The sequence below is a fragment of the Pantoea sp. K16 genome (genome assembly GCF_048452805.1).
GTDB classification, from domain to species: Bacteria; Pseudomonadota; Gammaproteobacteria; order Enterobacterales; family Enterobacteriaceae; genus Pantoea; species Pantoea agglomerans.
In genome coordinates this window covers 1-114693 of the sequence record NZ_JBLWNV010000011.1, presented here as the reverse complement: position 1 = coordinate 114693, position 114693 = coordinate 1, and the positions used below count along the sequence as shown (strand labels likewise).

Annotated in this window: 112 protein-coding genes, 2 tRNA genes and 2 pseudogenes (1 of these 116 only partly in view); 54 read left to right on the top strand and 62 right to left on the bottom strand. The window is 53.1% G+C overall.

The window, feature by feature from the left end; genetic code table 11:
• Nucleotides 1-117, bottom strand: the beginning of a protein-coding gene (locus ACK13D_RS15530) for a hypothetical protein (RefSeq protein ID WP_010258604.1). 732 nt of this gene lie to the left of the window's left edge; 117 of the gene's 849 nt are visible here — the first part of the coding sequence; the start codon lies at nt 115-117; its stop codon lies off the left edge, out of view.
• Between the two features lie 422 nt (nt 118-539).
• Nucleotides 540-1292, bottom strand: a complete 753-nt coding sequence (cutC, locus tag ACK13D_RS15525; protein WP_010258601.1) for a copper homeostasis protein CutC — start codon at nt 1290-1292, stop codon at nt 540-542.
• Nucleotides 1293-1377: 85 nt separating this feature from the next.
• Between cutC and ACK13D_RS15520 the strand changes: the two genes are divergently transcribed.
• Complete coding sequence (locus ACK13D_RS15520) at nt 1378-2523, top strand: MalY/PatB family protein (RefSeq protein WP_346450047.1); 1146 nt, start codon at nt 1378-1380, stop codon at nt 2521-2523.
• Here ACK13D_RS15520 and ACK13D_RS15515 read toward each other — a convergent pair.
• Nucleotides 2520-3110, bottom strand: a complete 591-nt coding sequence (locus ACK13D_RS15515; RefSeq protein WP_050542711.1) for a VOC family protein — start codon at nt 3108-3110, stop codon at nt 2520-2522. The genes ACK13D_RS15520 and ACK13D_RS15515 overlap by 4 nt on opposite strands.
• 284 nt (nt 3111-3394) lie before the next feature.
• Between ACK13D_RS15515 and ACK13D_RS15510 the strand changes: the two genes are divergently transcribed.
• From ACK13D_RS15510 to ACK13D_RS15485, 6 genes are all read left to right on the top strand, one after another.
• Entirely contained in the window at nt 3395-3517 is a 123-nt protein-coding gene (locus ACK13D_RS15510; protein ID WP_009089698.1) for a hypothetical protein, read from the top strand.
• 210 nt (nt 3518-3727) lie between these two features.
• Nucleotides 3728-5458 (top strand): arginine--tRNA ligase, encoded by a 1731-nt coding sequence (gene argS / locus ACK13D_RS15505; RefSeq protein WP_346450046.1) that lies wholly within the window; start codon nt 3728-3730, stop codon nt 5456-5458.
• Nucleotides 5459-5545: 87 nt separating this feature from the next.
• Nucleotides 5546-6469, top strand: coding sequence for a LysR family transcriptional regulator (locus tag ACK13D_RS15500; RefSeq protein ID WP_163763027.1), 924 nt, complete (start codon nt 5546-5548; stop codon nt 6467-6469).
• Nucleotides 6470-6689: 220 nt separating this feature from the next.
• Nucleotides 6690-7688, top strand: a complete 999-nt coding sequence (locus ACK13D_RS15495) for an aldo/keto reductase (RefSeq protein ID WP_010258582.1) — start codon at nt 6690-6692, stop codon at nt 7686-7688.
• A 74-nt stretch (nt 7689-7762) separates the two neighbouring features.
• A complete protein-coding gene (locus tag ACK13D_RS15490; protein WP_010670815.1) occupies nt 7763-8080 on the top strand; it encodes a type II toxin-antitoxin system RelE/ParE family toxin in 318 nt (105 codons plus the stop codon).
• 80 nt (nt 8081-8160) lie between these two features.
• A complete protein-coding gene (locus tag ACK13D_RS15485; protein ID WP_010258577.1) occupies nt 8161-8493 on the top strand; it encodes a HigA family addiction module antitoxin in 333 nt (110 codons plus the stop codon).
• A 162-nt stretch (nt 8494-8655) separates the two neighbouring features.
• Here ACK13D_RS15485 and flhE read toward each other — a convergent pair whose 3' ends face one another.
• The 18 genes from flhE to otsB all read right to left on the bottom strand — a co-directional run bounded on the left by flhE (nt 8656) and on the right by otsB (nt 29580).
• A complete protein-coding gene (gene flhE, locus ACK13D_RS15480; RefSeq protein WP_050679619.1) occupies nt 8656-9048 on the bottom strand; it encodes a flagellar protein FlhE in 393 nt (130 codons plus the stop codon).
• Nucleotides 9048-11141, bottom strand: a complete 2094-nt coding sequence (gene flhA / locus ACK13D_RS15475) for a flagellar biosynthesis protein FlhA (protein ID WP_010258569.1) — start codon at nt 11139-11141, stop codon at nt 9048-9050. Before flhA ends, flhE begins: the two co-directional genes overlap by 1 nt.
• Nucleotides 11134-12285 carry a flagellar biosynthesis protein FlhB gene (gene flhB / locus ACK13D_RS15470; protein WP_010258565.1) on the bottom strand — a complete coding sequence of 384 codons (1152 nt, stop codon included), beginning with the start codon at nt 12283-12285 and terminating at the stop codon, nt 11134-11136. The genes flhA and flhB overlap by 8 nt, the downstream gene beginning before the upstream one ends.
• Nucleotides 12286-12473: 188 nt before the next feature.
• Nucleotides 12474-13115, bottom strand: coding sequence for a protein phosphatase CheZ (gene cheZ, locus ACK13D_RS15465; RefSeq protein ID WP_003849160.1), 642 nt, complete (start codon nt 13113-13115; stop codon nt 12474-12476).
• 9 nt (nt 13116-13124) lie between these two features.
• On the bottom strand, nt 13125-13514 hold the full coding sequence (gene cheY, locus ACK13D_RS15460) for a chemotaxis response regulator CheY (protein WP_010258559.1): 390 nt from the start codon (nt 13512-13514) through the stop codon (nt 13125-13127).
• A 39-nt stretch (nt 13515-13553) separates the two neighbouring features.
• Nucleotides 13554-14603 carry a protein-glutamate methylesterase/protein-glutamine glutaminase gene (locus tag ACK13D_RS15455; protein WP_010258555.1) on the bottom strand — a complete coding sequence of 350 codons (1050 nt, stop codon included), beginning with the start codon at nt 14601-14603 and terminating at the stop codon, nt 13554-13556.
• Nucleotides 14603-15475, bottom strand: coding sequence for a protein-glutamate O-methyltransferase CheR (gene cheR, locus ACK13D_RS15450; protein ID WP_010258551.1), 873 nt, complete (start codon nt 15473-15475; stop codon nt 14603-14605). The genes ACK13D_RS15455 and cheR overlap by 1 nt, the downstream gene beginning before the upstream one ends.
• Before the next feature lie 80 nt (nt 15476-15555).
• A complete protein-coding gene (locus tag ACK13D_RS15445) occupies nt 15556-17232 on the bottom strand; it encodes a methyl-accepting chemotaxis protein (protein WP_010258548.1) in 1677 nt (558 codons plus the stop codon).
• 106 nt (nt 17233-17338) lie between these two features.
• The gene (locus ACK13D_RS15440) at nt 17339-18901 is read right to left on the bottom strand and encodes a methyl-accepting chemotaxis protein (RefSeq protein ID WP_022625501.1); all 1563 of its coding nucleotides are present in this window, start codon (nt 18899-18901) and stop codon (nt 17339-17341) included.
• 194 nt (nt 18902-19095) lie between these two features.
• Nucleotides 19096-20769 carry a methyl-accepting chemotaxis protein gene (locus ACK13D_RS15435; protein ID WP_010258543.1) on the bottom strand — a complete coding sequence of 558 codons (1674 nt, stop codon included), beginning with the start codon at nt 20767-20769 and terminating at the stop codon, nt 19096-19098.
• Between the two features lie 161 nt (nt 20770-20930).
• On the bottom strand, nt 20931-21428 hold the full coding sequence (gene cheW, locus ACK13D_RS15430; protein WP_010258541.1) for a chemotaxis protein CheW: 498 nt from the start codon (nt 21426-21428) through the stop codon (nt 20931-20933).
• A 23-nt stretch (nt 21429-21451) separates the two neighbouring features.
• On the bottom strand, nt 21452-23434 hold the full coding sequence (cheA, locus tag ACK13D_RS15425; protein WP_418796835.1) for a chemotaxis protein CheA: 1983 nt from the start codon (nt 23432-23434) through the stop codon (nt 21452-21454).
• 11 nt (nt 23435-23445) lie between these two features.
• Nucleotides 23446-24387, bottom strand: a complete 942-nt coding sequence (motB, locus tag ACK13D_RS15420; protein ID WP_010258536.1) for a flagellar motor protein MotB — start codon at nt 24385-24387, stop codon at nt 23446-23448.
• Nucleotides 24384-25271 (bottom strand): flagellar motor stator protein MotA, encoded by an 888-nt coding sequence (gene motA, locus ACK13D_RS15415; RefSeq protein ID WP_003849139.1) that lies wholly within the window; start codon nt 25269-25271, stop codon nt 24384-24386. Before motA ends, motB begins: the two co-directional genes overlap by 4 nt.
• 133 nt (nt 25272-25404) lie before the next feature.
• On the bottom strand, nt 25405-25983 hold the full coding sequence (gene flhC / locus ACK13D_RS15410; RefSeq protein ID WP_010258532.1) for a flagellar transcriptional regulator FlhC: 579 nt from the start codon (nt 25981-25983) through the stop codon (nt 25405-25407).
• Nucleotides 25980-26339 (bottom strand): flagellar transcriptional regulator FlhD, encoded by a 360-nt coding sequence (gene flhD, locus ACK13D_RS15405; protein ID WP_060680403.1) that lies wholly within the window; start codon nt 26337-26339, stop codon nt 25980-25982. The genes flhC and flhD overlap by 4 nt, the downstream gene beginning before the upstream one ends.
• 1019 nt (nt 26340-27358) lie before the next feature.
• A complete protein-coding gene (gene otsA, locus ACK13D_RS15400; protein ID WP_060680405.1) occupies nt 27359-28795 on the bottom strand; it encodes an alpha,alpha-trehalose-phosphate synthase in 1437 nt (478 codons plus the stop codon).
• Complete coding sequence (otsB, locus tag ACK13D_RS15395; RefSeq protein ID WP_033757959.1) at nt 28792-29580, bottom strand: trehalose-phosphatase; 789 nt, start codon at nt 29578-29580, stop codon at nt 28792-28794. Before otsB ends, otsA begins: the two co-directional genes overlap by 4 nt.
• A gap of 454 nt (nt 29581-30034) precedes the next feature.
• Between otsB and eptA the strand changes: the two genes are divergently transcribed.
• From eptA to ACK13D_RS15365, 6 genes are all read left to right on the top strand, one after another.
• Nucleotides 30035-31663, top strand: coding sequence for a phosphoethanolamine transferase EptA (eptA, locus tag ACK13D_RS15390; protein ID WP_010258522.1), 1629 nt, complete (start codon nt 30035-30037; stop codon nt 31661-31663).
• Nucleotides 31663-32343: a two-component system response regulator PmrA gene (gene pmrA / locus ACK13D_RS15385; RefSeq protein ID WP_010670822.1), complete on the top strand. Its 681-nt coding sequence runs from the start codon at nt 31663-31665 to the stop codon at nt 32341-32343. The genes eptA and pmrA overlap by 1 nt, the downstream gene beginning before the upstream one ends.
• Nucleotides 32340-33398, top strand: coding sequence for a two-component system sensor histidine kinase PmrB (pmrB, locus tag ACK13D_RS15380; RefSeq protein ID WP_307514914.1), 1059 nt, complete (start codon nt 32340-32342; stop codon nt 33396-33398). The genes pmrA and pmrB overlap by 4 nt, the downstream gene beginning before the upstream one ends.
• Before the next feature lie 310 nt (nt 33399-33708).
• A complete protein-coding gene (locus ACK13D_RS15375; protein WP_022625495.1) occupies nt 33709-34275 on the top strand; it encodes a flavin reductase family protein in 567 nt (188 codons plus the stop codon).
• Between the two features lie 59 nt (nt 34276-34334).
• The gene (gene msrA / locus ACK13D_RS15370) at nt 34335-34868 is read left to right on the top strand and encodes a peptide-methionine (S)-S-oxide reductase MsrA (RefSeq protein WP_031594591.1); all 534 of its coding nucleotides are present in this window, start codon (nt 34335-34337) and stop codon (nt 34866-34868) included.
• 264 nt (nt 34869-35132) lie between these two features.
• Nucleotides 35133-35220, top strand: a tRNA-Ser gene (locus tag ACK13D_RS15365).
• 170 nt (nt 35221-35390) lie between these two features.
• On the opposite strand, the gene phoH is transcribed toward ACK13D_RS15365, so the two are convergent.
• From phoH to putP, 5 genes are all read right to left on the bottom strand, one after another.
• Entirely contained in the window at nt 35391-36179 is a 789-nt protein-coding gene (gene phoH, locus ACK13D_RS15360; RefSeq protein WP_010258505.1) for a phosphate starvation-inducible protein PhoH, read from the bottom strand.
• A 571-nt stretch (nt 36180-36750) separates the two neighbouring features.
• Nucleotides 36751-38028: an iron uptake transporter deferrochelatase/peroxidase subunit gene (gene efeB / locus ACK13D_RS15355; RefSeq protein ID WP_010670824.1), complete on the bottom strand. Its 1278-nt coding sequence runs from the start codon at nt 38026-38028 to the stop codon at nt 36751-36753.
• A 2-nt stretch (nt 38029-38030) separates the two neighbouring features.
• Complete coding sequence (gene efeO, locus ACK13D_RS15350) at nt 38031-39146, bottom strand: iron uptake system protein EfeO (protein ID WP_010670825.1); 1116 nt, start codon at nt 39144-39146, stop codon at nt 38031-38033.
• 52 nt (nt 39147-39198) lie between these two features.
• Nucleotides 39199-40023, bottom strand: coding sequence for an iron uptake transporter permease EfeU (efeU, locus tag ACK13D_RS15345; protein ID WP_307379566.1), 825 nt, complete (start codon nt 40021-40023; stop codon nt 39199-39201).
• Nucleotides 40024-40212: 189 nt separating this feature from the next.
• Nucleotides 40213-41697 (bottom strand): sodium/proline symporter PutP, encoded by a 1485-nt coding sequence (putP, locus tag ACK13D_RS15340; protein ID WP_045139875.1) that lies wholly within the window; start codon nt 41695-41697, stop codon nt 40213-40215.
• A 451-nt stretch (nt 41698-42148) separates the two neighbouring features.
• Between putP and putA the strand changes: the two genes are divergently transcribed.
• On the top strand, nt 42149-46096 hold the full coding sequence (gene putA, locus ACK13D_RS15335) for a trifunctional transcriptional regulator/proline dehydrogenase/L-glutamate gamma-semialdehyde dehydrogenase (RefSeq protein ID WP_236351672.1): 3948 nt from the start codon (nt 42149-42151) through the stop codon (nt 46094-46096).
• A gap of 1625 nt (nt 46097-47721) precedes the next feature.
• Here putA and ACK13D_RS15330 read toward each other — a convergent pair.
• The 10 genes from ACK13D_RS15330 to ACK13D_RS15285 form a co-directional block, all read right to left on the bottom strand.
• Nucleotides 47722-48807 (bottom strand): acyltransferase family protein, encoded by a 1086-nt coding sequence (locus tag ACK13D_RS15330; RefSeq protein ID WP_010247569.1) that lies wholly within the window; start codon nt 48805-48807, stop codon nt 47722-47724.
• Nucleotides 48808-49271: 464 nt separating this feature from the next.
• Nucleotides 49272-50024 carry an L-cystine ABC transporter ATP-binding protein TcyN gene (tcyN, locus tag ACK13D_RS15325; protein WP_010247571.1) on the bottom strand — a complete coding sequence of 251 codons (753 nt, stop codon included), beginning with the start codon at nt 50022-50024 and terminating at the stop codon, nt 49272-49274.
• Nucleotides 50021-50689, bottom strand: a complete 669-nt coding sequence (tcyL, locus tag ACK13D_RS15320) for a cystine ABC transporter permease (protein WP_003854540.1) — start codon at nt 50687-50689, stop codon at nt 50021-50023. The genes tcyN and tcyL overlap by 4 nt, the downstream gene beginning before the upstream one ends.
• Nucleotides 50689-51489, bottom strand: coding sequence for a cystine ABC transporter substrate-binding protein (gene tcyJ, locus ACK13D_RS15315; protein ID WP_158131616.1), 801 nt, complete (start codon nt 51487-51489; stop codon nt 50689-50691). Before tcyJ ends, tcyL begins: the two co-directional genes overlap by 1 nt.
• A 113-nt stretch (nt 51490-51602) precedes the next feature.
• Nucleotides 51603-52589, bottom strand: a complete 987-nt coding sequence (locus tag ACK13D_RS15310; protein WP_010670829.1) for a D-cysteine desulfhydrase — start codon at nt 52587-52589, stop codon at nt 51603-51605.
• Nucleotides 52590-52807: 218 nt separating this feature from the next.
• Complete coding sequence (fliZ, locus tag ACK13D_RS15305) at nt 52808-53311, bottom strand: flagella biosynthesis regulatory protein FliZ (protein WP_010247591.1); 504 nt, start codon at nt 53309-53311, stop codon at nt 52808-52810.
• A 50-nt stretch (nt 53312-53361) separates the two neighbouring features.
• A complete protein-coding gene (locus tag ACK13D_RS15300; protein WP_003854529.1) occupies nt 53362-54084 on the bottom strand; it encodes an RNA polymerase sigma factor FliA in 723 nt (240 codons plus the stop codon).
• 144 nt (nt 54085-54228) lie between these two features.
• Entirely contained in the window at nt 54229-55197 is a 969-nt protein-coding gene (locus ACK13D_RS15295; protein WP_010247595.1) for an HNH endonuclease signature motif containing protein, read from the bottom strand.
• Between the two features lie 305 nt (nt 55198-55502).
• Nucleotides 55503-56705, bottom strand: a complete 1203-nt coding sequence (gene fliB / locus ACK13D_RS15290; RefSeq protein ID WP_163798620.1) for a flagellin lysine-N-methylase — start codon at nt 56703-56705, stop codon at nt 55503-55505.
• Nucleotides 56706-56864: 159 nt separating this feature from the next.
• Nucleotides 56865-58064, bottom strand: coding sequence for a FliC/FljB family flagellin (locus tag ACK13D_RS15285; RefSeq protein ID WP_022625486.1), 1200 nt, complete (start codon nt 58062-58064; stop codon nt 56865-56867).
• Between the two features lie 335 nt (nt 58065-58399).
• Between ACK13D_RS15285 and fliD the strand changes: the two genes are divergently transcribed.
• The 4 genes from fliD to amyA all read left to right on the top strand — a co-directional run bounded on the left by fliD (nt 58400) and on the right by amyA (nt 62179).
• Complete coding sequence (gene fliD / locus ACK13D_RS15280; protein ID WP_167423313.1) at nt 58400-59812, top strand: flagellar filament capping protein FliD; 1413 nt, start codon at nt 58400-58402, stop codon at nt 59810-59812.
• An 11-nt stretch (nt 59813-59823) separates the two neighbouring features.
• Complete coding sequence (gene fliS, locus ACK13D_RS15275; RefSeq protein WP_033778966.1) at nt 59824-60231, top strand: flagellar export chaperone FliS; 408 nt, start codon at nt 59824-59826, stop codon at nt 60229-60231.
• Nucleotides 60231-60596: a flagella biosynthesis regulatory protein FliT gene (gene fliT / locus ACK13D_RS15270; protein ID WP_010247612.1), complete on the top strand. Its 366-nt coding sequence runs from the start codon at nt 60231-60233 to the stop codon at nt 60594-60596. Before fliS ends, fliT begins: the two co-directional genes overlap by 1 nt.
• 101 nt (nt 60597-60697) lie before the next feature.
• Entirely contained in the window at nt 60698-62179 is a 1482-nt protein-coding gene (amyA, locus tag ACK13D_RS15265; protein WP_191921389.1) for an alpha-amylase, read from the top strand.
• Between the two features lie 100 nt (nt 62180-62279).
• Here the strand turns inward: amyA and yedD are convergent, their stop codons facing one another.
• Nucleotides 62280-62753, bottom strand: coding sequence for a lipoprotein YedD (gene yedD, locus ACK13D_RS15260; RefSeq protein ID WP_010247616.1), 474 nt, complete (start codon nt 62751-62753; stop codon nt 62280-62282).
• Between the two features lie 254 nt (nt 62754-63007).
• Here yedD and ACK13D_RS15255 point away from each other — a divergent pair, with 254 nt between their 5' ends.
• Nucleotides 63008-63331: a DUF6388 family protein gene (locus ACK13D_RS15255; protein WP_008926858.1), complete on the top strand. Its 324-nt coding sequence runs from the start codon at nt 63008-63010 to the stop codon at nt 63329-63331.
• A gap of 202 nt (nt 63332-63533) precedes the next feature.
• Here ACK13D_RS15255 and iraP read toward each other — a convergent pair whose 3' ends face one another.
• A complete protein-coding gene (gene iraP / locus ACK13D_RS15250) occupies nt 63534-63833 on the bottom strand; it encodes an anti-adapter protein IraP (RefSeq protein ID WP_010247621.1) in 300 nt (99 codons plus the stop codon).
• Between the two features lie 174 nt (nt 63834-64007).
• Here iraP and ACK13D_RS15245 point away from each other — a divergent pair, with 174 nt between their 5' ends.
• Entirely contained in the window at nt 64008-64247 is a 240-nt protein-coding gene (locus ACK13D_RS15245) for a DinI-like family protein (RefSeq protein WP_003854508.1), read from the top strand.
• Between the two features lie 38 nt (nt 64248-64285).
• On the opposite strand, the gene ACK13D_RS15240 is transcribed toward ACK13D_RS15245, so the two are convergent.
• The 3 genes from ACK13D_RS15240 to ACK13D_RS15230 form a co-directional block, all read right to left on the bottom strand.
• The gene (locus tag ACK13D_RS15240; RefSeq protein WP_010670837.1) at nt 64286-64552 is read right to left on the bottom strand and encodes a hypothetical protein; all 267 of its coding nucleotides are present in this window, start codon (nt 64550-64552) and stop codon (nt 64286-64288) included.
• A gap of 151 nt (nt 64553-64703) precedes the next feature.
• Nucleotides 64704-65045, bottom strand: coding sequence for a hypothetical protein (locus ACK13D_RS15235; RefSeq protein ID WP_010670838.1), 342 nt, complete (start codon nt 65043-65045; stop codon nt 64704-64706).
• Complete coding sequence (locus ACK13D_RS15230; RefSeq protein WP_010247627.1) at nt 65032-65415, bottom strand: hypothetical protein; 384 nt, start codon at nt 65413-65415, stop codon at nt 65032-65034. Before ACK13D_RS15230 ends, ACK13D_RS15235 begins: the two co-directional genes overlap by 14 nt.
• A gap of 136 nt (nt 65416-65551) precedes the next feature.
• On the opposite strand from ACK13D_RS15230, the gene ACK13D_RS15225 reads away from it, so the two are divergent.
• Nucleotides 65552-66184: a helix-turn-helix domain-containing protein gene (locus ACK13D_RS15225; protein ID WP_418796780.1), complete on the top strand. Its 633-nt coding sequence runs from the start codon at nt 65552-65554 to the stop codon at nt 66182-66184.
• 65 nt (nt 66185-66249) lie between these two features.
• On the opposite strand, the gene ACK13D_RS15220 is transcribed toward ACK13D_RS15225, so the two are convergent.
• Nucleotides 66250-66498, bottom strand: coding sequence for a hypothetical protein (locus ACK13D_RS15220; protein WP_010247633.1), 249 nt, complete (start codon nt 66496-66498; stop codon nt 66250-66252).
• A gap of 319 nt (nt 66499-66817) precedes the next feature.
• Between ACK13D_RS15220 and ACK13D_RS15215 the strand changes: the two genes are divergently transcribed.
• Nucleotides 66818-67018 carry a hypothetical protein gene (locus ACK13D_RS15215; RefSeq protein WP_010247636.1) on the top strand — a complete coding sequence of 67 codons (201 nt, stop codon included), beginning with the start codon at nt 66818-66820 and terminating at the stop codon, nt 67016-67018.
• A 38-nt stretch (nt 67019-67056) separates the two neighbouring features.
• On the opposite strand, the gene ACK13D_RS15210 is transcribed toward ACK13D_RS15215, so the two are convergent.
• Nucleotides 67057-67944 carry a benzoate transporter gene (locus ACK13D_RS15210; RefSeq protein WP_064691423.1) on the bottom strand — a complete coding sequence of 296 codons (888 nt, stop codon included), beginning with the start codon at nt 67942-67944 and terminating at the stop codon, nt 67057-67059.
• Between the two features lie 469 nt (nt 67945-68413).
• Between ACK13D_RS15210 and ACK13D_RS15205 the strand changes: the two genes are divergently transcribed.
• Nucleotides 68414-68770, top strand: coding sequence for a hypothetical protein (locus tag ACK13D_RS15205; protein ID WP_400369897.1), 357 nt, complete (start codon nt 68414-68416; stop codon nt 68768-68770).
• Between the two features lie 177 nt (nt 68771-68947).
• On the opposite strand, the gene ACK13D_RS15200 is transcribed toward ACK13D_RS15205, so the two are convergent.
• Nucleotides 68948-69289, bottom strand: a complete 342-nt coding sequence (locus tag ACK13D_RS15200; protein WP_010247645.1) for a hypothetical protein — start codon at nt 69287-69289, stop codon at nt 68948-68950.
• A 622-nt stretch (nt 69290-69911) separates the two neighbouring features.
• Here ACK13D_RS15200 and ACK13D_RS15195 point away from each other — a divergent pair.
• Complete coding sequence (locus tag ACK13D_RS15195; RefSeq protein WP_316247773.1) at nt 69912-70289, top strand: GtrA family protein; 378 nt, start codon at nt 69912-69914, stop codon at nt 70287-70289.
• Nucleotides 70289-71263: a glycosyltransferase family 2 protein gene (locus ACK13D_RS15190; protein ID WP_187495967.1), complete on the top strand. Its 975-nt coding sequence runs from the start codon at nt 70289-70291 to the stop codon at nt 71261-71263. Before ACK13D_RS15195 ends, ACK13D_RS15190 begins: the two co-directional genes overlap by 1 nt.
• A gap of 171 nt (nt 71264-71434) precedes the next feature.
• On the opposite strand, the pseudogene ACK13D_RS15185 reads toward ACK13D_RS15190, so the two are convergent.
• Nucleotides 71435-72322 (bottom strand): annotated as a pseudogene (locus ACK13D_RS15185) (integrase core domain-containing protein); the annotation flags it as partial.
• A 208-nt stretch (nt 72323-72530) separates the two neighbouring features.
• Between ACK13D_RS15185 and ACK13D_RS15180 the strand changes: the two are divergent.
• A complete protein-coding gene (locus tag ACK13D_RS15180; protein ID WP_418796776.1) occupies nt 72531-73490 on the top strand; it encodes an acyltransferase family protein in 960 nt (319 codons plus the stop codon).
• Between the two features lie 220 nt (nt 73491-73710).
• Entirely contained in the window at nt 73711-75408 is a 1698-nt protein-coding gene (locus ACK13D_RS15175) for a hypothetical protein (RefSeq protein WP_418796774.1), read from the top strand.
• A 1238-nt stretch (nt 75409-76646) separates the two neighbouring features.
• Here the strand turns inward: ACK13D_RS15175 and fliE are convergent.
• Nucleotides 76647-76958, bottom strand: a complete 312-nt coding sequence (gene fliE / locus ACK13D_RS15170) for a flagellar hook-basal body complex protein FliE (protein ID WP_003854485.1) — start codon at nt 76956-76958, stop codon at nt 76647-76649.
• A 232-nt stretch (nt 76959-77190) separates the two neighbouring features.
• Here fliE and fliF point away from each other — a divergent pair, with 232 nt between their 5' ends.
• The 15 genes from fliF (at nt 77191) to ACK13D_RS15095 (ending at nt 91067) form a co-directional block, all read left to right on the top strand.
• On the top strand, nt 77191-78930 hold the full coding sequence (gene fliF, locus ACK13D_RS15165) for a flagellar basal-body MS-ring/collar protein FliF (RefSeq protein WP_010247649.1): 1740 nt from the start codon (nt 77191-77193) through the stop codon (nt 78928-78930).
• Nucleotides 78927-79919 carry a flagellar motor switch protein FliG gene (fliG, locus tag ACK13D_RS15160; RefSeq protein ID WP_010670853.1) on the top strand — a complete coding sequence of 331 codons (993 nt, stop codon included), beginning with the start codon at nt 78927-78929 and terminating at the stop codon, nt 79917-79919. Before fliF ends, fliG begins: the two co-directional genes overlap by 4 nt.
• Nucleotides 79912-80607 (top strand): flagellar assembly protein FliH, encoded by a 696-nt coding sequence (gene fliH / locus ACK13D_RS15155; RefSeq protein ID WP_010247652.1) that lies wholly within the window; start codon nt 79912-79914, stop codon nt 80605-80607. The genes fliG and fliH overlap by 8 nt, the downstream gene beginning before the upstream one ends.
• Complete coding sequence (gene fliI, locus ACK13D_RS15150) at nt 80607-81968, top strand: flagellar protein export ATPase FliI (RefSeq protein ID WP_010247655.1); 1362 nt, start codon at nt 80607-80609, stop codon at nt 81966-81968. Before fliH ends, fliI begins: the two co-directional genes overlap by 1 nt.
• Nucleotides 81969-81996: 28 nt before the next feature.
• Complete coding sequence (fliJ, locus tag ACK13D_RS15145) at nt 81997-82440, top strand: flagellar export protein FliJ (protein WP_003854478.1); 444 nt, start codon at nt 81997-81999, stop codon at nt 82438-82440.
• The gene (locus tag ACK13D_RS15140) at nt 82437-83705 is read left to right on the top strand and encodes a flagellar hook-length control protein FliK (protein WP_418796770.1); all 1269 of its coding nucleotides are present in this window, start codon (nt 82437-82439) and stop codon (nt 83703-83705) included. The genes fliJ and ACK13D_RS15140 overlap by 4 nt, the downstream gene beginning before the upstream one ends.
• Before the next feature lie 127 nt (nt 83706-83832).
• Complete coding sequence (gene fliL / locus ACK13D_RS15135; RefSeq protein ID WP_010670855.1) at nt 83833-84321, top strand: flagellar basal body-associated protein FliL; 489 nt, start codon at nt 83833-83835, stop codon at nt 84319-84321.
• 4 nt (nt 84322-84325) lie between these two features.
• Nucleotides 84326-85333, top strand: a complete 1008-nt coding sequence (fliM, locus tag ACK13D_RS15130) for a flagellar motor switch protein FliM (protein ID WP_003854473.1) — start codon at nt 84326-84328, stop codon at nt 85331-85333.
• Nucleotides 85326-85733 (top strand): flagellar motor switch protein FliN, encoded by a 408-nt coding sequence (fliN, locus tag ACK13D_RS15125; protein WP_010247669.1) that lies wholly within the window; start codon nt 85326-85328, stop codon nt 85731-85733. Before fliM ends, fliN begins: the two co-directional genes overlap by 8 nt.
• An 11-nt stretch (nt 85734-85744) precedes the next feature.
• Nucleotides 85745-86143, top strand: coding sequence for a flagellar biosynthetic protein FliO (gene fliO / locus ACK13D_RS15120; protein WP_010247672.1), 399 nt, complete (start codon nt 85745-85747; stop codon nt 86141-86143).
• Nucleotides 86143-86874 carry a flagellar type III secretion system pore protein FliP gene (gene fliP / locus ACK13D_RS15115; RefSeq protein WP_010247675.1) on the top strand — a complete coding sequence of 244 codons (732 nt, stop codon included), beginning with the start codon at nt 86143-86145 and terminating at the stop codon, nt 86872-86874. The genes fliO and fliP overlap by 1 nt, the downstream gene beginning before the upstream one ends.
• Before the next feature lie 26 nt (nt 86875-86900).
• Nucleotides 86901-87170 carry a flagellar biosynthesis protein FliQ gene (fliQ, locus tag ACK13D_RS15110; protein ID WP_003854466.1) on the top strand — a complete coding sequence of 90 codons (270 nt, stop codon included), beginning with the start codon at nt 86901-86903 and terminating at the stop codon, nt 87168-87170.
• Nucleotides 87170-87955 (top strand): flagellar biosynthetic protein FliR, encoded by a 786-nt coding sequence (fliR, locus tag ACK13D_RS15105; RefSeq protein WP_010247683.1) that lies wholly within the window; start codon nt 87170-87172, stop codon nt 87953-87955. The genes fliQ and fliR overlap by 1 nt, the downstream gene beginning before the upstream one ends.
• Before the next feature lie 628 nt (nt 87956-88583).
• Nucleotides 88584-89219: a transcriptional regulator RcsA gene (gene rcsA, locus ACK13D_RS15100; RefSeq protein WP_013358291.1), complete on the top strand. Its 636-nt coding sequence runs from the start codon at nt 88584-88586 to the stop codon at nt 89217-89219.
• 141 nt (nt 89220-89360) lie between these two features.
• Nucleotides 89361-91067: a methyl-accepting chemotaxis protein gene (locus ACK13D_RS15095; RefSeq protein ID WP_033778944.1), complete on the top strand. Its 1707-nt coding sequence runs from the start codon at nt 89361-89363 to the stop codon at nt 91065-91067.
• Nucleotides 91068-91175: 108 nt separating this feature from the next.
• Here ACK13D_RS15095 and dsrB read toward each other — a convergent pair whose 3' ends face one another.
• The gene (gene dsrB / locus ACK13D_RS15090; RefSeq protein WP_010670857.1) at nt 91176-91370 is read right to left on the bottom strand and encodes a protein DsrB; all 195 of its coding nucleotides are present in this window, start codon (nt 91368-91370) and stop codon (nt 91176-91178) included.
• Nucleotides 91371-91432: 62 nt separating this feature from the next.
• On the bottom strand, nt 91433-91591 hold the full coding sequence (locus ACK13D_RS15085; RefSeq protein ID WP_010247691.1) for a YqaE/Pmp3 family membrane protein: 159 nt from the start codon (nt 91589-91591) through the stop codon (nt 91433-91435).
• 316 nt (nt 91592-91907) lie between these two features.
• On the opposite strand from ACK13D_RS15085, the gene ACK13D_RS15080 reads away from it, so the two are divergent.
• The 3 genes from ACK13D_RS15080 (at nt 91908) to ACK13D_RS15070 (ending at nt 94537) form a co-directional block, all read left to right on the top strand.
• Nucleotides 91908-92141 (top strand): DUF2525 domain-containing protein, encoded by a 234-nt coding sequence (locus tag ACK13D_RS15080; RefSeq protein WP_010247694.1) that lies wholly within the window; start codon nt 91908-91910, stop codon nt 92139-92141.
• Between the two features lie 353 nt (nt 92142-92494).
• Entirely contained in the window at nt 92495-93286 is a 792-nt protein-coding gene (locus ACK13D_RS15075) for a mannosyl-3-phosphoglycerate phosphatase-related protein (RefSeq protein ID WP_159226519.1), read from the top strand.
• A gap of 30 nt (nt 93287-93316) precedes the next feature.
• Complete coding sequence (locus ACK13D_RS15070; RefSeq protein WP_418796765.1) at nt 93317-94537, top strand: glycosyl transferase; 1221 nt, start codon at nt 93317-93319, stop codon at nt 94535-94537.
• A gap of 85 nt (nt 94538-94622) precedes the next feature.
• On the opposite strand, the gene ACK13D_RS15065 is transcribed toward ACK13D_RS15070, so the two are convergent.
• The 5 genes from ACK13D_RS15065 to ACK13D_RS15045 form a co-directional block, all read right to left on the bottom strand.
• The gene (locus ACK13D_RS15065) at nt 94623-94802 is read right to left on the bottom strand and encodes a YodC family protein (protein WP_010247703.1); all 180 of its coding nucleotides are present in this window, start codon (nt 94800-94802) and stop codon (nt 94623-94625) included.
• A gap of 206 nt (nt 94803-95008) precedes the next feature.
• Nucleotides 95009-95140, bottom strand: coding sequence for a hypothetical protein (locus ACK13D_RS15060; protein WP_003854444.1), 132 nt, complete (start codon nt 95138-95140; stop codon nt 95009-95011).
• 33 nt (nt 95141-95173) lie between these two features.
• Nucleotides 95174-96085 carry a DUF808 domain-containing protein gene (locus tag ACK13D_RS15055; protein ID WP_418796763.1) on the bottom strand — a complete coding sequence of 304 codons (912 nt, stop codon included), beginning with the start codon at nt 96083-96085 and terminating at the stop codon, nt 95174-95176.
• Nucleotides 96086-96095: 10 nt separating this feature from the next.
• A complete protein-coding gene (locus ACK13D_RS15050; RefSeq protein ID WP_010247711.1) occupies nt 96096-96371 on the bottom strand; it encodes a hypothetical protein in 276 nt (91 codons plus the stop codon).
• Nucleotides 96372-96423: 52 nt separating this feature from the next.
• Nucleotides 96424-96903: a very short patch repair endonuclease gene (locus tag ACK13D_RS15045; RefSeq protein ID WP_010247714.1), complete on the bottom strand. Its 480-nt coding sequence runs from the start codon at nt 96901-96903 to the stop codon at nt 96424-96426.
• Nucleotides 96904-97098: 195 nt separating this feature from the next.
• On the opposite strand from ACK13D_RS15045, the gene dcm reads away from it, so the two are divergent.
• The gene (gene dcm, locus ACK13D_RS15040) at nt 97099-98475 is read left to right on the top strand and encodes a DNA (cytosine-5-)-methyltransferase (RefSeq protein WP_052270605.1); all 1377 of its coding nucleotides are present in this window, start codon (nt 97099-97101) and stop codon (nt 98473-98475) included.
• A gap of 357 nt (nt 98476-98832) precedes the next feature.
• Here the strand turns inward: dcm and ACK13D_RS15035 are convergent, their stop codons facing one another.
• Complete coding sequence (locus ACK13D_RS15035) at nt 98833-99114, bottom strand: Arc family DNA-binding protein (protein ID WP_010247717.1); 282 nt, start codon at nt 99112-99114, stop codon at nt 98833-98835.
• Between the two features lie 71 nt (nt 99115-99185).
• A complete protein-coding gene (locus ACK13D_RS15030; protein WP_010670862.1) occupies nt 99186-99890 on the bottom strand; it encodes a phosphohydrolase in 705 nt (234 codons plus the stop codon).
• Nucleotides 99891-100501: 611 nt separating this feature from the next.
• On the opposite strand from ACK13D_RS15030, the gene ACK13D_RS15025 reads away from it, so the two are divergent.
• The 3 genes from ACK13D_RS15025 to ACK13D_RS15015 all read left to right on the top strand — a co-directional run bounded on the left by ACK13D_RS15025 (nt 100502) and on the right by ACK13D_RS15015 (nt 102313).
• Entirely contained in the window at nt 100502-101179 is a 678-nt protein-coding gene (locus ACK13D_RS15025; protein WP_010247721.1) for a hypothetical protein, read from the top strand.
• Nucleotides 101180-101357: 178 nt separating this feature from the next.
• Entirely contained in the window at nt 101358-102134 is a 777-nt protein-coding gene (gene mtfA, locus ACK13D_RS15020) for a DgsA anti-repressor MtfA (RefSeq protein WP_193555285.1), read from the top strand.
• A gap of 103 nt (nt 102135-102237) precedes the next feature.
• Nucleotides 102238-102313: transfer RNA gene (locus ACK13D_RS15015), tRNA-Asn, on the top strand.
• A 245-nt stretch (nt 102314-102558) separates the two neighbouring features.
• On the opposite strand, the pseudogene ACK13D_RS15010 reads toward ACK13D_RS15015, so the two are convergent.
• Nucleotides 102559-102714: pseudogene (locus ACK13D_RS15010) on the bottom strand (LysM peptidoglycan-binding domain-containing protein); the annotation flags it as partial.
• Between the two features lie 259 nt (nt 102715-102973).
• On the opposite strand from ACK13D_RS15010, the gene ACK13D_RS15005 reads away from it, so the two are divergent.
• Together ACK13D_RS15005 and ACK13D_RS15000 are read left to right on the top strand one after the other, a co-directional pair.
• Nucleotides 102974-103234, top strand: coding sequence for a GlsB/YeaQ/YmgE family stress response membrane protein (locus ACK13D_RS15005; RefSeq protein ID WP_062757877.1), 261 nt, complete (start codon nt 102974-102976; stop codon nt 103232-103234).
• A 26-nt stretch (nt 103235-103260) separates the two neighbouring features.
• On the top strand, nt 103261-103641 hold the full coding sequence (locus ACK13D_RS15000) for a YidB family protein (RefSeq protein WP_267712459.1): 381 nt from the start codon (nt 103261-103263) through the stop codon (nt 103639-103641).
• A 269-nt stretch (nt 103642-103910) separates the two neighbouring features.
• On the opposite strand, the gene ACK13D_RS14995 is transcribed toward ACK13D_RS15000, so the two are convergent.
• The 4 genes from ACK13D_RS14995 to ACK13D_RS14980 form a co-directional block, all read right to left on the bottom strand.
• Nucleotides 103911-104132, bottom strand: coding sequence for a SymE family type I addiction module toxin (locus ACK13D_RS14995; protein ID WP_061901346.1), 222 nt, complete (start codon nt 104130-104132; stop codon nt 103911-103913).
• Between the two features lie 425 nt (nt 104133-104557).
• Complete coding sequence (locus ACK13D_RS14990) at nt 104558-104713, bottom strand: hypothetical protein (RefSeq protein WP_010670871.1); 156 nt, start codon at nt 104711-104713, stop codon at nt 104558-104560.
• Between the two features lie 147 nt (nt 104714-104860).
• Nucleotides 104861-105973, bottom strand: coding sequence for a lactonase family protein (locus ACK13D_RS14985; RefSeq protein ID WP_418796759.1), 1113 nt, complete (start codon nt 105971-105973; stop codon nt 104861-104863).
• A 196-nt stretch (nt 105974-106169) separates the two neighbouring features.
• Nucleotides 106170-107579, bottom strand: a complete 1410-nt coding sequence (locus ACK13D_RS14980) for an EmmdR/YeeO family multidrug/toxin efflux MATE transporter (protein WP_418796757.1) — start codon at nt 107577-107579, stop codon at nt 106170-106172.
• Between the two features lie 465 nt (nt 107580-108044).
• Here ACK13D_RS14980 and ACK13D_RS14975 point away from each other — a divergent pair, with 465 nt between their 5' ends.
• Nucleotides 108045-109499: an AMP nucleosidase gene (locus ACK13D_RS14975; protein WP_010670874.1), complete on the top strand. Its 1455-nt coding sequence runs from the start codon at nt 108045-108047 to the stop codon at nt 109497-109499.
• A 103-nt stretch (nt 109500-109602) separates the two neighbouring features.
• On the opposite strand, the gene ACK13D_RS14970 is transcribed toward ACK13D_RS14975, so the two are convergent.
• Entirely contained in the window at nt 109603-111147 is a 1545-nt protein-coding gene (locus tag ACK13D_RS14970; protein ID WP_418796755.1) for a methyl-accepting chemotaxis protein, read from the bottom strand.
• Nucleotides 111148-112348: 1201 nt separating this feature from the next.
• Nucleotides 112349-112708, bottom strand: a complete 360-nt coding sequence (locus ACK13D_RS14965; RefSeq protein WP_187495955.1) for a hypothetical protein — start codon at nt 112706-112708, stop codon at nt 112349-112351.
• Between the two features lie 303 nt (nt 112709-113011).
• Here ACK13D_RS14965 and ACK13D_RS14960 point away from each other — a divergent pair, with 303 nt between their 5' ends.
• Together ACK13D_RS14960 and ACK13D_RS14955 are read left to right on the top strand one after the other, a co-directional pair.
• Entirely contained in the window at nt 113012-113185 is a 174-nt protein-coding gene (locus tag ACK13D_RS14960) for a hypothetical protein (protein WP_418796753.1), read from the top strand.
• A gap of 101 nt (nt 113186-113286) precedes the next feature.
• Nucleotides 113287-113805 carry a hypothetical protein gene (locus ACK13D_RS14955; RefSeq protein WP_187495953.1) on the top strand — a complete coding sequence of 173 codons (519 nt, stop codon included), beginning with the start codon at nt 113287-113289 and terminating at the stop codon, nt 113803-113805.
• The last annotated feature ends 888 nt before the right edge of the window (nt 113806-114693 follow it).

Here is a 114693-nt window from a genome sequence, read left to right as displayed (position 1 = left end):
CAGGTTATTGCTGTTAGCCACAGCAGCGTTGTTCGGGCTGCATGCGCTGGCCGCAGCGCTGCCACTGCAGAGAGCAGTCAGGATCAGAGTCAGGACAGCAATCGGATTGGGTTTCATAGGATACTTTTCCAGGCGACGTTGCTTTCAGTGTAAACGCTGCGGTGATGAACAGCGGCAATCTGTGAAGATTTCAGCCTGCATCGCCTTTTAAGGTTTTAAGGACCGGAGAGGCGACACGGTTTCAGCATAACGAATAAAGCGGGTGATTACGTTGCTGCCGGGCCTGAAAGTCCTGGATGACATGTAATGATTAATAAGGAGCAGGTGATTTTTATCGAGCCAGGCGAAAGAGTGATAACTTCGCTGCAGCCAGATTTCAGATCCCTCTGACATCAATAACATGCCAGAGAAGCGCAAAACAATTTAACCGGGATGGAGTGTGTTTTACACAAAAAGAACCCCAGCAAGGATACTGGGGTTTGGTACTTGCAAACACCACGTCAATGATCGGCGTGCTGCGCGGCAAAATCTGTTGTGGTTCAGGCGACCCGAACGGTGCTCATCTGCATCACGCTTTTCATCGCCTCAACCACATCGCCGTCTACACAGTAGCGGCTGAACTCGTCAGTCTCGGCTTCTGAACACATGGAGACCCCCGCTTTGCGGTAGCGCATCGGCGACGCCACCAGGCGGCTGGCCGAGCTGTGAACTTCATCAATCCCCATGTCGAGAAACTTTTGCAGGTTGCTAAGACGTACCCCGGCACCCGCCATAATAATAGGACCGGTGCTGGCCTCATTTAGTTCCCTGAGTAATGCAATTCCGTTTTCAGCGCTCTGCTGCTGACCGGATGTCAGAATACGCGCCACACCCAAATCCGTTAGTTCTTCCAGCGCACGCTTAGGGCTGTGACAGAGATCGAAGGCGCGATGAAAGGTTACGGCCAGGCCGTCACACAGCGCCATAATCTGCCGCATCTGACCATGATGAATGTGAGCATCTTCATCCAGCATCCCAATCACCAGGCCAGGAAAACCGAGCTCACGGATTAACGCCACATCCGATTTCATCGCTTCAAATTCGCGTGCGGTATAACAAAAATCGCCACCACGTGGCCGGACAATAGGATGAACCGGAATCGAAACTTCTTGCCGGGCGGCATTCAGCATCCCCGCCGACGGGGTCAGGCCGCCTTCACGCGGTGCGGCACAAAGTTCAACCCGATCGGCGCCCGCCTGTTGTGCGGTCACAGCGCAATCCACGCCATAGCAGCAAATTTCCAGTGTGGTCATTCTCTTCTCCTTTACATGACTCTGGTTCAAGGCAGATTCATCAGTTAGTCTGGCTGCTGGAATGAGTTTACCGGGAAAGTTAACTATGGCATTCAATTTCGACCAACGGATAGACCGTCGTCACAGCGATAGCCTTAAATGGAACAAATATGCGGACCAGGACATTCTGCCGTTGTGGGTGGCAGACACCGATTTCCGATCGCCTGACTGCGTCATCGATGCGATTAAAACCCGTGCCGAACATGGGATTTTCGGCTATGGCGACACGCCAGTTGAATTTATCGATAGCGCGATAGCCTGGCTCGTCTCACGCTATCAGTGGCACGTTAATCCGGAATGGATTGTGGTTTTGCCGGGTGTCGTAAGCGGTCTGAATCTGGCAGTGCGCGCTTTCACCGCGCCTGACGAGCTGACGATTGCGCCAACGCCAATCTATCCACCGTTTCGCGGTGCAGCAAAACTGGCAGAGCGCGGTCAGATCACGCTGCCACTGACGCTGCAACAGGGACGCTGGCTACTGGATCTGGATGCGCCGGAAGGTCAGCTGGACGATAAAGCGCGGCTGTTAATGCTGTGCAACCCGCAGAATCCGGGCGGTACCGTCTATCGCCGCGAGGAACTTCAGGCGCAGCTGGAATTTGCGCAGAAGCACGATTTGATTGTCTGTTCCGACGAGATCCACAGCGATCTGCTGCTGGAACCCGGCGTTAAGCACATACCCTTTGCTTCACTGAGCGAAGATGCAGCCCAGCGTAGCGTGACGCTGATGTCGCCCTCAAAGTCCTTTAACATTGCCGGTCTGGGGGCTTCCATCGCCATCATCCCTAACGCCGGGCTGCGCGCGCAATTCAACCGGGTACGACGCGGCATTGTGCCAGATGTTGATATTCTGGCACTCACGGCAGCAGCAGCGGCATGGCGCGAGGGAGATCCCTGGCTGAATGCGCAGAATGCCTATCTGCGCAGTAACCGTGACTGGCTGGTGTCGCAGGTCAATAAGATGACCGGCCTGTCACTCGCCTCACCGGAAGCGACCTACCTGGCCTGGATCGACGCCAGCGCGCTGGGTATGGCCAGCCCGGCGCTCTATTTTGAAAAGCACGGGCTGGGCTTAACCGCCGGACGTGAGTTCGGCAATGACCAGTTTGTCCGGCTCAATTTCGGCTGTACCCGCGCGCTGCTCGACGAAGCCGTTGCGCGCCTGAAGCGTGCGTTAGCCGCCCGCCTTTAGTTCTGTTCGCTGGCGACAATCTCCTCCAGTCGCCACGGATGGAACTTGATTGTCGTCTGCCCATCCGTAACCGCCAGGGTCGGATTGGGCAGGCGCTCATTCTCGCCCTGCGGTGAACTGGTTTTAAATGAAATACCCGGCTGCGTCAGCGCCTCATCTGAGAGCAAGGCCATCGCGCGCACGCCCAGCGTCTGATGGTCGCCCCGTAACACCACCTCAATATGCTCCCAGCCTTCATGGCGATAACGCTTTTCACCCGGCCATGGCAGTTCAACCACCTCAATCTGCCTGCCTGCGACAATCAGCGGGTCATGGAGTTTGAACAGACAAATCTGCCTGCCGTTGATCATCGCCGCCGAAAACTGCGTGCCAATCTGCTGCAAACCTTGCTGCCAGCGCATCGCCGTTGTGTCCTGATGGCAACGCACGGCGATATGGTCCACCTCCAGATCGGTAAGGCGCAAACCGAGCCGCTGCGCAAAACTTTGCAACGATTCTTCAAAACGTCCTAAATCTGTCTTTAAATCATCCAATTCTGCCGGAAAAGATCTCTTCACTACCCCACTTCCTCTCAATTTGTTTAGCATTTATAACCCGCCTGCCTTTTGGCGCGCCGCGTGCTGAGCATCACATAATGATAAGATTCATCTTATTTGGCCCGAAATTTAACGCTAATCCTCATAATAACATCTTTCATTTCGGATTTATCTCCTGTTTAGGACCATGAGTTCCTTGATGAAAGCATGTTAAATATTTGATTATTATCAACTTCTTTAATACAATAAGATAACTCTCATTTACCTGGCAAACAATTGCAGCTCACCCCGCCTTCCTATAAATTTGACCTAACACAACCAAAAGGAATGGCTCTATGTCTATGCTCATCGTTGTCGCTGTCCTGATCGCACTGATGGGATTTGCAATTTCCCGCCATTGGAAGGTGCGTGAAGATAAAAGCGTAAAGAACCCACGCCGTCATCTGCGACGTCGTTAATGCTTCAGGGAAACATCTTATTCAGCTCTGTTTCCCCGCTTCATCCAACTGCTGACGCCCACTGACATTTCACGTATACTTTTCCCCTCATTTTTTTCCGTTTTGTCTGCCCCATCCGTTTCTGCCTCTTCGTGACGCGATGCGCTCAGGCAAGATGATGACAGCCCGGCTTTCTGGTCCGGGCGTTGCTCAGCACATGAAGGTAACTCGGTGAATATTCAGGCACTTCTTTCCGCAAAAGTCAGTCAGGCAATGGTTTTAGCCGGCGCACCCGCCGATTGCGAACCCCAGGTTCGTCAATCCGCCCGGGTTCAGTTTGGAGACTATCAGGCCAACGGCATTATGGCCGTGGCGAAAAAGCTGGGACAGGCACCGCGACAATTAGCGGAAACGGTGATTCAGCACCTCGACCTGACCGGCATCGCCAGCAAAGTCGAAATTGCCGGGCCGGGCTTCATCAATATCTTCCTTGACCACAACTGGCTGGCCAGCCATGCCCGGGAAGCGCTGCGTCTGCCGCGCCTTGGCGTGCAGCTGGCCGAACCCCAGACTATCGTCGTCGACTACTCCGCGCCTAACGTTGCGAAAGAGATGCATGTGGGCCACGTCCGCTCCACCATCATTGGTGATGCGGCGGTGCGTACGCTGGAATTTCTCGGACATAAAGTGATCCGAGCGAACCACGTTGGCGACTGGGGAACACAGTTCGGTATGCTGATAGCGTTCCTGGAAAAACAGCAGAATGAAGATCATGCAGAGATGGCGCTGGCCGATCTCGAAGGCTTCTACCGTGAAGCCAAGCGCACCTATGATGAAGATCCTGAGTTTGCCGAGCGCGCGCGCAGTTATGTGGTGAAATTACAGGGCGGCGATGACTATTGCCGCCAGATGTGGAAGAAGCTGGTCGACATCACCATGAGTCAGAACCAGAAAATCTATGACCGCATGAACGTCACGCTGACGCGCAATGATGTTATGGGTGAAAGTCTCTATAACGATATGCTGCCTGGTATCGTCTCCGATCTGAAACAGAAAGGCTTAGCGGTAGAGAGTGAAGGTGCGACCGTGGTGTTCCTGGATGAATTCCAGAACAAAGAGGGTGAACCGATGGGCGTCATCATCCAGAAAAAGGATGGCGGCTACCTCTACACCACCACCGATATCGCCTGTGCGAAATATCGTTACGAAACGCTGAAAGCCGATCGTGTACTCTATTACATCGACTCACGTCAGCATCAGCATCTGGTTCAGGCCTGGACTATCGTCCGTAAAGCGGGTTATGTGCCGGAATCAGTGCCGCTGGAGCACCATGCGTTCGGCATGATGCTGGGCAAAGATGGCCGTCCGTTCAAAACCCGCAGCGGCGGCACCATCAAGCTCTCCGATCTGCTGGATGAAGCCTATCAGCGTGCCTACACGCTGGTGCGTGAGAAGAACCCGGAGATGAGCGAAGCGGAAGTGAAAACGCTGGCGGAAGTGGTTGGCATCAGCGCGGTAAAATACGCCGATCTGTCAAAAAGCCGTACCACCGATTACATTTTCGACTGGGACAACATGCTGGCGTTCGAAGGCAACACCGCGCCTTACATGCAGTATGCCTATACCCGCGTACTCTCCGTGTTCCGCAAGGCGGGCATTGATGCCGATTCGCTGGATGCGGAGATTGTGATCAGCGAAGAGCGTGAAGCGCAGCTGTCCACCCGTCTGCTGCAGTTCGAAGAGGTCATTACTCAGGTCGCTCGTGACGGCACGCCACACGTGATGTGTGCCTATCTCTACGATCTGGCCGGTCTGTTCTCCGGATTCTACGAGCACTGCCCGATTCTCACCGCAGAATCAGACACAACACGTCTGAGCCGACTGCAGCTGGCCGCGCTGACCGCGAAGACGCTGAAGCAGGGCCTGGATACGCTGGGCATCGACACCGTCGAGCGCATGTAATCTCTGAAACGGAGAGGGGTTTCCCTCTCCGTTGCTGAATTCGTATATCCGCTCTGATCCCCCAAATCTTCGCAGCAGGATGGTGTTATGTCTGTAGCCGCGCACCTCATCAGCAGCCACCTTCCCACCATAAAACAGTTACAGTGCTTTCTGGCTGTTGCGCACGAGCTGAATTTTCGCCGGGCCGCAGAGCGTCTCAGCATGACGCAACCTCCGCTTACTCGTCAGATTCAGAGTCTGGAAGATCTGCTGGGCCACTCGCTGTTCAGCCGCACGACCCATGAGGTAACGCTCACCGATTCTGGCCGTGCGCTGGTCGCGAAGGCGGAAGCGATCCTGACTGCGCTGAATGCCCTGAAGCAGGATGCGCAGCCCGCCGCGGCACGGCTACGCATCGGGCTGACCCGCACGCTGAACTTTGAACTGATTTCGCCACTTAACCGGCAGCTCGCCGCTTTTCATGCCAGCGAAGAGATGGAGATGCCCCGCCTGACCTCCCCTCAGCTTTTGCAAAGCCTGGCCAAAAACAGTCTGGATTTAATACTCACCGGAGAAAAGGGGTCGGATGCGGAAGACACCATTCAGTACGCCTGGGTTTACCGTGAGCCGCTGCTGATTGCCATACCGTCGGCGCATCCTGCCAGTGTGGCGGAACAGGTCTCGCTGGAAGCGCTGGCCAATCTGCCGCTGTTCTGGTTTGCCCGCAGCGCCAATCCGCTGTTTTACGATAAATGCGAGCGCTACTTCGCCACACTCAGCGTCACGCTGAAACGGGTGAGAGAGCCGGACGATTCCCTGCTGATGCTGTCGCACATCGCCAGAGGAAAAGGATTCGCCCTGATGCCGCAGTCAAAATGCACCTTTAATCAGGCAGGTCTCTGTTACCGCCCGCTGACAGAAGATGCGGCACAGCAGCTGGCGATTGATGTTTACGCGGCGATTCGCGCCGATGAAAAAAATGAGGCGGTTCTCAATGCGCTGAGAGAACTCTCTGATCCCGGGATGCGATAAAGTCCGCATGATGCTGCATCGCTGAAACGCAGCGAAGCATCCCCCTCTTCTTACTTGTTAATCCCCGCTCAGCCTGTTGCTGAGAGCTTACTGTGTCGACATGCCGGATGTATGTCTGAAGCGCTTTCATTCGCCTGATACCTTTTTTGCATGACGGAAAGAGCAATTCATTGCTTTCACGCGGAGTGAAACAATCGCGTCTCACATACGAGGAGCGACAATGAAAAAGCGAACGTTAACTCAGGGTCTGGACGTCAGCGCAATCGGCTATGGCGCGATGGGGCTCAGCGAATTTTATGGTCAGACCGATGACCGTCATTCCCTGCAACTGCTCAATAAGCTGCGCGATCTGGATATCACCTTTATCGATACCGCCGATCTTTACGGTCGCGGTCACAACGAGCAGTTGATAGGTCAGTTTCTTGCCGGGCTCAATCGGGCCGAACGGCTGAAGTTCACCGTGGCCACCAAATGTGGCATTGAACGTCCTGCTGAAGAGGCCTATGCCCGCACCATCAACAATCAGCCGGACTACATTACCCGCTGCTGCCATGCATCACTGAAACGGCTAGGCGTTGAGCGTATCGATCTCTTTTATCTGCACCGGATCAGTCCGGCGACACCGATTGAGGAGAGCATGCAGTGTCTCAGCCGTCTGGTGCAGGAGGGAAAGATTGCCCGGATTGGGCTGTGTGAAGCATCGGCTTCAACACTGAATCGGGCGCAGGCGATCCATCCGCTGGCCGCGCTGCAGACGGAGTATTCACTCTGGACGCGTGACATCGAAGAGGAGATTCTCCCTATGGTGAAAAAACTCGGTATCGGACTGGTGCCCTATTCACCGCTGGGCAGAGGATTTCTGACGGGTAAATACCGTAAAAACAGCGATTTTGCCGAGGGTGATTTCCGCAAAAATAATGACCGTTTCCGGCAGGAAAATATCGATCACAATCTCCAGCTTCTTAACGCGGTGACGCCACTTGCTGAGAAATATCACGCCACCACCGGGCAGATTGCGCTGGCCTGGCTACTGGCACAGTATGACAAAATTGTGCCGATACCGGGCACCAAACAGATCGCTTACCTTACTGAAAACGCGCAGGCCGCAGATATCGAGCTGGAAGAGGAAGATATCGCGATGCTGAACGCTGTTCATCAGCAGATTGAAGTTAAAGGCGGTCGCTACTCTGAGGAGGGAATGAAGGGGGTGAACGCCTGAATACAAACTACGCACTTGCGCACTGTGCATCGGTGCGTTAAATTGTCTTCAGTGTGATACAGGGAGGTAATGAGGTGGCAACGTTAAGGAATATTGAAAGTTTCAGGGATGACTGGCTTAAGGATTATTTTTTATATGGCAAATTTTCCAAAAGAATACCGTCAAGCCTCTCATCAGCGCTGGCGCGAAAGCTCGACATCATCAATGCGGCGATTAGCTATAAGGATTTAAAGTCGCCGCCAGGCAATCGTTATGAGGAACTAAACCCGCCTCTCAAGGGATATGCTTCAATCAGGGTCAATGAGCAATATCGGCTGATCTTTAAATGGATAGAAGGTAAGGCCGTTGACCTTTATCTGGATGCTCATAGCTATAAAACGCACAAGCGATGAAAACTGAGCCTGGCTGCATCAGGCGCTGTAAGACAGCATGTAACACATCAACCTCTGTCAGTAATAAAGAGAGCAAGACTATGAACCAGGCGACCCGCAAACCGACCACTGTCGGTGACGTATTACTTTACGAATATCTGGAGCCAACCGGCCTGAAGATTCTCGACTTAGCTGAGATGCTAAAAGTGCACCGCAACACCGTCAGCGCCCTGGTCAACAATAACCGGAAGCTGACGCCGGATATGGCTTTCAGGCTGGCTGCAGCCTTCGAAACCAGCGTTGAGTTCTGGCTTAATCTGCAAAACAGTGTCGATATCTGGGAAGTGATGCATGATGCCAGGGCACAGGAGGAGATCAGTCGCGTAACACCGTTGAAGGATTTTCTGGTGCAGAAAGAGAATCAGCTGGCGTGAAAAGCTTTATAACGCACTGGTCATGACGGGATTTGAAACGGGTCAATTATCTGTCAGCCGCTGGGTCAGGGTTAGCATCGGTTTACAGCCAGGATCATCACGTAACAAGGGAGCCAGGAAGCGATCTCTGGCTCGCCTTCAGTCAATTCAGCAACGATACCCTTACTCGTAATTGACCATCACTTCACTGCTCACCACCCTTAATCCGGGTGGTAGCGCCCCGCTTCCGGCAAAACCAAACACCATGTGCAGGGTCTCACCGGCGCTCAGATGTGCCAGCCCGCGCGTGGTGCCGCTGGCCCCCTCCAGGGAAGTGCAGCGCTGTTCGCCGCACAAGCGCACCTGCAGGCCGGACGGGGCCGGTCTGCTCAGCTGGTAACGCCAGTTAATGACGCTGACCTCCCCGCCAATGTCGGCGGGCGGCGTCAGCGGCTGCGCCCGTTGCCAGCTGCCGCGGTTCGCCAGCAGCGGCCCATTGGCCGTGGCGCTCCAGGCACCACCGGCCGCCTGCGCCATCAGTGGCAGCATCACGAATGCCATCACCAGCCAGCGCATTATTTGCCTCCGATGGTGGCAGTCATACGGATCTGACGGTTGTCGCTCAGCTCCAGATTAGAGAGCACCACCAGCTGTGGCAGATTGCGGCGCAGGAAACGCGCCAGCAGCGCACGCAGCGGATGATTGACCAGCAGTACCGGCGGCGCGCCCAGCATCTCCTGACGCTGCAATGCCGCCTGTGCCTGACTTAACAGCCGATCGGCCAGACCCGGCTCCAGTCCGCCACCGCCCTGCAACGCCTGTAACAGCAGACGCTCCAGCGTGGAATCGAGCCCGATAACCTGCACTTCGTCATTACCCGGGAACCACTGCTGAGTAATCGCACGGCCCAGCGCCACACGCACCACGCTGGTCAGCTCCTGCGGATCGCTCTGCACCGGCGCATGTTCCGCCAGCGTTTCGATAATGGTGCGCATATCGCGAATCGACACCCGCTCCACCAGCAGGTTCTGCAGCACCTTGTGCAGGGTGGTCAGCGAGATCACTCCCGGCACCAGATCTTCGGTCAGCTTCGGCATCTCCTGAGTCACACGATCCAGCAACTGCTGCGCTTCCTGACGGCCAAACAGCTCGCTGGCGAACTGGCCAATCAGATGGTTAAGGTGGGTTGCCACCACGGTACTGGCTTCAACCACGGTAAAGCCCTGAATCTGTGCCTGCTCTTTCAGCGCGCTATCAATCCAGACCGCCGCCAGTCCAAAGGCGGGATCAACGGTCGCTTCGCCTGGCAGACTTCCGGCAGCCGTGCCCGGGTTAATCGCCATCCAGCGGCCAGGATAGGCATCACCGCTGCCAATCTCCACCCCTTTCATCAGGATGCGATAGCGTGCCGGTGGCAGCTCCATGTTGTCGCGGATATGCACTACAGGCGGCAGGAAACCGACATCCTGAGCGACTTTCTTACGGATACTGCGGATACGTCCCAGCAGCTCACCGTTTTGCTGATGATCGACCATCGGAATCAGGCGATAGCCCACTTCCATGCCCAGCGTATCTTCCAGCTGCACATCGGTCCACGACGCTTCGGTGGCGGCTGGCGTATCCGCCGTTTTGGCGATGCCGCCCGTGACTTCCACTTTCTTCTTCGGCTGCATTTCGCGGCCGCGCAGCCACCAGGCCAGACCCAGTAAGGCGGCGGTGAACAGCAGGAAGACGAAGTTCGGCATGCCCGGCACCAGACCGAGCAGACCAATCACGCCGGCGCTCAGCATCAGCACGCGCGGATCTTTGAACAGCTGGGTGACCATCTGTTCGCCGACATCCTGATCGGTGGCAACGCGCGTCACGATAACACCGGCTGCGGTAGAGATAACCAGCGCCGGGATCTGCGCGACCAGACCATCACCGATGGTCAGCAGCGTATAGGTCTCTGCGGCATGACCCACATCCATACCGTGCTGCACCACGCCCACCAGCAGGCCGCCGATGACGTTGATCACCATGATCATAATACCGGCGACGGCATCACCACGAACGAACTTACTGGCACCGTCCATCGAACCGTAGAAGTCCGCTTCCTGGGTCACTTCGGCACGGCGGCGTTTGGCGTCATCTTCACCGATCAGACCGGCGTTGAGGTCGGCATCGATCGCCATCTGCTTACCGGGCATCCCGTCCAGCACAAAGCGCGCGCCCACTTCGGCGATACGGCCAGCACCTTTGGTGATAACCATAAAGTTGATGATGACGAGGATGATAAACACCACGATACCGATGGCGAAGTTACCGCCCACCAGGAAGTGACCGAACGCTTCAACCACCTGTCCTGCCGCGGCGGCACCCGTATGCCCTTCCATCAGGATGATACGGGTTGAAGCCACGTTCAGCGCCAGACGCAGCAAGGTAGAGAACAGCAGAATGGTCGGGAACGCCGCAAACTCCAGGGTCCGCTGGGTGAACATCGCCACCAGCAGGATCATGATCGACAGCGCAATGTTAAAGGTGAACAGCAGATCGAGGATGAACGGCGGTAATGGCAGAACCATCATCGACAGGATCATCAGGATCAGTACCGGCCCGGCCAGCACCTGCCACTGCATATCTTTAAAGTTGCCCGGTAAACGTAGTTTTGCGGCCAGGTTATTAGCCATCGTTTTTGCTCTCTCCTGCAAAGTCCATCTCTGCCGGAACCGGCAGGTTTTTTGGTTTGGTTGGGATCAGGCCGCCTTCGCGCTTCCAGCGACGCGACTGCCAGACCCACGCCAGCACCTCGGCCACGGCGGCATAGAGCGCGCCGGGAATGTGCTGACCAATTTCAGTATGTCGGTATAACGCACGCGCCAGCGGCGGTGCTTCCAGAACCGGGATGCGGTGTTCGGCAGCCAGTTCACGAATTCTCAGGGCGATCTCACCTGCGCCTTTCGCCACCACTTTCGGCGCACTCATCTTCTTCTCGTTGTACTGCAGTGCCACCGAGTAGTGCGTCGGGTTGGTGACGATGACATCGGCTTTCGGCACATCCGCCATCATTCGGCGTCGCGCTGCGGCGCGCATCTGCTGGCGGATGCGCCCTTTAACGTGCGGGTCACCTTCCTGCTGCTTATGCTCGTCGCGGATCTCCTGCATCGACATCTTCAGCTTTTTAAAGTGGCTGTGCAGCTGCCAGAAGACGTCATACCCGACCATCGGGATCAGCCCCAGCATCACCAGTGAACAGCAGACTGCGATCATCTCCATGCCGTGAATCAGCGCGGTGACGGGCGCTTCGCTGATCAGCCGCAGCATCTCGGGCCAGTGGCTCCAGATGTACCACCAGCCCACCGAGCCAACCAGAATAGTCTTGAGGATGCCTTTAAACAGTTCGGTCCAGGCCTGCGCCGCAAACATTCGCTTGAACCCAGCCATCGGGCTCATCTTCTTCAGGTCGAACTTGATCGATTTACCGCTGAAAACGATACCGCCCAGCAGCATGGGCGCGGCGATTGCCACCAGCACCAGACCGCCCATCAATGGCAGCAGCGCCATCAGTGCCTGCGTGATCAGGCTGCCGATGTGGCTGACGATAATTTTGTCATCTCTGACCATGCCGTGATCAAAACGGAGTCCGGTGGCGACCATCGCCGCCAGCCGGTGCGCCATCATGTTGCCGCCCATCCACAGGATCATGATGCCGGCCAGCAGCATCAGTACGGATGTGAGTTCGCGCGAACGCGGAATCTGGCCCTCTTCACGCGCTTTCTCAAGTCGGTGGGCCGTGGGCGATTCTGTTTTGTCTTCGTCGCTATCTTCAGCCACGACAAACCTCGGTTGGCAGGAATTCTGAGCATAGGATGCCAAATCTGGCTTAAGTTAAAGCGGAGATAAGATGGAGAAAACAGGCGTTCTTTCGGGGATGGGTCTGACAATGCGGAACGGGGCCACCCGAAGGTGACCCTGTTTATTATAACCTGCAGCTGTTTCGCCCGCCCGCAGGCGGACGAAACCTAGAACCCTAAGCTGTCCAGCAGGTCATCAACCTGATCCTGGTTCGCCACCACGCCCGGTGCATCGGCGTGAATCTGCGGACCGTTCAGCAGGCTGGTGCCTTCCTGACGCTTCTCAGCGCTGACTTCTGGCATATTCTCCAGCAGCACCATTAACAGCTGGCGCTCAATTTCCTGGATCACATCCATCATGCGCTTGATCACCTGACCGGTCAGGTCCTGGAAATCCTGCGCCATCATGATTTCAAGCAGCTGCTTGTTGGTAAAGGCGGTATGCTCTGGCACGGCGGTGAGGAATGCGCGCGTATCCGTCACCAACTCCCGCGCATCACCCAGTTCAATCGGGTTCTCAAACCACTCATCCCAACGCCCTTTCAGCTGGGTTGCCCCGGCTTCCATCTTATCCTGATGGGGTTGTGCTGCTTCAACACAGTTCAACGCACGATCGGCGGCCTGCGCCGTCATCTGCACAACATAATCCAGACGGTCGCGGGCATCAGGAATGGCTTCAGCCGCATCGGCTATGGCTTTATCCAGCCCCAGCTCGCGCAGGCTGTCGCGCAGCATGCGCGTCAGAGAGCCAATACGTGAAATGATGTCGTGTGCCGCGGCATCCTCAGTTGGTTTCGGAAAGTCGCTCATCACATCCCCTTACATGCCCAGTTTTTCGAAAATTTTACCCAGCTTTTCTTCCAGGGTTGCCGCAGTGAATGGCTTCACGACATATCCGCTGGCACCGGCCTGGGCGGCGGCGATAATGTTCTCTTTCTTCGCTTCCGCGGTCACCATCAACACCGGCAGCGAACTCATTGCCGCGTCGGCACGAATGGTCTGCAGCAGCTGCAGGCCATCCATGTTTGGCATGTTCCAGTCGGAAATCACGAAGTCGAAACCACCCGCTTTCAGTTTGCCGAGGGCATCCACACCATCTTCCGCTTCTTCTACGTTATTGAAGCCCAGCTCTTTCAGCAGGTTACGCACAATACGACGCATCGTATTGAAGTCGTCTACTACCAAAAAGCGCATGTTTTTATCAGCCATATCTACTCCTGAGTTGTCTCGCCCGGCGGGACGGGCCTGTTAAATACGCAATGCCTGTCCGGCGCTAATTTTCGCCAGCATGTGCTGGCTGATGTTGCTTAAATCCACGACTTCGCTCACGCCGCCTGTGGCAATGGCCTCACGCGGCATGCCAAATACCACACAGCTGGCTTCGTTCTGGGCGATAGTCCAGGCGCCTGCCCGATGCATTTCCAGCATCCCGGCGGCACCGTCGTTGCCCATGCCGGTGAGGATGACCCCCACCGCATTTCGTCCGGCGTAAGTTGCCACCGATTTAAACAGCACATCCACAGAGGGTTTGTGCCGGTTAACCGGTGGTCCTTCATTCAGTTTGACCACATAGTTGGCGCCACTTCGGGCCAGCTCCATGTGCATTGCGCCTGGCGCGATGTAGGCATGGCCTGGCAGAATACGCTCACCATCTTCAGCTTCTTTCACCGTGATCTGACACAACTTGTTCAGACGCTCGGCAAAAGAGCGGGTAAAGCCTGGCGGCATATGCTGGGTAATCAGCAGTGCCGGGCTGGTCGCCGGTAACGGCTGCAGCACATGGCGAATCGCCTCGGTACCCCCGGTTGAGGAGCCAATCGCAATCAGCTTCTCACTACTCAGCAGCGGGCCCGCTTTCAGCGTCGCCGGCACCGGCATCGCTGCACGGTTGTGCAGTCGGGCACGGGAGGCTGCACGAATTTTGTCGCCAATCATCTGACTGTAAGACAGCATCCCTTCGCGGATACCGAGCTGTGGCTTGGTGACGAAATCCACCGCTCCCAGCTCCAGCGCGCGCAGGGTAATTTCAGAGCCTTTCCCGGTCAGCGATGAAACCATCACCACCGGCATTGGCCGTAACCGCATCAGTTTTTCCAGGAAATCGAGGCCATCCATGCGCGGCATTTCCACATCCAGCGTCAGCACCTGCGGATTGAACTGCTTAATCAAATCGCGGGCGACCAGCGGATCGGGCGCCGTAGCGACCATCTCCATATCCGGATGGCTGTTGATGATTTCAGTCATCAACTGCCGCATCAGCGCAGAGTCATCTACGCACATCACGGTGATTTTGCTCATCATCTTTCCTTCGTCAGTCCATAGACGGTTTGCCCGCGCAGCCAGAACTCTTTACTGATCTGACTGAAGTTTTCTGAATGACCGGCGAACAGAATGCCGCCCGGCTTCAGGAGCGGGACAAACCGACGCAGAATCTTCTCCTGCGTCTCTTTATCGAAATAGATCATCACGTTGCGACAGAAAATAGCGTCGAACTGACCCGGCAGCGCCCAGTCATTGGCCAGCAGGTTAAGCTGCGCGTAAGTGACCATATTGGTCAGCTCGGGACGCGCCCGCACCATACCGGCATGAGGACCGGTGCCGCGCAGGAAGTAGCGCTGCATTTGCGCGGGTGACAGCGTACGCAGCTCCTCCTGGCGATAAACACCCGCCACCGCTTTTTCCAGCACCTGGGTGTCGATATCGCTGGCATGAACCTGGAACTTGCCCGGTCCGGTGCCCAGCGCTTCAGCCAGCGTCATGGCGATGGAGTAAGGCTCTTCGCCGGTTGACGCTGCGGTACTCCAGACGCTGAAGTTGCCCTGTCGCTTACGTGCATGCTCCGCCAGAATCGGGAAGTGATGCGCTTCGCGGAAGAACGCGGTCAGGTTAGTGGTCAGGGCATTGATAAACGCCTGCCACTCGGCACTGTTCGGATCGGACTCCAGCAGCGCCAGGTAGCGACCGAAATCATCGATATTCAGCGTACGCAGGCGACGAACCAGACGGTTGTAAACCATCTCACGCTTGTGATCGGCCAGTACGATACCGGCACGCTGATAGATCAGCTGGCTGATACGACGAAAATGCGTATCGGAGAGCGGTAAACGCTGCACCATTTGCGACAGCAGCGTTGTCGTCTCATTTTGATCTAAAATTGTCGATTTTTTCATCTCTGCACCTGGCCCGAACTCAATACATTATTTGTCTGCTGCGATGCCCGGCGGCTCAATGGCGGCCGGGCCACGGGCGTTTAAAAGGTTTCCCAGTTGTCGTCGCTGCGGGTAGCAGGCGAACGACCAACGGCTAACGGTGCATCTGACTGGAGAGTTTTCATCGCCGTTGTCTTGTTAACGGCCTGAGCGACAAATTCTTTACCAATATTGAACACTGATACCGCTTGTTTTAAGTGACTTGCCTGATCTTCGAGCGCTGCAGCCGCTGCCGCTGACTCTTCGACCAGTGAGGCGTTCTGCTGGGTGACGCGATCCATCTCGGTCACGGCAAGGCCCACCTGGTCAATGCCACGGCTCTGCTCGTCTGACGCTGAGGCGATCTCACCCATGATGTCGGTGACGCGGGTGACCGCGCTGACGATGTTGCTCATGGTGTCACCGGCGCTCTCTACCAGCACCGAGCCGGTATTAACGCGGCTAACCGAATCTTCAATCAGACCTTTAATCTCTTTGGCGGCCTGGGCGCTGCGCTGCGCCAGGCTGCGCACTTCACCGGCAACGACCGCAAAACCGCGACCCTGTTCACCGGCACGCGCCGCTTCAACGGCCGCATTCAGCGCCAGGATGTTGGTCTGGAAGGCGATGCCATCAATCACACTGGTGATATCGGCAATCTTTTTGGAACTGCCCGCAATTTCTTTCATGGTGGTGACCACGCCATCCACCACTTTGCCGCCCTGCTGCGCGGTTTCAGAGGCAGTCAGCGCCAGCTTGGACGCCTGACGGGCGTTTTCGGCATTCTGCTTCACGGTCGCGGTGAGCTGCTCCATGCTGGCAGCGGTCTGCTCCAGCGAAGCGGCCTGCTGTTCGGTACGCGAAGAGAGATCGTTATTGCCGATGGAGATTTCGCTCGCACCGGTATAGATGGCATCAGAGCCGTCTCGAACGGTACGCACGGTACGGACCAGCTCCTGCTGCATGTGCTGCAGCGAAGTGAGTAACTCCCCGATTTCGTTACGCACGCTAATCTCAACCGGCTGGGTCAGATCGCCCCGTGCGATGTGCTGGATATGCTCAATGCTCTGACGCAGCGGACGGATCAGCACCGAGCGCATCACGTTCCACACCAGGATAATCATCAGCAAGGTCACTGCCAGCGTGGCGATAACGATAGTGATGGAGCGGGTATACGCGTGCTGGTTGGCTTCCACACCCTGCTGAGACAGCGCTTTATTGTGCTCAAGCCACTCGCTGTAATCTTTCTGGAACTTGTCCTGGTAGCTCTGGGTCGGCTGATCTACAAAACCTTTGAAATTGCCGGCGGTGAAGAAGACCATCAGCTCCGCCAGCGCATCGTGATAGGCCTTGTAGTTCGCCTGTAACGCCCGGACGTTTTCGGCCGTTTTGCCTTCTTCTGACAGGTTATCGTTGAATATCTGATAGCTGACTTCAGCCTGCTTCAGCTCCTCGCCCGCCAGGGCGACCAGCTCCTTCACGCTGGCACCCGAGCCCGACATCTGTGCATCCTGCAGAAAACGGATACCGGCGCGGTTAAGGGTGTTGCGCGCCTGAACCAGCGAAACCCATGAGGTGCCCATCGCCTGTTGCAGAGTATTCAGGCGTTGGTTGTAGGCAAAATTCTCTTTATCTGAACTGACAGTTTTGAAAAACATTCCGCCGGAAAACAGCTGCAGCAGCGCAAACAGCGCCAGCACACACAGCAGGCCGGAGACGACTCGTACTCGACTAAACATAAACACCTCATTGGTTGGCGATTCGTGTGTATTTATCGGCGGAGACGGGGGGAACTTTATGCATGGCGACGGCTTTACGCCGCCGCCATGTTGAAAGAGGAAAAAATCAGGCGCGGGAAATTTTGAAAACGGAGACGGCCTGGGTCAGGACGCTGGCCTGCTGCTCCAGTGCGGCCGCAGCGGCGGCAGATTCCTCAACCAGCGAGGCGTTCTGCTGGGTCACGCGATCCATTTCGGTAACGGCCAGACCGACCTGCTCGATACCGCGGCTCTGCTCATCGGAAGCCGAGGCGATCTCACCCATGATGTCGGTAACGCGGGTCACGGCACCCACAATCTCATTCATGGTGCTGCCGGCGCTTTCAACCTGCAGTGAACCGCTGTTGACACGTGACACCGAGTCTTCAATCAGGCCTTTAATCTCTTTGGCGGCCTGAGCGCTGCGCTGGGCCAGACTGCGCACTTCACCGGCCACCACCGCAAAACCGCGACCCTGTTCACCGGCACGTGCCGCTTCAACCGCCGCATTCAGCGCCAGGATATTAGTCTGGAAGGCGATGCCGTCGATCACGCTGATAATGTCCGCGATTTTCTTCGAGCTGCCGGCGATCTCTTTCATGGTTGTGACCACGCCATTCACCACTTTACCGCCCTGCTGCGCGGTTTCGGAGGCGGTCAGCGCCAGCTGGGATGCCTGACGGGCGTTGTCAGCATTCTGCTTCACCGTGGCAGTGAGCTGCTCCATGCTGGCAGCGGTCTGCTCCAGCGAAGCGGCCTGCTCTTCGGTGCGGGCCGACAGGTCGTTGTTACCGGCGGCGATTTCGCTGGCACCGGTAAAGATGGCATCAGAGCCGTCACGCACATTCCCCACCGTCATCACCAGCGACTGCTGCATCTCATGAATGCCTGCTGCCAGCTGGCTCATCTCATTACGCCCCTCAACCACAATCGGCTGGGTCAAATCGCCGGAGGCAATAGCGCGTATCTGTGCCAGCAGCTGTTGCAGCGGCTGAATCAGCACCTGACGCAGGCCAAACCAGCAGGTAATAATCACCGCAAGCACCGCAACACCAATCGCGGCCAGCAGCCACATCATCTGTTTAAAGGCTTTCTGGTTCTGCGCCATTCCCTGATCGGAAAGCTCAGTCTGACGCGCACGCCATTTGTTGTAGCTCTCCTGCATCGCGACCTGTTTCTGCTCAATGTTCTGTTTAAACATCCCTTCCAGGTCACGCGCCTGCAGACTTTTTACCATCGCCTTCAGGCCGTTTTCGTAGTTAGCGTAATCCGCTTCAAGCGTGTCGCCCATGGTTTCGTCAAGACCTGACGTAGTTGGCAGATGGTAATAGATTTTAAAGTGGCGATCGGCTTCCGCTAACTGGGTATTGGCTTTGTTGATCAGCTCATCAAGCTGACCGCCGTTCATCTGCGAGGCCATGCTGGTCTGTAAGCGCAGCATGCCGCGGTTCAGCGTGGTACGGCTGTTGTTCAGTGAAATATAGGCGTCAGTCATCTCGGTGACATTGCGATTAGAGACCTGCGACAGCGCAAAGGACTCTTTGTCTTTATTGAGGGCTGACCAGAAAAGGCTGCCAGCGACTAACTGGAGCGCGCCAAAGATGACCAGGACTGCGATTAAACTGGTCACCACTTTTATTTTTTTTAACATCTTGTTCCCCTGCAGGTTAATTTAGGTGCAGCGGCTATATCGGCGATGTAACAGGATTAATTAACGCTATTCAGCGCTTTCAGGAGAGAAGTGGCTTTTGTAATTATTTTTATCAGCATGAGCTGCTGAGTTTGGCTTTACGCAGAGGAATCGCGAGGGGTTGCTGCGCATCCCGCAGGATGCGCAGCGTGACATCAGAAGGTTTCCCAGTGAGTATCACTGACCGGCGCCGTCAGGGCTTTGCGTGGTGCCAGCGCCGCCGTGGCGGGTGCGGCAATCGGCAGATGCTTTGTCAGCGTCTGCTGCAACGCGCCGCGTTTAATTTTGAAGACCGACACTGACTGACTTAACCGGCTGGCCTGATCTTCCAGCGAAGCGGCTGCGGCTGCGGACTCTTCCACCAGCGAGGCGTTCTGCTGGGTAACGCGATCCATCTCAGTGACCGCCTGCCCGACCTGATCGATACCGCGACTCTGCTCGTCCGACGCCGAGGCGATTTCACCCATGATGTCGGTGACGCGCGTAACCGCACTGACGATATCGCTCATGGTTTCCCCGGCGGTGCCGACCAGTTGCGAACCGACATTGACCCGGTTCACTGAGTCATCGATCAACCCTTTGATCTCTTTTGCCGCCTGGGCGCTGCGCTGGGCCAGATTACGCACCTCGCCCGCGACCACGGCAAAACCGCGACCCTGCTCTCCGGCACGCGCCGCTTCAACGGCGGCGTTAAGCGCCAGAATATTGGTCTGGAAAGCAATGCCATCAATCACGCTGGTGATATCGGCAATCTTCTTCGAACTGCCAGCGATTTCGCTCATGGTTTTCACGACACCCGCCACCACGTTGCCGCCTTTTTCTGCGGTTTCTGAGGCGCTGAGTGCCAGCTGTGATGCCTGGCGGGCGTTTTCGGCGTTTTGTTTCACCGTGGCAGTGAGCTGCTCCATGCTGGCCGCCGTCTGCTCCAGTGACGCCGCCTGCTGTTCTGTGCGGGCAGAAAGATCATTGTTTCCGGCAGAGATCTCGCTGGCACCGGTGAAAATCGCATCCGAGCCGTCACGCACATTGGTCACCGTGCGCACCAGTGACTGCTGCATGTCATGCAGACTGGCCGCGAGCTGAGTCATCTCATTGCGCCCTTCCACCACAATCGGCTGGGTTAAATCGCCCTGGGCGATATGCTGGATGTGATTAATGCTGCTGTTGAGGGGTGTCATCACGATTTTGCGCAATCCAAACCAGCAGAGCACGATCACGGCGACCACGACGGCCATGATGGTGGAGAGGATCCACATCATACGGCTGTAAGCAGAACTGTTCTCTTCAACACCAAGCGTAGTCAGGCGATTCTGATCGGCTCGCCATTCACGGTAAACCGTCAGAAACGCACTCTGGCTTGGCGCCACCGGGGCTTTACCGGCCGCAATCAGATCGTTTGCCTGTAGCGCCGTCTGCAACTGATCCAGCGCAGCGCCATAGTCGCTGTAGCGCTGCTCCAGCTGGTTGTTTAACTCACTATTCTGTCCCGGCGTATCGGGTGTCTCTTTAAAGACTTTGAAAAAACCGGCGGCCGCCTGCTGAAAGTTTTTGCTGTCGTCAAACAGCGTGGCGACATCGGCCGTTTTGCCTTCCAGCTTACTGGTGGCGAAACGCAGCTGAATACGGGTCAGCAGCACCCGGCTCTGGTTAAGACTCATATAGGCGTCGTTGAGCGACTGCGTATTTTGCATCGCCAGCTGCGACACGGCGAAGCTTTGCTTGTCGTGGCTTAATGCGGAGTAGAAAACAGAACCGGAGAAGGCCTGTAACAGCCCAAACACCAGCAACACCAGTAACAGGCTGGTGACAACACGGATTTTCGTTAACATGAGTAACCCTGAAGAAAGTAGGTAATTAAAGTGACTGAGGGATTATCGGCAGGTGACAGCGGGAAATTAGAGTGCAATGCGGCTTTATTCTATGAATAGAAAGGAATTATCGCTCTGTGAAACTATCACGGGCCAGCCATAACCGGCCCGTGATGATTCAATTACGCGCTACGCAGGTTATCCACCAGCGCCATCTCGTCGCTGCTCAGCAGCTTCTCAATGTCGACCAGAATCAGCATGCGATCGCCCAGCGCACCCAGACCGGTCAGGTACTCGGTGGACATGGTCACAGCGAACTCTGGTGAAGGACGGATCTGATCCTGGGTCAGCGACAGCACATCAGAGACGCCGTCAACCACGATACCGACCACGCGATTTTCCAGATTCAGCACGATAACCACGGTGTTTTCATTGTACTCAACATCGGGTTGCGCAAACTTCACGCGCAGATCGATAATCGGCACGATAACGCCGCGCAGGTTAGTGACGCCGCGGATAAATTCAGGGGTATTTGCGATACGCGTTACCTGATCGTAACCGCGAATTTCCTGAACTTTGAGGATATCGATGCCGTACTCTTCGTCGCCCAGCGTGAAGACCAGAAACTCCTGACCCACAGTTTCGCCAGCGATTTTTGTCACGGTTGCCATTCCATTCATGTTATTTACCCTTTCGTTATCAATCAGGCGGCAGCGCCAGCCACACGTTTTTCACGGTTAAGTGATTGCAGTGCTGAAACATCAACAATCAGCGCCACGCTACCATCGCCAAGAATGGTGGCGGCGGAGATGCCCGGCACTTTGCGATAGTTACTTTCCAGGTTCTTCACCACCACCTGATGCTGGCCAATCAGCTGATCGACCAGTAGCGCGTAACGTTTGCCCGCGCTTTGCAGGATCACCACGATGCCCTGAGTGGCCTCGGTTTTGGCATCCTGCACATCAAAGACGTTCCACAGCTCGACCAGTGGCAGATATTCGCCACGCACTTCCAGCACGCACTCGCCACCGGCCAGCGGTTTCAGCTCTTCGGCGCGCGGTTGCAGCGACTCCATCACCGCATTCAGCGGCAGAATAAAGACTTCATCGGCCACACGAACGGACATCCCATCAAGGATGGCCAGGGTCAGCGGCAGCAGGATACGAATGGTGGTGCCTTTGCCCTGCTTCGAGGCGATCTCGACGTGACCGCCCATCTCCTGAATATTTCGTTTCACCACGTCCATACCGACGCCGCGTCCTGAAACATCCGTCACCTGCTCTGCGGTGGAGAAGCCCGGTGCGAAGATCAGCATGCCGACCTCTTCGTCGCTCATGTTCTCGTGAACCGGCAGGCCCGATGAGAGGGCTTTAGCCAGAATACGTTCACGGTTCAGACCGGCACCATCATCAGACACTTCAATGCAGATGTTGCCGCCCTGATGTTCCGCTGAAAGCGTCAGGTTACCGGTTGCCACTTTACTGGCCACCAGACGTTTCTCTGGCGTTTCGATACCGTGGTCAAGGCTGTTACGCACCAGGTGCGTTAATGGATCGATGATGCGCTCAATCAGGCTCTTATCGAGTTCGGTTGAGCTGCCCAGCAGCGTCAGTTCGACCTCTTTGCCGAGTTTGCTGGCCAGGTCACGCACCAGACGCGGGAAGCGGCTGAAGACATATTCCATTGGCATCATACGAATCGACATCACCGATTCCTGCAGATCGCGGGCGTTACGCTCCAGCTGACCCATGCTGTTCAGCAGGTCACCGTGCGCGACCGGATCGAGTTCGCCGGAACGCTGAGCGAGCATTGACTGGGTAATCACCAGTTCGCCCACCAGGTTGATCAGCTGATCGACCTTCTCCACCGCAACACGGATGCTGGTGGATTCGCTCGATTTGGCAGGGGCCGCGACGCGCTTACTTTCACGCTTCACTGCGGCCACCGGCAGTTCGGTGACGGTGGCAGTGTGAACGTCTTCCACCACCGGTTCGGCCTCGGCAGCAACAGCAACTGGCGCGGCAACGGCTTCGTCTGCTGCCGGGAAGCGGATCTGTGCTTCGTCGATGACGAAGCAGAGCACCGCCACGATGTCATCTTTACCGACGCCATCAATGCAGACATCCAGCGTGGTGCTGCCTTTCTGTACGTTGGTCAGGGTGCCGAGATTACTCATCTCTTCCAGCATCAGATCGACCTCTTTCTCTTTGAGATCGATCAGCTGTACACGCAGGCCGCTGGTGCTGGCCGGTTCTGCGCTGGCAGTGGCAACACTGGCCGGAACATCAACCGGCAGACCTTTGGCCTCTAGCGCCAGCTGGCGCAGCGCTTCACAGATATATTTGAAGCTCTCCGCGTTAGGCTCCTGCGCGGTTTTATAAGCATCGAGCTGTTCCTGCATAATATCTTTGGTTTCCAAAAACAGGTTGATGATGTCGGTGCTGAGCTGCATCTCGCCGCGACGAGCACCATCCAGAATGTTTTCCAGGATATGAGTCGTTTCCTGTAATACCGTAAAACCAAAGGTTCCGGCCCCACCCTTAATGGAGTGAGCGGCACGGAAGATGGCGTTAAGCTGTTCCGAATCTGGCTCCTGCGGGTCTAAGCCCAACAGGTGTTGTTCCATATCCGCTAATAGCTCATCGGCTTCATCAAAAAACGTCTGGTAAAAATCGCTGATGTCCATACTCACGGGAATCACCTCGGCTGTGAGGGGGCTGCTGTATTCACCGCGCCGCCTGGTGTTGCAGGTGCGGTAATCTGTTCAATGGCCGCCGGATCGCTGATCTGGACGGCATCACTTTCTGCGTTCTCTTTTTCTATTGCCGCTTCGGTGTCGTGGTTCAACACCAGCAGGCTGATGCGGCGGTTAACGGCGTCATTACCGCCACGATTTTTCAGGCGCATGGTGTCGGCCATACCCAACACCCGTAAAATTTTTCCGCTGTCTAAGCCGCCCATCACCAGTTCACGGCGTGAGGCGTTAGCACGGTCTGTCGACAGTTCCCAGTTGCTGTAGCCTTTGTCACCGCTGGCATACTGAAAATCATCGGTATGTCCGGCCAGGCTGATGCGGTTCGGAATGTCGTTAAGGACTGGCGCTATCGCACGCAGAATGTCGCGCATATAGGGCTCAACCTCGGCCCGACCGGTCTTAAACATCGGGCGATTCTGGCTGTCGATAATCTGAATACGCAGCCCCTCTTCCACCATGTTGATGATCAGATGCGGGCGCAGCGCTTTCAGACGCGGATCCGCTTCAATCAGCTGGTCGAGCTTTTCACGCAAACGGTTAAGACGAATCTCATCCAGCTTGCGTTTCTGGGCGTCCATATCGACGACTTTGTTCACTTCGCCAATCTTTTTGGTCGGATCATCACCGCCGCCGGGGATCGGGCTCTCGCTGTCGCTGCTGCGCGCCCCGCCGGTAATCGCTACCTTCAGCGGTGTTTTGAAGTAGTCTGCTATCTGCACCAGCTCCTGCGGGTTGGCGATTGAGAGCAGCCACATCACCATAAAAAAGGCCATCATCGCCGTCATAAAGTCGGCGTAGGCAATCTTCCACGATCCGTGGCTGCCTTCATGGCCTTTATGTTTGCGCTTTTTGATCAGCACAATTGGGCGATTGCCGTGTTTCATGAAGCCTCGTCTGAAGTCTGTTTAGCCGGGTTCTTGGCGTTACGTACGTGCTCTTCCAGTTCGCTGAACGACGGACGCTCGGCGGAATAGAGCGTCTTACGACCAAATTCCACCGCAATCTGCGGCGCGTAACCATTCAGGCTCGACAGCAATGTCACCTTAATGCACTGCATCATCTTGGTGGTTTCCGCACACTTCTGACGCAGCACTGACGAGAGTGGAGAGACAAACCCGTAGGCCAGCAGGATGCCCAGGAAGGTGCCCACCATCGCATGCGCGACCAGCGCACCGAGTTCAGCGGCTGGACGATCGGCCGAAGCCAGTGCATGGACCACGCCCATTACCGCGGCGACGATACCGAATGCCGGAAGACCATCACCCACTGCAGCAATACTTTGCGCTGGTACGTCGCACTCGTGTTCGTAGGTCTCAATCTCTTCATCCATCAACGCTTCGATTTCAAAAGCGTTCATGTTGCCGCTCACCATCAGGCGTAAATAGTCAGTAATAAAATCCACTAACTGTTTATCGGCAAGAATGCGGGGATAATTAGCAAAAATTTCACTCTGGCTGGGATCTTCAATATCGCGTTCCAGCGATAACATGCCCTGCTGACGCGACTTCGCCATCAGGCGATAAAGCAGCGCCATCAAATCCATGTAAACCGCTTTGTTGTACTTGGAGCCGCGAAATAACTTAGGCAGCGCCTTCAGCGTTTTTTTAATCGACTTACCGTTGTTGCCGACTAAAAAAGCACCGGCACCGGCACCGCCGATCATTAATAATTCGGCTGGCTGATAAAGCGCGCCCAGATGGCCACCTACCAGCGCATATCCGCCCAACACGGAGCCTAAAACAATCAGGTAACCTATAATTATCAGCACAAAAAAATCCTTACGTCCGTAACGTGTTGGTGGAAGTTAAGCCAGAGAGCCGCAGATGTTATTCCTGAACCGCAAGCAAAAAAAAAGCAGCGGTATTAACCGCTGCTGGATGGCTTCCACAGTGCGAACAAACTTAAACGGCGTGTTTAACCTGTTCATCCAGCAGTTGTGGAAACATATCGGCAGGTTCTGCAGAAAGTTTACGTCTTTTTACTGCCCGTGATGGTGGCTGGCACAGGCTGCAGGTAAAGCTGCCAACCGGCTGATGCGCATGATTAATAAAGCTGCCGTTGCAGCTTTTACAATCTGCCAGTTCCAGCATACCGCTATCAACGAATCGGACCAGGGTCCAGGCACGAGTCAGCGCCAACAGCGGGCCCTCGTCCGATTGAGGACACTGTTCAAGATACAGGCGGTAAGCTTTAATCACGGCATCGACGCCGCTGCACAACCCGGTTTTCAGCAAAAACTTCCAGGCGTTACAGAACATAGAAGCATGAATGTTCTGCTCCCACGTCATAAACCAGTCCGTAGAGAACGGCAGCATACCTTTCGGTGGCGGACTGCCACGTAATTCTTTATAGAGCTTGATGAGACGACCGCGGCTCAGTTGGGTTTCGCTCTCAAGCATCTGTAAGCGGGCACCTAATGTAATGAGCTCCATCGCGAGATGAATATCACGTGCTTCCTGAACAATACTTTTCTCACTCATGACATTGCTCTCTTTTTAGCAGGTGCATCATCTTTATCTTTAGACGCATTACGCAGTAAACGGCTCGATAATAAAATGCCGGTGTGGATTTGTTGTAAATCATCCACGCGTGATTCCTGCGTCAGGCGATTAATGGTGCTGCTATCGGTAAAACGAAACTGGCAAACCAGTTGATTGGTTTCCGCCATTTTTACCATCTCAGGCAATGTTAATTCAGATAATGCATTCGCCATTTTCTCGTCAATTCCGAGGCGAAACATTGCAGAAGCTTTATCCTGGTTAATTAAACGCTGCGCAAGCAGTAAATAAGACAAGTTGAGATCGTAAATATGTTTCAGTACTTCAGAGGTGCCCATTATTTTTCCATCCTGAGAGATGCGACGTAACTGTATCGCAGAATAAATCTGCGGTTCGAGCTGCTGTTTGTTAAATCAAAAGATGGCAAAAAAAACTTCACGTAACGTTAATGTCACCGTTTTCGCCTTCCATTTTTGTGTGGGTTTCAGACCCACCGAAGGTCGAAAATCCATGCCATTTTATTTTCGAGTTCTGGACATCTTCCGTGACGTCTTCTTACATTTTTTAGGACTATTCCGAAAACAACGCAAATCTATATCGTCTGATTTCGACATACAACGACAGTGATGTGAAATTTTAGATAAAGTGTGACGCAGATCACACTTTTAACGCAAATTTCTTCAGCAACCCTTTACCATTACTTACCGACTGGTCATTTTTTGAGCAAAAAAGCCCGATTTTAAGTCCAATTGGTCCTGAGAAAGGTTTAATAGGGGGTAAAAGCATCGCTATTCGACGCTTTGCGCAGTCCGGAATGAATATCGGGTGTTAATCGTTTTAACACCCTATTTAGAACCACCCAAAGAAAGGTTATCAGCATATTATGCTGCTGCGACCTTCAGGTATTTGCTTTTAAATTAGTTACTTAAGGGGAGTATCGCAGAGGGTGAGTAATGAAATCGTTAAGGTTTATACGGCAGCAGGTCAGATTTCTGGCAACCTGACGTTAACAGTGGTGGCGGGGTGTACAGACTCTGATTCCCACTGTAACAAGGGGTTATATAAGAAAGTCGAATGAATTAACGAAGGGTTATGCGTTGGCACTATCACTATCGGCAGCCTGAAGAGAAACTTGAGTAAAGAAGGTAAAGAAAGCGGCAGGGGCTGACAGGACGGGGATTTCCGGGCTTACCTGCATTTATCGGGCCACTCCGGGCAGCCACTGACGTTACCAGCGTAGAATCGAAGCAAACGGTCATTAACAGATAGCAGGCGAGTTTTCTGTGACCTGGACCAAAAAAAAGCAGCGACGCCGTAGAGGCGCCGCTGCTTTCATAACCCTGAGTCAGAACAGATATCAGGCGAGTTTTGGGAAGGTCGCGACTTTATTAACCGTGTTGTGGTCAACGCTGCGCGGTTCAATGCGTTCCAGGTCTTTCAGGAAGCCTTCACGCCAGGCGGTAATATCATTTTTACGCAATACCGCCATCATATCGTTGTAGCGTGAAATCCTTTCGGTACGCGGCATAGTAATCGCCCTATCCAGCGCGGCGGCCACTTCATCACGGTCATACGGATTCACAATCAGCGCGGAGGTGAGCTCGTTAGCCGCACCCGCAAAGCGCGACAGCACCAGTACACCGGGATCATCAGGGTCCTGCGCAGCCACGTACTCTTTCGCCACCAGGTTCATACCGTCACGCAGCGGCGTAACCAGACCGACATCGGTCAGACGGAAGATTTTCATCAGCAGTCGACGGTCAAAATGCTGGTTAAGGTAGTAGAGCGGGGTCCAGCCCAGCGTACCGTATTTACCGTTGATGCGCCCTGCTTCGGTCTCCAGCTGATGACGGATATCCTGATACGCCTGCACATCGCCGCGCGAGGTCGGTGCAATCTGCGAGTAGCGAATTTTGCCGCGATGCTGCGGGAAGTTCTCCAGCAGCGCTTCATAGGCAAGAAAACGCTCAGGCAGACCTTTGGAATAGTCGAGACGTTCGCAGGCGATAATATTGCGTGCATCGCCCAGCTCTTTCTTCATGGCGGCCATTTTCGGTGGCAGCGGCCCTTCGGCCATCTCTTTAATACTGTCTGGCTCAATCCCGATAGGATAAACCTCAGTCATAAAGGTGTTGCCAAAGGCGCGATGTTTTTTGTCGCCCTTATTCTGCAACTGTGTAAGCTGGCTGACGCTGTCGAGGAAGGCCACCCGATCCGATTCGGTCTGGAAACCCAGCAGGTCATATTCGCACAGCATTTCCAGAAGCTCTTTGTGCGGCGGCAGCGCATTAAATATTTCAGGCGTCGGGAACGGAATATGCAGGAAGAAGCCGATGCGGTTATTAATGCCCGCCCGACGCAGCGCGGCTGCAAACGGTAAAAAGTGATAATCGTGGATCCAGACAATATCATCCGGCTTGATCAGCGGTTTTAAACGCTGTGCCACCGCATCGTTAACGTCGCAATACCCTTCCCAGGCTTCCCGCTGGAACTGAACCAGGTCAAGGCGATAATGGAATGCGGGCCAGATGACAGTGTTTGAGAACTGGCAATAGTAGAGATCGTAATCGTTCTGGCTCAGCGGGAACGAGGCATACTCAATACCCTCATGTTCCTGAACCGTGACTTCTTCCACCTCTTCGCCTGTGTACTCGCTGATTTCACCGTTCCAGCCAAACCACAGTCCACCGGTGCTTTTCAGTGCATCGAGAATACCGACGGCCAAACCGCCAGCGCTGGTTTTTGACCCATCGGGCATGGCGACACGGTTAGATACAACCACTAAACGACTCATAACCTAAACTCCTTACCGACGTTGTCTTGATCTGATAGTAATAATGTTCTTTCCAGCCAGCCGTAAACCGCATCGACATCATGAAGCCGATAATGGGCCTGGGTGGAACCTTCTCCGACTTTGATCGAGACGCCCTGCCGTGCGTTCACGGCCAGAAAGCCCTTTTCATCCGTCAGATCGTCGCCAATAAAGACCGGCGTACGTCCGGCAAAAGGGGGCTGCTGCATAAAGTCGCTAATTGCGGCGCCTTTATCGATACCTGCCGGTTTAATCTCTACCACACATTTCCCCGGCTGAAGCGCCAGTCCGGGAAAACGTTTCACTGACTGTTCAGCCAGTCGCATCACATCCTGCTCATGCTGCATCGCCTGGCGGTAGTGAAGTGCGAAAGCCATGCCTTTTACCTCCAACTGGGTGCCAGGCCAGGATGCCATGGCATCCTGCAATTCCGCCCTGAGCGATTGCTCCACCTCGACCGGCAGGCTGATGCGTTGCAGATTACCCTCTGCATCACGGCGCTCTGCACCATGTACGCCCGCAGCCGGGCCGTGCCAGGGAGCGGCCAGCGCATCAAGTTGTTCTATGGGTCTGCCGGAGACCAGCGCCAGCGCGCCCTGCGAGAGTGCAGAGAGCTGCTGCAGTTGCGCGATGACCTGCTCAGGAATAAATACCGCTTCGGGACGGGACTGAATCGCTGCCAGCGTGCCGTCGACATCAAAAAAGAAGGCGTACTGCCCGCCGCTTAATGTCGGGTACCTGGCATGGGTGTCTGCCGCTTGGGTCACGTTACTTCTCCTGAAAATCGAATTTTAATAAAACATTGAGTTAAAACAAGAATGTCCTGACGCAGTCAGGTCAGCAAGCGGGAAATTCTGATAAAGCGGTGAGTGAGGGGTAAAACGCGGTAACGGGATAGGTCACTCTCCTCAAACTTGCAAGCGCATTGCTGACAATACTGGCTAACTGAGAACATCTTCACAGTAAGTGTAGTCATTAACAGGGGTTATGCCAGAAAGATGCAGGTTTCATGCCAGCCGCTGCGGTTAAGTCAGCATAAAAGCACCATCCAATTCTGCTGCGCTTCCGATGATCAGGCCAGACACGATCCGCTGCTGACTGGAGTCGCACACGTATCGCACCCGGCAGAGTCGGCACTCCTCAAACCTTAAGCTTCTTAAGGTATTCCTAATATTGAAAGCGCATTCTCGTGACACTTTTATTACTCGGGTTCCTGCTCACATGGCGTTTACTCTGAAAAGGCCGCTGATTAGCCGCCTTACGTTGCTGATTCTGGCTGCGGTTTATATCGCGGTTTTCCTTAACATTGTCTATTACCGTCAGGTGCTGGCGGTGATGCCACTGAACGACCTGCACACCACACTGGTATTTTTATCGATGCCGCTGGTTGCCTTTAGCGTGATCAATATCGTGATTACACTGGCCTCGTTTATCTGGCTGGATCGGCTACTGGCCGCGCTGTTTATTCTGCTCTCCGCGTCGGCACAGTTCTTTATTCATACCTATAACATCGTGATTGATCGCTCGATGATCACCAACATGATGGATACCACCGCCTCGGAATCTTTTGCGCTGATTACGCCAAAGCTACTCGTAACCCTGCTCAGCTCAGGCGTGCTGATGGCGTTGCTGGTGTTCTGGCCGCGACTTAAAAAGCAGCAGTGGCGTGGCGTGCTGGCGCGACTGCTCAGCGTGCTGCTGTCAGCAGCGCTGATTGTGCTGGTCGCCCTGCTCTTCTATAAAGATTACGCCTCGCTGTTCCGCAACAACCGTGAACTGGTAAAGGCGCTTAGCCCCTCTAACAGCATTGCGGCGACGCTCTCCTGGTATAAGCATGAGCAGTTACAGAACGCGCCGCTGATACGCATTGGTGAAGATGCGCATCTGCAGCCCAGCCGCAGCAGTGGCAAACCGAATCTGACTATTCTGGTGCTGGGAGAGACCTCACGCGCGCAAAACTTCTCGCTGGGCGGTTACGGTCGTCTGACCAACCCCTTACTGGCGAAAGATGATGTGATCTATTTTCCGCACACCACCTCGTGCGGGACCGCGACGGCGGTCTCCGTGCCCTGCATGTTCTCCAACATGCCGCGCGCCCACTATGATGATGTGCTGGCCGCGCATCAGGAGGGATTGCTGGATATTATTCAGCGCGCCGGCATCAGCGTGTTGTGGAATGAGAATGATGGAGGCTGTAAAGGTGCCTGCGATCGGGTTCCGCATCAGGACATGACCAGCCTGAACCTGCCCGGCATGTGTATTGACGGTGAGTGTTATGACGACGTGCTGTTCCACGGTCTGGATGAATATATCAGCCAGTTAAAAGGCAACGCAGTGATTGTGCTGCACACCATTGGCAGTCATGGTCCGACTTATAGCCATCGTTACCCGCCGCAGTTCCGTCAGTTTGAACCGACCTGTGACACTAATCAGATTCAGGACTGTTCGCAACAACAGTTGATCAACACCTATGATAATACGCTGGTCAATGTGGATCACATCGTCGATAAAGCCATTAACGTACTGCGTGCACATCAGGACCGCTTCACCACCAGCCTGGTCTATCTGTCTGACCACGGCGAATCCCTGGGTGAAAATGGTGCTTACCTGCATGGCCTGCCCTATGCTATCGCGCCGGACACCCAGAAACATGTGCCGTTGCTGATCTGGCTTTCCGATGATTATCAGAAACGTTATGCGGTTAATCGCGGCTGTCTGAATAAACTGGCGGCGACAGACGATTTTTCACAGGATAATCTGTTTTCAACCATGCTGGGATTAACCGGCACCGCGACCCACGAATATGTGCCTGCGGATGATATTTTGACGTCGTGTCGGAGCCAACCTTAATGAAGATACTGATTGTTGAAGATGATGCCTTGCTGCTGCAGGGTCTGATGCTGGCACTGGAAGGCGAAGGCTATGTCTGTGATGGCGTTACGCGGGTGCGGGATGCTGAAGCGCATTTCGCCAGCGGCCTGTATAGCCTGGTGGTGCTGGATCTTGGCCTCCCGGATGAAGATGGACTGCATTTTCTGATACGACTGCGGCGGCAGAAGAAGATGACGCCGGTGCTGATCCTGACCGCACGCGACACCATCAGCGAACGCATTGCCGGACTCGACGCAGGCGCGGACGACTATCTGATCAAACCGTTCTCGCTGGATGAGTTGCTGGCGCGGATCCGCGCCCTGATTCGCCGCCACGTCAATCAGGGCGACAGTCATGTCAGAGTGGGTGCGCTGGCGCTGGATATGACCCATCGCCAGATTACGCTCAGCGACGTGCTGCTGGATCTGACACCCAAAGAGTTTGCGATTCTGTCACGGCTGATGCTCAAGGCCGGGAATCCGGTTCACCGTGAAATTCTCTACCAGGATATCTATAACTGGGAGACCGAGCCTTCTACTAATACCCTGGAAGTGCATATCCATAATCTGCGCGACAAAATCGGCAAAAGCGCTATCCGCACCGTGCGCGGTTTTGGCTATGCGCTGGTGACGCAGGATGGCGTTCGTGAGGCAACATGATAAGACGTTTCGATCATCGCAGTATGCGCTTTCGCCTTATCCTGACCATCGGTCTGATCCTGCTGGTTTTCCAGGTGATCAGCGTGGTCTGGCTATGGCATGAGAGTAAAGAGCAGATTCAGTTTCTGGTGGAAGCGCAGCTGCAGAAGCGCAACATGGACAGTCACGTTAAGCGTGAAGTGCATGAAGCGGTAGCGAGCCTGGCGGTGCCAAGTCTGGTGATGATTACCCTGACGCTGCTGCTCTGCTATCAGGCGGTGAAGTGGATTACCCGGCCGCTTTATCAGCTGCAGCGTGAACTGGAGAGTCGCAGCGAAGAGAATCTTGATCCCGTCGCCTGCCACAGTCAGGTTCAGGAGATCGATGCGGTGACGCAGGCGATAAACCAGCTGGTCGCGCGTCTGAACAGCAGTCTGGAGCGCGAACGGCTGTTCACCGCCGACGTGGCACATGAGCTGCGCACGCCGCTGGCGGGATTGCGGCTGCATCTGGAGTTAATCGAACGTAACAGCGATGTCAAAGTTCAGCCGCTGGTGCAGCGCCTGGATCAGATGACGCACAGCGTGTCGCAGCTGCTGAATCTGGCGCGTGCAGGACAGTCTTTTACCTCTGGCACCTATCAGAACGTGGGGCTGATTGAAGATGTGATCCTGCCAATGGAGTCGGAGCTGAGTATTATGCTGGAGGCGCATCAGCAGACGCTGGTGCTCGATCTGCCGCAGGAGCAGTTTGTGCGCGGTGATGCCACGCTGCTGAAGATGTTGCTGCGTAACCTGGTCGAGAACGCCCATCGCTACAGCCCGGATAACAGCACCATCAGTGTGCAGCTGATGTTAACTCCTCAGCCGATGCTGGTGGTGGAAGATCAGGGGCCGGGAATTGATGAGAGTAAAAGTGGCGAGCTGAGTAAAGCGTTTATCCGGATGGACAGTCGCTACGGCGGTATCGGACTCGGGCTGAGCATCGTCAGCCGCATCGTCCAGTTACACCGGTTTCAGTTTTTCTTAGAGAACCGCCGCGACCGAAGCGGTTGTCGTGCCGTGGTGAAGTTTTAAGCGCTGAACCAGGCGGAGAGGAACAGAACGACCGTAGCTGCGGCAATCAGCAGTGCAGCATATTCACTCATCGGACGCGGAGCAGTCACAGACAGGGCAACAGGAGCAGTTTTCATAGCATCATCCTCAGTTAAAGCAGGCAGTATCGCGATTGCATATTAAGGAAACCTTAAGCTCGCGACACTGCCGCTAAAAATGTCTGCGCTGCCAGACGCCGCCATCAACCTCGCATTTCTGCCCGCTGACACGCCTGCTGCATCCGCCCGGTGCTCTACACTTAATGGCTACGTTCCGTTTCAGGAGTTACGCCATGAGCCAACGCATGCACAAATATGCTTTTCCGGTCAGCAAAGCCCGCAAATATCTTGAGCCCGGACCGGTGCTGCTGCTCAGTTCGCAGTACAAAGATCAACATGACATCATGACGCTCGGCTGGCACACGGTGCTGGAGTTTTCTCCGTCACTGGTCGGCTGCATGATTGCCGGTATGAACCACAGCCATGAGCTGATCCGCAACAGCGGTCAGTGCGTGCTGAACATTCCTTCTGCCTCGCTGATTGATGAAGTTGTGGCAATCGGCAACAGCCACGGTGACAGCATTGATAAGTTTGAGGCATTTGGCCTGACGCCGGAACCCGCTCAGGTGGTTGGCGCGCCGATGATTGCCGAATGTTTTGCCAGCTTTGAGTGTCAGCTTTATGACGATTCGATGGTCGCTAACTACAACCTGTTTATTTTTGAGATTGTTAAAGCACACGTTGCCGAGCAGCCGGAATACCCCACTACCCTGCACTACACTGGCGAAGGCCGGTTCAGCGTGATGAGCGACAAAATACTGGATAAGAGCGGCGATTTTAAACCGGAGATGCTGATCTAGTTGAAAGCGCTCTGCCGCGCCCCCATTCACCTCTTTCGACCTGACAGGAGTAAATTATTATGGCAATCGAATACGCAGTTATCGCTGGCGGCTGTTTCTGGTGTACCGAAGCGGTATTTAAGGATGTGATCGGCGTAGAGTCGGTGGAAAGCGGTTATACCGGTGGTGCCCGTCCTAATCCGACTTATGAGCAGGTCTGCAGCGGTGCGACCGGTCATGCAGAAGCGATCCGCATTGGCTTCGACCCGGAGAAAGTCAGCTTTGGCGATCTGCTGGATATCAGCTTTGTGACGCATGATCCGACCCAGCTTAACCGTCAGGGTAATGATATTGGCACCCAGTATCGTTCCGCCATTTTCCCGGCCAATGCAGAGCAGGAAGCGGAGGCACGCGCCGCCATTGCCCGCGCTCAGGCTGACCATGATGTGCCGGTGGTGACCACTATTGAGCCGCTGAAAGAGTGGTATCCCGCTGAAGCTTATCATCAGGATTACTGGGAAGGCGCGGGCCAGCGCAACGGCTACTGCATGGCGGTCATTCCACCGAAACTGCAGAAGCTGCGGAAAAGTTTCGCTAACAGAGTAAAGAGCTGATTCCGGCATCAGTCGGGGCGGCGTCTGACCAGTAACGAGGGTGAGAACGCCGCCCCGGTTTATTTGCTGCCATAAAACTCACCTGACCGGGCTCATCAGGATGACGGGATGTGGCCGGTAAAACGGCGGGTTTTATGCCGCAGTAAATCGATTCGTTCAGAGCTTAAGCGAATAGATCAAAAGAGAAAAATAGTGCTTGACCGTTTTCAGTCGACTCCCTATAGTACCGCCCCGTTGACCCATCGCGGTCAGCGAAGTAAATCTGGTGAGGTGTCCGAGTGGCTGAAGGAGCACGCCTGGAAAGTGTGTATACGGCAACGTATCGAGGGTTCGAACCCCTCTCTCACCGCCATCTTCAAAGAAGAGCCTGAACTTTTGTTCAGGCTCTTTTTTTTGCATATTTCACTCTGAGAGAGCGTGATAACCCCCGCCGGGGAACGACCACGTGCGCAGCCCCTGCCCCACAATAAGAAAACCCGGCCGGAGCCGGGTTTGGGCGCTACACTTCTACTCAATCAAACGCTAGCTATACGCGTGCAGGGTGCGCTGACACAGCGCAGAACGCACACAATCTTCTTTGCCGAAGCGTACAATGCCAACCATCTCGTCCTCTTCGAAACGCGCCAGCGCGTCTGCGAGACCGGAAGGCACCCCAGCGGGCAAGTCGCACTGGGTAATATCGCCGTTAACAATGACCGTGACGTTTTCGCCCAGTCGGGTCAGGAACATTTTCATCTGCGCGGCGGTGACGTTCTGCGCCTCGTCCAGAATTACCACAGCATTTTCGAAAGTGCGACCACGCATATAGGCGAACGGTGCAATCTCTACCTTGGCAATTTCCGGACGCAGACAATATTGCATAAAGGATGCGCCAAGACGTTTAACCAGAATGTCATAAACCGGGCGGAAATAAGGCGCGAATTTCTCTGAAATATCGCCGGGAAGGAATCCCAGATCCTCATCTGCCTGCAGTACCGGGCGCGTAACGATAATCCTGTCGATATCCTTATTAATCAGGGCCTCAGCCGCTTTTGCGGCACTGATCCAGGTTTTACCGCACCCGGCTTCACCGGTTGCGAAGATCAGCTGTTTTCTCTCTATGGCGTTAAGATAGTGCGCCTGAGCTTCATTACGGGCTTCAATTGGCAACCGGTCACGCGTATCGCGCGCCATGCCAATGGCATCCAGTCCACTCATATGCACCAGCGAAGTGACCGACTCTTCTTCACGCTGACGATGACTTCTTGAGTCACTACGAAGCACTCTTCTTGCTTCACGACGCGCTTTGATCACTGCTTTCTGTCTTCCCATAGTGGCACCTTTCAGTTGGTTTCATTTCCTGCGTCAGGCCGGTGGCCCGTTGCGATAACGTGAACGCTTTAGAGGTTTCAGTTGGCTTCCTTTTGAGCCATGACAGGACAGGATAGTGGGTATGCAGCAGCGCAATAGCGTAGCTGAACACCGGATAAAACAGGATGCGATAAGACAAAAGAGATGGTTGAAGGAAGGAAGAAATAACGAGGCAGAATTGCCCTCGCGGTCAGGCGCAATCTATTTACTGACAGTGACTTTCCATTAAAGACTCGACCCATGCGCGAACTCCAGTGTGATACATCAACACATCCGATTACGCCTGTTTAATAAAGTGCACCATTTTGTTGGGCCTTTGCAATAGTAATTTTACCTGCTGGCAAAAGAATTGCTAATCACGTGTATGTATTTCTTTTAAGGCAAAATGTAAAAGCGTTGTATTACAGCGGATTAGCTTATTTTATATATGCCAGACAACCGCTAAAACTCAGTTTAACCTCAGCCAGCAAAGCACGAAAACCGTAAAACGTGGGCGACCAGAACAGGGACGCCCACAGTGGTTGAAATTTAATCAGGCCTCCAGCAACGACTGCGCTAAATAATGGCTGGCGTCTGGTACACCGGGCAAAACAAAAAAGTAACCGCCGCCAAAAGGCCGGATATATTCTTCCAGCGCTTCGCCATTCAGGCGTCGCTGCACCGTAAGAAAGCCGCGTTCCAGATCGTGCTGATAGCAGACGAACAGCAACCCCATCTCCAGCTGTCCCGATGCAGAGATACCCGCGGAGTAACTGTAGCCGCGCCGCAGCATCAGGCTGCTTGCCGTCTCTGGCGTGCGGGGGTTGGCAAGACGGATGTGCGCATCCAGCGCAATTACCTCACCGTCCGGATCACGGGCGTAATCCGGAACGTCGCGCTCATGCTGCATCCCCAGCGGCGCGCCACTTAATTTCTCGCGACCAAAGATAGTCTGTTGCTCGCCCAGCGGCGTGCGATCCCACATTTCGACGTGAAAGCGGATTAACCGTACAGCCTGATAGCTGCCATTGCGCGCCCAGACCGGTTCGTCCTGATCGTCTGTCACCCACAGCAGTTGATTCATCAGAGCAGGGTTGTGGGTATCCGGATTGGCGGTGCCATCTTTGAAACCCAGCAGGTTGATCGGGGTCTCCTGCCCCTGACTGCGCGCGGCGTGATCGGAGATAAAGCCTTCGCGCCGCCAGCGTACGCCAAGCAGGTCAGGCGTATGCTTGATGATATCCCGCAGGGCATGAATCACCGTATCCTGAGTGTTGGCACAGAGCTGCAACAGCAGATCGCCATGACACTGACTGGCATCCAGCGAATCATTGGGAAAGCGAGTCATCGGCTGCAATTTTTTCGGTTTGTGCGGCGCCAGACCAAAGCGTTCATCAAACAGTGAATTGCCGACCGACACGGTAATCGTCAGATTATCAGGCGCGATAGTCGCCCCAAGAATGCCGGAATCCATTGGCGGCAACCGCGGATTGGTGACTACCGGTGCCGGACCGCCCGTGGTCAGAAAGGCAATACGCTGGGTCAGCAACCGGAACAGACGCACCAGCTCCGTTCTATCGCTGCTGAGCAGATCAAACGCCACCAGCATCATCGATGCCTGCTGTGGCGTCGTGATACCTGCCTGATGCTGACCATAAAACGGCTGCATCTGCTGTCGGGCCTGCGGCGTAACCGTACCCGGCGAAAAGCTGTCGGCGGCGGCTGCATGGAACGGACAGCCGCCGCCCAGCGCTGCCGCGCCACCCAGCAGCCCCAGCCCTTTTAGTAACCGACGACGCGCAGGCTGCGCGTCATCTTCCTTGCGACTCATGATTAATCCAGACCCAGGGTGCCACGAAGTAATGAAAGATCTTCCGCCAGTGCGGTGATCGGTCCTTTCAGCGCGTTACGGTCGGCGCTGGTCAGTTTCTCATAGGATTCAAAACCGGTTTGGGTGCGGTACTTACTCAGGATCGCATCCACTTTTTTGAAGTTGGCGTCAACTTTAGCCAGCAACTGCGGGTTCGCTTTGCTTACCATGGGTCGCAGCAGATCGACAATTTTCTGCGCGCCATCAATATTCGCCTGGAAGTCCCACAGGTCAGTCCGGCTGTAGCGATCTTCTTCACCGGAAATTTTGCTGGAAGCGACCTCTTCAATCAGGCCGGCTGCGCCGCCGACCACTTTGGCTGGCGGGAAGGCCAGTTCGCTGATGCGCACCTGCAAATCTTTCACATCTTTATTCAGCTGCTCAGCGTAGTCCGCCATGCCTTTCGTGCTGTTATCAGCAAACAGCGCTTTCTCCAGACGGTGGAAACCGGTGAACTTAGGATCGGCCGCTTTTTTCTCATAGTCATCTTCACGGGCGTCAATGCTGCCGTCGAGATCGGAGAAGAGCTCAGCAATCGGCTCAATGCGCTCATAATACTGACGGGTCGGAGCAAACAGCGCTTTGGCTTTTTCAACGTCACCCGCTTTAACGGCGTCAGTAAAGGCCTGGGTGTTGCTCACCAGCTGGTTCACCTGGTCGGTCACATAGGCTTTGTATTCGGTGATCGGGCCTTCCAGCTGCATACGTGCTGAGGTGCCACTTTTCGCCGCGCCCTCACCTGCCTGCACGATCAGCTTGCCTTTTGGATTGCTCAGCAGCCCACAGGTCATCTCATATTCGCCCGCCTCCAGATTGGCGGTCAGTTTCTGACTGAAGCCCGGCGCGATATTCTCACGCTCTTCAACCACCATCACGCCTTTGAGGATCTCCCACTCCAGCGCTTTCTGGCTGTTGTTTTTAATCAGGAACTGGGTCTTACCGGCCTTGACCGTTAAGCTCATCGGCTCGCACTGCTTGTCGGTGACGCTTACGGTAACCTGAGGAACCGCCGCGGCCGCCGTTGCGGAGATCGCCAGCAGAGGAAGCAGCAGTGCCTTGCGGCGGAAACGCATTGTCATCTCTCTTTCCCTATCATGTTGCAGGCGTAAAATGCGCCCGTTAAATGTCAAATTACACAGTGGCCGACGCAGCAGAACGCGCAGGCATAAAGAACAGAATCAGAGCCGGGATCAGGTAGGCGAAGTAAACGGTCACTTCACTGACGCTTGGGGACTCCTGATAACCCAGCACCCCTTCCAGCAGGGTGCCGAACAGCGAATGGGTCGATAAGGTATTGCTGAGATCGAAGGCGACATCCTGAAAGCGATTCCATAAACCCGCTTCGTGGAAGGCGCGGATGGCGCTCGCTGCCAGACCCGCGGCGACAAACAGGATGAATACGCTGGTCCAGCGGAAGAAATGGGCCATGTTAAGACGGATACCGCCCCAGTAGAGCAGCATGCCCAGCACGACCGCGGTTGCCAGACCCAGCACCGCGCCAATCGGCGGCGCATAACCGACATCCTGGGTAAACGCCGCCAGCAGGAAGAACACCGACTCCAGCCCTTCGCGCGCCACGGCAAGAAACACCATCAGCACCAGTGCCAGACCGCCACGACCTGAGCGTTGCAGCGCCTGATCGACCGCCTGTTCAAGCTCGACCCTGATGTTGCGGGCGACTTTGCGCATCCAGAAAACCATTGAGGTGAGGATCACCACCGCAATCAGCGCCACGATGCCCTCAAACAGCTCCTGCTCTTTCTGCGGGAACTCACCGGTGGTGGCATTGATGAACAGACCCAGGCCCAGACAGAGCCCGGCGGCAATAAACACGCCAGCCCACATCGCGGGAAACCATTGGGTACGCTGGGTGCGTTTGAGATAGCTGGCTATCAGGCTGACTATCAGCGCGGCTTCAAGCCCTTCGCGCAGCATGATGAGAAAAGGAACAAACATCGCCAACCTCTTGAATGTTAAGCAGCGTCAATAAACAGTAAAATAAGGTAAAGTGTAAACGATACCGATTATCATTATCGCTGAGAAAAAAACAAGTTGCCGGTGGAGATAATTTCATCTTTGAGTGGTTTATCTTTGTAACAAAAAAGCCCGCCCCTTTCGGGACGGGCCAGGCGATTAACGCCTCGCTTATTTTGTCTGGAACTCCGCCTCTGCAGCGGCAAAGCGCTGCTGCGCTTCTGCTGATGGCTCACGGCCCATCAGCGTGAACACTACAATGGCGATGCTGGCGAAAATGAAGCCCGGGATGATTTCATACAGTCCCAGCCAGCCATACTGTTTCCACACCAGCACGGTCAGCGCACCGACGATCATGCCCGCCAGCGCACCGTTGCGGTTCATCCGCTTCCAGCAGACACCAAACAGTACTACCGGACCAAACGCCGCACCGAAGCCCGCCCAGGCGTAGCTCACCAGGCCCAGCACGCGGTTTTCCGGGTTAGCCGCCAGCGCGATCGCAATCAGCGCCACCAGCAGCACCATCAGACGCCCTACCCATACCAGCTCTTTCTGGCTGGCATTTTTACGCAGTAAGCCTTTGTAGAGATCTTCGGTCAGGGCGCTGGAGCAGACCAGCAGCTGACAGCTCAGCGTTGACATCACGGCTGCCAGGATCGCTGACAGCAGAATACCGGCAATCCACGGGTTGAACAGGATACGCGCCAGCTCGATAAAGACCCGCTCCGCATTGGCGTTAACGCCAACCGCCAGCGTCGGGTTGTTCTGGAACCAGGCGATACCGAAGAAGCCCACCGCCACGGCACCGGCCAGACAGAGCACCATCCAGGTCATACCGATACGGCGAGCGGTACGGATTGAACGATGCGAATCTGCCGCCATAAAGCGCGCCAGAATATGGGGCTGCCCGAAGTAGCCCAGGCCCCAGCCGAGCAGGGAGATTACCGCGACAAAGTTCAGTCCCTTCAGCATGTCGAGGTTTTCCAGGCTCTTCGCTTCAATCACCGCCAGCGAATCAGACCAGCCGCCGACCGCGATAATCACAAACACCGGCGTCAGAATCAGCGCAAAAAACATCAGGCTCGCCTGAACGGTATCGGTCCAGCTCACCGCCAGGAAACCACCCACCAGCGTATAGAGAATGGTCGCCGCTGCGCCCGCCCACAGAGCGGTCTGGTAACTCATACCAAAGGTGCTTTCAAACAGACGCGCACCGGCCACCACGCCCGAGGCGCAATAGATGGTAAAGAACACCAGGATGACAATGGCGGAGATCACGCGCAGGATTTTACTGTGATCTTCAAAACGGCTGGTGAAGAAGTCCGGCAGCGTCAGCGCGTTGTTGTGATGCTCGGTCTGAACCCGCAGACGTCCTGCCACAATTTTCCAGTTGAGCCAGGCACCAATAATCAGGCCAATCGCAATCCAGCTTTCAGAGATACCGGAGATGAAGATCGCACCCGGTAAGCCCATCAGCAGCCAGCCGCTCATATCGGATGCACCGGCAGAGAGTGCCGTAACCACGCTACCCAAACTGCGGCCACCGAGGATGTAATCATCAAAGTTTTTAGTTGAGCGATAAGCCACAAACCCGATTAATACCATCCCAAGAATATAAACCAAAAAGGTCACCAGCAAAGGTGTACTTACACTCATCTGTCTCTCCACTTATTATTTGATATCCCAGAGAAATCGCCAGCTACCCGCCTGCCGGAACGGGGCAAAGCGGGCCGATTTTCTTCGTCAGGGCGTCACTCATTTCCCAGCGGCGCGGTATCCTGCCGGAAAGGCGTTGTGCGCACAATGGATTTAACACAGGCGTTACAGTGATTTCACTAACCGTTTGTGAAAACGTGCTCATAGGTTGCACTCGCTCACAGTTATCCGGTTGCACCATCGTATTACCTGCCTGAAACCCGCTTTTCATCGGGTCTGCCAGCCTGGCGAGGATCTTGCAGCAATATCCGTGCCGCATTGCGGGATTTAACAATCGTCGACGTTAAAAGGGTGTTAACTGGCTCACATTTAACACGGTTGCACAAAGTTGCAACTTAAGTGATAGTGCAGCCAACGCCGTATCGAACCACTATCAAGGAGCTCTGGAGTCATGGCTACAACCACCATGGGTGTAAAACTGGATGACGCGACACGCGAGCGCATCAAACTGGCTGCGCAGCGCATCGATCGCACGCCACACTGGCTGATTAAACAGGCGATCTTTAACTACCTGGGCCAGCTGGAAACCGGCGATACCGTGCCGGAGATCCCGCTTTCTGCTCAGGCGGCCGCGGAGTCCGACGACACCCAGCCAGAGGAGACGCACCAGCCGTTCCTTGATTTCGCAGAGCAGATTTTACCTCAGTCAGTGACCCGTTCAGCGGTGACCGCCGCATGGCGTCGTCCGGAGACCGATGCGGTGCCAATGATGCTGGAACAGGCACGTTTACCGGCGGCGCTGGCAGAGAAAACCCATCAACTCGCTTATCAGCTCGCCGACAAGCTGCGGCACCAGAAAGGGGCAACCGGACGCGCTGGCATGGTGCAGAGCCTGCTGCAGGAGTTCTCTCTCTCCTCCCATGAAGGTGTGGCGCTGATGTGTCTGGCTGAAGCGCTACTGCGTATTCCCGACAAGCCAACGCGCGATGCGCTGATCCGCGACAAGATCAGCAACGGCAACTGGCAGTCACATCTGGGACGCAGCCCGTCACTGTTTGTCAACGCGGCGACCTGGGGCCTGCTGTTTACCGGCCGCCTGGTCTCGACCCACAACGAGTCGAATCTCTCAAGCTCGCTTAACCGCATTATCGGTAAGGGTGGCGAACCGCTGATCCGCAAAGGCGTGGATATGGCGATGCGTCTGATGGGCGAGCAGTTCGTCACCGGTGAAACCATTGCCGAAGCGCTGGCTAACGCCCGCAAGCTGGAAGAGAAAGGCTTCCGCTACTCCTATGACATGCTGGGCGAAGCGGCCCTGACGGCAGGCGATGCCAAAGCCTATCTGCTCTCTTATCAGCAGGCGATCCATGCCATTGGTAAAGCGTCGAATGGTCGTGGCATCTATGAAGGTCCCGGCATCTCTATCAAGCTCTCAGCACTGCATCCCCGCTACAGCCGCGCGCAGTATGAGCGCGTGATGGAAGAGCTCTACCCTATTCTGAAATCGCTGACGCTGCTGGCCCGCTCCTATGACATCGGCATCAACATTGATGCAGAAGAGGCGGACCGGCTGGAACTGTCGCTGGATTTACTGGAGAAACTCTGTTTCGAGCCAGAGCTGGAAGGCTGGAACGGCATCGGTTTCGTTATTCAGGCCTACATGAAACGCTGTCCGTTTGTGATTGATGAGCTGATCGATCTGGCGCAGCGCAGCCGCCGTCGCCTGATGATTCGTCTGGTGAAAGGCGCGTACTGGGACAGCGAAATCAAACGCGCCCAGATGGAAGGCCTTGAAGGCTATCCGGTCTACACCCGCAAGGTTTACACCGATATCTCTTATCTGGCCTGTGCCCGCAAACTGCTGGCCGTGCCAAGCCTGATCTATCCGCAGTTCGCTACCCATAATGCCCACACCCTGGCGGCGATTTATCAGCTGGCGGGCAACAACTACTATCCCGGTCAGTATGAGTTCCAGTGCCTGCACGGAATGGGCGAACCGCTCTATGAGCAGGTGGTCGGCAAAGTGGCGGACGGGAAGCTTAACCGTCCCTGCCGTATCTATGCGCCGGTCGGTACCCATGAAACCCTGCTGGCCTATCTGGTGCGCCGCCTGTTAGAAAACGGGGCCAACACCTCCTTTGTTAACCGCATTGCCGATACCTCGCTGCCGATTGATGAACTGGTGGCCGATCCGGTGAGCGCGGTGGAGAAGCTGGGTGCCAGCGAAGGCGCCATTGGTCTGCCACATCCGAAAATCCCCCTGCCGCGCGATCTGTATGGCGATAACCGTGTTAACTCTGCGGGTCTGGATATGGCCAACGAACACCGCCTTGCCTCACTCTCCAGCGCCCTGCTGAGCAGCGCCGCACAGCCCTGCCTGGCCGAGCCAATGATCGACGGTGAAGCGGGTGCCGGCGAGTTGCGCGACATTCTGAACCCGGCAGCGCCTGGCGACCGCGTAGGTCAGGTCCGTGAAGCCACAGAGCAGGAAGTTTCTGTGGCGCTGGATGCCGCGGTGAACAGCGGGCCAATCTGGTTTGCCACACCACCGCAGGAGCGTGCCGCCATTCTGGAACGCGCCGCACAGATCATGGAAGGCCAGATGCAGCAGCTGCTCGGCATCCTGGTGCGTGAAGCGGGCAAAACCTACAACAACGCCATCGCGGAAGTGCGCGAAGCGGTTGATTTCCTCTATTACTACGCCGGAATGGTGCGTGACGATTTCGACAACGAAACCCATCGTCCGCTGGGCCCGGTGGTCTGCATCAGTCCATGGAACTTCCCGCTGGCGATCTTTACCGGTCAGATTGCGGCTGCACTGGCAGCGGGCAACAGCGTGCTGGCCAAACCGGCCGAGCAGACACCGCTGATTGCCGCACAGGCGGTTCAGATCCTGCTGGATGCGGGTGTGCCGCCAGGCGTGCTGCAACTGCTGCCAGGTCAGGGTGAAACCGTCGGTGCACAGCTGACCGGTGACGTTCGGGTGCGTGGCGTGATGTTTACCGGTTCTACTGCGGTGGCGACACTGCTGCAGCGTAATCTGGCGGGTCGTCTTGACCAGCACGGTCGTCCTGTGCCGCTGATTGCTGAGACCGGCGGCATGAATGCGATGATCGTTGACTCTTCCGCGCTGACTGAGCAGGTGGTGATCGATATCGTCGCCTCTGCCTTCGACAGTGCCGGACAGCGCTGTTCTGCCCTGCGCCTGCTCTGCATTCAGGAAGATGTCGCCGACCATACCCTGAAGATGCTGCGCGGCGCGATGGCGGAGTGCCGCATGGGCAATCCGGAACGCTTCTCGACCGACATCGGTCCGGTCATTGATGCCGAAGCGAAAGCCAATATCGATCGCCATATTCAGGCGATGCGTAATAAAGGCTTCACGGTCTATCAGGCGGTGCAGGAAAACCCGCAGGACAGCAAAGAGTGGAATAGCGGTACCTTTGTTAAACCGACACTGATTGAGCTGAGCCAGGTCAGCGATCTGGATAAAGAGATTTTTGGCCCGGTGCTGCACGTGGTGCGTTTCACCCGCAATAACCTGCCGCAGCTGGTTGAGCAGATCAATGCGTCCGGCTATGGCCTGACGCTGGGCGTACATACCCGCATCGACGAAACGATTGCACAGGTTACGGCGAACGCCCGAGTCGGCAATCTCTACGTCAACCGCAATATGGTGGGCGCGGTGGTCGGCGTACAGCCGTTTGGTGGCGAGGGCTTATCCGGTACCGGTCCGAAAGCCGGCGGTCCGCTCTATCTTTACCGCTTGCTGGCGCATCGTCCGGATAGTGCGCTGCGTCTGACTTTTGATCGTCAGGATGCAGAACGCCCGGCGGACAGCACGCTGCGTCAGTCACTGCTGGCCCCGCATCTGGCACTTAGCAACTGGGCTAAGGATAAGCCTGAACTGGCTGAACTCTGCCAGCACTATGGCGATCTGGCGCAGGCGGGCGTGGTCCGTCTGCTGCCTGGCCCGACAGGCGAGCGCAATACCTTCTCACTGTTGCCGCGTGATCAGGTGCTCTGTCTGGCTGATAACGAGCAGGATGCGTTAATCCAGCTGGCCGCGGTGACCAGCGTCGGCAGTAAAGCACTGTGGCAGGATGATGAGCTGCATCGCACCCTGCTGGCCTCGCTGCCGGATGCAGTTAAAGCTCGCATCACGCTGGCGCGTGACCCGTTAGCGGCAGAGTTTGATGCGGTGATCTATCACGGTGATGCCGATCAGCTGCGTACCCTGTGTGAACAGATTGCCGCACGTGAAGGTGCGATTGTGTCGGTGCAGGGCTTTGCCCGCGGCGAGACCAATCTGCTGCTGGAGCGTCTGCTGATTGAGCGTTCGCTGAGTGTGAATACCGCTGCGGCAGGCGGTAATGCGAGCCTGATGACCATAGGGTAAGGGGCGTTCGCGAGATTGTTCACTGCGCGAACGGGCTGAGGTGCGGTGCTGAAGCTGGCGTTGTTCGCTGCGCGAACGGGCTGAGGTCCGGAGCTGGAGCTGGAGTTGTTCGCTGCGCGAACGGGCTATGAGAAGGTTTCGTTCGCCTGGTAAGCCAGGCAGTTTCAGATTCGCCTCTGCAGGCGACCGACAAGGGGGCGCCAGTCGCCGCGCCCCCTTGACCCCGGGCTCCGGCCTGCTTCACCGCCGCTTCGCGGTTCCTTCGCCTCTTCAGGATTTCTCACGGACCAGCGGGACGCGCCATCCCTGGCGCGAACCCGCCTCTTCGCGACATCCCTGTCGCTCGTCCTGAAATCCCTCATCCGCTCAGCGGCTCTGACGGCCTCCCCACCCCCTCGCTGTTATCTTTTCTTCTTATATTGGGTTCACTGTCGCTGTGAGTTTGGGATTGCCTCTGACTTTCGGCTCAGCACACAGAATGGCATTCCACCCGCCCGCTGTTATCTCTGCTTTTGATGTTGAGTGCTTTATCGCTGTAATTTTTTGGGATTGCCTCTGAATTTTTGCTCAGCAGACCGAATGTTATTCAACCCACCCGCTGTTATCTCTGCTTTTTATGTTGAGTGCTTTATCGCTGTGGGTTTTTGGGATTGTCTTTGCTATCGGGTCGGCAGACAGAATGGCATTCAACCCTAACCGCTGTTATCTCGTTTTCAGGTCACTAAGAGTGTTGCGGTGAGATTCCGGAATTGAGACTGGCTTTCGGATCACCAGACAACGCTGCACTAAAGAAAACACAAAGAAATCACCGGCAGGGGTTTACCAGAGGCGTCCGAAGCGCTGAGGAACAATCGGAGGCCAGGATGAGCCGACAGGACGTCGGCGAAAGGACGGCACGAGCCAGGGATGGCGAGTCCGGACGGTCCGTCGGCCGCAGGGCGTGACGAAGGCACCCCGCACAGCGGGGCGCGCAGGCAGCCGGACGCCGGGATTGTTAAGGGGCGGGCGTCCGCCCCTTGACGCGTCCGCCTGCACAGGCAACCTGAAACTCCCCATCGCCTGGCGGGCGTAACCCTATCAGCGCTAACGCGCGGCTAAGTGAACTAAGACGCCCCATCGCCTTGCGGGCGTAACCCGCTCAGTGCAAGCCCGCTGCAAAGCGAAACCTTATGAATCTTTCCACGCTTTCAGCGGCCTGAGCCCAGCCAGTCTGGGTGACAAACCCACCGGCAGGGGCTTACCAGAGGCGTCCGCAGCGCTGAGGAACAACCGGAGGCCAGGAGGAGCCGACAGGACGTCGGCGAAAGGACGGCACGAGCCAGGGATGGCGAGTCCGGACGGTCCGTCGGCCGCAGGGCGTGACGAAGGCACCCCGCACAGCGGGGCGCGCAGGCAGCCGGACGCCGGGATTGTTAAGGGGCGGGCGTCCGCCCCTTGACGCGTCCGCCTGCACAGGCAACCTGAAACTCCCCATCGCCTGGCGGGCGAAACTTACTCAGAGCATACCCGCTGCTAAGGGATCTCAACCCCCCCCTCGGCTGGCGGGCGTAACCCGCTGAATGTCAGCCCGCTGCCAAGCGAAACCTACTCATTGCCAGCCCGCTGCTAACGCTGCAAAGCGTAACTTACCCACCGCTCGCGCCGCCAGGCGCCCTTTTCATTAACGTCGGGAACACAAACAGCGACTGCCCGACTCCGCGATTGGTCAGCGACCAGATTGCCACTGAACAGAGCGAGCAGAGACCCACGATGGCCACCGGATAGAAACAGGCCCAGAGAAACGAAAACCACGCCTGCTCGAACAGATGATGCCGCTGCGCGAACAGAATCGCAGACATACCAAAAAACTCGATAAAAATACGATGGATGACGTAAATCTGCAGCGTATTGCGGCCAACCCAGTTGAGATAGCGCATGCTGAAGTGCTGATTCAGCCAGCGACAGGCCGCGATACTGAATAACACCGCCAGTACACACAGGAACAGACTCTTATCCAGACCGAATAGCACATGAATCCCGGCGGCTGCCGCCAGTAGCGCCCAGGGCATCAGATTCTCACGTCGCCATTCACTCAGGCGCAGCATCGTCTGGCTCCAGAATGCCCCTAACAGGAAGAACACAAAATATTGGGCCAGGCTCTGGGGTCCCCAGAACGGGATCACTTTTTCTGCCGCCAGATAATTCAGCAGGATCGCCACCGCCACCAGGGCCAGCTTATATTGACGGAAAACTTTGGCACAGAGGAAATAGAGTCCCAGCCCATACAGATACCACGAGGTGCTCATAGCCATAAAGGTCAGCTTGAGAAACTCGAATAGCGAACCCGCATAGGCGGCATTAAGGTTCTGCGAAATGCGCTGGCCGGTAATTTCAGTGGAGATACCGATAATTGACCACCACTGAATAAACCCCCACAGAATATAGAGATAAAAAAGATTGGTGATGCGACTGGTAAATACCTGCTTCCATGGCCGGTTCAGAATGCCATTGGTCGCCAGCAATCCCGAGACAAAGAAAAAGGCGGGCATACGCAGCGGCGACAGTACCGTATTAAACTGTATCCATATTTCGGCGGGGATCCATCCGGCAGAGAGATATTTCATCGTCCCTTCAAAGCCGGGTAAAACTGTGTGGTACAGGACCACCAGTAATATGCAGGCGCCCTTCAGGGTATCTACCCACAATATCTGATCTGACTTAGTCTGGTTCATTCAATGACTCCTGCTGTGTAGGTCAGAATGCTGGAAAGTAAAAGCGAGGAAATCAGTATTGCTTTTATGATTATCCGGCAATTATTCGCCATTGAACCGGTGATGAATGTAGCGAAACTCTTAAAAGCCGCTGAGTGGCCCTGTTACCACAGTTATTTACTCAGCAGAACGTTTCCTTACACTTATTAATATCGACGCAACACACTAATTAGCAGTGCCGCAGCCTGTTTAAAGGATAATGTTGCTTCATAATTCAGAAAATATAATTAAGAGAAAGTGGCAACGGGAAAAGCCAATATATCCCCGATGAAAAGAAAAGATTTGTCAGATGTGCCAAAAGGTTTAACAGCAGCAGAATTATTTATGATACTGCGCCTGTTAATAACGTGACCATAGCCATTTGCAGCTTAAACAATGAGGGTTTTAAACAGGTTAAAACTGCCTTCCTGGGAAGGCAGTGTGGATTACTGATTCAGAAATTTATCAAGGAACTGACGGGTGCGCGGCTGCTGAGGGTTACTGAACAACGCTTTCGCTTCGCCCTGCTCCACAATCCGCCCCTGATCCATAAAAATGGCGCGGTCAGCCACATCGCGGGCAAAGCTCATCTCATGCGTGACGATGACCATGGTGCGTTTCTCTTCGGCCAGCGCGCGAATGGTGCTGAGCACCTCGCCCACCAGCTCCGGATCCAGTGCCGAGGTCGGTTCATCAAACAGGATCACTTCCGGCCGCATCGCCAGCGCACGCGCAATCGCAACGCGCTGTTGCTGCCCGCCCGACAGACGGCGCGGATAGCTCTCTTCTTTGCCGTGCAGCCCGACCTTCTCCAGCAGCGTGCGGGCGCGGGCTACCGCATCCGCTTTCGCTTCGCCTTTGACGATCACCGGCCCTTCAATAATGTTCTCCATCACCGAACGATGCGGAAACAGATTGAAGTTCTGGAAGACAAACCCGACCTGCTGACGCAGACGACGCACCTGCTCTTTCTGCTTACTCTGTGCCAGCGCTGCATCAACGGTAATCTCTCCAACGCGGATGGTGCCGCTATCCGGCACTTCCAGCAGATTGATACTGCGCAGCAGCGTGGTTTTACCTGATCCGCTGGGGCCGATAATGGCCACCACTTCACCGGCGGCCACATCAAGGTCGATGTCGTGCAGCACCGTCTGGCCGTTAAAAGACTTCACCAGCTTTCTGACTTCGATGGCGCTCATTTCGACTCCGAATCCTGACGATTAACATGCTGTTCCAGCCGGTTCTGCAACGCAGATAACACCGTTGCCATCACCCAGTAGATCAGCGAGGCTGCCAGATACATGGTAAAGACTTCCAGCGTGCGTGAGGTGATCAACTGCGCCTGACGGAACAGCTCCGGTACCTGAATGGTCGCCGCCAGCGAGGTATCTTTTACCAGGCTGATAAAGCTGTTGCCCAGCGGAGGCAGCGCGGTGCGGGCTGCCTGTGGCAGGATCACCCGGCGCAGGGTTTGCCAGCGCGTCATGCCGATACTTGCCGCCGCTTCCCACTGCCCGCGCTCAATCGATGAAATCGCGCCACGCAGTGACTCTGAGGCATAGGCTGCGGTATTCAGGGAAAGACCAATCATCGCGGAGGGGATCGGATCCAGTTCAATGCCAAACTGCGGCAGGCCGTAATAGATCATAAACAGCTGGGCGATCAGCGGCGTGCCACGAAAGATCGAGACATAGATTCGTGCCAGCCAGCGAACCGGCCAGAAGCGCGACAGACGCATCAGCGCCAGAATAAAGCCCAGCAGCAGGCCAAAGAACATGCCGCCGATGCTGAGCTGCAGCGTAAACAGCGCGCCTTTTAATAAAAAAGGTGCTGAATCCAGCACCAGTTGAAGACTTTCCTGCATTATTTCGTCACGTCCGCGCCAAACCATTTCTGAGACAGCTTGCTCAGCGAGCCATCTTTCTGCATGTCAACAATGGCCTGGTCGATCGCTTTCAGCAGGTCGTCGTTGCCTTTACGTACCGCCACGCCCGATTCCTGACGAGAGAACGCATCGCCCGCGACCGCCATGGTATCGCCCGTTTTCTTCACCAGATCCAGCGCAGCCAGACGGTCAACCAGAATGGCATTCAGACGGCCAGAGCGCAGATCCTGATATTTGGTCGGGTCATCATCATAGGTACGGATGTCCACGCCCTTCACATTCTCACGCAGCCACTGCTCGTAGTTGGTGCCCAGACCGACGCCCACCTTTTTACCGGCCAGGTCAGCAGGTTTGGTGATAGTGTTCGCATTGGCTTTCATGGTCAGCGCCTGAATGCCGGAGACCGTGTATGGCGTGGAGAAGTCATACTTCTTCTTACGCTCATCAGAGATGGTGACCTGGTTGATGACCACATCGATGCGCTTCGCGTCGAGTGAGGCCAGCATGCCGTCCCACTTGGTCGGTTTCAGGCTCGCCTTGACGCCCATGTGCTGTGCCAGCTGTTCCGCGAATTCCACTTCAAAGCCGGTCAGCTTGCCCTTTTCATCCTGGAAGCTGAATGGCGGATAGGTTCCTTCCAGACCCACCAGCAGCGTGCCGCGCTCTTTAATTTTGTTAAGCAGATTTTCCGCTGCAAAGGTTTTAACGTTGACGCCAGCAATCAGCGCCACGGCCATGACGCCCATCATCATCTGACGACCTGCACGAGAAAAGGACATATTCACCCCATTATTGACAGTATTGTGTGTGTGTTCTTATAAGGGCAGCACGGCTTGTCGCTGCCAGTCCAGTAGGATAACCCACGGAGTATAAACTGTTTTATTCGCTTGTCTCAGACCGAAGGATGATAAGCAAATAACGCCGGTGCGCCGCCCGTATGAATAAACAGCAAAGGACCTTCACGGCGGAAACGATTCTGGCTCACGCCATCCAGCAGTCCGGCCATCGCCTTGCCGGTGTAGACCGGGTCCAGCAGGATCCCTTCCAGCCGCGCCAGCAGTTTCACCGCAGCCATGCCTTCATCATTGGGTTCGCCGTAGCGCGGCGCAAAGTAGTCATCCCACAGGGTAATCGGTGCCTTAGCCTGCACTTCCAGCGTCTCCGCCAGCGACTGACGCAGCCGCTCCACCAGCGGCAACTGCGCCTCAACCTGGCGTGAAACGGTGACGCCCACCAGCTCGGTCTCCGGCAGCAGATGCTCCAGACCTACCGCCAGTCCGGCATGGGTACCGGCACTGCCCGAGGCCACGACCACGGCGGCGAAATCGACCACGCCTTCGCTCTGATGAGCAATCTCCTGCGCGCACTCTACATAGCCTAGTGCACCCAGCGCATTTGAGCCGCCGACCGGCACGATGTAAGGACGATAACCCTGGGCTTCCAGACGCGTGGCCTGTTCAGCCAGCTGTTCCGCAGGGTTATTCAGCGCATCCACCATGATCACTTCAGCGTCCATCAGATCCAGCAACAGTCGGTTGCCGTTGCTCAGGTAGTTTTCTGCGTGGGTGCCAATCGGGTTTTCCAGCAATGCCACGCACTTCAGGCCGAGCCGGGCCGCGACTGCCGCCGTCTGACGCACATGATTGGACTGGATAGCGCCCGCGGTCAGCAGCACATCGGCGCCTTCACGCAGCGCGTCCGCCGCCAGGAATTCCAGCTTGCGCAGCTTATTGCCGCCCATCGCCACCGGCGTGAAATCATCGCGTTTAATAAAAATATCGCGACCCAGGTAGTCAGAGAGCCGTGGCAGATGTTCTAACGGCGTGGGTGCGCCCAGCAGTTCAAGACGTGGGAATTGGTGTAACAGATGTAAAGACAATGCTGCCTCCATTCGGGCATTCAATTTATCCTTACAGTGTTGCAGAAGATGCGAAAAGGATCACCCTGATTCAGGTGTCAGCAGATGCGGTGAGACAGATGCGTAGTGAAAGTTGCAGGAGAAAGAAGCGCCGTGCTCCCCCTTCCCTTCTACCCGGCTGGCGGGCAAAAGGGGAACGTGCCGCAGGCACGCGGGGGAGCAATCGGTGCAGATCAGGGTTAACCCTGCTGCCAGCCTAAGAACTGATCGTACTTGCGCAGCGCGATGCGGTAATTGTTATTACCGGCATCGGGCAGATCGCTTTCCAGACACTGATGCCAGCTATTTCCCTGAAGCCTGTCGGCCGGGAAATTTCTGGCTTTCAGCATCTCATCCAGACGACGCAGCCGCACCACATATTCACGAATTGTGCTGGGGCTCATCTCTGTCTGTTCAAACAGATACTGTTTAAACGCCATTATGTCGAAGTAATTAGGATGGGTATTACAAAAAATATCACTGCAAAAACGACAAAGCGCGGTCAGTTCGGGCTGAAGTTTCAGCCACAGCTGCTCATCAATCATCTGGTCCATCCGAGCGATGGCCTCTTTATTGATGATCTGGCCACGAAAAACGAGCGCCATTCGATCTAATACCTTGCCACAGTGTGAACAGTTGCTCTGGCTGTGTTTATAGTCTTTAAGATAACGACTTAACGGTCTGGCCTTGGTCTTGGCTCCCATTACTGAGTCCCCGGTTTTTTATAATTTTGAATCGCCAGGAACTGATACTGCTAGCGCGCTCCCGCAAGTCGGGCACGCAGGCGTTTAATCGCCTGACTGTGCAGCTGGCTGACACGGGATTCACCCACATCAAGCACCGCCCCAATCTCTTTCAGGTTCAGTTCTTCCTGGTAGTACAGTGTCAGCACCATCTTTTCACGATCGGGTAACGCTTCGATCGCTTCAATGACGCGCTCACGCAGACTCCCTTCAAGCAACTGATGAAGCGGATTAGCCTCTTCATGGCCTTCCGTCACCAGCTCCGCGCTGTCGCCGTGCTCTTCCCGATACTCGTCGTAGGAGAAAAGTTGACTGTTGTTGGTGTCCAGCAGGATCTGCCGGTACTCCTCCATGGAAACATTCAGCTGCTGCGCCACTTCCTGCTCAGAGGCAGAACGCCCCAGCGACTGTTCCACTCTGTGCATTGCTCCGGCCACCTCGCGTGCATTACGACGCACACTGCGCGGTGCCCAGTCCCGACTACGAAGCTCGTCGAGCATGGCGCCACGAATACGCTGCACGGCATAGGTGGTAAAGGCTGTACCCTGGAGCGCGTCATAACGCTCTACGGCATTTAACAGCCCTATCCCACCCGCCTGCAGCAAGTCGTCAAGCTCAACACTGGCCGGCAGGCGAACCTGCAGACGCAACGCTTCATGGCGCACCAGCGGCACGTAGCGCTGCCAGAGCGAATGCTTGTCCATCACGCCTTCGGCGGTATAGAAATCGTTCACGTTGACTACCCTGCGTTAATGAAGTTATCGGCATGATTATCCAATTCTGTAGCGTTTTCGATTGGCTGAATAGGCGGGGTAAAACGAGGCTATTTCATTTTTGTTACGTCAGAGTGCAGATCCTTCTGCACTCTTCAGTGAAGATTAACGACGGGCACGCAGCCGTTGCCGGGTGGCGGGCGGCACTGCCGCCCACAGGCTGCAGACGCGACCTTCCAGTTCCTGATACCAGGGCGCAAGATGCTGCTGCGCCTCCTCGCCAGGATGCACCAGAATCTCGCCCGATTCACCATCAATGCTAATCAGTCGGTTAATAAACAGCCGCTGCAAATCACTGCGTAAAAACAGGCCGTTATCGATGCTGTTATCTGCCAGTACACCGTCATCCCCTTCCTGCGTGTCGATATGGCAGGCTTCCACCCAGGGCCAGTTATGCCGTTCGGTCAGCTCGGTACCGGTCATCACACAGGCGCCGTAGCGGGCTTTGACACCGGCGCTGAATTCCGCCTGGCTGGCGCGCTGCAGCACCCGGGCTTTAACACGACGCCCGACCTCAGTTCCCGGCATCACCGCCGCCGGGACTTTGTGCTGCGGCGTACTCAGCACCACGATGAACTGAATGCGCTGCGACTGCGGAAAACAGGGATCCGCCTGTGGATTGAAAAGCTGCCAGTAAGCGTCTTCATCATCCTGATGCATCAGCACCAGTTTGTAGCCGCGACTGTTCAGCAGATTCTGTGCCGTGGCGGATTGCGGATCGATCATCGCGAAGACCTGGCTGCTGCCCATCACCTTCCACAGGTTGTCGCGCTTTTCGCTATCGCTGCGACGGAAATAGAGGAAGGAGAGATTCTGCTTAAGGTAGTGCTCAAAGCGACGCAGATAATTTTTACGTTCGTTGTCATGGGAGATGAACAGCAGATCCTCCAGCGGGCTGTTGCTCTCTTCCTGCGCGAACACCGCGCGGATTTTCAGCGTGCGCAGGCCGGTTGACGGACTCAGCAAGGCGCGCGCCGTCAGCTCTTTATCATCAGGGTATTGCAGAGCATAACGCCGGGCGATCTCTTCAAAGGTCAGCCGCTCACCCGGTAACAGGTCATAATTGAAGCGCATAGACACTCCACAAAGTTAAAATCAAAAATGATGTTGTTCTGTGAAGAGTTATCGGCAGTCTGGAGGGGAACTGTAACGGGCTGGGGGGATTGCCTGGGATTGAGAGACAGGCAGCCTGCAAGGTTGTGGTCAGGAAACCAGTTTGAAGGAAGCGGGTGTTAAATTGCGTTGCATTACCTGGAGCTGCTGGCATAAAAATAAGCCAGCACACCAGCTGCAATTCTTTCAGCAATTAGCTAATGCCCGCCCGTAGCTATCAGGGACAAATGGGCGATGCCGATGATGCGAAGCTGCATCGCCTCAGATTATTTAAGCAGGTAAATCAGCGACAAATCGTCATTGACCTTGACCTTATCAATCTCGGCCAGAAACGCCATCACCGATTGTGGCGTATGTTTTGTTATTGAGTGGTAGCTGTAGATGATATTAATAATATCCTCTTCACTGACGGTTCCGACCAACTCAACATTGGCCGCAATCAGTGATTTAAGCAGGAACCATTCTGCCGTCAGAAGATATAAGCTCAGTAACGGGCTGTGATTTTCGTTATTAGGGAAGAAATCATCATAAATGCGGTACTGAATATAGTTATTCATTATCCATGGCCGTTCAGCAAGCCAGGGCATAACCTGCTTCTGCCAGACGTTGTCCAGCCGGATCATTGGCTGACTGACGTCATCGGTTTTGGCCCCTTCGGCCTGAATGTAAATCAGCTTATTAACGTAGTGATTCAGGGTAGGAAAGGCGCGCTTATCCGCCATGGTGCTGAACCAGCTTTGCAATCTCAACAGTAAAGACCATTGCAGGTTATAGTCAGGTTTAACCTGGTCAAGCTGCAGCCTGATTTCACCCTGTGTCAGGTTGTTGAGGACATCAGAAAAATGATGCTCCATCTGGACCAGCCAGTCTTCTTCAGGGCTTACTCTTTCCGCACCCAGCAGAAAGCTGGCCAGCGCGTAAAACCCTTCATCAAGATGAATGCCGCTGAATTTAATGATGTTAAGACACATCAGATTCAGCAATTTCTTTTGCTGATCGAGATCTTTAGCTTTATTGCCATAAGGTTGTTGCCTGATGCTCTCCCCGAACAGCATCGCGTCAGGTGAGGCTAATAATTGCCGGGTCGCCTCCGGACAGGAGAGCGCCAACGTTTTTTGCTGTTCATATTTAAAGGTGTTCGCCGCTCGGGGATAGGTCGCACAGGTGTTGCTCAGTGCGGCAGCACCCAGCCGGGAATGCACTTTGCACAGGCGATTTTCATCCATAAATGCACAGTTGCCAGAAGCATTAAGCTTCATAGTTCCCCAACTGGCAAAGCTTTTGCGGGTGGTGGTGATGTTTTCAACTGCCAGCGTTTTGATTTCAATCAGCGAGGATTTTAAATAGCGATTGACCGTGGGCTTATCCAGGTGGATATCCCAGCCCTTACAGCAGTGATCGCGACACTCACTGCCAATACATTTGAAGGCGCTGACAAAGAGCGGTTCCACGACAGTAATATTTTTCATTATTTACCTGCTCAACAAAGGCATTTAAAAAAGAGTCTTACTGTGAGGATAAAGTAACGCGGGGAGATTGATTGGCAGAGAAACAGGGCAAAAACAGGCTAATCGCAGGCATAAAAAAAACCCCGCCGAAGCGGGGTTTGTCTTTTATAAGTTGGGTGATTAGCCCTGCAGCAGAGACAGAACCTGCTGTGGAACCTGGTTAGCTTTAGCCAACACTGAGTTACCAGCCTGCTGTACGATCTGCGCTTTAGACATGTTTGAAACTTCAGTTGCGTAGTCAGCATCCTGAATACGAGACTGTGCTGCAGACAGGTTAGTGGTGGTGTTGTTCAGGTTAGTCACGGCTGAGTTCAGACGGTTCTGAATCGCACCCAGTGAAGAACGGAACTTATCAACGCTGGCAATCGCTTCGTCCAGCTTTTTCAGTGGATCAGAAGTTGAACCCGAGGTCACGTTAGACAGGCTCATGTTAGCCGTATCCAGTGTGAACGCAGCGGTATCGCCACCAGCAGTCGTTACTGCAGCCTTCGCATCAACTGCAACGTAGAAGTCCTGGTTTGCACCGTTAGCAATGTCAAAACCGTTCGCTTTCAGGCTGTTGGTTTCTGCATCGCTGGCTGATTTCACGTTAACTTTAGCGAACAGGTTGCCGTTGTCATCTTTATACACTTTATCTGCAGTAACAGTGACGTTAGCGGCTGCAACACCCAGGCGAGTCGCCAGGCTATCAGCTGTGCCTTCAGCAACAGTGGCTTTAGATACGTTACTGGTAGAACCGTAAACGCTCTGGAAGTCAGCAGCTGCAGCAGCAGTAGGTGTACCCTGTGGACCATTCACGTTGAAAGTGTTCAGTTTCAGCGTAGAAGAGTCAATTTTCTTCAGGTCGATGGTGATAGTTTCGCCATCGTTAGCGCCAACCTGAATTTTCATTGAGCCATCTTTAGCCAGCACGTTCACGCCGTTGAACTGAGTCTGACCAGATACGCGGTCGATTTCGCTCAGACGGGATTTGATTTCGTCCTGGATTGAAGATTTGTCAGAAGCTGAGTTGGTACCGCTGCTAGCCTGTACAGTCAGTTCACGAACACGCTGTAAGTTGTTGTTGATTTCTGACAGCGCGCCTTCAGTAGTCTGCGCAGCAGAGATACCGTCGTTGGCGTTACGAGCAGCCTGAGTCAGGCCCTTGATGTTAGAGGTGAAACGGTTGGCAATTGCCTGACCAGCAGCGTCATCTTTCGCGCTGTTGATACGTAAACCAGAAGACAGACGCTCCATTGAAGTAGACAGAGCTGACTGGTTCTTGTTGATGTTGTTCTGAGTGATCAGCGAGAGGCTGTTGGTATTAATGACTTGGGCCATGATGAATTTTCCTGTTAATCAAGTCTTTCGGTTAAGGTGTGGGCTTCAACCCGCCGGCTTCAGCGCCGTCAAAGTTGTTATCGTCTGCCGTTTAACAACCTTTAGAATTTTTTTAGTACCAGGCGAATTTTTCTGCTTCAACCTGTCACGTTTTAAGTTATCGCCACCCGCCCGAACTTCTTTAGGCTTAATTCATTAATTTTCTAGCCGCTGAATTACCCTTCTCTGTAGTGCTTATTTACCTCATTACCCTAAGGCAAATAACCTTAAACTTTCCTTATTCAAGGCCGATAACCCAGGTATCAATTTTCTGTCGACCTTATAAAGGAATTAATATGGCTAGTATAAGCAACCTCGGTGTGGGTTCCGGCCTGCCACTCAGTACCATGCTTGACAGTTTGACCACCGCTGAAAAAGCTTCACTCAAACCTATTTCTACTCAGCAGACAGCTTATACGGCCAAGCTCAGTGCTTACGCCACCCTGAAAAGTTCACTGACAACTTTCCAGGCTGCTAATACCAAGCTGAACAGTGCTGACCTGTTTACCGCTACGACTGCGGCCAGTAGCTCCACAGCGTTCAGCGCGACCACTTCTGGCAGCACCGTAGCCGGTAAATATGCCATTAACGTCTCGCAGCTGGCACAGGCGCAGGTTCTGACCTCAGGCGTACAGAGTAGTAACACCGCCGCGCTGGGCGACAGCTCCGTGGCCAGCCGCAGCATCGCGATTACCTTAAAAGATGGCACCAGCAAAAGCATCACGCTCTCCAGCGATCAGACCTCGCTGACCGGCATGCGTGACGCCATCAACGGCGCCAATGCCGGCGTCACCGCCAGTATTATTAAGGTGTCAGACGGCAGTTTCCGACTCTCTATGAGCGCCAATAAAACCGGCAGTGATAATGCCGTGGCGACCATTGCCGTCACCGGTGACAGCACGCTGCAGGGGATTGTGGGCTTTGACGCATCCGCCAGCAGCAACGTGATGACCCAGAGCGTCGCTGCGCAGAATGCCAAACTGACGGTCAACAATGTTGCGATTGAAAACAGCAGCAATCAGATTAGCGATGCGCTGGAAGGGATTACTTTAAATCTGACCGCGAAGACAGTTGGCGATGAGACGCTGACGATTACCAAAGACACCTCAAAATCCTCCAGCGCCATCAGCGCCTGGGTGGATGCCTACAATACTTTGCTGGATCAGTTCAATACCCTGACCAAATTCACCAAAGTGGATACCAACAGCGATGCACAGGACTCCAGTAATGGTGCCCTGCTGGGTGACAGTACGTTACGGACGATTGAGACGCAGCTGAAAAGCATGCTCACTAATTCGCAGAGCACATCTACCTTTAAATCACTGAGTCAGATTGGTGTCACCACCGATCCCACCACCGGTTCATTAAAACTGGATTCGACCAAGCTGAACAGCGCACTGGATAAAGATGCTGCAGGTGTGAAAGCGATGATCGTAGGTGACGGTAAAACCGGTATCGCCGCTAAAATCGACAGCAAGCTGACTGACTGGCTGGCTACTAAAGGGATTATTCAGTCCGCCACCGATGGCGTGAGTAAAACACTGAATAGGTTAACCACCCTCTATAACACCACCAGCGATCGTATTGATGCCGATATCGCACGCTATAAAACGCAATTTACTCAGCTGGATATGGCCATCAGTAAACTCAACTCGACCAGCACCTATCTGACGCAGCAGTTCGACACGTCCGATTCGTCTAAAAAATAACAGGAGTGACCATGTACAGCGCTACAGGCACCAAAGCCTATGCAAAAATTGGCGTAGAAAGCGCCGTGATGAGCGCCAGCCAGCAGCAGCTGGTTGTGATGCTGTTCGACGGTGCACTGAGCGCGTTAATCCGCGCTCGTCTGTTTATGCAGGATGGCAATATTGAAGGCAAAGGCAACTCTATCTCCAAAGCGATCAATATTATCGAAGCCGGCCTGAAAGAGGGCCTGACTGAAAACCGTGGTGATGAGCTGGCAGACAATCTGCTGGATCTTTACAACTACATGACGCGTCGCCTGTTGCATGCCAACCTGAACAATGATGTTGCAGCGGTCGAGGAGGTCGAAGGCCTGCTGCGCAACATTGCTGACGCGTGGAAAGAAGTGGTTCAACCTAACCTGATTCAGGACGCCGTTTAATGACTACTGCACCGCATCTGATTACCGTTTACCAACAGTTACTCGATCTCAGCCAGGGAATGCTGCGTCATGCAGCACAAGGCGAATGGGATGAATTGATCAGCAGGGAGATGGAGTATGTCAGTGCGGTGCAGAACTTAGCCCAATCGACAGAAGCCGTGTCGCCGTCGGCACAGACTCAGGAGCAGTTACGTCCGGTGCTGCGCCGTATTCTCGATAACGAATGTGAAGTGAAACGTCTGCTGCAGGCGCGGATGGATGAGCTGGCCTCACTGGTGGGTCAGAACAGCCGCCAGAAATCGGTGATGTCCGCTTATAGCAATCAAGGCGGCGTTGTTATGGTGCCGCACGAAACCCTCTCCTGATCCCCTGCTCTGTCACGCCGCCAGATTTATTTTTCTGCGCGGCGTCTCTTTTTTGCCGCTTACTCCATACTTGATTTTCATCATCCCCTGGAGTGTGGTACATGCAAAACCCAACGTTATTACAGTTTTTCCATTGGTATTACCCGGATGGCAGCAAACTGTGGCCGGAAGTCGCCGATCGTGCGGCCTGGCTCAGCGAAATCGGTATCACCATGGCGTGGTTGCCACCGTGCTACAAAGGGGATTCGGGGGGCTATTCTGTCGGTTACGACAGCTACGATCTGTTTGACCTGGGTGAATTTGATCAGAAAGGCAGCGTTGCCACCAAATATGGCGACAAACAGCAGTTACTGGCGGCAACAGAAGCCCTGCGTAGTCACAACGTTGGGGTGCTGCTGGATGTGGTGCTGAACCACAAAATGGGTGCCGACGAAAAAGAGACGATCAGCGTTAACCGCGTTAATCCCGATAACCGCGATGAAATCTACGACGAGGTGGTCGGGTGCGAGGCCTGGACGAAATTTACGTTTCCGGCACGCGCCGGGGAGTTTTCGAAATTTGTCTGGGACCACAAATGCTTTAGCGGCGTAGACCACATCGAAAATCCGGACGAAAACGGCGTATTCAAAATCATCAATGACTACACCGCCGAAGGCTGGAATGACCAGGTTGATAACGAACTGGGTAATTTCGACTATCTGATGGGTGCCAACATCGATTTTCGCAACAACGCGGTCAGGGAAGAGCTTAAATACTGGGCGCGCTGGGTGATGGAACAGGTGCCCTGCACCGGCTTTCGTCTCGATGCGGTAAAACATATCCCGGCCTGGTTCTACAAAGAGTGGATCGACCATATTCAGGAGGTTGCTGAGGAGCCGATGTTTATCGTCGCGGAATACTGGTCGTTTGAAACGGAGAAGCTGCAGGAGTATGTGCATCAGGTGGAAGGCAAAACCATGCTGTTTGATGCGCCACTGCACATGAACTTCCACCAGGCCTCAACCGCGGGCAGCGGCTACGACATGAGCCAGATCTTTGCTAACTCGCTGGTGGTCGCTGATCCATGGCATGCCGTGACGATCGTGGCTAACCACGACACCCAGCCGCTGCAGTCGCTGGAAGCACCGGTAGAAGCCTGGTTTAAACCGCTGGCCTATGCGCTGATCCTGTTGCGTGAGCAGGGTGTGCCTACCATCTTCTATCCCGACCTGTTCGGCGCGACCTATGAAGATGAAGGCGGCGACGGCGAGAAGCACAAAATTGAGATGCCGGTGATCCCTGAACTGGAAGGATTGATCCGGGCGCGCCAGCAGTATGGCTGGGGCGTGCAGACCGACTATTTTGATCACCCAAACTGCGTGGCCTTCAGCCGCAGCGGCACCGAAACACAGCCAGGCTGTGTGGTGATCATGTCGAACGGCGATGCCGGTGAGAAAAGCGTGCCGATGGGTGAAGGTTTTGCCGGTAAGGTCTGGCGCGATCATCTGGGGAATCGGGAAGAGACCATTACTGCCGACGAGCACGGCACGGCGGTCTTTGTCTGTAACGGTGGCAGTGTCAGCGTCTGGGTGGTGGCAGAATAAGCTCGTTACAGAAGAAATGACTCAAAACTAAAACCGCCCCGGCAGGCAGAAGCGTGAAGTGCGCTCTGCCCGTCGGGGCGGTTTTGTTATGGTCCGGCTGTTATGACTTCGCGTTGTTTTCTGTAATCGGTGTGCGCAGCAGTTGCGGTTCGATGTTCTGAATCACGGCGGCTTTCGGCTGTTTCGCCACCTCTTCCAGCGCCTGCTGACACTCAACGGTCGGACGCGCCACTTTACGCAGGGTCATCCTGTCATAGCTAAGCTCGCCATTCTCCACGACCAGCGGCATCACCCGCACCTGACGCGTGACGTTGACATAATCGCCGCTTAACCGGGTCAGTTTGCCCGGCTTCGCAATCACCCGCATCCACTGACGGCAGTCCAGCGTGCTGCCATCCGCATTAATGATCACACTGGCTATCGCCTTGTCGCTGATCAGGCTGCTCTGTGGGCCGACGGTTTGCCAGGTTCCCTGCAGATCAGCGGGCGCCGGCGTTTGCACCGCATTTTCATAATCGTTGATTTGTGCACAGCCACTCAGTGCCAGCGCGGCAATCAGCATCCACTTTTTCATGTTTAATCCCTAAGATCCCATCAATGGCGGCTACGTTATAATTTTTCCACCGCGTTGCGCAAGGTATCTGGGTGTTCAAACACCACGCAGACCCTGATTGCGCCAGAATTTATCCCGCAGTGAGCTCCACGGTCAGGTTTTTGACCGGAAGTTCAGAGGCTGAACTGATGCAAACTCCGTCTTTTGTCACGCCTGACAAGCGGAAGACAACCCGCTACACTGACGCGCTGCAACAGACTTTCAGGAATATGAATATGAAAACGCCAGAAGCCTACTATGCCCAGGCGCGCGAGATGTTTTTTACCGCGCATCCCGACTTTCAGTCTGCACTTGATGAATTAACGGAGAGCGATGCCCGTGCGGCTAACCTGTCACTGCGACAGCTGCGCGAATGGCATGCCGAACGCATCTATGCGGCCTTTTTGCGGCAGAAGAATCTGGATGGAATGATCTTTTCTATTCAGCTCGCTGAGCCGGATAAAGCGGTGGCGGCTGAAGCTATCGAGACTTATCTCAAATCTCATGCTGAGTCGCTGGGGATGAGCTGGGAAGAGTTTTGCATCAAAAACGAGCTCTAATCAGGGCCGCGCTGAAGTTGTATATTGCAAACACCTCCAACCAGTTCCGGCACTGCAGATAAAATTGTACTAACCGGGGGAAAGTGTATAACTTCGGCGTGCGACTCAGGTCGTGATTGTCCTTTAACGAATAGTGCTGATGCACTGCCTCTGCAGGTGTTGTCTCAATTCCACCTCCAGAGGCGAATTTTTTTATCCGCCCCTACCCTTCACCTTCCGTCGCTTTACCCTTTACTTCAACATAACTCGCTACCGCCAGCAGACGATTAATATGCGTCAGCAGCAGATCCACATCAGACTGCAGAAACTCGGTCGAAGATTGCGAAGCGGTAACAATGGCATCCTGCACCGTTTCTGAAATAGTCAGCGAGTTGTCCTGTTTCGCCTGCACCAGCAGCGCCGCAACCAGCAGGGACTGCGCTTCAAGCTGCGCCGTCAACTCTTTTGCATCGACGTCCATCTTTGCCAGTTTTAGCAGAATATCAATTACCAGTTGTCGCATCGCGGACCTCCTAAAAGTAAGCCGCCATTATGTCGCGATGCGTGCGCATTTTGCTAGTCGAAGATTGAGGTTTATGCGAGATAAAAATTTACACGAAATCAGGCGCGCTGCCTTGCTACTGTTTTTATTTACAGTATTATATGTCAGCGATTTTGCCCTGAATGGATTGCCATCATGTTTGTTGAGTTGATTTATGACAAGCGCAACGTTGCCGGTTTACCGGGTGCTCGCGAGATGATTCGTGAGGAGCTGGAAAAGCGGGTGCATCGGGTGTTTCCTGACATTGAAGTTAAGGTCAAGCCGATGGAACGTAACGCGATTGATACTGATTTGAGTAAGAACGATAAAGCGACGGTTGCGCGGATTGTTGAAGAGATGTTCGACGAAGCGGAAATGTGGCTGGTGGCCGATTAATCCCTTAACGGCCACCACATCAGTTAGCGGGAGATGACTTAGCTCTCCTGCTCGCTGTGATTAACTTCAATCTCGATGTCCTGAATCGCGGCATCCAGATCTTCCAGCAGTTTACCCTGCTTATTAAGCAACGCATCGATTCGGTCGGCGTTGGTCTTGTCTTTATACTCACCCGCATCAAACGCTAACCATTGGCTGGAAAGGGTTTCGGTGTTGGTCTGAGCATAGTGACGCATCTCTTTTAGCTGAGAAGTCACGTCACGCAGATATTCAGTTTTGGTCTTGGTTTCTGTTGAATCGCTCATGCTAAATTTCCTTCTGGTCATCTATCCAAAGTGAGTAGGCTTAGCGGTTCATCAACCGGCCAATCAGCGGGCCTGCATTCAGGTACAAAATGTTGCCCGGATATTTAAAACTAGTCGATAATAGCGAAGCCGCATTAAGAATAATCGGAAGTTATGGTTTATGACCGGATTTCACGGCTGGCACCTCACTCTCAGTGACGACCTCTTTGACTTTTATGACCGTTTTGTCGGCTATGCGATCCGGTATTGCATCCAGCTTATGCTGTATTGCTGCAACCTGATCGGTCAGCAGCTCCACTCTGTCATCACGCCGCGCCGCAATTAAGCGGTAATCCGCCCGAATCTCCTCGACCCGCTTGTTTGCGGTGTTACTGACGTAGAGAAAAATGATCGTCATCAGGATGCAAATCATCGAACAGCTCAGCAATACGCAGCCGAGGATAACTTTGCGCCGGTAAGACATAGGTGCCTTAGTGCTATTAATCGTGGCCATCACTGCGATCCTCCAGAGTTGAGATAAGCCGATCAATCTCATTACGAAATTTATCGTTCTGATCGGTTTCGGTCATTGCCAGTAAAATCCCTACCGCATTCTTGATTAACCGAAGATCCGTTTCGAGTGTCGAGATACGCCGCAGATTCCTGTCGTGCCGTTCGCGTAATTCATCGTTCTCCTCCCGTATCAGCAGGTTGCTCTCTTTCAGCAACACCACCTGCTCTTTGTAGCTGGTAATAATTTCGCCGCCGGCTCGATTACTGGTTACGATTGACGCAATTCCCGCCAATAACGGTTTCCAGAACAGTGCTGCTGCCCCCCCACCCAGAACTAACGCACCCATACTGGTAATCAGACTACTTTCCATGCCACACCCCTTTGTACGGTAAGGTCTCTGGAACTTACTGCGTGCTGCTTAGCCACGTCCCCCGCATGAAATTTAAGATTGCTTAAATACCAGGCTTAAGTATACTTAAGTCACTCTCAACCAAAAAGTCAAGCTTATGAAAAACGAAACGCTGGGTGACCGCATCCGACTCCGACGTAAATCGCTGCAGTTAACGCAGAAGCAATTGGCGCAACAGGTAAAAGTGTCCCATGTGGCGATTTCGCAATGGGAAAAAGAGGAGACGCTGCCGCGCGGTGAGAACCTGCTGCGGCTCGCCGAAGCGCTGGGCTGCGCACCGGCTTTTCTGATAGATGGGGATGGTCCTGTTTTCAGCGAAAGCGCCTGGAGTGGTTTGCACCAGATCCCACTGCTTGCACAGCGCGACGTGCCGCGATGGCTGAGCGAGGCCGGTTCCGTCCGGCATGAACTGCTGATGCACAACGACATGGCGCTTTCACAGCAGAGCTTTGCCTTCCGGGTGGAAGAACAGGCGATGACGCCCGCGATTCTGCGGAATGATGTGGTGATCATCGATCCCACGCAGTCACCTCAGCCCGGCGACTGCGTGCTGGCATTGCAGCAACAGGTCGTGCTGCTACGCACCTGGCGTCAGCGCGGCAGTGAAAATGGCGTCATGCAGTTTGAACTGGCACCGGTCAATATCAACTTCCCTGAGCTGCATTCCAGCCGGGACAGCCTGAAGCTGATTGGTACGCTGGTGGAACTGCGACGCTACCGCCAGCCATAAAAAAACCCGCCGGGCGCGGGTTCACTTTTCATCGTACAACAGTGGCTGAGTTTATAACCGGACAGTTACAGGGCATCGGTCAGTTGATCTACTACCACTTTGCCCTGCAGATCGGTCTGCATAATGCGATAATTGACGGGCCATGAGCGGCGGGTACTGAGTTTATCGAACAGGGTTACGCCGCCTTTTTTAACTCCCTGGCTATTTACAATAATCCATTCGGTGACCTCTTCCTGACCACGATTTTTCAGGCTCAGCGAGCGTTGTTCGATTAACTGATCTTCAGCTTCAATCTTTAAATAGTCTCTTAACATAATTTCTATCTCCTGGTAACGCAGGCCACTATATGCCTTTTGCTAATCCGTTCAATCGAATTTATTTATCGATCTGTTTATCGACGGGAATGTGACCTGCCGCAAGCGACATGACAGGTTTGTCCATTACTGCATCAGGGATTCCCGGTTAGCATAATCCTGCTGTACACACCCAAACATCGAAAAATGACGTGTTCAGTATGAGAGAAACTCCGATTAGCCCGCCGCTGGCGGGCTTTTTTTTCTTCTTTAATCCGCTGCGCATGCGGGATGTCAGTGCTGGTCTAAACTTAAGAGACTGGAATAAAAGGAGAGAGTTATGTTTAAGCACAATACGAATGAAGAACGTAAGAAAGAAGGTGATGTCAGCAAAAGCCTGCCGGAAGCCGCGCCAAACGCTGGTAATGCTTACGAGGAAGATGATCATCCTGCCACTGATGCGCCGAAAGATCATGGTGAAGTGCCGCGCAAAAATGATGACAGCCAGGATGACAAAAAAGATCCTTACAAGGCAAGCTGATGTGCGAGAGGCGCGCCCGCTGGGCGCGCTGGTCAGCGTTAAGATTTAATGAGATCGGCAAGCTGGTACTGATTTTCAACCAGCCAGGCTGGAAAATGTTCGGATGTTACCGGCACTATCTCCATCCTTCGCGGACGATTCCAGATATCAATATTGTTCTCAACGCAGCGCCGTATGTGATCCGGATTATTAAATTCGGGACAGTTACGTTCGGTATGAGAAATCGAAGACATTTTTTCACTGATGCGCTCATCGCTCATTACCCAGGAAAAATGCCATCCTGCGTTCTTAATGGTTTTCGTCCGGAAATTTAGCCACTTCCAGCGCAACCAGTTCTCGCGTATCGGTGTTCCACGACGCTTAACATTGCGAAGCAATTCCGGTTGTCCCATAAAAAAGTTTCGCAGCGTTTTACAGGTCACCATTTTTGCCAGGGTGGCACAGCGCGGTGTGCCGTCGTCATTTAAAACCCGGACATTAAATTTAAAATTGAAATATTGCTGATGCAGCGTCGTGCAAAGATGTTGATGACTGAATGCTTTTATCGCCTCGGGTCGGGGAATTTCATCGACGTCTGACACAATAACAATATCATCATCCTGCGCGCCGGCCAGCCCCTGCATAATCTGATTACGTGCAGTGGCTTCATTTTCCCAGGGATCTGTCTCTCCCGCATTAACCACAGAACTATTCGATTTAAAGGCTTCCTGATAAAATCTGGGCGCAATATCGTTAACAATATAAATAATTTTATCGCGGAAACGATCGAACTTCTCAATATCAAAATGAAGCTTTTCCCGGCGTTTTCCGGTAAAGGTATATCGCGATTCCACAATGACAAACCGGTCAACAACATGCTCAAGCGTGTTCAGACGCATCTCAAGCAAGATATCTTCATCGTAGTACAAAAAACAGTCATAAATCATAATATTCAGAGGCACTTAAGTAGTAAGGATTTTTCATCAGGACACCTCAACATGCGTAACACAACAGAGGTATAACGCCTTTTACTGGGTCGTTTTTTAGTGAACCTGATGTGTGTGTAATGTACTGCGTAAAACTATCCATGTTTATAATAAACTGGCTAACAAAGGCTGCAGGCAATGATTTTCGGGCATCCACCTCAAAGCAGACTAACGATATGATGAGCAACCATTCAGAGTGATATTTACCTGACATTCACCTGACAACGGTTAACACCAGCAGACAGCATGAGTCACCTGATGCAGGCTACCTTTTGTTTATGCTCGTTGTTTCCATCATAATGCGTTGCGCAGAATGTTACATATAGTCCGTAACGCCAGCAATATTAAGCGCAGATTTTTGATTAAAATGAGCGATACGATCAATATCCGGATATTATTGGTCAACAAAATAACTATGATGGTTTCGTTCATGAAGAAGATCATTATTGCCCTGAGCATAAGTCTGATGGGCGGATGCGTAGATATGGGACGGGTTGGATTACACCCGACAACAAAAACCGCTTATTTCGACGGTCCTCCTTTTCAGGTTGAATCCTGCCTTAACGTAGCGGCACAGGATCAAAAACTCTATCTGGAGCAGGATGACCCCCTGCCGGATGGCACGAAGCGATATAACCTTGAACAGGATGATGAAACCGTGGCCTGGGTTGAAATTGCAAAGTTCAGCCATCATCAGACTAGTGCGACATTTTACTATGATCCAAAAGCATCAGATATCAGCACAGCAGTTTCAGGGATGATCGCGCGGTGCAAAACATCGAGTTAGAGGCATCGTCGCCATGTGCGTGATACAGAATGGATGATCAGGAGTTGGCATACGTTGTCAGACCAGCCCGAGCACAAGCGCTGGCCTGACAATCTTTCGCACTCTTCTATTCTAAGGCTTTTATCACGCCCGCTTCCGGGCTATGCCATGTTCAGGAGTGGGCAGTAGAAGCTCAGCCTATTTAGCCGGTTCGCAATCATAGGCACCTCGTATGCGGATCTGACTCTGGCTGGTGCGGACGATTTCAGCTCTTAACAGCCCTTTGCCCTCACGGTTCGTCAGCTCCATATCCACCATTCCCGGCGCTTTGCTGTTTTTCACCAGCAGTTTGACGGTCGCGTTGTCGTAATCGCCCTTCTCTTTCGCAAAGGTGACTTTCTGCGTTTTTGCGCGTTCTCCATTCACCGAGAACCAGCCGCTCTTGTCAGGTTTAAGATAGAACGGCCCGCACTGCGTGGCAGCAAAGGCTGGAAGAGATAAGCTGATTAACGATGCGATAAGGATAAGTTTTTTTAGCATTGGGCTGGCGTCCTGCTGATGGGTGATGAGGGGTCGGGTCAGAGAGTTAACGCACCTTCTGGCTTAATGACGAGGAGTATAGCTAATGGCCATGGCATGATCACCTGTATGCTACGGACAGGGCGGTTCAGGATACTTAGCGCAAAACATCCTTTTAAAAATATGTCGAACAAAATTGACTGTACTATCTTTCATCTCCCTGAACGTGCTATAGCACAGCCTTCGACTGCCGTATGCGCATCAGGGTTGATACTGTGTAATGGGACAATATAAATTCTTATATTGACATTGCCTTTATGGCGCTATCACTCTTTAGGTCTGAGCTCAATGCTGGCCAGAACTATAATCATCACTACACCCACTTCCAGGCAGCAGATTCCCTGATGGAAATCTAATGGCATGTGATCTATCGCTCTGTTAACTGGATGAGATGAAAGCAAGCGGAAAACCTCTGCCCTGTGTGTCGCTTAGCTGGAAGCCAAATATGGTTGTGCAGAGTTGAATGGAAGAGATCTTTTGAACAAATCGGCACAGTCTACAAACACATCCATTTCTTGTCTCTATGCTTGTAAGCATTTTATTAAATGGTAAGATCCAGGAAATTTTTATAAAGGAAATCTTTGTGTCAACAACATCGACCAGAGGTCAGGCAACGCGGTATGCCTTAGTAGGGCTGACAAATACCGGTATAACAGGCTTAGTAATATTTTTCCTTATGCACTGGGGCTTGGGAGTATATGCATCCAATGCTGCAGGGTATACAGCTGGCATTCTTTTCAGCTTTGTTGCTAACTCACTGTTTACTTTTTCTACTGAAATCTCACTGCCAAGACTTGCACGTTTTATGGTTTCAAGCTTTTTTTGCTGGATATTAAACATTATTGCTATTAAATTATTCCTGATTTTCATGCCCTCTTACGCTTATGTAGCACAGTTTATAGGCATGGTGATCTATACAGTTACGGGATTTCTGATAAATAAGTTATGGGTAATGAAATAATGAATATTCCCACGTTAGATATAATTGTCCCTTGTTATAACGAGGAAGATGTTTTTTTACATTGCCTTTCAGAACTTCAGATGATTCTGACAAGTTTAATTGATCGTCGCATAATATCTCACCACAGCTCAATAACTTTTATTGATGATGGCAGTAAGGATATGACATGGAGTTTAATTAGTCAGGCTTCGCTTCAGTCATCATTAATAAAAGGTATAAAGCTTTCTTGTAATCGCGGTCACCAGATTGCTCTTCTGGCAGGATTAAACGAGTCAGACGCTGACATAACTATAAGTATAGATGCTGACTTGCAGGATGATACTGCCGTAATCGAAAAGATGGTAAGTGGTTACATGGAAGGATACGATATTGTCTACGGCGTCAGAAATGACAGAAAAACTGACTCAGGATTTAAAAGACTGACCGCTGAATTCTTCTATAAAATAATGAGCTGGATGGGGGTCAAACAAATCCCTAACCATGCCGACTATAGGCTTCTTAGCCGAAGGGCGCTAGATGCACTTCTGGAGTACAAAGAGCAAAACCTGTATATCAGGGGGCTTGTTCCGCTAGTTGGATTTAAATCTAAAAAAGTGTTTTATGCACGGGCAGCACGATTAGCGGGTGAGTCAAAGTATCCTTTGAAAAAAATGCTCGGGCTTGCCATTGAAGGGATAACTTCATTAACAGTAACTCCGCTTCGCACCATTGCTGCTCTTGGGTTTTCTATTAGCTTTATCTCAGTTTTTGCTGCACTTTACGCTTTGTTTGAGAAGTTTTCAGGAAATACCGTAGAGGGCTGGACTTCAGTAATGATAGCAATATTCTTCCTTGGTGGCGTTCAAATGCTTTCTTTAGGTATTATTGGTGAATATGTTGGTAAAATTTACATGGAAACCAAAGAACGACCCAAGTATTTTATTGAGGAAAAGGTTGCATTATGTGAGCAGCCAAATCAAGAACAACAAAGTTAATTTTGGTTATGGCATATTATTAAAATTTCTTGCTATGTTATTGTGTAATAAAGAGCATTTGCAAAAACTGATAATATGCCTACGCCAATGATTGCTAAAGCAACATCCTCCCAGGATTGGATAGAACCTTCCGCCAGTAAGGTCGATTGGTTTCTCTTCATCCTTCCCATTTTGCCAGCCCACTACAAATTTAGCCGAATTCAGGTAAATAATCGATAGATATGAAAAGCACTCGGTAGAGCCTGACGCCTGTCCTTAATCGTTTATCGGGTTAAAACAATATTGCTGAGCATGTACTTATTCAGGCATTCATTTTTCATTGTGCGTTAATACGCTCAATAAATCCGTCTGCATCGGCTTGCCCGGTTGGATAAGCCTAAGTTCAAGCAATGCTCAAAGGTCCATTGACTCAGTGCGCAACCCGTGGTTAGAGCGTCCATGATGAAATGCACTTACCAGGTAAGGTTCAGCGCATCCGGGCGAAGATGCGGAAACCGTCCGGCCGCCAGCATTTAAGACGGCGTTTATGTTTCACGCTCAGGACCTTAAGGGGCTAAATGTGGTATACCCGTTAGTGAAAGGCCTTTCGACGCAGCTATGCGTCGGATGCGCCTGTAATGAAAGCTTCCGCGATCAGGTGCCAATTCAGTGATTTGCCCTGATCAATATGCATACTTAGTCGGATCCTGAGACTAATAGTGGAAAGTCGACAGAGACAAACCTGCGAGCCTGCATGAACAACGTTGCAACAGACGAGTGCACACATTTACACCACAGCTTCCCGCTTCGGGTCTGTAATCAGTACTTACGGACAAGTGCCACCAGAATTGCCTCCTTATTCAGCATGTCTTCGTCAAACAACTTCCTGAGCCGGGCGTTCTCTTCTTCAATCACTAAAGTTGCTCACTCCAGGTCCTTCCATGCAGCAAGATTTCCTTCTTCAGGTATAGAAGGTGGCGTATGAAACAAAATGTCTGCGGCAGCTTTCCCGGGCAGAATCCTGTCTTATGCCTCGCGAAGAATACGAATGATTAATTCATTGAAGAAACGCTTATTAATGGGATATCCTCATGTTGCTGATGAAAACATTACTTATATCGAGGTGTATTAATCAACGGGCAGCAGCTCACCAACCTTTCAGCCTGCCGAAGCGAGTACGAAAAATATCGCATCGTCGGGTGTTTTTTTCACAATCATGTTAAGATTATGATAATGTATGCAAGCTAAGATTAAAATTTTCAGAAAAATATAAACATTAGGGTGCGCAGTGGGATACTATAGACTTTTACTGGCGGTGATGGTTCTCTTTTCTCATTGCGGCTTGAAACTGCCAGGTTACAACCAGGGTGTGACTGCCGTAGTTTCATTCCTGATTATAAGCGGCTACGTAATCACAAAATTAATTTCTGCTAAATTTCCTTTTAAAAACGATATCAAATCATTTTATCTTGATCGCTCACTGAGGCTTTTTCCGCAATTCATATTCTATATGATAGTTACTACTTGCCTGTATATATTTTGTGACGGTACAACTAAGGTTGATGCAACTCAATTAATAGTTAATTCTACAATGCTTCCTCTGAATTTTTTCACTGTCTATTTTAACGATTACATCATAGTTCCTCAATCCTGGTCTCTTGGGCTGGAGATGCAATTTTACATACTCATACCTTTAATTTTGCTGAGCAAAAGAAAAGTGTTATCAGCTTCAATTTCTTTTGCCCTTTTCATTCCTGCTTATATTGGTCTGATCAACACGGACTATTTTGGATACAGGATGATTACAGGCACGCTATTCATTTTCCTGCTAGGTAGTATGATGGCGAGCAATGAGGTTAAATCTTTAGCATTTTTTTATTCTATTTCAACCATTATGCTTTTATTCTCTCTTAATAACAAATCTTTATCTCATGATTTCAATAAAGAGGTTCTTTCGGGAATAACAATCGGAGTCCCTGTTGTATGGATGCTATTTAAAGCTAACTTGAGAAGCTTCCTCGATCGTCTTGCAGGGGATCTCAGCTATGGCGTCTATCTGAATCATTTGATGTTCTTTTATTTGTATAACAAAATGGGTTTCAATGTTATTAGCGTAGGTGGTACGCTACTTATTCTTGGCTCATCATTAATCATGTCTTATGCCTCCCTACGGTTAATTGAGCAGCCTTTTTACAGGCTAAGGCACAAAAAAATAAGGAAGGATACAGATCTCAATAAAACGTTTTGATTGCATTATTAATATTAATTTTTCTTTCCCATCATTTTATCTTGATCAAATTAATGGTAAAATTCTGCCATGATTTTATATGTAAATTATTATGTTAAAATTTTTTGTTATAGGATGTAAAATGAGCGTAATGAAAAGATTATTCCCACTCGTTTATTTATTGTTTAGTTTTGTTTTCTATACATGGCTATCTTATCAGTTCGGTTCCAATAGCGATAACATGTCTTCTCTTCTTATAGCAAGAGACTTAGCCAACGGAAATACATCTTTATCCGGATGGCATCTTTCAACTCAATCGTACCTTTTTTCAGATATAGTATGGACAGCGCTAGCTATAAAATTATTTGGTTTTACACCTGCGTTATCTCATGTGATGCCTGCAATTTTTTATTCATTCCTTTCCTATTTATCGATTAGAATAGTTTTACTAAAAAATAATAGCGGCCTATATTTAGTAGCTCCTGTTATTTTGATACCAACTTATTTCAGCATTGCTAATGCTATAGAACTTAACATCCATGGTGGGATATATCTATTATCAGTTGCATGTCTATATCTACTTTCTAATGAGTCCCTGAAGTCACCAATATCAAAGCTACTTATAGCATCTTTATTATGTGGCATTTTTGCTGAATCAGATAAATTAATAGTATTCATTTTTATAATACCTTGCTTTATTTCATCATCAATACATTATATCCTTCAAAGAAAAAACAAAGATCTCATCATTGCTCTGGCATGTTGCTTATCAATTCTCATTTATAAAATTGCATCATTGATATTACCTTTGTATTTCAAATACGATGTACCCGGTATAGGTGGTCAATCCATCGCATCCATGCCCATAATGATTACTAATGCCATCCTTGCATATCAGGGGGTGCTGTATTATTTTTCAATAAATTTTAACGGAGATTCAATAACCACTGTCGTTTCTACGATAAAATCTTTATTTTTAATTATTTATATCGTGCTTTTTATTAGGTCGGCTATCAAGAGCTTTGGAAAATCCCTGGTTGATACGCTTCTAATTTTTTCTGTATTAGTTCCGTTTGGTGCATTCATCTTAAGCACCGTTGCTATTGATATTACATCTACCCGATTTCTGTTCTTCTCTGTATTAAGTGTAGCGTTACTCATTTCCAGAAATATAGCGATAAATAAGACTGCTTATAAAATAGCATTAATATTAATTGCAGTAAGTAATCTTGCCTGGATTTATAAATCACAGGAAACGGAAGAGAAATACTACTCAAAACTGGGAGATTTCTTGCAATCACAAAACCTTTTAAATGGATACGGCGAGTTCTGGAAAGCTTCAATACTAACTTCTGTTAGTAAAGTTAACATCTATCCTGTCTTTACAGATGGAACGATCAGACCGCGATATTGGCTTTCTCGCGATGATTGGTATGAAAGAAATGGAAACTTCATGATTTCCCGTGACCAATCTGAGATTGATGCAGCAATTAATCAATTCGGTGAGCCGAAAAAAATTATTGATTTTCATGGGATGAAAATCCTTGTCTGGGATAAAATGCCTCTTCCACCTAATGGAGTTTCTTTCAAAAAAATCAAACCTGATTCATTACCGTTACGTAATTATAGGATTGATGTTGATGGTGGGATAAGGAGTAATGGAAATCAGGGATTTATGATTTCAGGTCCTTATGCCAGACTTAAAAAGGGAGACTATCAGATAGTCATGACTGGTCAGATATATAGCGGCAATCCAGAAGCTGAAATATTTTCTTCAAAATCAGGGGTTTCTATTAAAATCCCGATGACAAACAGCGGTGATGATAGTGTTATAAAATCATCTTTCCATCTCGATAATGATGTAGATGATTTTGAATTAAGAATAAACGTTAGTGAAAAAGAAGAAATTAAAATTTACGGATATTCAATATTCAAATAAAAAAACAGCCCCCAAGGGGGCTTTTTTTATAGATTAATAACAATAATCATTCGGTTATATGAAATTCAGTTGCGGCCTCAGTTTTGATCTAAAAGAAGGCTGTATTGCTATCGATAACCTACAGGGCTGGTGTGACTATAAGTTAATACTTTCCAAGCCTCATACTGCTAGTTGCATAAGATTTGATATTAAAATCAGATAAAAAAGATGTTTAAGTCGCCACGGAATATCCAGGCATATTATCTATATTGATAATAATGTTTTCTATATTCCATCGGTGGCATCGGAATGCCCGGACCATGCCTATACCTACAGTTATCAATATTTCCATTTAATCAAAAATATCGCTATGAGCTTCCTCCCGCTTTTCTAGATCTTTTTTTAATCAATTCGCGTTTCAGTAGCTGACAAAATTTTATAGCCGTTTATCGTGGCGTTTATCGCGACAACTCATGCAGCATTGCTGACTGCGCGATTGCAGAAAAGGGAGCCTCTCATGCTTTGTATACTGTCTTCCCTGATCTCAGTAACCAGCAGGACCACGCCGCCACATCGCCATTACATGTGTATTCAGGACAAGGAATTTATCATGAGGTGTGCATTATTGCAGCCAATAACATTCTGTGATTACAGATCAACTATAATCAGATACAACTAGCCTCCTGTATCCGTATAAAAGTGATCTCCTTCACCCAGCGCTCATCCAGGCGTCTGGATCAAACTGTCGCCGGAGTCTGGCAGGTGGCACGATACTGGATTAACATTTGCGTGCATATCCCTTTTCAGTCAGCTTGAGTGCCCCTGATGTGGAAGCCAGACTCGTGGCGATTTAGCAAGTTTACACAAAACAATGATGAGAATAGTATCTTGGTTTTAATCCTACCATACACCCCAACAATAATAATGAGAATAGGAAACACAATTCATTTTCATCAATGTAGCAGGCATGTCGGGTAAAATTAAGAGAAGCCAGGCTGACCTGCCAGAAGTCCTATCTGTTCCAACATACTTATTTGTGCTGGTCACTTTCGGCTAGCGTAAATCCAAACTTCATCGCTAATCATATGGGGGATGTAAATGCTCAGAGGGTTTATCAGGTACGCGGATACTGCTTGAAGGAAAATGATGAGGCACTAAGGAGCATTCTGAAGGAAAAAATTCAACGAACTTGTCCTACAGATACTACACACCAAGTCGACCTCATCTAACTACCGATCAGATTCAATAAACCAGACTCACTAAACCTGCATATTCATAATTTCACTATACGCCGACACCAGCTTGTTCCTGACCTGAATACCCATCTGCATTGAGATGGACGATTTCTGCAGATCGACCATCACGTCATTAAGCGCGATACCCGGTTTCCCCATCTCAAAATCCTGCGCCTGGGTGCGGGCGGTGGTCTGCGTCTCGCTGATCTTATCCAGCGCCGCTTTCATAGTCGCACCAAAATCGATCTGATTAGGGGCTTCACTACTGCGGTTGCTGGCCTGCAGTGAGGTCGCCTGTAGCTGCTGCAGTACGCCATCAATTGCCTGAATGGACATGAACGATACCTTATTAAAGAGGATGACATTTTTGATGTGAGCAAAAGTTAGCACGTTGTCAATGAGACAAAGCCGCTAAATGACATCAAAAACCCTACCTTATCCAGGCATCGAATTTTGCTTATCACCTAATAATGCCTGGCATTGAAGTGGAAATTTTATCTACGCAGGTCAGGGAGTCTGTTTTGCCATCTCAACTTACCCGGTCAATTACGTCAGGCAGGAAACGGTCATGAATGCGAGTACAGCCGCCACAACAGAACAAGAAAAGAAAGGCTTCGGTGACCTGCTCGCTCGCCTGCGCGCAAATCCGCGTATTCCTTTAATCGTCGCTGCCGCCGCCGTTGTAGCGATAGTGATCGCGATGGTGCTCTGGGCAAAGCAGCCCAGCTATAGCGTCCTTTATAACAACCTTACAGATGAAGATGGCGGTGCCATCGTCACGCAGCTGACGCAGATGAACATCCCTTATCGCTTCGCCGAAAATGGCGGCGCGCTGATGGTGCCGGAAGCGAACGTGCATGAGCTGCGTCTGCGTCTGGCTCAGCAGGGTCTGCCGAAAGGCGGCTCGGTGGGTTTTGAGCTGCTGGATAAAGAGAAGTTCGGTATCAGCCAGTTCAGCGAGCAGGTTAACTACCAGCGCGCGCTGGAAGGCGAACTGGCTCGTACCATCGAATCACTCGGTCCGGTTAAAAGCGCCCGTGTTCATCTGGCGATGCCAAAACCAACCTTATTTGTGCGTGAGCAGAAAGCGCCATCCGCCTCTGTTACCTTAACCCTGCAGCCTGGCCGTGCGCTGGATGAAGGCCAGATTCAGGCCATCGCCCACATGGTCTCAAGCAGCGTCGCCGGTTTACCGCCGGGCAACGTCACCGTGGTCGATCAGACCGGTCGCCTGCTGACCCGCTCTGACTCCGCCGGTCGCGACCTGAATGATGCACAGCTCAAGTATGCCTCTGAAGTTGAAGCTCGCTACCAGCAACGTATCGAAGCGATCCTGAATCCGATTCTCGGTCAGGGCAATGTGCATGCGCAGGTTACCGCGCAGATTAACTTCGACACCGCCGAGCAGACCGACGAGAAATATCAGCCTAACGCTAACCCGTCGAACTCAGCGATTCGTTCGCGTCAGACCAGCACCAGCGACCAGTCAGGCAGCCCTTATCCGGGCGGCGTGCCGGGCGCGCTCTCTAACCAGCCTGCGCCAGCAAACACTGCGCCGGTGACGACGCCGAACAATAATGCCGCCAATGGCCAGAACGCCAATGGTCAGAATGCTAACGGTCAGAACAACGCGGCGAATAACGCTAACCAGACCACCAGCACCGCAGCGGCCAGTGCCGGACCGACCAACTCGCGTCGTGACGACACGGTGAACTACGAACTGGATCGCACCATTCGTCATACCAAGGTCAACGTTGGTGACGTACAGCGCCTGTCGGTGGCGGTCGTGGTGAACTTCCGTGCAGATGATAAAGGCAAAGCGGTTGCGCTGAACGAACAGCAGCTGAAGCAGATTGAAGATCTGACCCGCGAAGCGATGGGCTACTCCCAGAACCGTGGCGACAGCATCAACGTGGTGAACTCGCAGTTCAACACCACTGAACCAGTGACCACCGATCTGCCCTTCTGGCAACAGCAGTCGTTCTTTGATCAGCTGATGAACGCCGGTAAGTGGCTGTTGATTGCCCTGGTCGCTTTCATCCTCTACCGCAAACTGGTTCGTCCGCACCTGGTTCGCAAGCAGGCCGCAGAGAAAGCCGCCGCGGAAGCCGTTGCCGCTCGTGCGACTGAGCAACCGGAAGAAGAAGCCTTTAATGTGCAGCTCAGCAAAGATGAGCTGGATCAGGAACGTAAGTCTAACAACCGCATGAGCGCAGAAGTGATGAGTCAACGCATCCGCGACATGTCAGAAAACGATCCGCGCGTTGTAGCGCTGGTAATTCGCGAATGGATGAGTAAAGAGCTATGAGTCTGACCGGAACCGAAAAAAGCGCCATCCTGATGATGACCATTGGCGAAGAGCGCGCCGCGGAAGTTTTCAAACACCTGAACCAGCGTGAGGTCCAGCACCTGAGCGGCGCGATGGCCAACATGCGTCAGGTGTCGCATAAACAGCTAACTGAAGTGTTGCGTGAGTTCGAAGCGGATGCTGAGCAGTTCGCGGCGCTGAGCCTGAACTCCAACGAATACCTGCGTTCGGTGCTGACCCGGGCACTGGGCGAAGAGCGCGCCTCCAGCCTGCTGGAGGACATTCTCGAAACGCGCGACACCACCAGCGGCATGGAAACGCTCAACTTTATGGAGCCGCAGGCTGCTGCCGACCTTATTCGCGACGAGCATCCACAGATCATCGCCACCATCCTGGTCCACCTCAAGCGTGCCCAGGCCGCCGATATTGTGGCGCTGTTCGACGAACGTCTGCGTCACGACGTGATGCTGCGTATCGCCACGTTCGGTGGTGTCCAGCCAGCCGCGCTGGCCGAACTGACAGAAGTACTGAACGGCCTGCTGGATGGCACCAACCTCAAGCGTGCGAAGATGGGCGGCGTGAGAACCGCAGCCGAGATCATCAACCTGATGAAAACGCAGCAGGAAGAGGCGGTTATCGAAGCCGTACGCGACTTCGATGGCGAACTGGCGCAGAAAATTATCGACGAGATGTTCCTGTTCGAAAACCTGGTGGCAGTGGACGACCGCAGCATCCAGCGTCTGTTGCAGGAAGTGGAGTCCGAGCAGTTGCTGGTTGCACTGAAAGGTGCCGAACAGCCACTGCGCGAGAAGTTCCTCAAAAACATGTCAGCCCGTGCGGCGGATATCCTGCGCGACGATCTGGCCAACCGTGGCCCGGTGCGTATGTCCGCAGTGGAAAACGAACAGAAAGCGATCCTGCTGGTGGTACGCCGCCTGGCCGAGTCAGGCGAGATGGTGATTGGTGGTGGCGAGGAAACTTATGTCTGATGCATTTTCTGCGCGCCCCTGGCAGCTGTGGCAGCCCACGGATTTAGGCCGTTTCGATGAGCCTGCTGAACCGGAGCTGCAGCCAGAAATTTACGAAGCTGAAGATGGCGTTGATGAGCAGCAACAGCAGCTCGAACGCCTGCAGCAGCAGATGCGCAAAGAGGCACAGGGCCAGGGTTACAACGAAGGCTATCAGCAGGGTGTGACCGAAGGCCAGAAAGCCGGCTACGACGCCGGTTTTCAGCAGGGTCTGGCCGATGCCCAGCAGCAGCAGGCGCCCCTTCAGGCGCGTATGCAGCAGCTGGTAACCGAGTTCCAGAACACGCTGGAATCGCTGGACAGCGTGATTGCGGCCCGTCTGATGCAACTGGCGCTGGAAGCGGCACGTTCGGTGATTGGTCAGGCGACCACGGTGGATGGCACCGCCCTGCTGCGCCAGATTCAGGGGTTACTGCAGCAGGAACCGATGTTCAGCGGCAAACCGCAACTGCGCGTTCACCCGGATGACTTACAACGCATTGAGCAGACCCTGGGGCCGACGCTGGATCTGCACGGCTGGCGGCTGATCGCTGACAGCACCCTGCATCCTGGCGGCTGCAAACTCAGCGCCGAAGATGGCGATCTGGATGCCAGCGTCGCGACGCGCTGGCAGGAACTCTGCCGTCTTGCCGCACCGGGAGAATTGTAATGACCACTCGTCTGAATCGCTGGCTCGGCTCGCTCGATGCCTTTGAGAAACGCATCGCCCAGGTGCAGCCGGTGCGCCGTTATGGCCGCCTGACCCGCGCCACCGGCCTGGTGCTGGAAGCAACCGGCTTACAGTTGCCGCTGGGTGCGACCTGCGTAATCGAACGCAACGATGGCAAAACCATCAGTGAAATCGAAAGCGAAGTGGTGGGATTCAACGGTCAGAAGTTGCTGATGATGCCACTGGAAGAAGTGGACGGCATTTTACCGGGTGCGCGGGTCTATGCGCGCCAGAACGGAGAGAACCCGCAGGCAGGCAAACAGATGATGCTGGGGCCGGAACTGCTGGGCCGCGTACTCGATGGCAGCGGGCGACCGCTGGACGGCCTGCCGTCTCCGGATACCGGCTATCGCGCGCCGCTGAACACCCCGCCGTTTAACCCGCTGCAGCGTACGCCGATCACCGACGTGCTGGATACCGGCGTGCGAGCGATCAACGCCCTGCTGACGGTCGGTCGCGGACAGCGTATGGGCCTGTTCGCCGGTTCGGGCGTGGGTAAAAGCGTGCTGCTTGGCATGATGGCGCGTTACACCAAAGCGGACGTCATCGTAGTCGGTCTGATTGGCGAACGTGGCCGCGAAGTCAAAGATTTTATCGAGAACATTCTCGGCGCTGAAGGCCGCGCCCGTTCGGTGGTGATCGCCGCCCCGGCCGATGTTTCGCCGCTGCTGCGTATGCAGGGTGCCGCTTACGCCACGCGTATCGCAGAAGACTTTCGCGACCGCGGCCAGCATGTGTTGCTGATTATGGATTCCCTGACCCGCTACGCTATGGCGCAGCGTGAGATCGCGCTGGCGATTGGTGAGCCGCCGGCCACCAAAGGCTATCCGCCTTCCGTATTCGCCAAACTGCCTGCCCTGGTTGAGCGTGCCGGTAACGGCATCGACGGCGGCGGCTCGATCACCGCCTTCTATACCGTCCTGACCGAAGGCGACGATCAGCAGGACCCGATCGCCGACTCCGCGCGCGCCATTCTCGACGGCCACATTGTGCTGTCGCGTCGGCTGGGCGAAGCGGGTCACTATCCGGCCATTGATATAGAAGCCTCGATCAGCCGTGCGATGACCTCGCTGATCGATGAGAACCACTATGCGCGAGTGCGCCAGTTTAAGCAGTTGCTCTCCAGCTTCCAGCGTAACCGCGATCTGGTCAGCGTCGGTGCTTATGCCGCGGGCAGTGATCCGATGCTTGATAAAGCGATCACGCTCTATCCGCAGATGGAAGCCTTCCTGCAACAGGGCATCTTTGAGCGCAGTGATTACGACGACGCCAGCCTGCATCTGCATGCGCTGTTTGGCTAGTCACACGAATTAACGCGAGGTAACGGCAATGAAAACTGCAAATGCCATCGATACGCTGCGCGACTTAGCGGAGCAGGATCTCGAACGCGCTGCCATCTATTTAGGCGATATGCGTCGCGGCCAGCACGCCGCGAACGAGCAGCTGACGATGCTGCTCGACTATCAGGACGAATATCGCAACAAGCTCAACGATGACATGTCGTCGGGCATTGCCAGCACCCGCTGGACCAACTATCACCAGTTTATTCAGACGCTGGAAAAAGCGATTGAGCAGCACCGCAACCAGCTTAATAACTGGAATCAGCGGCTGGAACAGGCGCTGATCAACTGGCGTGACAAACAGCAACGGCTGAACGCCTATCAGACGCTGATTACGCGCGCAGCGGAAAATGCATTACGACAGGAAAACCGTCTCGATCAGAAACGGATGGACGAATTTGCCCAACGGGCCGCATCGAGGAGAGGTGAATGATTACGCTGCCAAACATTGCTATGAAAGCGACGGTAAAAACCGACGCAGAACCCTCAGTCTCAACTGACCTTGCTGCGGGTGCCGATGCCCTGCCGCAGGACTTTCTGACCGCACTGGGAAACCAGTTACTCGGCCTGGCTAAACAGCAGGGAAAAGCGGCGCAATCCGCTGACGTCAAAGCAGAAATTGCCGATGACGCCCGCCCGAAAGCCCCGCTGAATGCCCTGATGGCAGCACTGGAAAATCCTGCTGCGCTGACCGCTCTGTTTAAGCCGGAAAATATTAAAGGTTGGTCAAAATCAGCCGATGATAAAGACAAGCCGGACGTTGCACCCTTAAGCGCCAGCGATATGCAGAATATGCAGGCGCTGTTCGCCATGTTACCGGGTGTAGCGGCTGTTACAGCCACCACGTCGACCCCGGTCAGCAGTGAAGCGGGCGAGATGATCGCCCAGACCGATACCGGCCGGAAAAGCCAGAGCTCGCTGACGCAACTGCTGAACAGCGCGCAGCAGAGCCACGCACCGGGCGAAGATGAAAAATCTGACGCCAGAAGCGACGTACAGAGCAAACCTGCCGTCACCACTGCCGCCAGCCAGAGTAACAACACGGCGCAGAGTGCGACCAGTAGCGGCCTGACGCTCGACAGCAGTTTCCAGCAGGCGCTGAGCAACATGGTTAAGCATGATGATCAGGCTGCGATTAAAGCCAGCGCCAGCGATAACGCGGTCAACGCTACGCCAATCGCCACCGCCAGCAGCCTGCCCGCGCCGGTGACCGCCTCCGCGACCACCAGCACACCGTCAACGCCGATGCTGAACTCACAGCTGGGCAGCGACGAGTGGCAGCAGGCGCTGAGTCAGCAGATTGTGATGTTCAGTCGCAACGGCCAGCAGAACGCGGAATTGCGTTTACATCCGGAAGACCTTGGCGCTATCCAGATCAGCCTGAAACTGGATAACGACCAGGCACAAATTAATCTGGTTTCCAGCCATAGCCACGTCAGAGCAGCACTGGAAGCCGCGATACCGCAGCTGCGCAGCGCGCTGGCAGAGAGCGGTATCAACCTGGGCGAGAGTCAGGTGAGCAGTGACAGTTCCGCGCAGGGTCAGCAATTCCAGCAGCAGCAGGAGGCGCGCCGCGATGGACAACATGGCCGCTTCTCCCTCACCCAGGACAGTGACACCGACATTACGCCGATCGCCGTTCCCGCCGCCCTTCAGGCTCGCGTTAGCGGCAACAGCGCCGTCGACACTTTCGCCTGACAGCGGCAAACGCTGAAGGTAAGCGTAAAACCCGCGTCTTTTCTACCCATTGGTTTGACTTAAGACGCGGATAATCTGTCTCGTGAGCCGAGAGGCTTGCCCATAATTCACAGGAAGTAACTGCACCATGTCTGATAACGCGAAAGCAAAAAAAGGCAGCAAACGTAAACTCTTAATACCAGTGTTGCTCATTTTGACGCTGGCCGCTTGCAGCGTGGCAGGCTATGCAGTCTGGCGAATGATGAATAAACATGAGGGCGATAAGCCTGAGGTGGCGAAAGTTGAACCGCCTCCCGCTCCGGTCTTTTTTGCACTTGATACATTTACGGTTAACCTGGTCAATCCCGACAACGATCCCGACCGCGTGCTTTACGTAGGCTTTACCCTGCGTCTGGCCGATGAGGATACCCGGCGTCGGATGAACGACTATCTGCCTGAGGTGCGCAGCCGTTTGCTGCTGCTGCTCTCGCGTCAGAGCGCTACGGCGCTGGCAACAGAGCAAGGAAAGCAGGCGCTTGTTGAACAAGTCAAACAGGCGCTGACACCCCCGCTGGTAAAAGGTCAACCTCCGCAGGCTGTAAACGATGTGCTGTTTACTGCCTTCATTTTGAGGTGAATCAATGGGCGATAGCATTCTCTCCCAGGCTGAAATTGACGCCCTTTTAAACGGCGACAGCGGCAGTGCGGAAGAAGAAAAGAAACAAAACGGACCGGAAGGCGATATTCGTCCTTACGATCCGAACACCCAGCGCCGTGTGGTTCGCGAGCGTTTGCAGGCGCTGGAGATTATTAATGAGCGTTTTGCCCGTAGTTTCCGTATGGCGCTGTTTAACCTGCTGCGCCGTAGCCCGGATATCAGCGTCGGGGCGATCAAGATTCAGCCGTACCACGAGTTTGCACGCAATCTGCCGGTGCCAACCAACCTGAACCTGATCCACCTGAAGCCGCTGCGCGGCACCGCGCTGGTAGTGTTCTCACCGAGCCTGGTGTTTATCGCTGTCGACAACCTGTTTGGTGGCGACGGACGTTTTCCGACTAAAGTCGAAGGCCGTGAGTTTACCCATACCGAGCAGCGCGTTATTCGCCGCATGCTGAAGCTGGCGCTGGATGGTTACAGCGACGCATGGAAGGCCATTTATCCACTGGACGTCGAGTATGTACGTTCAGAGATGCAGGTAAAGTTCACCAACATTACCACTTCACCGAACGACATCGTGGTTAACACGCCGTTCCAGGTGGAGATTGGTAACCTGGTGGGTGAGTTTAATATCTGCATCCCGTTTTCAATGATTGAACCGCTGCGCGAGCTGCTGGTGAATCCACCGCTCGAAAACTCACGTCAGGAAGATAACCACTGGCGCGACAACCTGGTCAAACAGGTGCAGCACTCTGAGCTGGAACTGATCGCGCACTTTGCCGAAACCTCACTGCGTCTGTCACGGATTTTGCAGCTGAAGCCCGGTGATGTGCTGCCGATTGAGAAGCCGGAACGCATTATCGCCCATGTCGATAGCGTCCCGGTCTTAACCAGCCAATATGGCACGATGAATGGTCAGTACGCGCTCCGTGTCGAACACCTGATTAACCCGATTTTGAATTCGCTGAACGAGGAACAGCCCCATGACTGACAGTAATAAACCGTCTGACGATATCTCTGCGGACGATCTGTGGGCTGAAGCGATGAATGAGCAGGTCGGCAGCGGCAGTGCGCCGCAGACCGACGAAGTCTTTAAATCATTCGACAGCGGCAACGTCGCTGGATCGCTGCAGGATATCGATCTGATTATGGATATCCCGGTGAAACTCACCGTGGAACTGGGTCGCACCAAAATGACCATCAAAGAGCTGCTGCGTCTGGCGCAGGGGTCAGTGGTGGCACTGGATGGCCTGGCGGGTGAGCCGCTGGATATCCTGATCAACGGTTATCTGATTGCTCAGGGTGAAGTGGTGGTGGTGAACGACAAATATGGCGTGCGCATCACTGACATCATCACCCCATCTGAACGTATGCGTCGCCTGAGTCGCTGAAGAGTTACATTATGAATAGCCAGAATCAAACGCTGCAACCGGCTGCACCGCACGCTCAGGCGATCTCGACCGGCTCCATGCTGGCCCAGGTCAGCAGCGTGTTAGCCGTGATTATCTTATTGATTCTGGCCTGCGCCTGGCTGGCACGCCGTGTCGGCTTCGCGCCGAAAAAGGTCAGCGGCCAGGAGCTTAAACTCACAGCCAGCGTCTCAGTGGGCCAGCGCGAGCGGGTGGTGATTGTCGATACCGCTGATGCGCGTCTGGTGCTGGGCGTCACCGCACAGCAGATTACCCATCTGCATACTCTGCCGCCGGGTGAACCGGTCTCTGTGACGCCGGTTAACAGTGCGCCACAGGATTTTCGTCAGCTGTTACAGAACCTGGTTAAACGTCCCGGAAAACCACAATGATGCGTCGACTGCTTCCTTTATTGCCACTGTTGTTACTGGCACCGGTTGCCCATGCCCAGCTGCCGGGTCTGGTGAGTCACTCGCTGCCGAATGGCGGTCAGAGCTGGTCACTGCCGGTACAGACGCTGGTCTTTATCACTGCGCTGACCTTTATTCCGGCCGTGCTGCTGATGATGACCAGCTTCACCCGTATCATCATTGTGTTTGGTTTACTGCGTAACGCCCTGGGTACGCCCTCTGCGCCGCCTAACCAGGTGCTGCTCGGACTGTCGCTGTTTCTGACCTTCTTTATTATGGCGCCGACCTTCGACAAAATTTATCAGGATGCCTATCTGCCGTTCAGCCAGGACAAGATCAGCATGGAAGTGGCGATTGATAAAGGTGCCCAGCCGCTGCGCGAGTTTATGCTGCGTCAGACCCGTGAAGCGGATTTAGCCCTGTTTGCCCGTCTGGCGAATACCGCCCCGATTGCCGGTCCTGAAGCGGTGCCAATGCGTATTCTGCTGCCCGCCTATGTTACCAGCGAGCTGAAGACGGCTTTCCAGATTGGCTTTACCGTCTTTATCCCGTTCCTGATCATCGACCTGGTGGTTGCCAGCGTGCTGATGGCGCTGGGGATGATGATGGTCCCGCCAGCGTCCATCGCGCTGCCGTTTAAACTGATGCTGTTTGTTCTGGTCGATGGCTGGCAACTGCTGGTCGGTTCACTGGCGCAAAGCTTCTACTCCTGATCCCCCTTTTCTTACCGGAGCAACACATGACACCCGAATCAGTAATGGTAATGGGACAGGAAGCGATGCGCGTCGCCCTGATGCTGGCCGCCCCGCTGCTGCTGGCCGCACTGGTCAGCGGTTTGCTGATCAGCCTGATCCAGGCCGCGACCCAGGTCAACGAACAGACCTTATCCTTTATTCCTAAGATTCTGGCGGTTGCCACTACCGGTATCATTGCCGGCCCGTGGATGCTGAATCTGCTGCTGGACTATATCCGCACCGTCTTTACCAACCTGCCTTACATCATCGGCTGATGATTACTCTCGACAGCAGCCAGCTGGTTCAGTGGGTCAGCCAGTTCTTCTGGCCTCTGGTGCGCATCATGGCGCTATTCGCCACCGCACCGATCCTCAATGAACGATCCGTCAGCAAACGTGTCAAAATCGGTCTGGCGGTAATGATCACCTGGCTGCTGATGCCGCTGTTACCTGCGGTCAATGTCACCCTGTTTTCCCCTGAAGGCTTCCTGCTACTGATTCAGCAGATGCTGATTGGTATTGCACTCGGCTTCACCATGCAGTTCGCTTTTGCTGCCGTGCGCCTTGCCGGGGAAGTGATTGGTTTACAGATGGGCATCTCGTTCGCCACCTTTTTTGATCCTGGCAGCCGTCTTAATATGCCGGTTCTGGCCCGTTTTCTCGACATGCTGGCGATGTTGCTGTTCCTGACCTTTAACGGACACCTGTGGCTGATCTCGCTGCTGGCGGACAGTTTTCATACGCTGCCGATTGGCGGTCAGCCGCTAAATGCCAATGCGTTTATGGCGCTGGTGAAATCTGGCGGATTAATTTTCCTTAATGGCATGATGTTAGCGCTGCCCTTAATCGTTTTGTTACTCATGGTAAATCTGGTACTGGGTTTGTTAAACCGTGTTTCACCACAGTTATCAATCTTCGCAATTGGCTTCCCGATTACCTTATCAGTCGGAATTTTAACCATCAGCTTGCTGATGCCTCTGCTAGCCCCGTTCTGTGAGCATTTGTTCGGTGAAGTATTTGATTTACTCGCCGTGTTCCTGACAGAACTATCCCGTCCCTGAACATTAAGTTTCTAACTATCTTTGCATAACGATACTTAAGTATCGCAAAACCATCCGTGCATTTTCCGAACCATGTTTTCCAGAATGCAACTAAGGAAATTCTGATAAACGTGCGGAGAGTCTGAAAATAATTCTTATTAAACCGGGCTTCGCGTATTTTAGTGGGGTGGTTCACAGGAGCGGTCAGACTGTGAATGTGCAGGCAAAATCGACAAGACACTGAATTTACAAGAAAAAAATCTTTAGGTGATTTTTCTTGTTAAAAAATGTTTTTTCCGGCATTGTCATCGCACGCTGAGACATCACACTTTCGTAAAACAAATGTTTTTGAGAATTGTCCTATCAGAAAACTCCGCGTTTTCAAGGATAGTGACCTGGCTCCCAAAAAAATGAGTCTTACTTAACCTCCGACATTTCACTGGCAATCCCCGCCATGGCCGGAGAATGTGTGACGTCATGGCAGCACAAATTTTTTGCAGAACGGGTCAGGGATGAAGACTTTTATGGGCGGTTGCCTGTTGCCAAACTGCACGAGCAGAATAAAAAAGTACCTAAGAAATCTCTCTCGTACCGCAACGCGTATTCATCGTTGATTTAAACGGATAACAAATTGGTGAGGGTCGCTATTATGCCAACTATTATTATGGATTCCTGCAACTACACACGCCTGGGATTATCAGACTACATGTCTTCAAAAGGAGTTAAGAAGAAAAATATCTCTTCTGTCTCCGATATTGAGCAACTACAGCAAAAATGTGAGCAATTAAACCCTGGTGTCGTCTTTATTAATGAAGATTGCTTCATTCATGAATCCGATTCCAGTGAACGTATCCGTAGCATTATTACGCAGCATCCTGACACGCTGTTCTTTATATTCATGGCGATTAGCAATATCCATTTTGAGGAATATCTCTACGTTCGTAAGAACCTGATTATTACATCAAAATCGATGAAGACATCGACCCTGGATTCCTTACTCAGCACCTATTTGCAGAAGAAGCTTAACCAGTCTGCGCGTATCTCTTCGGGCATGGATGTACATCCATTAACGCTGAGCCAGACTGAGTCAAACATGCTGAAGATGTGGATGTCAGGTCATGATACCATCCAGATCTCAGATAAAATGCAAATTAAGGCCAAAACGGTATCGTCACACAAAGGTAATATTAAACGCAAAATCAAAACCCATAATAAGCAGGTTATTTATCATGTGGTGCGTTTAACGGATAATGTGACCTCAGGTATTTACGTTAATATCCGCTGATCATAACATCTGAAGAACCGGCCTCTCTGGCCGGTTTTTTTTTGCCCGGAATTGCGATCCAGGTCTCACTCTTACCGCTAAGCCTTTACGCTCTTTTGCCGATGTTATGCCTTATAACAACAGCCTCAAGAGAGCAAGGATATGAACACTGCACGAGATAATAATGGACAGAAAAGCGCAGGCATCTGGCAGAATCTCCGCCTGGTGCCGCTGTTTAGCCTGATCTTCGGCGGCATTTTGCTGCTGTTCGCACTCTGTATTGGTGTCGCCAGTTACTTTCTGATTTCCGGCAATCACTCCCTCGATGATGCCACGGACGAAATTCAGGTTCGTATGGGCCTCTCTAACAGTTCAAACCACCTGCGTACTGCGCGCCTGACCATTATTCAGGCCGGTGCCGCCGCGCGTATTGGTGAAATGGACGAGTTTCGCGCCAATATTGCCGCCGCCGAAAAACGGATCCAGCAGGCAAAAGCTGGCTTCGCGATTTATCAGGCTCGTGAAGTTAAGACGCCCGCGGATATGGAACTGGATGCCACGCTGCAGGCTCGCTTCAACGATTACATTACTAAAGGCCTGATACCGATGATTGAATCCGGTAAACAGGGCAGCTTTGAGGGCATCATTGCTCAGGAGACCGATGTCACCCGCAAGCTGGATGACGACTATAACGCGGTGTTGCTGAAGGCGATCAAGATCCGAACTGATCGCGCCAATGCCATTACCGCCCAGGCCGATCAACAGTCGCGCATCGGCTTTATCTCCATGGCCGTGGCATTCAGTGCCGCCCTGGTGCTGGTGCTGTTGACCTTTGTCTTCCTGCGCCGCGTGGTAATTAGTCCGCTGCGTCAGTCGGTGCTGCGTATCGAACGCATTGCGCAGGGTGATCTGACCTCCGCTCCCCTGCCCCATGGCCGCAGCGAGATTGGTACGCTCATCCATAACCTGCAACTGATGCAGCAGGCGCTGGTGACCACCGTTGGTACGGTGCGTGAAGGCGCCGTCGCGATTTATCAGGGCTCCAGCGAAATTTCAGCCGGTAACACCGATCTCTCTTCACGCACCGAGCAGCAGGCTGCGGCACTGGAGCAGACCGCAGCCAGCATGGAACAGCTTACCGCTACGGTGAAGCAGAACGCCGAGAATGCGCATCACGCCAGCCAGCTGGCCGCGGATGCCTCGGGTAAAGCGCGCAGCGGTGGCGAGCTGGTGAACAGCGTCGTGAAAACCATGACCAATATTTCCGGCAGCTCGAAAAAAATCGCTGAGATCACCAACGTCATTAACAGTATTGCGTTTCAGACCAACATCCTGGCGCTGAATGCGGCGGTAGAAGCGGCGCGTGCCGGTGAGCAGGGTCGTGGCTTTGCGGTGGTGGCCAGCGAAGTGCGTAATCTGGCCCAGCGCAGTGCGCAGGCAGCGAAAGAGATTGAATCGCTGATTGCTGAGTCCGTCACGCTGATCAATGACGGTTCGCATCAGGTTGGCGCAGCCGGTAGCACCATGGGTGAGATTGTCGAAGCCGTACGACGCGTTACCGATATTATGTCGGAGATCGCGGCGGCGTCAGACGAGCAGAGCCGTGGTATACAGCAGGTGAGCCAGGCGGTCACCGAAATGGATAACGTCACCCAGCAGAACGCCTCGCTGGTGGAAGAAGCCTCCGCTGCAGCGGCCTCGCTGGAAGATCAGGCGGGTAAACTGACGCAGGCGGTCGCGGCATTCCGCCTGCAGGACACGCCTGCAACCACAGGTGTGGCTGCTCGCGTATCTTCACCCTTAAAGACACCGGCTCTGGCCCCCCGTCCGGCGCTGGCAGGCGGCAGCGATAACTGGGAAACCTTCTGAGGTTATAGCGGTTAACCGTCAGCGGCTGATGTCAGCCGCGTAATCTCCGACAGCAAAAAGCCGCCTTTCCGGCAAACGGAAAGGCGGCTTTTTTATTGCGCGTCAGGCTCAGGCTTCGTGGTAAGGCTCGACGAAAATGCCATCCGGCTGGTGGGTCTCGTTAAAAAACCAGATGCCCAGCGGATAATCTTCCAGCGCCACCAGGAACATGGTGCCTTCATTAAACGGCTCCATAGCCAGAATGGTGCCAACACGACGCGGGCCGCCATCGGTTTTGACGCTGACGCGGTCATTTACCTTCATTTCGGTTCTCCAGATTATTGACTGAGTACAGTCTAAACGAAGAACCGTGGTGATGCAGCGCGTTAGCGACGGGCAATGACCCAGACGGCGTGGATGATACCGGGGATATAACCACAGAGTGTCAGCAGGATATTCAGCCAGAAGGCGCCGCCAAAACCGACCTGCATAAACACGCCCAGTGGTGGCAGCAGAATAGCGATAATAATTCGTAAGATGTCCATAACCATTCCTTTAGGTATTGATAAAAATCAGCTTTATCGCTAACTATAGCTGATTCTGCTCTGTTTAGTCGAAAAGTCAGGTAAATCTGAGTAAGGAGAAACTTTTGCAATTCCTTAACATTTCACCGCAAGACTTCTTACGCGTCAGACCTTTAAACTCTTCTCACTGCACCACCCCATAGGTGCAGCCAACCTGAAAGTAACAAGGATTTTGCCCGCGCAGCGCGGGCTTTTTTTTTGCCTGCGATCTCTCCGCTCCCGCCTTTCTGCCCTGCGTTCTATACTGATTACTCTGTTTGCTCTCAGGAGTCAGAAAATGACAGACGAAAAACAGCACGGCGATGCTCAGCCATCCGATCTGCAGATTGATGTCGAAGGTTTACTGGCGGCAATTCAGGCCAGAACGTCGGGAGAGGTACGGGAGTATATGGAGCAGGATCAGACACCACGGCTGGAAGTAGAAGGCCGGGTTTTCCACTCCTATAGCGAACTGGCGGAGGCGTTTGAAATTGATATTTGTGATTATCGCGCCTATGAAGCGAACCGCTGAAATCGATTTCAAAAAAAAACCCGGCGGGAAGGCCGGGTAAAAATTCAATTCGTTACACCAGGGAATTCTTAACACCCCTGCAGATTACCCTTTCCCGACTTCGAAACAAGCATCAGATATGCACGTTTCTGCAACCGATCGGGTAATTATGGAGCGGCTGTTACCAAAAACATCGCGCCCGCCAGTCACTTAGCCCTGCACACTTCTTGCATACTCACTTTTACTGCGGTTTCGTTTTAAGAATTATCCTGGATTTCCAGCCAGCGTGGCAGGAAAAAAAGTGTGAGCCATATTCAACTATAATATTGAAAAATCGCCGCTTTAGCCGCGAATGTGATGAAAGGAGCCTGTAAATGCCCGATCTCCACCAGCCGTTAATGATAATTACCGATCTGGATGGTTCGTTACTCGACCATCATACCTATCGCTGGGATGCGGCCACCGAATGGCTCACCACGTTAAAGCAGTACGCCGTTCCGCTGGTGATCTGTTCCAGTAAAACGGCAGCCGAGATTATTCCGCTGCAAAAAAGGCTTGGCATCAGTGGTTCACCGTTTATTGCTGAAAACGGTGCCGTGGTGCAAACGCATGATCAGCAGCGTATCCGCCTGCCCGATAACACCCTGACCTATGACGCTATCTGCCAGCGGCTGGCTGCCTTGAAAACAGCGTACCGTTTTACCGGCTTTCATGACTTCTCTGATCCGGAAGTGGCCGCAATGACCGGCCTGAGTGAGGCGGATGCAGAACTGTCGCGTCAGCGCGATGCGTCAGAAGTGATTGTCTGGCGCGACAGTGACGAGGCGTTTGAGCAGTTCCATGATGCGTTGCGTGCACAGGGCCTGGCGCTGACCCAGGGCGGGCGTTTCTGGCATGTAATGCCTGCGGGCAGCGGCAAAGGCGAAGCCCTGCGCTGGCTGCTGGCGCATTCACCCGGTGAGGCACGCGTGACCATCGGACTGGGTGACGGCCCTAACGATGCGCCGATGCTGGATGCGGTTGATTATGCGGTCGTGATTAAGGGCTACAGTAAAACACCGGTGACACTCAGCCGATCCGATCAGCAGCAGATCTATCACACGGCTCACCATGGCCCTGAGGGCTGGCGTGAAGGACTGGACTATTTTTTGACTCAACCTCAATGAGCTGCCCACGGGCATTAAAAGGATGATGCGATGAGTGACTTTTATCAGAATGGCGTAATCACCAACTTTCACAACCTCACCCACCGTAGCGTGGAGTCGCTGGAAAAAGAGATGGTACGCTTTGCCCGCAAACGCAAAATGGGGCTGATCCTGCCATCGCTGTTTTCCGAACTTGAAGGCCCGGCGCTGACGAAAATCATCGATGAGCTGGCTAAAGTGCCCTATCTGGATGAAATTGTGATTGGGCTGGATCGCGCCGACCGTGACCAGTTCCTGTTTGCCCGCGAGTTTTTCTCCCGTCTGCCTCAACGGCATCGCATTCTGTGGAACGATGGCCCACGTCTGAAGGCGATTGATGCCGAGCTGGATAAAGAGGGTTTATCACCCACTAATCCCGGCAAAGGTCGCAACGTCTGGTTCTGCACCGGCTATACGCTGGCGTCAGACCGTACCAGCTGTGTGGCACTGCATGACTGCGATATCGTCACCTATGAGCGCGGAATGCTGGCACGCCTGCTCTACCCGGTGGCGAACCCGGCGTTTCAGTATGAGTTCTGTAAGGGGTTTTATGCGCGCGTCGCGGATGGCAAGCTTAATGGCCGCGTGGGACGTCTGCTGGTGGGTCCGCTGCTGCGATCGCTGCAGAAAGTTTATGGCCATTCAGAATACCTGGAATATCTGTCGAGCTTCCGCTATCCGCTCTCCGGGGAGTTCGCCATGCGGACGCATGTGCTGAACGGGATTAAAATCCCCGGCGACTGGGGGCTGGAGATTGGCGTGCTGTCAGAGATTTACCGTAACTACACCACCCGCCAGTCGTGCCAGGTTGAGATCGCCGATAACTACGATCATAAGCATCAGCCGCTGGCTGAAGATGACGGCACCGGCGGCCTGAAGCGCATGAGCAGCGATATCGTCCAGTCACTGCTGCGTAAGCTCGCCACCATGGGTGTGCCGCTGACCAGCGACTCGTTCCGGGTGCTGAAAGCAACCTATTATCGTAATGCGCTGGATATGATGGAGACCTATAACCATGAGGCGGCGATGAACGGGCTGAAATTTGATCAGCATGTGGAAGAGGCAGCGGTAGAGATGTTTACCCAGTCGATTCTGGAAGCGGGTCAGGCGTTTATTGAGCGTCCTAACGATAAGCCGTTTATACCGAGCTGGAGTCGCGTCCAGTCAGCCTTCCCGGATGTGCTGCAGCGGATCTATAAGGCGGTTGAAGAAGATAACGACGGTAACGTCTGAAAACAGGGCGGCACAGGGAGCGTGCCGGGCCAGAAAAAGCAGAAACCGGGCCTGGCGGGTCGCAGAACCCACAGGCCTGACACTGTCAGCCCGCCAGTTGCTGCGCAGGATTCAGAGCGCAGAGTTCATCGCTGCGAAAGGCTTCGCTGCGCACGGCATAGCCGTCATACCAGCGGCACTCCACCATGCCACTCGCGTAGCCGGTCACCACCATCGTCTGCCCCTCTTCCTTATGCTGTACTTCTTCACTGATTGCGAAAACCATGATGCGCTCCTTTTATTAACCTGAGTGTTATTAATCTGAGTGTTATTAACCTGAGTGATTATTTTCTTTATAGCAGGCGAATAACGTTCCTGCCTGTTAAGGCACGCAAAAAAAGGGCAAATTCGGAATTAATCAGCTGGATATGCGGAAAATAAAAAAAGCGGATAAAAAAACTTATCCGCTTTGATGAAGTATTGACGCTGACGTCAGATTTTACAGCCTTCGCAATCGGCTTCGTCGCCGAGATCATCCGGCACTTCGCTGGCTTTTTTCTCTGCTTTCGCTTCAGCCTGCTCCAGTTGTGCGTCGATATCAAATTCAAACATGTCGTCGTTCATCGTCATTCTCCTGACCGTAAATCACAGTGCGCTTTATACCGATTTTCCGCGCACTCTGGCAATAAGGTTGACCACTAACAGCACGATCGACCCAATGATAAAGCCGAGCACCAGGTTGGCGCCGTTGCTGAGCAGCATAGCGATCCAGCCGCTGAAGCCACTGCTGACTTCCTCGATCAGATGATGCAGCGGTGCGATACCGTGCACCACAATACCGCCGCCGACCAGGAACATGGCGATGGTGCCGACCACCGAGAGGATCTTCATCAGCCAGGGCGCGGCAGCCAGCAGCACACTACCCAAACCCTGCGCAAGGCGGGACGGTTTCTCACGCAACCAGAATCCGAAGTCATCAATTTTTACGATGGCCGCCACGATGCCGTAAACGCCTACCGTAACCAGAATTGCGATGCCCGCCAGGATAATCACCTGGTTGAGCAGCGGCGATTCCGACACGATGCCTAAGGTAATCGCGACAATTTCGGCTGACAGAATGAAATCGGTGCGCACCGCGCCTTTGATCTTCTTCTTCTCAAACTCTCCCGCATTCTGATTCGCCAGCGAATCGAGTCGCTGCTGACGCGCTTCCGGTGATTTGCTCTGCTTGTCATGCTGCAGACTGTGCATCACCTTCTCCACGCCTTCGTAGCAGAGATAGGCACCGCCAATCATCAGCAGCGGCGTAATCAGCCAGGGCGCAAACGCGGAGATAATCAGCGCCAGTGGCACCAGGATCAGTTTGTTAAGAAACGATCCTTTGGCAACGCCCCATACTACCGGCAGCTCACGGTTGGCTTTTACGCCGCTGACCTGCTGAGCATTCAGCGACAGATCGTCGCCCAGTACGCCAGCGGTCTTTTTCGCCGCCACTTTCCCCATGACGGAAATATCGTCCAGAAGTGTTGCAATATCATCAAGTAAAGTCAGTAAACTGGTTCCCGCCAAAATCTTATCCTTAGTCTGGTTCGTTATGTTGACAACATGGGCAGCGCTCAATTTCCGTAACGGTCATCTCGGCGATGCCCTCACAATCCCACTCTACCCGCACCGTCTCGCCTGCTGCTCCTTCAGCATGCAGATATTTGCTGACCGGGCTTTCGGTCATGCCGGTGATCTCCTCCGTGGCGACAAGCCTGTCACCGCAGTAAACCCGCGCGGTCGCTTTGGTATTCACCATCCGCTCGTCACGAATCTGGTAAAGGCGTTTTACCGTCAGTTTTATGCTGCTCATTTCAGGCTCCTGGCCACGGAGAAAGCGCAGATCTAACCAATTATGTCTGTGATTAGCAATCGGCGTTGTAATGATGAATGCCCTGATGGTCGACTTCGGCACTCTCCGGCATCGCCAGCAGCCACTCCTCCAGCCGCTCCAGCAGGTCCTGATCCGTCAGGCGCAGTTTGCCACGTAGCGCACACTCCCAGATGATCAGCACTTTCCAGCCGCTCTCCTGCAGCTGGCGCACATAACGCCGATCACGTTCAACGTTGCTGTTGATTTTTCCGGTCCAGAATTCTGTGCGCGTCGCTGGCAGTTTAAACAGATAGCAGTGATGACGATGCCAGAAGCAGCCATGAACAAAAATAATTGCCTGATGTTCTGTCAGAACGAAATCGGGCCGACCCGGCAGGTTTTTATCCTGCACGCGAAAGCTGAAGCCCCGATCTTTCAGCAGCAGCGCAATACGTTGCTCAATGGCCGTATCCTGAGCGCGAATGGCACGCATATTTTTGCTGCGTATTTCGCTGGAGTGAACATCAGCCATAACCTCTCCTTTTTTGCTGGTACTTCAACTCTAGTCTGCGCCACGAAAAGTGAAAGCCGCCGCCCGACGACTTCACACAGTGCGCCGCAAAAACAGAACATTCCGGGGGGCTGGCACAGGGCACATCACATCCAGGCAATTTCCTCACAGCGTCTGGAGTGATAGCATAGCCACCTTACTGTTAAGGAAAAACGCATGCATCCCGCCGCCCTCGCTGAACCACTCTCTGCTGCACTTTCATCTGCTGATGCGTCTGAACTCTTTCAGCAGGTGCTGGCAATCTATTCGGTTCGTGATCTCACGGCCCGCCTGCAGCAGGCAGGATTTTCCTGCTGGACGCCGGCACTCCTGAACCGGATTCGTCAGGGTAAAACCGCCCTGCCACCGCTGTGTGAAGCCGAACTGTCGCTGTTACAGGGGCTGCTGCCGGCCCGCCCCGCCCATTATGATAATCCTGAATTTCGTTTTATCGATCTCTTTGCCGGTATTGGCGGCATTCGTAAGGGGTTCGAGGCGATCGGCGGCAAATGCGTATTCACCAGTGAATGGAATAAAGAGGCGGTCCGCACTTACAAAGCCAACCACTACAGTGATCCGCTGGAGCATCACTTCAATACCGATATCCGTCAGGTCACCCAGCCTGAAGGTCTGACCGACGATGAAGCGATATACCGCGCGATTGATGCGGCAATCCCTGATCATCAGGTGCTGCTGGCCGGTTTTCCCTGTCAGCCCTTTTCGCTGGCGGGCGTCAGCAAGAAAAATGCGCTGGGCCGTGCACATGGCTTTGAGTGTCAGGTACAGGGCACGCTGTTTTTCGATGTGGCCCGTATCCTGGCTGCCAAGAAGCCGCCGTTCTTTGTGCTGGAGAATGTGAAAAACCTCAAGAGTCATGACAAGGGCCGCACCTTCGCCATTATCATGGAGACGCTGGATGAACTGGGGTATGACGTTGCGGATGCGGGTGCCAGCAGCCCGGATGCCAAAGTGATCGATGCGCGTCACTTCCTGCCGCAGCATCGCGAACGCATTGTGCTGGTGGGTATTCGCCGTGACCTGAAAAAGCAGGATTTTACGCTGCGCGATATCCGCCGTTTCTACCCGGCGCAGGTACCCAGCCTGCAGAGCCTGCTGGAGAGTGCGCCGGACGACAAATATATCCTGTCACCGGTCCTGTGGCGCTACCTCTACCAGTATGCGAAAAAACATAAAGCCAAAGGTAATGGCTTTGGCTTTGGCCTCAACGATCCGCGTAATCCTGACTGCTGCGTGCGTACGCTGTCAGCACGTTACTACAAAGATGGCTCAGAGATTCTGATCGATCGCGGCTGGGACAGTGCGCTGGGCGAAGCGGAGTTTCAGGATGCCGATAACATGGCGCGTCGGCCACGCCGCCTTTCCCCGCGCGAGTGCGCCCGCCTGATGGGCTTTGATGTGCCAGGCCGCGAGCCGTTCCGCATTCCGGTTTCGGATACCCAGGCTTATAAGCAGTTTGGTAACTCGGTGGTGGTGCCTGTGTTTGCAGCGGTGGCTCAGCTGTTACTGCCACATATCCGTCAGCTGAAGTCGTAAGCACCGTGAAATGAAAAAACCCGTCTGGCGACGGGTTTCAGGTTCCTGTAAAACCTGGCCAGATTAGCGGTGAGATCGAGCCTGCTCAGGGAACAGGGTCAGATCGGAAAGACGCAAAAACTGTCATCCATGACCGCTCGGCCCGCGCAATTACGCACCTCATCCCTGAGGTGCGCCCGTAGCCGGGCCAACGCTTTGCGTTGTTCAAAAACGCTCCCGGCGTTTTTGTCCCTGCCGCGGGACGCTTTCCTTATCTGACCCTGTTCCCTGCGCGCTGAGGTATTGAGTTGCGGCCAGATTTAGCCGGTTTCAGCAAACCCTGAAAAGTAAAAACCCGTCTGGCGACGGGTTTCTGTTTTATTTCTTCTTCTTGCTCTGCTTCTTCAGCAGCAGCCGAATCTGCTTCAGCTCTGTTGCACTTAGTGCATCGGTCTTCACGTCAGCGGCACTGGATCCCTCAGTCCCCTCTTCTGTGATGTCCTGATTATCAATCGCCGGATGTGGATGCGTTTCCAGACTGGCCTGCAAACGTTGCACAATCTCCTGGCTCATCGAAATCTGATTTTCCAGCGCCAGCTGTTTAATCGTTTCTTTCAGCTCAGGATCAATTTTAATTGTTAAATTAACAGTTTCAGTCATCGGGCAGCTCCTTTTTTTTATTGCTACACGCTACCGGATGACCGTTTCGATTAATACACTGTCACAAAAATTTAATATTCGGTTTGCAAAGGTGTGAAGTCCCGCAGCACACCCTCATCCATTCCCACCAGATTGCCCTGCAGCTCGGCATAAAGCTTAGCCATATAGCGTACCAGGAAATCTGCGTTATGCTCAGCCAGCATGCGGCCGGTTTCAGTGTGCATAGTTTCCGGCAGACGCAGCAGCTTCTTCTGGAAATGATCCAGCGTCCATTTAACATCATTCAGCTCGCGATCTTTACCCAGCGGGTCCTGGCTGTCGAATAATGGCCGATTCAGCGCACCGGCGGTGTAGAAGACCCGCGCCAGCCCGATCGCGCCCAGCGACTCCAGCCGATCAGCATCCTGTACAATTTTAGCTTCCAGCGTCTGAGGCGGTATGCCGGCGCTGAAACTGTGGGTTTTAACGGCATGCATCACGGCATCAATCTTTTCAGCCGGGAAGTCGAGAAAATCCTGCTGCAGAATGCGCTGGGTTTCCGTCGCGGCATAGGTTGAGGCGAGATGACGTTCCGGATGGTTCTTCGGCAAGTTCACCACATCGTGAAAATAGCAGGCGGTCAGCACCACCAGCGGATCAGCGGGCGTGCCGTTCATGATTCGCTGTGCGCTCATCCAGACACGCCGCAGATGGGCGATATCGTGCGCGCCGTCGTCGTGGATCCAGTTCGCCTGAAACCAGCTTTCATAGCGAGATTGCCAGAGTGTGAGTGACATAATCTATCTCCCTGTAGTGATCGACAGCAGTTTTTCTGTCGCGATCAGTGCGCAAACGGCAAGCCATCATAGCGACTGGCTAATGACACTTTTTTTACAGTGCAGTTGAAAAGAGCAGCGCTGCCAGCGATTCCGGGCAGAAAAATGAGATCTGGATCATCTGTATAGCATCTCTGTTACACAATAACCGCAATTTCGGCTGTTTTCAGTCTTTCCTCAGTGAATTGCTGCTAAGAAAATTAGTTTAACAGGCGTAATGTTTGGTTCGATCTTAACCAACTTCCTGCCTCATGCTCAGCGTTTTTTTGTCACGCGATTAAGTGTAAAACTGCACGTTATGACAGGTGAAAAAGTCTGAAAAGGTTCCTATTTTTACGGTTATAACGTACTGTATCCGGGCTATTCGTCGCTTTTTGCCAGTTGCGTGATAAGCTTTGGTGCGCTTTTTGCATTTTGCTGGTTTTTAACTACTAAAGTGACAATTATACAGTGACAGTCAGCCTACAAATTATTAAGCAAAATGATTTAAAGCTTTTATGATAACTCTCAGATGTGAAGCAAATGGACTTTTACAGCAGTAACCGGGTTCTACTAATAAAAAGAGGTAATCCATGAAAGAACGGCCGATTCTTTTTTCCGAACAGCGTGTTCGTGCCCTGTTGGTTGGCCAGCAAACGCAAACCCGGCGCATTATGAAAACTCAGGCTTTCGGTCCGGGACAGGATCATCACGAGGGCGTACACGCTTTCGATGTGAGTGCTAATCATCTGCATGGTTATAAAATGATGTCGATGACGGACATCAGCTATCAGTGTCCTTACGGTAAACCGGGTGACGTGCTCTGGGTGCGTGAAACCTGGCGTGGCCCGATGGTACCCGAGCAGTATCTGGCCGATTATGAACGCGACCCGACGCCCTTCCGCCAGCCAGAATATTGCCAGTATCGTGCAGACAGCAACGAGCTGGGCCAGCATGCACTGAGCACGCCGGAAGCGGAACAGTTTGGCTGGCAAACCGCCATTCATATGCCGCGCTGGGCCAGCCGCATCAATCTGGAGATTACCGGCGTGCGCGCCGAGAAAATTCAGGACATCAGTGAAGATGACATTATGGCGGAAGGCGTGCAGACCGATTCGCACTTCCTCAACAACTTCTTCACCATGAACGTCAATTCTGAATCGCCCAAAGAGGCGTACCGTAAAGCCTGGGAAAAACAGTATGGTGCGACCAGCTGGGAAGTGAATCCCTGGGTGTGGGTGATTGAGTTTCATCGTATTGAGCGCAACTGACGCCCCGGCCCCACGCTTTGCGGGCTGAATCACAGACAACGACCGTGCTAACGGGTTGAATAGACGGCCCTTAGCCCTGTCGCCAGATGAACAGTGCCAGCATGGTGTTTCGATGCTGGCATTTTTATGTCTGCCGCGTCAGGATAGCGAAATAGTCCGGTTCTGTGCGGGAGTTGCGATGTTTAAATGGCCCTGGAAAACGCATAACGACGCCACCCTGGCCGCGCTGCCATGGCAGCACGGGCTGGCGCAGCCGATATTCAGCCAGCTGGATGAGGCTGAACAGCAGGCGCTGGTTGAGCTGGCGCAGCGCTTTCTGCAACAGAAAAAACTGGTGCCGCTCGATGGTGTTCAACTGGATGAATTGCGCAGTGTGCGGATCGCCCTGCTGTTCTGCCTGCCGGTGCTGAAACTGGGCCTGGAGTGGCTGGACGGTTTCCACGATGTGCTGATCTATTCCGAGCCGTTCGAGGTCGACGATCAGTGGCAGGATGACGATGGGCTGGTTCACAGTGCGCCTGCGGTTCATGCCGGACAGAGCTGGACGCAGGGGCCGGTCGTACTCAACTGGCTCGATATTCAGGACTCGTTCGATCTCTCCGGCTTTAATCTGGTGATCCACGAAGTTGCGCACAAGCTGGATGCCCGCGGCAGCGGTTACACCAGCGGTATTCCGGTCATGTCACTGCGTGACGTCGCACTCTGGGAGAAGGATTTGCGTGCCGCGATGGCGGAGATTGAGAGTGAAGTTGAACTGGTGGGTGAACAGGCCGCCACGATAGATCCCTACGCCGCCAGCGATCCGGCTGAGTGCTTCGCCGTGCTCTCTGAATATTTCTTTACGGCTCCGGTTCTGCTGGCCGAACGCTTTCCCGCCATGTATCAGCATCTGCGCCAGTTTTACCAGCAGGATCCCCTGGCCAGAATCGCCGCTGACACTGCGCAAACTGCTTAAATCACGATCGCTTTGCGTTAAAGCTAGCCAGTTGAATGATAATGTATTTTTTGCTGTTGACACCTTAGAGCGACGCCGTTAATATTCGCCTCGTTCACACGATTCCTCTGTAGTTCAGTCGGTAGAACGGCGGACTGTTAATCCGTATGTCACTGGTTCGAGTCCAGTCAGAGGAGCCAGATTAGAAAAACCCGCTCAGGGAAACCTGAGCGGGTTTTTTGCTTTTCAGCGATCCCAGTATTCTCTTCCTGTATGACTGTTCATCTCAACTCGTCTGCGGTTGTTATCACCGAGACCACCGTTAAGTCTGGATCAACGCAGGCTGTCTGGCGCAACCCTGTCATGGTGTTGTGACGAGATGGCTTTAAATGAAAAACCAGCCGGGCAATATTTACGCCGGCTGGCTCATACTAGTGACGAATTATTACTCAGGAATGGTCAGTACCTGACCCGGTGCAATTTTATCCGGGCTGCTGAGAAGGTTTTTATTCGCCTCAAAGATTTTCATATATTGGGACGCATCATTGTAAAACTGCTTTGCGATGGCGCTGAGCGTGTCGCCTGATTTAACCGTATATGTACGATTACTTCCTGCGGCGGTTACAGACTTATCATCAACATTTTTATCCACAGCATGTAACAACTCACCGCCTATATTTTTAATATTATCCAGAATGCTCATATTTACTCCCCTATCGTTTCTGATACGTTTAGTTTAATAAAGAAAACAGGATTGCCAGGCAAATACTGCTCGGCGTACGATACACCTGCTTCTAATTCATGGGTTAAACCACTGCTAAACGTTGCTGTAATTAATATAAAAACAGAGGATATTAATGATGGGTATATTGTCATGGATTGTATTCGGATTACTTGCCGGCATTATCGCCAGATGTATTATGCCAGGTAAAGAACATATGGGCATTTTCATGACCATTATTCTGGGTATTATCGGTGCGCTGATTGGCGGTGTCGTCAGTACCGCTCTGGGTTTTGGCAAGGTCGATGGCTTCAATATTTACAGCATTGGCATTGCCACCGTGGGTTCAATTATTGTGCTGTTTGTCATTCATAAAATCAGAGCGTGTAAACAGTCTTAATAGATTACGTTAAAGGGGATAACAGAATGAGTTTACTGGAAACAGTACTGGCCATGTGCGGCCTGAATAATCAGACCAGCCAGGAAGTCAAAGGTGTGCTGGAGTGGGTTGAGCAGCAAGGCGGTTTACATACTATCGTGAGTCACCTGCAGAGCGGCGAGTACAGTGAGGTGGTTAACTCCTGGCTGGGCGATGAGCAGAACGTTGCGCTGAGCAGCGACCTGGTGCAGAAGATGATTAACTCTGAGGCGATTGAGCAACTGGCTGCGCTGATGGGCATCAACACCAGCGATGCACTGAATCTGCTGGCGAAATATCTGCCGCAGCTGGTGGATAAAGCGTCAACGGCGGGTGTTGTGGATAAAAAAGCCGATCTTACCGGACTGGTGAGTCAGTTAATGCACTAAGCATGACGTAATTGAAAGATAAAAGCCTGCTGCGAAAGTATGAGGCTTTTATCTTTTAGATTAGTCAGGATAAATTAAGACGAATGCTGGAAAGCTCTTTTAAACGTTTATAGAAACCCTTCAGATGTTCCTGTAGAAAACATCAAAAACAGACTTTACAACCTCTCTTATATACCCTGCCAGATAAACTCTAAAAAAAGCGTCATTACACAATTGAATGAAAGTGATTAACATTATCTGAATCATTTACCTATATCAGGAAATTATATTTAATCATTTTCCGGAACCAGCACAATACAACCCTGCTCAATTTTCACCGTAATAATGGTTCCGGTATCAAATCCTGCCTCACGCAGCCATTTTCCGCTCAGATGTATTGCAGGTGTACTGCAATCACCGCGTTTAGGCTGATAGCCGATGGTATAGCGACGTTGTGTTTTTGATGGCGCGCCTTCAGATGAGAATTGGCATTGATCGTGGTTCGTGGTCATGGGGATGTCTCCAGTATGCTTTTAAACCGCCACCTGAGGTTCCAATCTCATGGGTGGCAGACTGAACGAGGTTGGAACTACCGGGCATACTGAACCGGCGCACCCTGAGGTGCCCTCGCCCAGCCCACCATTGAGGTGTAGCGAGACGTACGACAATAATACATTGTCGCCAGTATGATTAACCGGAGTTCCAATTCCGTCGCCTGATTTTGCAGGCGCAGAAAAAGAATACGTCGATTAACGCTGGACGACAACCGGCAGTACTGGAACACAACTCGCAGATATTAAACGAAGTTTACTGACATGCCTATCAGAGATCTCTACCCTGTATTAATCGGAGAAATGAAGTCCACACTCTATCCTGGCCCAAACGCAAAAAAGCCCGCAACGTAGCGGGCCTTTAACCAGACAACACACAACAACCATTATTTTTCATGGTAGCGATGCACTGCCGGATAATATTCCAGTCCATACAGCTGGCTCAGCGGCAGCAGCAGTTCCACGTTAATATCATGCACACGTTCACTCGCCACAGGGCCGCTCAGCAGCTGTTCAAACCAGGCTATCAGTTTCTGTTTCATTTCAGGCTCTCCGCATCAGTTGATGCTCTGAGTTAACCCGCTTACACGCCCAATCTGAAGCAAAAATTTCTGCGCTGCTTATGCCGTAAATGGCATAAGCAGCCCCCATCTGTTTAGCCAGTGCCAGACACCGGCTGCTCAAAACGGTTACTGCGTTATCAACGTCACCCAGTTCGCGCCTTTACCAGCCGGGGCTTCAGCAACCCGTTTGAGTTCGCCGCTGGCGGGATCGATGGCGTAACTGCCAATCACCGCGCTCTTCTCCCCGCTGACGATCAGCCATTTACCCTGCGCATCAATCGCAATACTGCGCGGCTGTTTTTCAACCGGCCAGCTGCCGATAAGTGTTAACTCACCCGACTGTTTATCAACCCGGTAGCCGCTGACGGTGCCGGAGGTGCGCTCGGTCACATAGATAAATTGTCCGTCCGGGATGATTTTAATGTCTGCTGCCCAGATGCGCGGCGTGGGATCGCTGTAGCCCGCCGGGCGCTGCTCGCCATGCTGCAGGTTATATATCTTCGCCACCGCATTCGGCCAGGTTTTCAGCTCCGTCAGCGACCCATCCGTCGCGCGACGGAACTGCGTAATGGTGCCGCTCATCTCCGCGAGGTTATAGAGAAAACGATTGTCGGGCGATATCACGGAATGCCGTGCGCCGCTGTTCTTCTCGCCCTGAACAAATCCGGTTCCCAGCGGCGTTATCGCGCCATTATCAGCAAAGGCATATTGCAGCACGCGATCCGCGCCAAGGTTGCCGACGTAGAGGGAATGATTGCTGACGTCGGTAATCACCGAGTGGGCATGCGGCCCGGTTTTCACCTCGCCCGTGACCTGGGGTGTCACAATGCCTTTGTCATCAATCCGGTTGCTGGTGACGATATCGCTGTCATAGGAGGCGGCCAGCAGATAGCGCCCATTTCTGTCAGTGGTGATCCACGGAAAGCTGGCTACAACCGGTGTCACCGCCAGTTTCTGCAAATCACCATGCGAACCCGAGACGCGCCAGCTGATGATCGAATAAGGCGGACTCCGCAGCGCACCATAGAGCCGTTTACCATCCGGGCTGGCCGCCAGCGGCATAATCTTTTTACCGGCAGGCGTATCGCCACGCCATTGCAGGCTGCCATTCGCCTCGCTGAGCTGATAGCGGGAAACGGTGCCGGATTCAGCATTGGAGACATAGACAAAGGTTGTCGCCCATAACGGGGCGCTACACAGCAGCGGCAGGAGTGCCAGCGCCGTTTTCAGACGGATCATAGGGTCACCTTGATAAGTAGTGTCTGCATCATTGCGCAGCAGGCATTACGCTAACCCTGTCTGAGAAGGCTGGCTTTGTGCAACTGTCTGAAATCAGGTTCGAAAGTCTGGAGATGTGACGGAGATGTTATTTTTAATGGTGCTGAAAGAGGTATGACGCCTTTCCCCACGGCGGGGGAAAGGCGTTAACAACGCGCTAACCGGTTTTCGCGATCATTTTTCGATAGCGGTTGAGCCACTTGCCGCTGTTAAGTCGCCACCAGAAGAAGATGCCACGCACCGTCCAGTCGAGGAACATCCCCAGCCAGACGCCGGTCACGCCCATCCCCAGTTCAATCCCGAGCAGGTAGCCGACCACCACGCGGGCGCACCACATGCTGAACATCGAAACATACATGGTGTAACGCGCGTCGCGTGCGCCCTTGAGGCCGGCGGGCAGCACCCAGGATGCGGCCCACAGTGGCATAAACAGCGCGTTGAGCCAGAGCAGATGCTTCGTCACATTAATGACCTCCGGATCGCTGGTATAGAACCGCGCCAGCAACCCGGCCAGTGGCACCGTCAGCAGCGCTATCGCGCTCAGACACAACGTCGCCAGCCAGAAGACATGCCGCACCTGACGCTCTGCCTGAAACACCTGATTTCTGCCCAGACGGGTGCCGGTAATAATGGTGGATGCAGAACCCAGCGCATTGCCCGGCAGGTTAATCAGCGACGCAACCGAGAACGCGATAAAGTTACCCGCAATCTCACTGGTGCCCATTCCTGCAACAAACACCTGTGTCAGCAGTTTACCGCCGTTGAACAGCACCGACTCGATACTGGCAGGCACGCCTATACCTAAAACTTCCATCAGAATGCTGCTGTTCCAGCGCCGGAAATAGCTCGACAGCGTGATTTTCAGTGAGGCGTTAAAGCCGATCATCAGCACGTAAATCACCGCGATCGCCCCGATATAGCGGGTGATGGTCAATCCGAGCCCGGCACCGATAAACCCTAAACCGTCCCACGAGAAGCAGCCATAAATCAGCACGCTACTGATGATGATGTTGAGGATGTTCATGCCGCCGTTAATCAGCATCGGAATTTTGGTGTTACCTGCACCGCGCAGCGCTCCGCTGCCAATCAGGGTGATGGCGGCGGCCGGATAGCTCCAGGCGGAAGTCTGCAGATAGCTCAGCGCCAGCGCTTTGACTTTTGGATCGGCGGCACCGGCAATCGCATCGACGATCAGATGGCCCCAGAACTCAATGGCGATCACCAGCACAAAGGCGAGTATCGTCATCATGGCCAGCGACTGACGCGTGGCGGCACGGGCGCGCTTGCCGTTGCGTTTTGCCAGACTGAACGCCACCACCACCGTGGTACCAAGATCGATGGCAGCAAAGAACGAGATGATCACCATGTTGAAGCTGTCGGCCAGGCCGACGCCCGCCATCGCCTCTTTACCCAGCCAGCTGACCAGGAAGGTGCTCAGTACGCCCATCAATAGCACACAGGCGTTCTCGAAAAAGATAGGCACTGCTAATGGCGATATCTCACGCCAGTAGAGCGTGCGATACGAACGGCGTTTCGGGTACCACGCCGTGCGCTTGATCGCCTGCATCACTGCTACGCCGGGATTTTGCAAAGGATTACCAAATCAGAAGAGACTGGACAGGAGTTCTAATGATGATAGTGGGCAGAGAAATATGCAAAGTCTTTCCAGTGCAAATTAATCATGGTTACAAACTTTTTAATGCCGCCACGGCACAATCTGCCTCACTGCCCCGCCCGCTGTAGCAAACCTGATTATTTCCCTGACGTTATGATCGGTTGGCCATGCTTTGCTGCTGACGCTTTTTCCGCCCTCTCCTCATCGGTAACGTATTAAAAAGAGGCGAATCACCCCTTCTGATAGTAAAGATTTTCTTAATGGATTTCAGTGCAGCGGATCTTCACTTAAAACAGCACTGCTCAGAATTCGCGCTTCGCTGGCGCAAAAAAACGGCGATCACAGATTCTTCAACAATCTCCGCAACAAACCCGCTAAGCTTGGGGCAAATTGCGGAAAAAAATGGAAGGAGAAACCATGCCGACACTACGGAAAAACCTGACCAGCCAGCAGGCGCTGGATGAACTCGAACGCCTGTACGATGGCGCCGTTGATGCGCTGCGCGAGGCGATTAAAGCCTTTACCGAAAACGGCACGCTGCCCGATGCCACCGCTCGGGCGCAGGGACTATTTGTTTATCCGGAGCTGCGCATCACCTGGCGCGGCGACGGTCCGCAGCAGAACCGCACGCGTGCCTGGGGACGTTTCACCCACACCGGCAGTTACAGCACCACCATCACCCGCCCGGCATTGCTGCGCCACTATATTTCGGAACAGCTTCAGATGCTGGAGAAGGAGTATCAGCTGGAGATCGACGTGGGGCCCTCCAGCCAGGAGATCCCCTACCCTTACGTGATCGACGGTTCCGACCTGTCACTGGATCGCACCATGAGCGCCGGTATTGCGCGCCACTTCCCGACCACCGAGCTGTCACAGATTGGTGATGAGACCGCCGATGGCCTGTTCCATGCCGATGCAAAATCCCCTCTGTCGCACTTCGACGCGCTGCGAACCGACTTCTCGCTGGCCCGCCTGCGCCACTACACTGGCACCAGCGTAGAGCACTTCCAGCCGTTTGTGCTGTTCACCAACTACACCCGTTATGTTGATGAGTTTGTGCGCTGGGCGATCGAGCAGGTGCGCGATCCCAGTACTCCTTACGACAGCCTGGCCTGCGCGGGCGATGTGGTGCTGACCGCCGACACCGCTGACAGTGAATCGATGCTCTCGGATCTGGCGTGGAAGAAGCACCAGATGCCCGCCTGGCATCTCACCTCGCCGAATCGTCGCGGTATTACGCTGATTAATATTGGTGTTGGCCCGTCGAATGCCAAAACCATCTGCGATCATCTGGCGGTGATGCGTCCACATGCGTGGCTGATGATTGGTCACTGTGGCGGTCTGCGCGAGAGCCAGCGGATTGGTGATTATGTGCTGGCCCATGCCTATCTGCGCGACGATCACGTGCTGGACAGCGTGCTGCCGCCTGATATCCCGGTACCCAGCATTGCCGAAGTGCAGCGCGCGCTGTATGACGCCACCAAATCAGTGAGCGGCATGCCAGGCGAAGAGGTGAAGCAGCGGTTGCGTACCGGCACCGTGGTGACCACGGACGACCGCAACTGGGAACTGCGCTACTCCGCTTCGGCACTGCGCTTTAACCTGAGCCGTGCGGTGGCGGTCGATATGGAAAGCGCCACTATTGCCGCACAGGGTTATCGTTTCCGGGTGCCATATGGCACGCTGCTGTGCGTTTCAGACAAGCCGCTGCACGGTGAGATTAAGCTGCCCGGTCAGGCGAACCGTTTCTATGAAGGGGCGATTTCGGAGCATCTGCAGATTGGTATTCACGCTGTTGAGCTGCTGCGCGCCGAGGGCGATAAGCTGCATTCGCGTAAGTTGCGTACCTTTAATGAGCCGCCTTTCAGGTAAGCGTTAGCCGGCTGATGCGAGGAATAAGGCCGGTACTGCTGACAGGCAGTACCGGCCTCTTGCTTTGGAATTTACCCAACGCGCATGTCAGTGCCGGGATAATTTATACTTTAAAGGTCTCTACAATCAGCCTGAGAGACTGCGCTTGCTCAGAGAGAGACTGAGAAGCACTTGATGATTCTTCTACCAGAGCAGAGTTATTTTGCGTCACCCCATCCATCTGGCTGACTGCAATACTCACCTGAGAAATCCCCTGCATCTGTTCAGCCGACGACAGCGCAATAGCATCCATGGATTCAGCCAGTTCATCCACTAAATGCACGACTTTGAGAATACTCAAACCCGTATCACTGGCAACAGTGACGCCGCATGCAACCTGTCCGACAGCCTGCTCTATTAACGCTTTAATATCTTTTGCGGCAGTCGCACTACGTTGTGCAAGCGTTCTGACTTCAGACGCGACGACAGCGAAGCCCCTTCCCGTCTCTCCCGCTCGTGCCGCTTCAACGGCTGCGTTCAGGGCAAGAATATTAGTCTGGAATGCGATGCTTTCGATGACGGCGGTGATATCTCTGACTTTAGACGCGCTTTTTGAAATATCACTCATCGTATCTGACATTCGTTTGACGTCCGTTTCCCCTCGTTTTGCAATCGAGGCGGTATCTCTCGCTGAGTTGGCTGTGTCCCTGGCAGTTTTGCTGTTATTTTGTACCGTAGCGGTGAGCTGTTCCATACTCGCAGCCGTTTCCTGCAAGGCAGCGGCCTGCTGTTCAGTGCGGGATGCAAGCTCATTGTTTCCTTCAGAAATCTCATTCGCAGAAAGGGCGACTGAAGAAGAGCCTGATTTAATTTCTGAAACGATATCCCGTAACCGAACCTGCATGCTGTTTAAAGAGGCCATGAGACTGAGAGTGTCATTTTTCTTCAAGCTAACCGGTGTGGTCAGATCCCCATTGGTGATCGCATAAGCAAGCTTCCGCGCTGTACTCGGTTCATCGCCAAGCTCGCTCATGAGTTTACGAATAAGATAGATGCTGGTGCCCGTGCCGAACAAAATAGCCGCAACTAAAAGCGTCACCAGGATGATGTAGGCTCTTTCGGTATTTTTCGCATTTTGATTAACTGAGTCATCCGACTGCTTTGCCAGGATTTCACTCATCAGGGTAAGACCTTCAAGCAGCGGAACCTGTGCGGGTCTGACTTTTTCCAACAGATACTTAACGGTGATATCACTGTTTTTAGCCAGTGCCAGCGGAACGGTGTTACTGAAGGCATCCAGAGCATTTTTCTCGCTGTCACTGATCTTCGCAAAGGCTTTATATTCTTCCGTATCGCCAGACTGGCTGATCATCGTATTCAGTTGATCCCTGCTGGCTGCAAATTTAGCCTTCAGTTTAACCAGACGATCAGACTGCTCCTGGATAAGAGCCTGATCTGAAAAGAGTGATAAATTCCTGACGGTTATCGCCATATCGCGCTGCGCCAGGGTAAGTTCATTGATTAATTTTGTTTTTTTCATATCACCCTGAACAACTGACTCAAGCGTGCTTTTAGCCTGATATAAAGAGTGAATAGCGACAACGATACATATGGAGAAAAAGATGATTAACGTGCCAAATCCGGAACCGAGGCGCGTAGAGATTTTCATTAAAATTCCTTGAAGGGGGGCGGCGATATAGATCTATCGGCATCTCTTTTTTTAACTTCAATGAATATTTATCACATAAATAATATTAACCAGAATTAATGGCACCGCTGCAAAGCATCACAAAAACTCATAAATTTGTCAGGCTTTGATGCTTTCCAGTTCAACCAGAAATCGTTTTTTTGTGCGTTATAAACAATCAGAACCCTTATGCATACCGTTGTCTTAACTTATTACTGCGTTACGCTACACTGGTTTGCATGTCATAAAAATTTCATTTAACCCTTGCAGGCGCGGCTTTTAAGGCTGCTACAACCTGGATGCTTTTCGCATGCAAAAAACACCGAAATAAAAACCAGGAATACATAAATTATAATTATAAATAACGTCAGGAACTTCTGTACATCACTTTAAACGCGGGCCGGTTCTGTGACGTCTCGCAGGATATGAATGCTTTATTAGTTCGAAGAATATGGCAGAACAGATCGGCATAAGGATGCTTCAGCCCGGCCGTAGCAATCCAGCCTTCAGGCAGAAAACGCGCTGAGTGCGTTGATGAGCGTGCCCGTCTGCACGATAGCCCTGGTCTGATATGCATCACGAATAAACTCTCCATCATCAGCCCTTGATACGAACGGATAGCCCGGGCAATCGCAGAGAGAAATAGATTTGCCTGACTCGCGCATCAGCTGCAGTAACAGATGAAATTAAAAGCCGTAACATAACTGAAGCATATTGCAGACGAAATATAAAAACATACACAGCAACAAAAAACATCATTATTGAGCTTGTCACTCCATAATTGCTGTGCAATATAAATAACAGCAGACTGTAGAAGCTATTTCTTAAAATTAGTGCCACATACTGGCAATGTATTCCCGCCTTTCACATAAAATAAAATAAAGGACGCATAAAGAAACTCCAAAACGGAGGAAGACTGACAAGAAGTATTTGAGGAAAATTAACATACCTTTGGCAGCGCAGATAATAAATTTAATTACTCACTTAAAGAGGATTCATTGTGAAAGTTAAAAATATGACTGTGTTAGCGAGTATGGTTTTATTCTACTCCGCTCAGGGTATGGCCAGACAATTTGATATCAGTGCAGCAAACATTGACGTCAATACCTCTAAGTCTTCCTTCATTCTTACAGGTGCGGGAGGTGCCGGCGGCGCAGGTGGCGCGGGGGGTGCAGGAGGCGCGTTAGGCGGGCAAGGTGGTGCCGGAGGTGTTGGAGGCGCCGGAGGTGCTGGCGGAAGTGATGGTAATGGCGCCGCTAACGCCAGCCAGAATGGTAATAATTCCAATAATGATAACGGCAGTAAAAACGGCAACGGTTCTGATCAGGGTAATAACAGTAATAACGGCACCGGGAATGCTAACGGGAGTGGTGACGGTAACGGAAATGATGCAGGCAACGGCGGTGGTAATGGAGGAGGTGATGGTGGCGGAGATGGTGGTGGTAATGGTGGTGGCGGAGATGGTGGTGGTAATGGTGGTGGTGGTGATGGTGGCGGTGATGGCGGCGGTGATGGCGGCGGAGACTGATAGTCTGGCGTCCATTAACTAAAAAGCTCCTGTTTGTAACCGTTATAGCAGGAGCATTATCACTGTTAGCACAGGAACAGCACATGAAACTTACCAGAAGTTACCCATTATTTTTAGCCACCGTACTGACAGTGGCATGTCCGTTTTACTCGCTGGCTCAGACTGCCAGCGACATGAATACTTCATCCTCAAATACCTCCCTCCAGCCCTCAGCAGGCAAAGACGGACAACAAGGCAATGGTGAAAACGGAGGCGCGGGAGGCAAAGGAGGCGTTCCGGGAGAAGGTACTAACGGAGGAAAAGGAGGTAATGGCGGCAATGGCGGCAATAGTGGGAGTGCCGATAATCCCGATACATCAAGTAAAGGCGGTGCGGGCGGCGCAGGTGGTGCGGGCGGCGCAGGTGGTGCGGGCGGCGCAGGCGGTGCAGGTGGTGCGGGCGGCGCAGGCGGTGCGGGTGGTAACGGAGGGACCGGTGGAGAAAGTTTTCTGAAAAGGATTTTCAAATGAAAATAATCACTTTGTTAGCTTCGCTAATCATCATTCCGTATGCGCATGCTGAGTACAAAACGGATATGTTGAGTTCACACCATAATGTCATTCTCATTGATGCCGCTGCAGGTTCTGATGGCGGACCGGGTCAGAACGGCGGTGCCGGGGCCAATGGCGGTCCGGGTGAAAATGGAGGACGAGGGGGAAACGGAGGTATCGGAGGAAATGGAGGGTCAGGAGGAAACGGTGGTGCCGGAGCCAATGGCGGTGATGGCGGAAATGGCGGCCTGGGAGGAAGCGGTGGAAATGGCGGAAACGGAGGTGCTGGACAGAATGGCCAGGCCGGAGGCAATGGCGGGAATGGAGGAAGCGGCAGTATGGGGGGAGATGGCGGAAACGGTGGAAATGGAGGGAATGGCAGCAATGGTAGTGCTGGTGGCGCAGGGGGGAACGGAGGAAATGGTGGCAGCACGGGAGGTGACGGCGGTGCGGGAGGTAACGGTGGTGACGGAGGAGATGGCGGCGACTAAATTCAACCACGCCTTAATATCTCTTCTCTCCTGGCAGCAGGCTTATAAAACAGGCGAGAACAGCAATTATCACGGGTTAATTCACAGCTAAAACAGGCATTTGAATAACACTGATTTAGCGTAAGAAAACTTTCCGTTAGCTCCGTCAGCTCAACATTAAAATCAGCTTACCTGAATTAACTAAAACGCTCAGAGATCCTGTCAACGCTGAGTATGTGTGAAACTCCTCTTTTTTTACCATCAGGGAAATGCAACCTGGAGTTGGCGTACAGTGGAGCCCCGGATTTTTGATAGCCATCATGTGAGAAATAATGGAATTAAATACACCGCTGAAATGGAGTAGCGAGTAACAACAAACGCCACAAGTGAAATGCTTTTATAATTTAAACGCACAAACGAGAACAGCCGCGAATAACGACAACTCCGCCATATGCTCTCTATTGCAATGTTTAGCAGTGTATCAGACACCGCCAACCCCATAGCCTGACAGACGATACCCGCTCAGTGTTAACGCGCGGCTAAGTGATTTGAAACTCCCGAACGCCTGGTGGGCGTAACCCGCTTAGTGCTAACGCGCGGCTAAATGACCTGAAACTCTCCTCGCCTGGCGGGCGAAACCCTCTCAGTGCATACCCGCAGCAAAGCGAAACCTTATGTATCTTTCCCCGCTTTCAGCGGCCGGAGCCCAGCCAGTCCGGGTGACAAACCCACCGGCAGGGGGTTTCCCAGAGGCGTCCGCAGCGCTGAGGAACAACCAGAGGCAAGGATGAGCCGACAGGACGTCGGCGAAAGGACGGCACGAGCCAGGGATGGCGAGTCCGGACGGTCCGTCGGCCGCAGGGCGTGACGAAGGCACCCCGCACAGCGGGGCGCGCAGGCAGCCGGACGCCGGGATTGTTAAGGGGCGGGCGTCCGCCCCTTGACGCGTCCGCCTGCACAGGCAACCTGAAACTCCCCATCGCCTGGCGGGCGTAACCCT

Coding starts and splice junctions, on each gene's coding strand:
- pmrA (WP_010670822.1), top strand. CDS start 31,663: ATGAAGATACTGATTGTTGAAGATGATGCCTTGCTGCTGCAGGGTCTG.
- ACK13D_RS15080 (WP_010247694.1), top strand. CDS start 91,908: ATGACAGACGAAAAACAGCACGGCGATGCTCAGCCATCCGATCTGCAG.
- dcm (WP_052270605.1), top strand. CDS start 97,099: ATGCATCCCGCCGCCCTCGCTGAACCACTCTCTGCTGCACTTTCATCT.
- cheA (WP_418796835.1), bottom strand. CDS start 23,434: ATGGACATCAGCGATTTTTACCAGACGTTTTTTGATGAAGCCGATGAG.
- pmrB (WP_307514914.1), top strand. CDS start 32,340: ATGATAAGACGTTTCGATCATCGCAGTATGCGCTTTCGCCTTATCCTG.
- amyA (WP_191921389.1), top strand. CDS start 60,698: ATGCAAAACCCAACGTTATTACAGTTTTTCCATTGGTATTACCCGGAT.
- ACK13D_RS14975 (WP_010670874.1), top strand. CDS start 108,045: ATGCCGACACTACGGAAAAACCTGACCAGCCAGCAGGCGCTGGATGAA.
- ACK13D_RS15510 (WP_009089698.1), top strand. CDS start 3,395: ATGTCTATGCTCATCGTTGTCGCTGTCCTGATCGCACTGATGGGATTT.
- rcsA (WP_013358291.1), top strand. CDS start 88,584: ATGCCAACTATTATTATGGATTCCTGCAACTACACACGCCTGGGATTA.
- iraP (WP_010247621.1), bottom strand. CDS start 63,833: ATGCGACAACTGGTAATTGATATTCTGCTAAAACTGGCAAAGATGGAC.
- ACK13D_RS15050 (WP_010247711.1), bottom strand. CDS start 96,371: ATGAGCAGCATAAAACTGACGGTAAAACGCCTTTACCAGATTCGTGAC.
- ACK13D_RS15075 (WP_159226519.1), top strand. CDS start 92,495: ATGCCCGATCTCCACCAGCCGTTAATGATAATTACCGATCTGGATGGT.
- ACK13D_RS15205 (WP_400369897.1), top strand. CDS start 68,414: ATGAAGAAGATCATTATTGCCCTGAGCATAAGTCTGATGGGCGGATGC.
- fliS (WP_033778966.1), top strand. CDS start 59,824: ATGTACAGCGCTACAGGCACCAAAGCCTATGCAAAAATTGGCGTAGAA.
- ACK13D_RS15485 (WP_010258577.1), top strand. CDS start 8,161: ATGAACCAGGCGACCCGCAAACCGACCACTGTCGGTGACGTATTACTT.
- ACK13D_RS15035 (WP_010247717.1), bottom strand. CDS start 99,114: ATGACTGAAACTGTTAATTTAACAATTAAAATTGATCCTGAGCTGAAA.
- ACK13D_RS15005 (WP_062757877.1), top strand. CDS start 102,974: ATGGGTATATTGTCATGGATTGTATTCGGATTACTTGCCGGCATTATC.
- ACK13D_RS14970 (WP_418796755.1), bottom strand. CDS start 111,147: ATGAAAATCTCTACGCGCCTCGGTTCCGGATTTGGCACGTTAATCATC.
- ACK13D_RS15495 (WP_010258582.1), top strand. CDS start 6,690: ATGAAAAAGCGAACGTTAACTCAGGGTCTGGACGTCAGCGCAATCGGC.
- fliD (WP_167423313.1), top strand. CDS start 58,400: ATGGCTAGTATAAGCAACCTCGGTGTGGGTTCCGGCCTGCCACTCAGT.
- ACK13D_RS14995 (WP_061901346.1), bottom strand. CDS start 104,132: ATGACCACGAACCACGATCAATGCCAATTCTCATCTGAAGGCGCGCCA.
- phoH (WP_010258505.1), bottom strand. CDS start 36,179: ATGGGAAGACAGAAAGCAGTGATCAAAGCGCGTCGTGAAGCAAGAAGA.
- ACK13D_RS15520 (WP_346450047.1), top strand. CDS start 1,378: ATGGCATTCAATTTCGACCAACGGATAGACCGTCGTCACAGCGATAGC.
- ACK13D_RS15240 (WP_010670837.1), bottom strand. CDS start 64,552: ATGAGCGATTCAACAGAAACCAAGACCAAAACTGAATATCTGCGTGAC.
- msrA (WP_031594591.1), top strand. CDS start 34,335: ATGGCAATCGAATACGCAGTTATCGCTGGCGGCTGTTTCTGGTGTACC.
- ACK13D_RS15245 (WP_003854508.1), top strand. CDS start 64,008: ATGTTTGTTGAGTTGATTTATGACAAGCGCAACGTTGCCGGTTTACCG.
- tcyN (WP_010247571.1), bottom strand. CDS start 50,024: ATGAGCGCCATCGAAGTCAGAAAGCTGGTGAAGTCTTTTAACGGCCAG.
- fliN (WP_010247669.1), top strand. CDS start 85,326: ATGACTGACAGTAATAAACCGTCTGACGATATCTCTGCGGACGATCTG.
- ACK13D_RS15285 (WP_022625486.1), bottom strand. CDS start 58,064: ATGGCCCAAGTCATTAATACCAACAGCCTCTCGCTGATCACTCAGAAC.
- cheW (WP_010258541.1), bottom strand. CDS start 21,428: ATGAATGGAATGGCAACCGTGACAAAAATCGCTGGCGAAACTGTGGGT.
- flhA (WP_010258569.1), bottom strand. CDS start 11,141: ATGGCTAATAACCTGGCCGCAAAACTACGTTTACCGGGCAACTTTAAA.
- fliH (WP_010247652.1), top strand. CDS start 79,912: ATGTCTGATGCATTTTCTGCGCGCCCCTGGCAGCTGTGGCAGCCCACG.
- fliJ (WP_003854478.1), top strand. CDS start 81,997: ATGAAAACTGCAAATGCCATCGATACGCTGCGCGACTTAGCGGAGCAG.
- ACK13D_RS15330 (WP_010247569.1), bottom strand. CDS start 48,807: ATGAACCAGACTAAGTCAGATCAGATATTGTGGGTAGATACCCTGAAG.
- ACK13D_RS15215 (WP_010247636.1), top strand. CDS start 66,818: ATGTTTAAGCACAATACGAATGAAGAACGTAAGAAAGAAGGTGATGTC.
- ACK13D_RS15255 (WP_008926858.1), top strand. CDS start 63,008: ATGAAAACGCCAGAAGCCTACTATGCCCAGGCGCGCGAGATGTTTTTT.
- fliZ (WP_010247591.1), bottom strand. CDS start 53,311: ATGGGAGCCAAGACCAAGGCCAGACCGTTAAGTCGTTATCTTAAAGAC.
- efeO (WP_010670825.1), bottom strand. CDS start 39,146: ATGACAATGCGTTTCCGCCGCAAGGCACTGCTGCTTCCTCTGCTGGCG.
- ACK13D_RS15045 (WP_010247714.1), bottom strand. CDS start 96,903: ATGGCTGATGTTCACTCCAGCGAAATACGCAGCAAAAATATGCGTGCC.
- cheR (WP_010258551.1), bottom strand. CDS start 15,475: ATGAAAAAATCGACAATTTTAGATCAAAATGAGACGACAACGCTGCTG.
- ACK13D_RS15500 (WP_163763027.1), top strand. CDS start 5,546: ATGTCTGTAGCCGCGCACCTCATCAGCAGCCACCTTCCCACCATAAAA.
- tcyL (WP_003854540.1), bottom strand. CDS start 50,689: ATGCAGGAAAGTCTTCAACTGGTGCTGGATTCAGCACCTTTTTTATTA.
- fliB (WP_163798620.1), bottom strand. CDS start 56,705: ATGAAAAATATTACTGTCGTGGAACCGCTCTTTGTCAGCGCCTTCAAA.
- fliF (WP_010247649.1), top strand. CDS start 77,191: ATGAATGCGAGTACAGCCGCCACAACAGAACAAGAAAAGAAAGGCTTC.
- ACK13D_RS15235 (WP_010670838.1), bottom strand. CDS start 65,045: ATGGCCACGATTAATAGCACTAAGGCACCTATGTCTTACCGGCGCAAA.
- putA (WP_236351672.1), top strand. CDS start 42,149: ATGGCTACAACCACCATGGGTGTAAAACTGGATGACGCGACACGCGAG.
- fliO (WP_010247672.1), top strand. CDS start 85,745: ATGAATAGCCAGAATCAAACGCTGCAACCGGCTGCACCGCACGCTCAG.
- motB (WP_010258536.1), bottom strand. CDS start 24,387: ATGAAACACGGCAATCGCCCAATTGTGCTGATCAAAAAGCGCAAACAT.
- eptA (WP_010258522.1), top strand. CDS start 30,035: ATGGCGTTTACTCTGAAAAGGCCGCTGATTAGCCGCCTTACGTTGCTG.
- fliP (WP_010247675.1), top strand. CDS start 86,143: ATGCGTCGACTGCTTCCTTTATTGCCACTGTTGTTACTGGCACCGGTT.
- efeB (WP_010670824.1), bottom strand. CDS start 38,028: ATGAGTCGCAAGGAAGATGACGCGCAGCCTGCGCGTCGTCGGTTACTA.
- fliG (WP_010670853.1), top strand. CDS start 78,927: ATGAGTCTGACCGGAACCGAAAAAAGCGCCATCCTGATGATGACCATT.
- ACK13D_RS15030 (WP_010670862.1), bottom strand. CDS start 99,890: ATGTCACTCACACTCTGGCAATCTCGCTATGAAAGCTGGTTTCAGGCG.
- ACK13D_RS15375 (WP_022625495.1), top strand. CDS start 33,709: ATGAGCCAACGCATGCACAAATATGCTTTTCCGGTCAGCAAAGCCCGC.
- mtfA (WP_193555285.1), top strand. CDS start 101,358: ATGTTTAAATGGCCCTGGAAAACGCATAACGACGCCACCCTGGCCGCG.
- flhE (WP_050679619.1), bottom strand. CDS start 9,048: ATGCGCTGGCTGGTGATGGCATTCGTGATGCTGCCACTGATGGCGCAG.
- ACK13D_RS15190 (WP_187495967.1), top strand. CDS start 70,289: ATGAATATTCCCACGTTAGATATAATTGTCCCTTGTTATAACGAGGAA.
- ACK13D_RS15210 (WP_064691423.1), bottom strand. CDS start 67,944: ATGATTTATGACTGTTTTTTGTACTACGATGAAGATATCTTGCTTGAG.
- ACK13D_RS15435 (WP_010258543.1), bottom strand. CDS start 20,769: ATGTTAACGAAAATCCGTGTTGTCACCAGCCTGTTACTGGTGTTGCTG.
- ACK13D_RS15230 (WP_010247627.1), bottom strand. CDS start 65,415: ATGGAAAGTAGTCTGATTACCAGTATGGGTGCGTTAGTTCTGGGTGGG.
- efeU (WP_307379566.1), bottom strand. CDS start 40,023: ATGTTTGTTCCTTTTCTCATCATGCTGCGCGAAGGGCTTGAAGCCGCG.
- ACK13D_RS15455 (WP_010258555.1), bottom strand. CDS start 14,603: ATGAGCAAAATCACCGTGATGTGCGTAGATGACTCTGCGCTGATGCGG.
- flhC (WP_010258532.1), bottom strand. CDS start 25,983: ATGAGTGAGAAAAGTATTGTTCAGGAAGCACGTGATATTCATCTCGCG.
- fliI (WP_010247655.1), top strand. CDS start 80,607: ATGACCACTCGTCTGAATCGCTGGCTCGGCTCGCTCGATGCCTTTGAG.
- ACK13D_RS15200 (WP_010247645.1), bottom strand. CDS start 69,289: ATGCTAAAAAAACTTATCCTTATCGCATCGTTAATCAGCTTATCTCTT.
- ACK13D_RS15295 (WP_010247595.1), bottom strand. CDS start 55,197: ATGCGCTTCAATTATGACCTGTTACCGGGTGAGCGGCTGACCTTTGAA.
- ACK13D_RS15085 (WP_010247691.1), bottom strand. CDS start 91,591: ATGGACATCTTACGAATTATTATCGCTATTCTGCTGCCACCACTGGGC.
- fliT (WP_010247612.1), top strand. CDS start 60,231: ATGACTACTGCACCGCATCTGATTACCGTTTACCAACAGTTACTCGAT.
- ACK13D_RS14980 (WP_418796757.1), bottom strand. CDS start 107,579: ATGCAGGCGATCAAGCGCACGGCGTGGTACCCGAAACGCCGTTCGTAT.
- ACK13D_RS14990 (WP_010670871.1), bottom strand. CDS start 104,713: ATGAAACAGAAACTGATAGCCTGGTTTGAACAGCTGCTGAGCGGCCCT.
- cheZ (WP_003849160.1), bottom strand. CDS start 13,115: ATGAGCGACTTTCCGAAACCAACTGAGGATGCCGCGGCACACGACATC.
- fliL (WP_010670855.1), top strand. CDS start 83,833: ATGTCTGATAACGCGAAAGCAAAAAAAGGCAGCAAACGTAAACTCTTA.
- otsA (WP_060680405.1), bottom strand. CDS start 28,795: ATGAGTCGTTTAGTGGTTGTATCTAACCGTGTCGCCATGCCCGATGGG.
- ACK13D_RS15060 (WP_003854444.1), bottom strand. CDS start 95,140: ATGAACGACGACATGTTTGAATTTGATATCGACGCACAACTGGAGCAG.
- fliE (WP_003854485.1), bottom strand. CDS start 76,958: ATGTCCATTCAGGCAATTGATGGCGTACTGCAGCAGCTACAGGCGACC.
- ACK13D_RS15440 (WP_022625501.1), bottom strand. CDS start 18,901: ATGTTAAAAAAAATAAAAGTGGTGACCAGTTTAATCGCAGTCCTGGTC.
- ACK13D_RS15175 (WP_418796774.1), top strand. CDS start 73,711: ATGTCTTCTCTTCTTATAGCAAGAGACTTAGCCAACGGAAATACATCT.
- ACK13D_RS15000 (WP_267712459.1), top strand. CDS start 103,261: ATGAGTTTACTGGAAACAGTACTGGCCATGTGCGGCCTGAATAATCAG.
- ACK13D_RS14985 (WP_418796759.1), bottom strand. CDS start 105,973: ATGATCCGTCTGAAAACGGCGCTGGCACTCCTGCCGCTGCTGTGTAGC.
- dsrB (WP_010670857.1), bottom strand. CDS start 91,370: ATGAAGGTAAATGACCGCGTCAGCGTCAAAACCGATGGCGGCCCGCGT.
- fliR (WP_010247683.1), top strand. CDS start 87,170: ATGATTACTCTCGACAGCAGCCAGCTGGTTCAGTGGGTCAGCCAGTTC.
- flhD (WP_060680403.1), bottom strand. CDS start 26,339: ATGGGCACCTCTGAAGTACTGAAACATATTTACGATCTCAACTTGTCT.
- cutC (WP_010258601.1), bottom strand. CDS start 1,292: ATGACCACACTGGAAATTTGCTGCTATGGCGTGGATTGCGCTGTGACC.
- fliM (WP_003854473.1), top strand. CDS start 84,326: ATGGGCGATAGCATTCTCTCCCAGGCTGAAATTGACGCCCTTTTAAAC.
- yedD (WP_010247616.1), bottom strand. CDS start 62,753: ATGAAAAAGTGGATGCTGATTGCCGCGCTGGCACTGAGTGGCTGTGCA.
- ACK13D_RS15220 (WP_010247633.1), bottom strand. CDS start 66,498: ATGTTAAGAGACTATTTAAAGATTGAAGCTGAAGATCAGTTAATCGAA.
- tcyJ (WP_158131616.1), bottom strand. CDS start 51,489: ATGTCCTTTTCTCGTGCAGGTCGTCAGATGATGATGGGCGTCATGGCC.
- cheY (WP_010258559.1), bottom strand. CDS start 13,514: ATGGCTGATAAAAACATGCGCTTTTTGGTAGTAGACGACTTCAATACG.
- ACK13D_RS15515 (WP_050542711.1), bottom strand. CDS start 3,110: ATGCTAAACAAATTGAGAGGAAGTGGGGTAGTGAAGAGATCTTTTCCG.
- ACK13D_RS15025 (WP_010247721.1), top strand. CDS start 100,502: ATGAAAGAACGGCCGATTCTTTTTTCCGAACAGCGTGTTCGTGCCCTG.
- ACK13D_RS15095 (WP_033778944.1), top strand. CDS start 89,361: ATGAACACTGCACGAGATAATAATGGACAGAAAAGCGCAGGCATCTGG.
- ACK13D_RS15140 (WP_418796770.1), top strand. CDS start 82,437: ATGATTACGCTGCCAAACATTGCTATGAAAGCGACGGTAAAAACCGAC.
- ACK13D_RS15445 (WP_010258548.1), bottom strand. CDS start 17,232: ATGTTTAGTCGAGTACGAGTCGTCTCCGGCCTGCTGTGTGTGCTGGCG.
- ACK13D_RS15070 (WP_418796765.1), top strand. CDS start 93,317: ATGAGTGACTTTTATCAGAATGGCGTAATCACCAACTTTCACAACCTC.
- fliQ (WP_003854466.1), top strand. CDS start 86,901: ATGACACCCGAATCAGTAATGGTAATGGGACAGGAAGCGATGCGCGTC.
- ACK13D_RS14955 (WP_187495953.1), top strand. CDS start 113,287: ATGTCATTCTCATTGATGCCGCTGCAGGTTCTGATGGCGGACCGGGTC.
- ACK13D_RS15225 (WP_418796780.1), top strand. CDS start 65,552: ATGAAAAACGAAACGCTGGGTGACCGCATCCGACTCCGACGTAAATCG.
- ACK13D_RS14965 (WP_187495955.1), bottom strand. CDS start 112,708: ATGGACGCCAGACTATCAGTCTCCGCCGCCATCACCGCCGCCATCACC.
- putP (WP_045139875.1), bottom strand. CDS start 41,697: ATGAGTGTAAGTACACCTTTGCTGGTGACCTTTTTGGTTTATATTCTT.
- ACK13D_RS14960 (WP_418796753.1), top strand. CDS start 113,012: ATGGCGGCAATAGTGGGAGTGCCGATAATCCCGATACATCAAGTAAAG.
- ACK13D_RS15065 (WP_010247703.1), bottom strand. CDS start 94,802: ATGGTTTTCGCAATCAGTGAAGAAGTACAGCATAAGGAAGAGGGGCAG.